The sequence below is a fragment of the Nonomuraea sp. NPDC051298 genome, from assembly GCF_055586305.1.
The window spans coordinates 56,352-167,864 of the sequence record NZ_JBVJIM010000015.1 but is presented as its reverse complement, the minus strand read 5'-3'; the positions used below and the strand labels follow the sequence as shown (position 1 = coordinate 167,864).

Here is a 111,513-nt window from a genome sequence, read left to right as displayed (position 1 = left end):
GCACAGATGCCGCACCACCGACAGGTCGTGCGAGATGAACAGGTAGGCCAGGCCCAGCTCGCGTCGCAGGTGGGCGAGCTGGTTGACCACCTGCGCCTGGACCGAGACGTCCAGCGCGGAGACGGGCTCGTCCAGCACCAGCACGCGCGGGTTCAGCGCCAGCGCCCTGGCGAGGCCGACGCGCTGGCGCTGGCCGCCGGAGAACTCGTGCGGGTAGCGGTTGGCGTGCTCGGGCGACAGTCCCACCAGCTCCAGCAGCTCGCGGACCCGTTCCCGGCCGCCGTCGCGGTAGCGGCCCCGCGTGCGCAGCGGCTCGGCGACGATCTCGTGCACGGTCAGCCTCGGCGACAGCGACGAGTACGGGTCCTGGAAGACGATCTGGATCTCCCCGCGCAGCGGGCGCAGCTCGGTGTGGGACAGGCGGGCCAGGTCGCGCCCGTCGTACAGGATGCGGCCGGAGGTGGGCTCGGCCAGGCGCACGACGAGCCGGCCCGTCGTGGTCTTGCCGCAGCCCGACTCGCCGACCAGCCCGAGCGTACGCCCGGGGTGCAGCGCCAGGTCCACGCCGTCCACGGCCCTGACCACGCCGGTTCGCCTGCGCAGGACCCCGGTGCGGATCGGGAAGTGCTTGGTCAGGCCCTCGACGGCCAGCACGGGCTCGCTCACGTCGGCCTCCCGCGCGGCGACGACGGGTGGCAGGTCGGCACGGGTTCGCTCATATCGGTCCCTGGTGGAGGTGACAGGCCGACACGTGACCGTCGGCCACCGCGACCGGCTCGGGACGGCTCGCCCGGCAGACGGCGCGCCCGGCGCCCAGCGCGCAGCGCGGCTCGAAGGCGCAGCCGGGCGGTGGGTTCAGCAGGTCGGGCGGGCTGCCCGGGATCGGCGTCAGTTCCCCTCTCTCGGACTCCAGGCCGGGCCGGCTGGACAGCAGGCCGCGCGTGTAGGGGTGGCGGGGCGTGGTGAAGACCTGGTGCACGTCGCCGTGCTCGACGACGCGGCCCGCGTACATGACCGCGACCCGGTCGGCCAGCTCGGCGAGGACGCCCAGGTCGTGGGTGATGAGCACCGCCGCCGCGCCGGACTCCCGCCTGGCCGTGTCGAGCAGGCCGAGCACCTGGGCCTGGACGGTGACGTCGAGCGCGGTCGTCGGTTCGTCGGCGATGAGCAGGTCGGGCTCGTTGGCCAGGGCCATCGCGATCATCGCGCGCTGTCGCATGCCGCCGGAGTAGTCGTGGGGGTGGCGGGCGTACCGGTCGGCGGGGTCGGCGATGCCGACGGAGGCCAGCAGCTCCAGCACGCGGGCCCGTACGGCGGCCCGGCGCAGGCCCGGCTGGTGCAGCCTGACGGCCTCGGCGATCTGGGCGCCGACCGGGACGACCGGATTGAGCGCCGTCATCGGATCCTGGAAGATCATCGCGATCCTGCGGCCCCGGATCCGGCGCAGCCGGCGCGCGGGCAGCGCCAGCAGGTCCTCGCCGTCGAAGCGGACGCTGCCGCGCACCACCCGCCCCGGCGGCCGGACCAGGCCGAGCACCGACATCGCGGTGACGCTCTTGCCCGAGCCGGACTCGCCGGCCACGCCGAGGATCTGGCCCCGCCGGACCTCCAGGCTGACTCCGTCGACGGCGCGTACGACGCCGTGCTCCGTGGGGAACTCGACCGCGAGGTCGTCCACCGTGAGCAGCGGCGTCATCGGCGGGCCCCCTTCGGATCCACGGCGTCGCGCAGGCCGTCGCCGACGAAGTTGACGGCGAGGACGGTCAGCGCGATGGCCAGACCGGGCGGCAGCCACAGCCACGGCATGGTCTGGAGGAGGGTGAGGTTCTGCGCGTCGGTCAGCATGTTGCCCCAACTGGCCCGCGGCGGCCGTACGCCGAGGCCGAGGAAGGACAGCACCGCCTCCAGCAGGATCATCTGCGCCACCAGCAGCGTGCCCACCACCGCGACCTGCGACAGCACGGCGGGCAGCACGTGCCGCCCGATCACCGTCAGCCGTCCGGCGCCGAAGGCGCGCGCCGCCTGGACGTACTCCCGCTCGCGCAGCGACAACGTCAGCCCGCGCACCACCCGGCAGGCGGTCGGCCAGTTGCACGCCGCGAAGACGAGGACGAGCAGCGCGGCGCCCGGTCCGAGCACGCCCGCCAGCACGACGATGACGACCAGTGAAGGAAAGGAGAGCACGACGTCGGCGGCGCGCATGACGACGGCGTCGACCGGCCCGCCGAACATGCCGGACAGCGCGCCGAGCAGCGTGCCGAGGGCGACCGCCGCCAGCGCCGACAGCAGGCCCACCAGCAGCGAGATCCGTCCGGCGTGCACGAGCCTGGCGAACACGTCGCGTCCGGAGGAGTCGGTGCCGAGCAGGTGCGCCGCCGACGGCGGCTCGCGGAAGGCGGCCAGATCCACCGCGTTCGGGTCGTGCCCGGCCACCAGCGGCGCGGCCAGCGCCAGCGCGGCGACGGCGGTCAGGAACACCGCGCCGGCCACCGCCATCCGGTTGCGCAGGAAGCGCCGGGCGGCCAGCACGCCCGGCGAGCGCGGCAGGTGCGGCGGGCGCGGAGGTGGCGGAGGTGGCGGAGGTGGCGGAGGTGGCGGCAGGGCGGGGGGAGCGGTCACGACAGGCCGATCCTCGGGTCGGCCGCCGCGTAGAGCAGGTCGGCGGCGAGGTTGCAGATCAGCACGAGCACCGCGATGAACATCGCGAACCCGATCACCACCGGGTAGTCGAGCTGACCGATCGAGCTGACGGCGAGCTGCCCCATGCCTGGCCAGGCGAAGACCTGCTCCAGGGCGACCGCCCCCGACAGGAGCTGCGGGACGGAGATCATCACCACGGTGATCAGCGGGACCAGCGCGTTGCGCAGCGCGTGCCGGATCAGCACCCGGCCGGGACCGGCGCCCTTGGCCTCGGCCGTGCGTACGTAGTCGGCGTCCAGCTCCGCCAGCAGCCCGGCCCGTACGTAGCGGGTGAACGGCCCGGCAATGGACAGCCCGAGGATGGCCGCGGGCAGCACCAGGTGGGCCAGAACGTCGGCGCCGCCGCCGTCGCCCGGTGTGGACATTCCGGACGACGGCACCCAGCCGAGCTTCAGCGAGAAGAGGTAGATCGCGGCGATGCCCAGGAAGAAGCTGGGCACCGAGATCGTGCCCAGCCCGGCGACCGTGGTGGCGTGGTCGATCGCGGTGTTGCGCCGGGTCGCGGCCAGCGTGCCCGCCGCCACCGCCAGCACCAGGCCGATCGCCAGGGCGGTGCTCATGAGCAGCACGGTGGGCCCCATCCGCTCGCCGAGCACCTCGGCCACCGGGCGGCGGCTGACGAGGGAGTAGCCGAGGTCGCCGCCCAGCGCGTCGCGCAGCCAGATACCGTATCTGACCAGGAGCGGCTCGTCCAGGCCGAGTTCGGCGCGCTTGGCGGCGACGAACGCCGCGCCGCCCGCGGACAGGTGCTCGGGGTTGACCATCATCCGGACCGGGTCGCCGGGCGCGGCGCGGACCAGGAGGAACACGCCGATGCTGATGAGCGCGAAGACCACGGCGTTGATCAGGAGGCGGCGGGCGAGGTAGGCGAGCATCAGCCGGCCAGGGTCCACTCGTCGGCGTTCCAGAATCCGGTGGTGAAGTCGCCGCTGGGCTTGACGTCGCGCAGCCGCGAGCTGGTGGCCCACAGGGTGTCGGGGTTGTACAACCACAGGTAGGGGACCTGGGCGTTGTCCAGGCTCGCGGCCTCCCGGTAGAGCCTGGCGCGCTCGCGCCGGTCGGTGAGGGCGTCGGCTCGGGCGGTGAGGGCGTCCAGTGACCGGTCGCAGAAGTTGCTGATGTTCGCCCCTGCGGGATAGAAGGCGGCGCAGTTGACGATCGTGAGGCTGCTGGAGGGGTCGACGGCGTAGCTGCCGCCGCCGAAGAGCGCCAGGTCGAACGTGCGCCGCTCGTACGACTCCAGCAGCTCGGCCGCCTGCACCTGCTTCAGCTCGACCGTCATGCCGGCCGCGCCCAGCGCGCCCTGCACGACCGTGGCCGCCACGTCGCGGTCGCGCTGGCCGGGGATCCACGACAGCGTCACCGTCTCGCTCGCCCGCCAGCCCGCCTCGGCCAGCAGCGACCTGGCCTTGGCCGGGTCGTAGGCGTACTCGTCCAGCGTGCCGGGCAGCGCCCAGGGGGTGACGAACGAGGAGTTCTGCACCCGGCCCCGGCCGTCCAGGAGCTTGGCGACCAGCGTCGCGCGGTCGATCGCGTGGAGCATGGCCCGGCGGATCCGGGGGTCGGCGAAGCGCGGGTCGCTCTGGTCGACCGCCATCCTGATGAAGCCCGGACTCGGCCGCGCCGAGACCGTGACGCCGCTGAGCCCTGCTACGGCCCGCAGGTCGGTGGGGGAGATCTGGACCAGGTCCATCTCGCCGGTGCCGAGCTGGGCGGTAGCCACGTCCGAGCTGACGGGTTTGAGGAAGATCCTGGGGATCGCGATGGGCTTGCGGTAGTGCGGGTTGGCGGCCAGCTCGACGTACTGGTCGGTCTGGTATCTCACGAAGGTGTACGGGCCCAGGCCGACCGTCGGATGGTTGAAGAAGGGGTGGCCCGCGATCCTGTCCACCGGCTCCCCGCCGAGCACGTGCTCGGGCAGGATGAAGGCGAACGGCCCGGCGATCAGGCTGAGGAAGCCGACGTTCCTGCGGGCCGGTCTGATCACGAACGTGGTGTCGTCGGGGGTCTCGAAGGCGGCCCCGGCCAGCTTGCCCGCCATTGCGCTGCCGCTCCTGACGTCGGCCAGCAGCCGGTAGGTGAACAGCACGTCTTTGCTGGTGAACGGCGTGCCGTCGCTCCACTTCAGCCCTCGGCGCAGGTGGAAGGTGATCCGGCCGTCGTCCAGGTCCCAGCGCTCGGCCAGACGGGGCGCGTAGGCGTAGGAGTCGTCGACGGTCAGCAGGTTGTCGAAGATCAGCGTCATGACCTGCTGGTCGGGGCCGGAGGGCGGATCCAGCGGGGAGAAGCGCTTCGGCTTCTGGTACAGGTGGATGTTGATCGCGTTGTGCCGGGAGCCCGGGGCGGCCGGGCCGGCGCAGCCGGTGGCCAGCACGAGCGCGAGCAGTGCGCCTGACAGGCGGTTCATCGACACGGGACAGGAGCGGACACGGGAGTCTCCTGAAGGGGTTGTGCACGATAAGTGACGCGAAAATACTCTCAGTGACTAGAGGCTCGGCACAAGCCCTGGCCGGCGGTCACTTCCCTGGCGGCGCGCGAGGCGCGAACGGGCCCTGTCGGTCCGCGTCCAGGTGTCGCGTGTAAGGGACTGCGCTCGGATCGACAAGTGCTGGGTGTACCCCCGGGTGTCGGCGACGTCCGGATTGACCATACTTCGTGGAACGAAGTACGGTCGACTCGCCACAAACGAGATGGGAGAGCGCATGAGATTAGCCCACGGAACCCTCGCCGTGATCGTGGTGGGATCCCTTGTCACGGGCGGCACCGCGAGCGCGGCGCCGGCCGAGCCGGCGCCTCCGGCGACCGGCCCGGCGGGCACGGTGACCCTGCTGACCGGTGACCGGGTGACGGTCACGGCCGGCGGCTACCAGGTCGAGCCGGGGCAGGGCAGGTCCGTCCGCTTCGAGGTCCAGCGCCGTCAGGGCCACCTCCACGTCATTCCGCAGGACGCGAAGCCGCTGCTCGCCCAGGGCCTGCTGGACGAGCGGCTGTTCGACGTCACACAGTTGCTCGCCTGGAACTACGGCGACGCCGACCAGGCGGAGATCCCGCTGATCGTCCAGTCCGCCGAGGGAGACGCGGCGAAGACGCTCACCGGCACCCGCGCGGCCAAGGGACTGTCCGGGCTGGGACTGGCCAGTGTGCGCGTCCCCAAGGCCCAGACGGGCCGGACCTGGCAGGACCTGGCCGGCGACGCCCGAGCACTGGCCGCGGGCAGGTCGAAGATCTGGCTCGACGGCAAGCGCTCGTTCACCCTCGACCGGAGCGTCAAGCAGATCGGCGCCCCCGAGGCATGGCAGCGGGGGCTGACCGGAGCCGGGGTCACCGTCGCCGTGCTGGACTCCGGCTACGACGCCACCCACCCCGACCTCAAGGACGTCGTCACCCAGTCGCGGAACTTCTCCGACGACCCCGACACCAGCGACGGCGTCGGCCACGGCACCCATGTCGCCTCCACCGTGGCGGGGGCCGGGGAGAAGTACCGGGGCGTCGCGCCGGGCGCGAAGATCGCGCTCGGCAAGGTCGGCGGACGGTACATCACCGACTCGGCGCTGCTGGCGGGCATGGAGTGGGCCGCCGTCGAGGTCAAGGCGAAGATCATCAACATGAGCCTCGGCGGCCCGGACACCCCCGGCATCGATCCCATCGAGCACGCCGTCAACACGCTGTCCGAGCGTACGGGGGCGTTGTTCGTGATCGCGGCGGGCAACGGCGGAGGGCCCGGCTCGGTCTCCAGCCCGGGCAGCGCCGACGCGGCGCTGACGGTCGGGGCGGTCGACAGGTCCGACCAGATGGCGAACTTCTCCAACCGCGGTCCGAGACGTGACGACCACGCGATCAAGCCTGACGTGACCGCCCCCGGCGTCTCCATCGTGGCGGCGGCCGCGCAGGGCACGGCGGACGGCCCGTACGTGGCCTACAGCGGCACCTCCATGGCGTCACCGCACGTCGCGGGCGCGGCGGCGATCCTCGCCCAGCAGCACCCGGACTGGACCGGTCAGCAGCTCAAGGCCGCGCTCATCGGCAGCGCCGCGCCGCAGGCCGGAGCCACGCACTTCGACCAGGGCGGCGGGCTCGTCGACCTCGTCCGCGCGACCGGCCAGCAGGTCCACGCCAGTCCCGCGAACCTCGGCGCGGCCTTCCGCTGGGACGAATCCGGCGAGCGGAAGGCGACCAAGGAGATCACCTACGCCAACGACGGCGACACCCCGGTCACCCTCGACCTCACCGTGGACACCGACGTGCTGCGCACCTCGGCACAGCGGGTCGAGGTGCCCGCGAAGGGCACGGCCTCCGTCACCGTGACGATCGACGCGACCGGCACAGCCCCCGGCGACCACCCGGGCACCGTCACGGCCAGGTCGGGTGACCAGGTCGTCCGTACCGTCGCCACCGCGTACGTGGAGCCTGAGTCCTACGACGTGAAGATCTCCGCGATCGGAGCCGACGGGCGGCCCGCCGGCGGGTCCGGGGAGTTCTTCAACGACAAGGGCGAGATCCTGCCGGTCTACGTCAGCGGCGAGTCGGTCACGTACCGGCTCCCCGTCGGGGAGTGGACCCTGGCCGCGGACGTCTGGGAATCCGATCGCGTCACGACCGCCCACCTGCCGGTGAAGGTCAGCGGGCCCGGCGCGGAGGCGGTGCTGGACACGCGCCAGGCCCAACCGATCAGGTTCACCCTGGACGAGCCCGCCGCCGTCACCAGTGGGTATCTGGAGATGTGGCTGTTCGACGGCTGGTGGTCCCGGGGCTGGTTCGGGAACTGGCCGGATCCCAGCGCCGTGAACTTCGTGATCCCCGCCAAGAAGCCCGGCCTGAAGTACATCACCAGGACCCACTTCCAGACGAAGGACCCCTCTCCCAGCCGGTCCCGCTACGACCTGGTGGACGAACGGAACGACGGCATCCCGGCAGACCCGACGTACGCGGCCAAGGTGAAGGACCTGGACAAGGTGACCACGACCTTCCGCGGCGCGGGAACCGCCGCGACGGGCGACTACTACGTCACGGTCGCCCCCGACGACGACCCTCTGGGCGGGTTCCTCACCCCCACCAACGGCGTGCCGCTGCCGGGCACGCTCACCGAGTACCGCACACGAGGGCACAAGTGGGGCGGCGCTCTCGGGGTCGGCGCATCCATGGTCAGAGAGACCGTCAAGCCCATCCGCGACCGTGCCCGGCAGACGTGGGGCGTCGCGGTGAGCGGGCCCTCCTTCGCCACCCAGGGAGCCTGGCGGGAGCAGGACAAGCTGACCTTCGACGGCGGCCGGCTGCTGGCCGACGGCGTGCCCGGCCGGGTCGGCATGGACGGCGCGGCCACCGGCACCATCAGCCTGACCGCGGGCGACCAGGTCATCTCCACGATCGACTACACCGGATGCGGGCCACGGAACATGAGCCCGTGCCAGTTGGTCGCCGACCTGCCCGCGCAGGCCGGGACGTACACGCTCAGCGCGACGGCCACCAGGCAGGTGCCGCACTCCACGCTGTCCACGAAGGTCGAGTCGGCGTGGACGTTCCGCTCGGAGACCACCTCGACGCGGGAGGCGCTCCCCCTGACCGCGGTCCGCTACGCCCCGGAGGGGCTGGACGAGTACAACCGCGCCAAGCCCGGATCGTCCACCAAGCTGCCGATCACGATCGAACGCAACCCCGGCGCTCCCACGGCGGCGGTGAAGTCGATCCGTCTGCGGATGTCCGTCGATGACGGGGCGACCTGGCAGGACGTCCCGGTCCGGGAAGCGGGGTCGGGCTGGACCACGCGGGTGGCCAACCCGCGTACGGCGGGCTTCGTGTCCCTGCGCGCCACCTCGACCGACACCGCGGGCAACACCGTCGACCAGACCATCCACCGCGCCTACGCGGTCGGATAGCCCGCTCGCGGGGACGGCCTCCCCATGCGCCCGCTGAGATCCACCGCAAGGGGGCATGGCCATCATGGGGAGGCCGGTCCGTGCGTGGGGCACGGGCGCGTGAACGGGAGGACCGGACATGACATCCGACGCGGACGAGCGTGACGACCGGACCGGCCGCCGCACCGAGCTGATCACTCCCGAGCCGGCCGAGGCCCTGGCCGGGCTCCTCGACGTCGAACCGCCCTCGGGGGAGCTGCCCGCCCTGTGGCACTGGGTCTACCTGCTCGACCGGCCTCGGCAGCGGGACCTGGGCCCGGACGGGCATCCCAGGCACGGCATACCCGCTCCTCCCGGCCCGGGCCGGCTGCGCATGTTCGCCGGGGGACGGGTGTCCGCGCACGCGCTGCTGCGCTTCGGCGCTCCGGCGACCCGTACGACGCGGGTCGTGCGTACCGTGGAGAAGGAGGGCAGGTCCGGGCCGCTGACGTTCGTCACCGTGCGCGGCGAGATCGAGCAGGGCGGGCGGACGGTGATCGCCGACGAGCAGGACATCGTCTACCGGGCCCCCGGCTCGGCGCTTGCGGCACGGCCGGCCGCCGACGGACCGCCTCACTCCGAGGCCGGTCTCGCCCTCGACGTGGACGCCGTGCTGCTGTTCCGGTTCTCGGCGCTGACCTACAACGCGCACCGGATCCACTACGACGCCGCCTACGCCGCCCAGGAGGGCTACCCCGGCCTGGTCGTGCACGGGCCGCTGCAGGCCCTGATGATGGGCGAGCTGATCCGCCGCTCGGGCGTGCCCTCGATCGGCAGGGAGTTCGCCTACCGCCTCGTCGCGCCGATGTTCGGCGCGCAGCGGCTGACCGTGGGGCTCGTGTCCGCGCAGGGCGGGGCATCGGCGCAGGCGCAGGTCAGAGATGCCGAGGGCCGGGTCACCGCCACGTGCTCCCTGCACCCGGCGGCCCCCTGGACCGGCACCTATGACCGGCCCCTTTGATCGGCCCCTTTGATCGGCGCAGCCCGACCTGATGGGGGAGTTCTCCTGAGCCGCCGGTGCTCACGGCTCGACGGTGTGGGCGGCGAAGCCGCTCGTCCGCCAGGTACGACCGCTCGCGGTCACCGCGACGGCCTCCAGGCCGGGCCGGTCCTCGACCCAGTCGCGGGCGGCGTCCCCCATGGCGAAGGCGGCGGTCGCGTACGCGTCGACGGCGGTCAGCCGGGGGCCGACGAGGGTGATCGACAGCAGTTCGGCGGCGGGCAGCCCGGTGCGCGGGTCGAGGATGTGGGGGCCGCGCTCGGCGCTGCCGGAGGTGGCCACGGCCAGGTCGTCACCGGTGACCACGGCGCAGAGCGCGCCGGGCCGCAGGGGGTGGGCGATCCCGATCCGCCACGGGAAGGGGGCGGGGCCGAGCTGGAGGTCGCCGCCGCCGTTCACGCAGTGGCGGGGCGCGCCCGCCTCCGACAGCAGCAGTGACGCCCGCTCCACCGCCCACCCCTTGACCAGGCCGGACGGGTCCAGACGGCCGCCGGGAAACGTCGTGAAACAGCCGTCGGTGTCGCGCCCGGCCTGGGCGCACAGCGCGAGCACCTCGCCCACCTCGGGCGGGCACTCCTCGACGCCGACCTCGCCTCGGGCCAGGCGGCTGATCGCGCTGTCCGGCCGGTAGGTGGAGAAGACCTCGTCCACGTGGTGCAGCCAGGCGACGGCCCGCGCCACCGCCGCACCGGCCTCGTGGCGTACGTCGAAGGAGAAGACGGTGCCCATCGCCCGCTCGACGTGGCGGGTTCGCGGTGTCACAGCCCGGCCCGGTCGATGGCGCTCTGCAGGGAACGCAGGTAGCCGTCACTGGTGTAGGTGGCCCCCGAGACGGAGTCGATCCGCGCGCTCTGGGCGGACAGGGTCTCCTGCCGGAGGACGGGCAGCGCGGCGTCGTTGATCTCGACGTCGCGGCGGTTGCCGTCCGGGGCCTGGAGCACCAGCACGTCGGTGATCCGGTCGCCGTCGACGGTGATGCGTACCTGGACGGGGCCTCTCTGGGTGTCGGCCACGGCTCCGTCGACCGTCCGGACGCCCTCTCCCGCCGGGCGGGGAGCGGCCGTCGTGACGCTCTGCCCTGTCCCGGTGCTCGGCTGGGTCGGGGCGAGGGCGGCGGGCGGCTGGGCGACGTCCGCGACGTCGTGCGGCTTGAACGACAGCAGCAGCACCAGGCCGACGGCGGTGACCACCACCGCGAGCAGTACCCTGCGCATGGCGCGACCTCCTCAGAACTCGAACGACTCGTGATGGATGCGGCGTCCCGGCACGCCCGCCGCCCGCGCCGCGCCGATCGCCGCCCGGGTCAGTTCGGGCGGGCCGCACACGTAGACGTCGTGTTCGTGCAGGTCGGGCAGTAGCCGCCGCAGACCGTCGAACAGGTCCCGGGGCCTGGGCCCGGTCGAGTAGTAGATCGTCGCGTCGCCTCGGGTCGCGACGATCTGCGAGAGTTCGTCCGCGAAGAGCAGTTCCTGGGGCGTGCGGGCGCGGTAGAGCAGCGTCACGCGTCCTGGCAGCGTCTCGAACAGAGCGCGCAGCGGGGTGATGCCGACGCCGCCCGCGATCAGCAGCGACTTGCCGCCCCGGCCGAGGCGGGCGGTGAGGGCGCCGTACGGGCCCTCGGCGAGCACGGGGGTGCCCGGCCGCAGCCTGGCGAGCGCCGCGCTGTGGTCGCCCAGGGCCTTGACCGTGATCCGCAGCCCGCGGGCGTTCGGCGCCGCGGACAGCGAGTACGGGTTGGCCGACCACCACAGCCCGCCGGCCAGGAACCGCCAGCGGAAGAACTGGCCGGGCTCGGCCCGTAGCCGCCGCAGCGCGCGCCCGGTGAGGTGGACCGAGACGACTCCGGGGCCGTCGGCGGTGACGGCGGCCACGCGCAGGCGGTGCCGCGCCCACAGTCTGACCGGGCCAAGGAAGCGGTACCAGACCAGCAGCGCGGCCACGGTGAGGTGGAGGGCGTACCAGGCGAGCTGGGCCGGACGGTCTCCGGTGAACTGGGCGCCGGTCGCGAGCTGGTGCCCGAAGGCCAGCCAGGCCGCCAGGTAGGTGGAGAAGTGCAGGAAGTGCCAGGTCTCGTAGCGCAGCCTGCGGCGGGCGGCGCGGGCCGAGGCCAGGGCGATCCCGAGCAGCAGCAGGAAGGCGACGGCGGCCTTCGCCACGTCGGGGAACGACAGCACCATGGTCGCCGCCTCGTCCACCGCGCCGACGTGGTCGGTCACCGAGTAGCCGAGGACGACGGCCGGCACGTGCGCCGCGACGAGCCCGATGACGTACCGGCCGCCCATGGCGTGCCAGCGGGCCAGCCGGTCACTGCCCACGCCGCGTTCCAGCGCAGGGACCCTGGACATGAGGCCGAGCAGCACCGCCAGCCCGTAGCCCGCCAGCAGGCCCGTCACGCGCGCGATCTCGGTCAGCCAGCCGTTCAGCCCCGCCACGTAGGGGGTGCCGCGCCACCACAGGGCGATGACCGCGAGCGCGCCCGCCGCCAGGGCCGCGAGCACCGCCCCCGGCAGGACACGTACGCCGGGGGGCGTCGCCGTCGCGCGGACCGTGGCGTGAACAGTCGTCATGAAGGAAAAGTGCCAGGTAAATCTCTGTTTTTCCTCTCAAAGTGGCCTTTATGAGGATTTTCAGAGCGAGACCGTACTTTCGGGGTGAGGGGGTGGAGATGAGCATCCTGTCGCGCCCGGACGGCACGCCGATCCGCGTACTCGTCGTGGACGACGAGCCGGACCTGCTGGAGGTGCTGGAACGGACGTTGTGCCAGGAAGGCTGGCAGGTCCGCGCCGTGGCGAGCGGGGACGCCGCCCTCCGGGAGGCCGAGCGGTTCGGGCCGGACGCGGCGGTCCTGGACGTCATGCTGCCCGATCTGGACGGTCTGGCCCTGATGCGACGGCTCAGGGAGCGGAGCCCCGAGCTGTGCGTGCTCTTCCTCACCGCCCGCGACGCGGTGGAGGACAGGATCGCCGGGATCACGGCGGGTGGCGACGACTACGTGACCAAGCCGTTCAGCCTGGAAGAGGTGCTCGCCCGGCTGCGCGGGCTGCTGCGCAGGGCGGGCATGGCACGTCCGGGCGACGGCGACCGGCTCGTGGTGGGCGAGCTGTCCATGGACGAGGAGTCCAGAGAGGTCACCAGGGACGGCACGCTGATCGACCTGACCCCCACCGAGTTCGAGCTGCTGCGGCTGCTCATGTCCAACCCGCGCCGGGTGCTCACCAAGGCGCGGATCCTCGACGACGTCTGGTCCTACGACTTCGGCGGCCAGGCGCACGTGGTCGAGCTCTACATCAGCTACCTGCGCAAGAAGATCGACGCGGGGCGCCGGCCGCTGATCCACACCGTCCGCGGCGTCGGATACGTGCTCAAGCCGTGACCCTCCTGCCGCGTACGATCAGGTCCCGGATGATCGCCGGGCTGCTCGTGCTGCTGGCGTTCTCGTGCGCGGTCCTCGGCGTCGCCACGTCGCTGGCGATGGAGCACTTCCTGCTCGGCCGCATCGACCAGCAGCTCGCCGACTACGGCGCGCGGTTCGCCGCCAGCCTGGAGCACAGCGAGGACACCCGCGGGCAGGCCCGCGACACCTTCGGCGCCCGGCTGGTCGGCGGGAGCGTCACCCAGGCGGCCGTGGTGTCACGGTCGGCCGCGCTCCCCGTGACGCTGAGCACCCAGGACAGGCAGGTGCTCGCCGAGCTGCCGGTCGGGGGATCACCGCAGACCGTGGACCTGTCCGCCCTGGACGACTACCGGGTCCACGCCGTCGCGGGCCGGGACGGGGACGTGCTGGTCACCGGGCTCTCGCTGCACGGGGTCGAGGAGACCGTGGGGCGGCTGCAACTGGTCGAGCTGTCGATGTTCACGGGCACGCTCGCCGTCGCGGGGGTCGCGGCCGCCCTGTGGGTACGCCTGTCACTGCGCCCCCTGCGCCGCATCGCCACGGCCGCCCGCAAGGTCAGCGAGCTGCCCCTGGCCAGCGGCGAGGTGTCGTTGGGCGAACGCGTGCTCGACACCGACCCGCGGTCGGAGACGGGCCAGGTGGGAGCCGCGTTCAACCGCATGCTGGGCCACGTGGAGGCCGCGCTCGCCCGCAGGCACGACGTCGAGCAGCGGCTGCGCGCCTTCGCCGCGGACGCCAGTCACGAGCTGCGCACCCCGCTCGCCGGGATCCGCGGTCACGCCCAGCTCGCACTGCGTGAGCGCGGCCCCGTGCCCGACGACGTACGGCACGCGCTGAGCAGGATCGACGCCGAGTCCGGGCGGATGAGCCGGCTCGTCGACGAACTGCTCCTCCTGGTCCGCCTCGACGAGGGCCGCCCGCCGGCCAGGGAGGAGGTCGACCTGACCCGCCTGGCCATCGAGGTCACGGGCGACGCGCGGGCGGCGGCCCCCGGCCACCGCTGGCGGCTGGAGCTGCCGGAGGACCCCGTCACGGTGACCGGCGACCCGCTCCGGCTGCACCAGGTGCTCGCCAACCTGTTGAGCAACGCCCGCATCCACACCCCGGACGGCACCACGGTCACCGTGTCCGTCCGGCGGCTGCCCGGCCAGGTCGAGATCACCACCGTGGACGACGGCCCCGGCATCCCGGACGGTCTCACGGAGGAGATCTTCGAACGGTTCTCCCGCGCGGACCCGGGCCGCTCGCGCGCCACCGGCGGCGCCGGGCTCGGCCTGGCCATCGTCCGCGCCGTGATGACCGCCCACGGCGGCACGGTGGACGTGCGCAGCGGCCCCGGCCGGACCGAGTTCCGCCTGCTCCTTCCCGGCGACTGACCCTGGCCGGGGCGCGCCCGCCATGGAGGCCAATGATCAAGAGTTGCCGGCGGCTGATTCGTTCAGATCGATCTATTCGGGTCGCCCACCCGGGACGGCCTTCGCGCGGGCGTCCCGATGTCTACCATGGTCGGGCAACGGTGATCCCGCAGGGCGCGAGGGGCCGCGCCGGTTGGAGGGAAGGTGACCTCGGGACCGCATGACGAGGTGGTGGCCGACACCGACGGCCGCTTCGCCTCGGGCCGCTCCTTCAGGACGCTGGCGGACGAGCACGCCGACTTCGTCGCCGGGCTGCGCGGCCGGTGGGACGAGGAGGCTCCGCTGCCGTACGAGGAGTTCGCCGTTCCCTACCTCCAGCTCAGGCGCAACCTGCTGGACGAGTGCGAGCGCCTCGGCGGCAACCTGCGCTACGTGGGCGACGGCCAGGTCTTCATGGCCCAGCGCAACACGGACGCCGAGGACGCCGCCACGATCGGGGGCACCGCGGCGGGGCCCGTCCAGATGGGGCCTCGATGATCGAGCCGGCCGTTCTCGTCGGCTTCGACCTGCTCGGCATCGCCCCGCTGCCGGGCACCGCCCAGCTCGACCGGCACATCGGCGAACTGGACCGGGCGGTCGGCCGGCTCCGGCTGCTGGCCCAGGAGGGCGTCCGCGCGTACGGGCGGGCCGACCTCAACCGAGGCCCGGCCACGGACGCCCTCCACGCCCACATGACCAGCCCCGAAGGCGCCCTTCCGCAGGCGGCCGACCTCGCCGACCGGCTCACCACGGCCGCCGACGGGCTGCGCATCTCGAAAGGCGTCATCGAATGGGTCGTCGGCCCGCTGTCGGCGGTCGCGCTCGCCGCCCGCGTCGCGGTGGTGTTCGCTCCGCACCTGCTCCCTCGGCTGTCGGCCATGGGGGCGCGGTTCACCGCGATGCTCCGCGACGCCCTGAGCCGGATCGGGCGCATCTTCGCCGGCCTGTTCAAGACGTCCCGGGTGCGCGCGGCCGGTGCCGGGGGCCGTACGGCGCGGGCCGGGTCGAAGCCCGACTACCTGTCGGTCGCCGCGGACAGGTCCACGCCCGTGGACGACGTCGTGGCCGAGGAACTGCGCCGGCCGGGCAACCGCTGGCGTACCGAGAACACCCCGGTGTACCACGGCTCCCGGACCTCCCCCGACCGGATCTTCGAGGAGGGTCTGTATCCGTACGCTCCCGGCGATCGGGTCTACACGTCTCTCGACAGTGAGATCGCGAGGAGGTACGCCAGGGAGCGCTACACGTATCGCGTTCGCACCTCCCAGGGCGGCGGCTTCGCCAGGGGTGACAGCGAGGAGACGGTTACGTTCCCCGGAGGGGTGCACCGCCGTTTCATCGAGGGCGCGGACGACCACAGGACCGACGAGTTCCTCCCCAACCCCCATTTCGATCCTGGTTAGAGCCTGCGGGGGAGCCTGGTCACGGCCTGTGGGGAGACGGCCCGCGCCCGGCTCCGGGTCATGGTTCGCGGGCGAACGCCGCGCAGTCCGGGCAGTCGTCCAGGAACCGGTGGCGGCACTCGACGGTGTGCCGCAGAAAGGTGAGGGCCTGCCGCATGCGCGCCATCTCGCTCTCCAGGGCCGCGATCTTCGCCCGCACCACCTCCTGCGCCGCCGTCTTCCTCGGCGTCATGGCGGCGCGGACCTCGGGCAGGGAGAGCCCCACCTGCCGCAGTTTCAGCACGGTGCGGGCCTGCTCCATGGCCTCCTCGTCGTAGACGCGATAACCGTGGCCGTCGCGACGCACCGTGAGAGCCCCGACCTGCTCCCAGTGCCGCAGCACGTGAGCCTCGACCCCCAGCTCGGTGGACGCCTCTCCGATCGTCCTCACCGTTCACCCCTTGCCTTCATGTCGACCTTAACCCCTAGCCTCCAGGCATGACCGAAACCTCCCTTTGTCCGGCGTCGATACTCGTGACCGGTGCGGCGGGAAACCTCGGGCGTGAGGTCGTCCGGCGTCTCCATGCGCGTGGCGTGGGCGTCCGGTGTCTCGACCGGCATCCGGTGGACTCCCTCCCCGGCGTGGAGTCCGTGGTCGGCGACCTGACCGACCTCGAGGTCTTCCGCGCCGCGCTCGACGGGATCGAGGCCGTCCTGCTCATGTGGCCGCTGCTCGACTCCGCCCCGGCCCACGCCCTGCTGGCCGCGCTCAGGAGCGCGGCTCCCCGCGTCGTCTACCTCTCGTCCTCCGCTGTCGACGACGGACGCGCTCGCCAGAGCGACCCCATCGTGCAGGTGCACGCCGACATGGAGGCGCTGCTCGACGAGGCCGGGCTGCGGCCGGTGGTGCTGCGTAGCGACACACTGGCCGCCAACGTTCGCGGGTGGGCCGCGCAACTGCGGGCCGGGGACGTCGTGGCCGGGCCGGACATCGCGCGGACGGCGGTGGTCGACGAGCGCGACGTCGCCGACGCGGCCGTACGCGTGCTGCTGCCGGACGGCGACCGATTCGGCCGCGGGCCCCACGTGCTCACGGGGCCGGACGTGCTCGGCCGCGCCGACCAGGTGGCCCGGCTCGGTGCCGCACTGGGGCGGCGCCTGCGGTTCGAGGCGGTTCCCGCCGACGTGGCGCGTGCCAGGATGCTCGCGGACGGCCGGCCGGAGGCGCTGGTGGCGGCGCTGGTCGCGGCGTCGACGCGGCGGCCGGAGTCGGACCGGGTCACCGAGGGCGTGCGGCGGCTCACCGGCCGACCGGCCGGCACCTTCGCCCAGTGGGCCGCCGACCACGCCGACGAGTTCCGCCGGCGGGAGCTGCCGGGTCGTGCGCCTCGTGCCGGCGTACTTCCGGTTCCGTAGCCGGGCGGGGACGTACGCCGGGGGGAGCAGCGCGTACTGCCTTCCGCCGTACGACGACGGGTGAGGGCCGAGGCGGCCAGGATCGAGGCTCCGCACCGCATCACCGTCGAAGGGCCCGAGCCATGAAGTCACCGGTACGCCACGTCACCCCCATCTCCCCGCACCGCGCCACCGGCGTCGTGGCCGAGGTCTACGCGCAGGTCGACGCCGAGTTCAGCAGCATCGGCCCGGCCGTGATGATGATGTCCCCGTCGCCCGAGCTGACGGCGGCGGGCTGGTCGCTCATGCGCGAGGCGCAGTTGGCCGGCGCCGTCCCCGCGCTGGAGAAGGCTGTGGTGGCGCTGGGGGTGGCGCAGGCCAACGAGCTGGACTACGACGTCCAGGCGTTCCTGTCCGTCCTGCGGCTCCTGGGCCGGGCGGACCTGGCCGACACCGTCGAGCGGGGCGGCCGGCCCGCCGATCCCGAGCTGGCGGCCCTGCTCCGCTGGGCGGTCGCCACCGGCGGCGACCCGGTGGCGGCGCCGTTCGCCGCCGACAGGGCCGCCGAATACCTCGGTACGGCGCTGTTCACGCACTTCATCGACAGGGTGGCGGCGGCCATGCTGCCTGCCGGGCTCGTCCCGGGCAGCATGTCCGCCGCCGACGAACCACCGTTCGAAGGCGCCCCGATCCTGCGCGATCTCGACCAGGACCTGCGGCCCGGCGCCACCCTGCCACTCCTGGACGGGCTGCCCACCGGCGAGGAACCGGCCTGGGCACGCGGCCTGCCGATCGGCACGGCGTACGCCGCGCTCGCCGCCACGGCCGCGCAGGGCGCCGGGCTCCTCACGCCCGCCGCCGCCGGGGTGGTCGCGGACGTGATCGCGGAGCACTGCGGCCGCCGCAGGCCCGTCGGCGACTGGCTGGACGCGCCGCTGTCGTCGCTCCCTGACCAGGAGGCGGCGGGGGCGAGGGTGGCGATCCTGGCGGGGCTCGCGCCAGAGGCGGTGACCGACGAGGACGTCGCCACCTGGCGAGCCACCGACCGCCGCTTCAGCAACCACTGCACGGTGTTCCTGCTGGCCCACGGCGCCATGACCGCCGTCACCCACATCGAGGCCGCCCTCGCCCCCTAGACGGTCGTACGCCTGGCTCCTCCGGGTGGGGTCTCAGCCGAGGTCGGGGTGGGGAACGTACCGGTCCGGACGGATCAACGCGAGGCCCGGCTCGTCGGCCATCAGCGTGTCCAGGTCTCCGATGCGCCAGCCGGCGGTCGCGAGCAGCGTGGGCACGAGGGGATGCGTTCCCGGGAGCGCGATCCGGGCGGTGCGTGCCCGGGTGGCGGCGAGGGCGGCGAGCACCGCGTCCGCGCAGTCTTGCGGGGTGGCTCCACCGGCCGGGCCGATCAGGACGTCGTGGCCGGTCAGGCGGGTGGCGGCGTAACCTTGGCCGGTCGCGTACATGGTGACGCCGGGCAGGGCGGCGTACCAGGCGAGGGTGGCGGGCCGGGCCCCTCCCGAGGCGCGGGCGTCCAGCGTCGCGACCTCCTCTGCCCGCGTTCGCCGCGCGGGCGGCGCGGGCAGTCCCGCGGCCGGCCCGGTCAGGTAGAGCAGCGGGGTCCAGGGACGCAGGCCGTGCCGTACGTACAGGGCCATGGCGCGCGGGTCGGACGAGGCGAACGTCACCTTCGGCCCGCTCTCGCGCAGCAACTCCGCGAGCAGAGCCCGCCCCACCCCGGAGGACTGATGTCCGGGCAGCACGAACAGGTCGCCCAGGTGGGTGACGGGACCCCGCCGCAGCGTGCCCCCGAAGCCGAGGGCTCCGCCGGTCTCGTCGGGGGCGAGGAACAGCCTGCCGAAGGACCGCTCGGCGTCGAGGAAGTCGGGCGTCCCCGACCACCCGCCCAGCAGCCCGAACCTCCTGGCCACCTCCCGCACAGCGGGCATGTCATCAGCCGTCGCGGCCCGAACCACTCGTCCTCCATCCGACTTTCCCCTGAGCAGCCGCACCACCGGCCACCCTACCTACCTTGTCGTGATCGCTCACTCATGCTTGAGTGTGTCCAAATGAGCCCCGAACCAGAGACGACCAGCCGCGCCCCGGCAACCCTGGTGTTCGCCATGGCCGTGGTGCCCCTCCTGCTCGCGAACTGGCTCATCGTCGCCGCGATCATAGGACGCGACTGTGTCGTGCTCTATGAGGGAGGCAACCTCACAGAATGCGGCGGCGGGCTTTCCGAGGAGCAGATGTCCGCCGTGTCGGGACTGGCGGCGCTGGTGCTGCTCGTCCTCCAGGCAGGACTGTTCGCCCTGGCACGTCGGCGCATCCACCGGCGGCGGCGCGCCACCATCTGATCCCTACGAGGTCAGTGGGGGACGACGATGACCTGGTGGGTGTCCTCGTAGATCACGGTGCCGGGGTCGGGCGTCTCGACGCGTACGCACGCCACCTCGTGCGCGGCGAGAATGTCCAGGTAGCCGGAGACCCGTTCGATGAAGGGGCCGGCGGACGGCTTGAACCAGGCGGCGGCCCCTGGGTTGCGTACCCGATCGTAGACGTGCGGATCCACCTCACTGGGGTCGGTCAGGTTCGCCTGATACCAGGCGTGGCCCTCGGTTCTGAAGCGCTCCTGTTCCGGCGAGAGCCGGCCCTGCTCGGCGAGACCGTTGACGAGGCCGAACACGCCGGGGTGGACACCTCGTGCATTGGGAGTGGGGCTCTGGAACCTCACGTACACGCGTCGGTTCTCCTCTGATCGCCTTCCACGCGTCGGGGCACCAAGGCTAGAGCAGTCGCTCGCCTCGGCGGGCTGCTTCCTCCCGGGTGGCGGTGAGGAACGCCTGGCGGAGCGCTTCCTGCCGAGGCCCTTCCCTCTCCGTGGCCGCTCGCGGGGAGGGCGCCGTGAAGTGGACGCCACGCGCGTGTGCCGCTGTGAATGGGCCGTCTTGTTCCCGCGCCGGGGCGATCAGTCGTCGTCGGCAGGTGGGGACGTGGCGAAGGCGCCGGCGGTCGCGGCGATGACGGCATCGGTCGCCGCGTGGTCGGGCAGCTCCGCGGCGGGGGGCGTGCCGAGCAGCAGCAACTGGTGGTAGAGCGGCGCGGTGGCGGCGATGAGCAGCCGCCGCGCGTCCGTGTGCGGCGGCAGCTCGCCGCGGCGGACGGCTCGGCTGACGATGACCTCGCAGCGGGCGTAGCGGTCTTCCCAGAGCCGCCGCAGGCCGCGCGCGGCCTCCTCGGACCGGAACGAGGCGGCGACCAGCGCCGCGGCGATCGACGGCCGCGCGGTCAGCGCCGCCAGGTTCTCGTGGTTGAGCGCCACCAGGTCGCCGCGCAGGGAGCCGGTGTCCTGGGGTTGCCAGTCGTCGTCGCCGGTCGCGTCGAGGAGGTCGGCGAGCAGGCCGCCGACGTCCCGCCAGCGCCGGTACACCGTCGCCCGATGGACGCCCGCACGGGCCGCGACCGCGTCGAGGGTCAGCTCGTCGTAGCCGCGCTCGCCCAGCTCGGCGCGGACCGCGTCGAGCACCTGCGTACGGATGCGGCTGGTACGGCCACCCGGGCGGCGCCGGATCGGCGGCGTCGACGGGTCGCCCTGTGACGGTGGAGGCGCGGAGGGCATCGCTTCGTCTCCGGTTTGCTCAGCGGACAACGTCCATGACAGTATCTTAATGTAGCAGTTGTCGCGTTAGTAGAGGAAGAGATCAATGAAGTCCAGTGTCCCCGCCGACCCGACGGTGCTGCGTCCGATGCCGGGCCAGCCCCGGGTGGTGCTGCTCCGGCCGCTGGTCACGTCGCCGTTGATCGAGGTCGGAGAGTTTTCGTACTACGACGACCCGGACGATCCGACCGCGTTCGAGACGCGCAACGTGCTCTACCACTACGGGCCGGAAAAGCTGGTCATCGGCAGGTTCTGTGCGCTGGGCACCGGGGTGCGGTTCATCATGAACGGCGCCAACCACCGCATGGACGGCCCCTCGACCTTCCCCTTCCCCACCATGGGCGGCTCGTGGTCCGACCATTTCGACCTGCTCACCGGCCTGCCCAACCGCGGTGACACCGTCGTCGGCAACGACGTCTGGCTCGGTTACGGCGTGACGGTGATGCCGGGCGTACGGATCGGGCACGGCGCGATCGTCGGCTCCGGCGCCGTGGTCACCTCGGACGTCCCCGACTACGGGATCGTCGGCGGCAACCCGGCCCGCCTCATCCGCACCCGCTACGGCGCCGGCGACGTCGCCCGGCTGCTGGCGGTGGCCTGGTGGGACTGGCCCGTGGAGCACATCACCGAGCACGTGCGGACGATCATGTCGGGCAGCATCGCCGACCTGGAGGCCGCCGTCCCGAAGACCTGACGTCCGTGACGCGGGCACGAGACGCCCCCGTGCCCGTGGCCTCGGTTTCCGCCTCGAGGAGGTGGTCCGTTCCCGCCATCGACCAGAAATGAAGTGATCTTCCATGTCCCGTCGCCGTGCGCACATCGCGATGGTCGGCGTCCCCGTCGTCAGCCACGTCCTGCCCAGCCTCGAGATCATCCGCGAACTGGTGGCGCGCGGCCATCGGGTGACGTACGCCAACGACCCGGCGGTCAGCGACCTGATCACGGCGACCGGCGCCGAACTCGTCCCCTGCGCCTCCGTGCTGCCCGTCGCCGACAACGCCTGGCCCGACGACCCCATCGCCGCGATGAGCCTCTTCCTCGACGACGCCGTCCAGGCACTCCCGCAGCTCCGCGCCGCCTACGACGACGACCCCGCGGACCTCTACCTGTACGACATCGGGGCCTTCGCCGCGCGAGCACTCGCCGAAGCGCAGGAGCGCCCCGTCCTGCAACTGTCCCCGACGTTCGTCGCCTGGAAGGACTACGACCGGGACGTGTCGGCGAATCTGTGGCGGCTGCCGGGAGCCGACGACTACCGGGCGAAGTTCGCGCGGTGGCTCGCCGGCTCCGGCGCGTCCACCACTGACGTGGACGCCTTCTCCGGCCGCCCGGCACAGGCCCTGGCGCTGATCTCCCGCGCGCTGCAACCGCACGCCGATCAGGTCGACCACGAAACGGTGACCTTCGTCGGCCCCTGCTACGAGCTGGGCGGGGGAGCGGAGGGCCGGCGGCGTCCCGGCGAGGCCGCGAACGTCCTGCTGATCTCCCTCGGCTCGGCGTTCACCCGGCGGCCGGAGTTCTACCGGCAGTGCCTGGCGGCCTTCGGCGACCTGCCCGGCTGGCACGTCGTCCTGCAGATCGGCAGGCACACCGACGTACGCGAGCTGGGCGACATCCCCGCCAACGTCGAAGTGCACCCCTGGGTCCCCCAGCGGGCCATCCTGGAACAGGCGGACGCCTTCGTCACCCATGCCGGTATGGGCGGTTGCGGCGAAGGGCTGCTGGCCAGTGTCCCGATGATCGCCGTCCCGCAGGCCGCCGACCAGTTCCTCAACGCCGACCGTCTCGTGGAGCTGGGCATCGCGCGCCGGATCGACACCCAGGACGCCACGGCCGACGCCCTGCGCACCGCCCTGAGCGAACTCGTCTCCGACCCCGAGGTCGCCCGCCGCTCGGCGCGGTTGCGGGCCGACGCGCTGGCCGAAGGCGGCACCACGCGGGCCGCCGATCTCATCGAGCGCCTGCTGACGTGACCTGACCTGACCTGACCTGACCTGGCTCCGGCTCGTCCGCCCGGCTCGGCGTCCGGCGGCGCGGCTTCGCGTGACGACCGTGGGTTGACAGCGAGCCCTCGCATCCAACACCCTTTCACTACTCAAATAGTGAAAGGGTGTTTTGGTTGATCGAGTTCAACCTGGACCGCGGCTCGGGGGTCTCGACGTACCTGCAGCTCGTCCACCAGGTCAAACAGGCGCTCCGGCTCGGTACGCTGCGCCCCGGCGACCAGTTGCCGACCGCCCGCGAGGTGGTCGAGAGCCTGGCCATCAACCCCAACACCGTGCTCAAGGCCTACCGGGAGCTGGAGCGCGAGGGGCTGGTCGAGGGACGGCCCGGGATGGGGACGTTCGTCCAGCAGGGCGTCGCGGGGGCGACGCTCGCCGAGCACACGCGGCTGCGGCACGCACTGGAGGCGTGGGTGCGCGAGGCCCGCGCGGCCGGGCTCGACCAGGAGGACCTGCGGGTGCTGGTCAATGTGGTCCTGGCCGACGCCGCGAAGGAGGACGTGGCATGAGTCCCGCGCTGGAGGCGACCGGGCTGGGGGTCCGTTACCGCCGTACGTGGGCGCTGCGCGACTGCTCGCTGTCGGTGCCCGCGGGCCGCGTGGCGGCGCTCGTCGGGCCCAACGGCGCGGGCAAGACCACGCTCATGCACGCGGCCGTCGGGCTGCTGCGGCCCGCGCTGGGCAGTGTTCGCGTGGCCGGTGAGGCGGCGTTCGTGGCGCAGGACAAGCCGCTGTACGACGGCTTCACCGTCGCCGAGATGCTCACCTTCGGCCGCCGCATGAACCACCACTGGGACGACGCCGCCGCTGCCGACCGGCTCGCCGGGCTCGGCATCCCGCTGAAGCGCAAGGTGAGCGGGCTGTCGGGCGGGCAGCGGGCGCAGGTGGCGGTCACGCTGGCGCTGGCCGGCCGGCCCGACCTGCTCGTCCTGGACGAACCGCTGGCCAACCTCGACCCACTCGCCCGCCACGACGTGATGCGCTCGATCATGGCGGAGGTGGCCGGGCGGGAGGTGACCGTGCTGCTGTCCTCGCACGTCGTGTCCGACCTGGAGGAGACCTGCGACTGGCTGATCGTGCTGAACGGGGGCCGGCTGCAGGTCAGCGGCGACATCGAGGAACTGCTCGACGGGCACCTCGTGCTCACCGGCCCGGACGGGGCGTCTGCGGCGGGGACGCAGGTGGTGGGCGCGAGCCGTACCGGCAGGCAGGTCGGCCTGCTGGTCAGGGGCGCGCCGCCGGCCGATCCGCGCTGGCGGGCGCGGCGCCCCGGGCTGGACGAACTCGTCATGGGCTACCTGCGCAGCCCCGAGTCGGCGGCGCTGCCGGGGCTGACGGGGGTGGGCGCGTGATCTGGGTGACGTGGCGCCAGCACCGGGCGCAGATCCTCGTGACGGCGGGGTTCCTGGCGCTGCTGGGCCTGCTGCTGCTGGGCTCGGCGATCGAGGCGAACCTGTACCTGGCCGAGCACGCCCCACCCGGCTGCCCCGCGCCCGTGGATCAGTGCGTCGAGGTCGGGGTGGGGCTCTTCGAGCGCTACGACGCCGTCTACTCGGTGTTCGGCTGGATGCCGCTGGTGGCCCCGGCGTTGGTCGGGGCGTTCTGGGGCGCGCCGCTGCTCGGCCGCGAGTACGAACGCGGCACCCACCGCCTGGCCTGGACCCAGGGCGTGCCCGTCCGGCGATGGCTGGTGGTCAAGCTGTCGGTCCTGGGCGGGGCGGTCGTGGCGGGCGGGCTGCTGCTGTCGCTCATGGTGAGCCTGTGGCGGCCGGTCTTCAGGACGGGGAGCGACTCCACGTTCGGCAACATCGGCGTGTTCAACATGGTCGGAGTGGAGCCTGCCGCGTGGTGGCTGTACGCGTTCGCGCTCGGCGTCGCGGCCGGCGCGCTGTTCCGGCGTACGCTGCCCGCGATGGCGCTGATCGTGGCCGGGGTGGCGGTGACGATGTTCACGCTGTTCCAGCTCAGCGACCACTACGCCGAGCCGGTGCGTACCGAGTTGTCCGGCACCGTGCTGCTGGACGATCCCGATGCCCGGTTGGTGGACGCGGCCTGGGTGGAGCCGTCCGGGAGGGAGGTCGCCCAGCCGTCCGACAGGGGATGCCCGGTGGACAGGGCAGAGAGCTACCAGGAGACCAGGGCGTGGCGTGACTGCCTGTTCGGCAAGGGCTACCGGTACGCGGTGTACTACCACCCGCCGTCCCGGTTCTGGCGCTTCCAGTGGACCGAGGCGGGAATCCTGACGCTCGCGTCGGTGGCCCTCGGCGGCCTGGCCGTGCGCCGTACCCATCGCCGCCCCGGCTGACCCGGCCGGGATGCGCCGATCGGGGTGTGTCAACAATCAGTAGTTGTAAGGTTGCTTTCCGTAAAACGTCTGTGAGTGTGGGCGACCCCGCCGTCCCCCGGCTCAGGCTCTCCCATCCTCCACAGGCAGAGCAGGCGCGCCCTTCTCCGCGCGACGGGCGCACCGAACGAGAGGAACCTTCGTGCGCAAAGCTGCCCTGACCTTGGCAGCGGCCGGCCTGTGGACGCTGCTCGCGGCCCCCGCCTACGCCGCGAGCCTGCCCACGGTCGTCCCCCCGGCCCCTCCCGCCGGCCAGAGCCAGCCGGTCCACCCGGCGCCCGCCCCGGCGGCGGAGCCCGCCGCACCCGCGGCGGAACCCGTCGCCCCGGCGCCGGAGGCCGCCCCGCCCTCCAGCCTGGTGACGGTCTTCAACGACGAGATCATCGAGCCGATCAACATTCCGGTCAGCACCTGCGACAACCTGCTGTCGCAGCACACCTCGACCTCCTGCAACGCGGGTGCGGCCTCGGCGACGACGGTGCCCTGACCCTTCCGGCCTGCTCGCGTCCCGGCGGAGCGTGAACGCCGTTCGCGGGATCGGCCACTGACCCGGACCCCGGCCGCTGATCGAGTGGCCGGGGTTCTCGCCCTCTGGATCAGGAACGGGGCCGGTCGGCTTGGCCGCGGAAGCGGTCGGTGGCCTCGATCAGACGGTCGAGGGTGCCGGGTTCCGAACCGCTGTGACCCGCGTCCTCGACGAGGTGGAACTCGGCCTCCGGCCACGCCTGGTGCAGATCCCATGCCTGGTCGGGCGGGGTCTTCATGTCGTAGCGGCCGTTGACGATCACGGTCGGCACGTGCCGGATGCGGTCCACGCCCGCCAGCAGGCCCTCCTTGGGGAGGAATCCGCCGTTGCCGATGTAGTGGTGGGTGATGCGGGCGAAGAGCAGGACGGCGGCGTCGTCGAGCTGCGGCGGATCGACGGGCACCAGGGTGTTGGCCGCGAACTCCCAGCCCATCCAGGCGCGGGCCGCCGGGAGGTGGACGGCGGGGTCGGGGTCTTCGATGCGGCGGCCGTACGCGGCGAGCAGGTCGTGTCGCTCGGCGGCCGGGACGGCGTCGCGGAACGCGGCCCACTCGGCGGGAAAGAGGTGGGCCGCGCCGGTGGAGGTGAACGACCAGACCTCGTCGGAGGGCCGGACGAGGTAGATGCCGCGGAGCACGAGTTCGGTGACCCGGTCGGGGTGGGCCTGGGCGTACGCGAGGGCGAGGGTGCTGCCCCAGCTTCCGCCGAAGACCAGCCAGCGGTCGACGTGCAGGTGCTCGCGGAGCCGTTCGATGTCGGCGACCAGGTGTGGGGTGGTGTTGTGCCGCAGCGACACGGCCGGGTCCGCGGCGCTCGGCCGGCTGGCGCCGCAGTTGCGCTGGTCGAACAGCACGATCCGGTACGCGGCCGGATCGAAGAACCGGCGGAAGGCGGGCAGGATGCCACCGCCGGGGCCACCGTGCAGGAAGACCGCGGGCTTGCCGTCCGGGTTGCCGCAAGCCTCCCAGTAGATCTCGTTGCCGTCCCCGACGTCGAGCAGACCGGAGTCGTACGGCTCGATCGGCGGATAGAACTCCTTCAGCGCCATGCGATCAAGTACACCCCGAAAACCGGGCGATCGCGCACAGAACCATCCAGAAGGTCGGGATCGCCCTGTACGGATGAGGTTCAGCCTTCCAGGGTCCGTTCGAGCCATGCCACCAGCATGTCCACGGTGGAGCCGAACAGTTCGTCCGGATGCTGTGGGCCGGCCTCGGCGACGACGCGGCGTAGATGGGGGGCGTCGAGACGTGTCGCGGCATCCCGGACCTGCGGAGGGACCGTGTCCCATTCGGACGGTTCCACCCCCGGCGGCGGCCGGTCGTGCCAGGAGTCGTAGAACTCGGTGAACCCGGCGATCAGCAGGATCATCTGCTGATACGCGCGGAGTGCGCCTTCCGGGCCCAGCCCGATCCGCAGCAGGAATTCGAGCACGGCGTCCTGGTGGCGGGCCAGGGTCGGCTGCGGGCCGGTCAGGGTCGCGAACTGCCCGCTCATGGCCAGCGCCACCAGCCCGGCGTGCCGCCGGTACCAGGCGCGCAGCTCGTGGCAGTAGCCGCGCAGGCTGTCCTGCCAGTCCGCCGGGTCCAGCCGGGGTTCGGGCGCGTCGTCCTGTGCCACGCCCAGCGCCAGCGCCAGCACCTCGCGCTGATCGGTGACGTAGTTGTACAGCGCGCGAGGGGAGACGCCGAGTTCGTCGGCGAGCGCTCGCATGCGCAGCGCCGTCGGCCCGTCTCGCGAGATCGCCGTCAGCGCCGTCCTGCCGATCAACTCCCTGGTCAAGGTGGGCCTGCCCTTGCGGTGGGTGGGCCGGCGCCGGGTACGCGGGATCTCGCTGGACACAGGGCAAGACTAGCCAAGGTTGAACTTCACACCTGTTGACTTTAAGCGGGTCGACGGGCAACCTTGGTTAGGTGAGCCTTACTTCATCGCCCAGCTTCGACCACCTGATCCATGTCGTCCCGGATGTGCCGCGCGCGGCGACCGCGTACGACGCGGCCGGATTCCGCACGTACACCGCGGAGCCGGCCTTCGGCGCGCAGAACGGGAGCTGGCTCGACGACCTGCGCTACGTCGAGCTGTACACCGTGCTGAATCGCGAGGAATGGGTGTCCAACATGTACGCCCCGTGGTCCCGGCAGGTCGTGTCCACCGTGGAGGACATGACGGCCGCCGGCGGTGGCGCGTTCGCGATGGGTTTCGAGGTGCCCGAGATCGCCAGGGCGACCGAGCGGATGCGCTCTGCCGGGGTCGCCGCCGAGGTGATCATGATTGACATGCCGCGTGGCGATCGGAAGGTGTCGTACCCGCTCGCGTTCCCCACCGAAGGTCCACGGTGGACGCCGTTCCTGCTCACCTACCCCGGCGAGCCCGAACAGCGCCGCGCGCTCACGCGCTCCCGCGGCCGGCGGTCCTCCGGCTTCGGCATCGACCACCTCGTGGTGGAGACCGCCGACCCGCGCGAGGGCGCGCGGTGGCTGGCCGCGATCCTGGGCCTGCCGGACGCCACCCCGGTCGGCGCCGACTGGCGGCTCGCGGTGCCCGGCGCGGACCTCGTCTTCACCGCCGGGCCCGCCGAGCGCGTCACCACCGTCGGCCTGACCGGCCCCGACGCGCCGGACGTGACCCTGTTCGGGCTGCGCTACCGGCCCGTTCGGCGCTGACGCCGCGCCGGGGCCCGTGGTGCCCTTGGCGGGCGGAGCCCCCGGAGATCGATTGCCGCCAAGTACGACATATGTGGTAAGTCTCCGTCATCACTTCTGTAACGGAGGCCACATTGCGTACCTTGGCTATCGCCGGATTGACCACCCTGCTGCTCGGGCTGGGCTCCCACGCCGCCCTCGCCGACCCTGAGAAGGGCGAGCCCGTGAAGGACGGGCCGATCGCGCGGCAGCTCCCGACCACGTTCGCGGCGGGCGACGACTATTGGACGCCAGAACGCATGCGCGCCGCTCGGCCGTTGGCCGCCCCCGCCCGTCCGGCGAAGGCCGCGACCGGCGAGGCGACACCGCTGGCGGCCGGCGAGGAGGTGGAGGTCGCTCCCACCGCCGCTCCCGGGACCATGCGCTGGGAGAAGGTCGTCCCGTACGCCACGGCGGCGGCTACCCAGCAGACGTGGAAGTCGGGCGGCCTCATCGCCAAGACGGCCGGGAAGGTGTTCGGCACCGGCGGCAACGGCAACGACTTCGTGGCCTCCGGCACCGTGGTGAACAGCACCGACGGGGACGTCATCGTGACCGTCGCGCACGCCATGATCGACAGTGAGGGCCGCTGGAGCCGCAACCTGATCTTCGTGCCCGCCTACAAGAACGGGGCGGCGCCGTACGGGAAGTTCACGGCGCGCACGATGTACATCTGGTCCGGCTACTACAAGGACGGCGTCCGCAAGCCGCCGCTCGACTTCGGCATGCTGGTCGTCAACAAGGTGAAGAGCAAGACCCCGGTGCAGACCGTGGGCGGGCAGGGCATCCGGTTCAACTCCACCACCGCCGGCAAGACCAACCTGCTGCTCGGCTACCCGAACAACGGCAACAGCGGGCAGACCCTGCAGTTCTGCAGCGGCGCCTCCGTCGCCCCCGCCTACGACATGAAGTACGCCCTGCTCTGCGACATGGGCGGCGGCTCCAGCGGCGGGCCCTGGTTCCAGGACTTCAACCAGGCCGCCGGCTCCGGTTACGTGATCTCCAACCACGCCCTGCGCAACAGCACGACCAGCTACGGCGCGTACTTCGGCGCCGAGGCCCTGGCCACCTTCCGCGCCGCCGTCGCGGCCTGACTCCTGGCACCCCGCCCGACCCGGCGGGGTGCCCCGGTGAAGCATCCGGCCGGTTCGGCGACGAGGTCGCAGAACCGGCCGACCTGCGCCCGGTAAATGCCCTTGGGGCGCGCGTGGCCGGCGATGCAGAATCTGTGGGAGGACGCGGGTCCCCCTGTGGGTCGACGGAAGGGATTGGAGGTGCGGGGATGACCGCTCAGCTCGTCGCGCTCTGCTTCGATGCGAACGACCCGCTCGGTCTCGCCCGCTTCTGGGCGGGAGTCCTGGGCTGGGAGATGACCGACGATCCCCATGGCGGCAGCACGCTCCTGCCGAGCGATGACACCGGGTTCCTGATCCGGTTCCTGCCGAGCCGGGAGCGGAAGACCGGCCAGAACCAGATGCACTTCGATCTGACGAGCACGTCCCTCGACGACCAGCGGCGGACGGTCGCGAGGTCGATCGAGCTGGGTGCGCGGCACATCGACGTCGGGCAACGTCCGGAGGAGCGCCATGTGGTGCTCGCCGACCCCGAGGGCAACGAGTTCTGCGTCATCGAGCCGGACAACGAGTTCCTCGCCGACTGCGGGTTCATCGGGGCGCTCGCGTGTGACGGCTCGCAGGAGGTCGGCTACTTCTGGAGCGCGGCGCTGGGCTGGCCGCTGGTCTGGGACCAGGACCAGGAGACCGCCATCCGTTCGCCCCACGGCGGTCCGAAGATCACCTGGGGTGGTCCGCCGGTGGCGCGGAAGACCGGCAAGAACCGGCTGCACTTCGACCTCGCGCCACCCGCGCACGGTGATCAGCAGGCGGAGGCCGACCATCTGGTGTCACTCGGCGCGAGCCGGATCGACCTCGGCCAGGGCGAGGCCGGCCACGTGGTGATGGCCGACCCTGACGGCAACGAGTTCTGCGTGTTGCCCCCTCGATGACGTGACCAGGGCCGGGGCGCGCCGCCGGTTACGGCGTGGCCGGTCCGTACCGGGGCGGTCGGCCGGTCAGGGCCGACCACAGGCGCGTGCCGAACTCGAAGTGCCACCACTCCTCCGCCAGCACCACGAACCCCTGCCCCCGAAGCGTGTGGTACAGCAGCCGCCTCAGCGTGCGCACCGGCCCGGCGACGTGCTCGAAGGCTGTGGCCGCGGCCAGATGACTGAATTCGTCGAACGCCGTGCCCAGCGCCAGCGGCACTCCCTGCCAGGTCAAGGTGAGATCGACCGCCCCGCCCGTGAGATGAGGCGGTGGTGCTGCGGGGTTCTCCGAAGGCGGCGCGACGAAGTCGGTACCGGCGCTCTCGTCCAGGCTGATCGCGTCGTACAACTCTCGTTGCAGCGCCAGGGGCCGCCAGGCGTCGAAGACCGCGACACCGAATCCCTCCGGCAGGGCGGCGGCTGCCCGCCGCAGCCGTACGAGCGCGTCGTCTCTCAACCACTGCAGGTCGACCGCGTGCCGCCAACCGGACCTGGCGTAGCTGTGCAACAGGGCTATCCCGTCGCCCGCGACCTGCGACAGCGGCTCTCCATGATCGATCGCTGCCGTCGAGCGCCGGAGGGCGGGGGACTCGGACGTGAGCGCGGGGATGGGCAGCTCATGAAGCCCGGAGGGCAAGCCTTGCGCGGCCGCAGCGAGCAACGAGCCGCTCTCGGCTGTGGAGATCATGCCCCCGAGGGTAACAACCCCGTTTTGCCATCCTTGGGCCACAAGACTTAACCTAATTCCACTAGGTTTCTCTTGACGGCTCTAAGGAAAGGGTGGAGCGCATGGCGCGGGCCGGGTTGACGGCGGAACGGGTGACGCTCGCGGGCGCCGAGCTGGCCGACGAGGTCGGGCTCGAACACGTGACCATGTCGGCGGTGGCGCGGCGGCTCGGGGTGAAGGACGCCAGCCTTTACGCGCACGTACGCGGCCTGGAAGACCTGCGGGGGCGGATCGCGCTGCTGGCGGCCGACGAGAAGACCATCGGCATCGCCGAGGCCACCGCCGGGCGGGCGGGCAGGGACGCGCTCGTCGCGTTCGCGGATGCCTGGCGCGCGTACGCCCACGCCCACCCAGGCCGCTACACCGCGACCCAGGTCCCGATGCAGATCGATCCCGAGCTGGCGGCCCAGGCATCCGGGCCACGGCGCGCGGTCGAGCTGACCTACAGCATGCTGCGCGCCTACGCGCTGACCGAGCCCGACCTGACCGACGCGGTCCGGCTGGTACGCAGCACACTCCACGGCTTCGTCAGCCTCGAAGCCGCGGGCGGGTTCGCGCACTCGCGTCCGTCCGAGGACTCGTGGGCCCGCTGCCTCGACGCCCTGCACTCCCTCCTGGGCCGCTGGCCCGCACCGGGTGAAGGAGCCACTTCCCCTCGTTGACCAGGCGGCAAAGAAGGAGGGCAAGCGCCATGGAGCCCAGCGGATGGGCGGACGAACGGTTCGCGAAGGTCGCGGACGTCTTCTCCCGGAACTTCGCCGAGTACGGCGAACTCGGCGCGGCCGTCACCGTGTACGCCGGCGGACGCAAGGTCGTCGACCTGTGGGGCGGGATCGCGGACGCGCGGACCGCCCGGCCGTGGACCCAGGACACGGTCGTGCCGGTCTTCTCCTGCGCCAAGGGTCTGGTCGGTATCAGTGCCCACCTTCTCGCCCAGCACGGACACCTCGACCTCGACGCCCCGATCGCCCAGTACTGGCCCGAGTTCGGGCAGCGCGGCAAGGAGACCGTCACCTGTCGCATGGTGCTCGGGCACCGGGCCGGGATCCCCGCCCTCGACGCGGTGCTCGACCTCGCGGAGATCGCCGCCTGGACCCCGGTGATCCGCGCCATCGAGGAGCAGGTCCCGCTGTGGCGGCCGGGCACGGCGTACGAGTACCACGGCCACGTCTTCGGGTTTCTCGTCGGCGAGGTCATCCGACGTGTCACCGGGCTCACTCCCGGCGCCTACTTCCGCCGGGCGGTGGGCGAGCCGCTGGGGATACGGGCCTGGATCGGCCTGCCCGCCGACGAGATGGACGCGCGAGCCCGGCTGGTGGAGGCCGAAGGGCGGCCGCCGATGCCCGGCCCCGAGCACCTGCTCACCCGCATCGTGACGATGAACGGCGCGCTCGTCTTCCCCGGCCTCGACGAGCCGCGCGGCTGGAACGATCCGGCGCTGCTGGGTGCGGAACTGCCCGGAGCGGGTGCGACGGCTTCGGCGAGCGGCCTGGCCGGGCTGTACGCGGCGGCCGTGACCGGCATCGAGGGCCGGGAGCGGCTGCTGACCGCCGGCACTGTCACGGACGCGGTCCGCGAGGTTTCCTCGGGCAGGGGCTGGCTGGGCTTCGACGCCGGGGCGCGCTGGGGCTCGGGCTTCCTCCTCGACTCAGCCTTCCGCCCCATGCTGGGCAGCCGCAGCTTCGGCAACGACGGCGCGGGCGGGCAGTTCGCCTTCGGTGACGACGAGTTCGGGGTGGGCTTCGCGTACGTCGCCAACCGCATGATCGGTCACGGGGACGCGCGTGCCAACCGGTTGGTCGCGGCGCTGCGCACGTGTGTGGGCGGCGATTGAGCCGATCGAAAGCCGGCGTTAAACTGTGAATGACAGACACAGTATGCCATTCACAGTTTCTTGCGCGGGAAGGCGGCGAGCCGATGGAGATTCGCACGTTCACGGAAGGCGACCGGGCCGAGTTACGGGAGTTGTTCGGCCGGGCGGGTGAAGGCTCGCCGACCGCGTCGCTGTGGGGGCACACGCCGTCCGAGGCGGTCGTCTACCTGGATCCCTACATGGACCTGGAGCCTCAGTCGCTCCTGCTGGCCGTGGCGGACGGGGCCCTGGTCGGCTACCTGACCGGTTGCCTCGACAGTTCGGCGTTCCCCGGGGAGAGCGAGCGCATGGAGAGGGCGATCCGGCAGCACCGGCTGATCTTCCGTCCGGCGTCCGCGCGGTTCTTCCTGCGCGCGGCGGTCGACGCGGCTCGGATCTCGGCCACCCGCCGGCCCTCGGCGGGAGACTTCACCGACCCCCGCTGGCCTGCTCACCTGCACATCAACGTGGCCCCCTCCGCGCGCGGGACCGGTGCCGCCGACGCGCTGATGCGGCGCTGGTTCGACCATCTCAGGAGCGCCGGATCGCCCGGCTGCCATCTGCAGACGTTGGTCGAGAACGTCCGGGCGCTGCGGTTCTTCACCCGCATGGGATTCGTGGCGCACGGTCCGGCGCCGCTGGTGCCTGGTCTCAGGTTCCGCGGCAAACGGGTCCACCAGCGGACGATGGTCTGGAGCGCTCGATAGTGCGGCGGCCGGTGGTCATCGGGGACTCGGCTCCGAGGAGGGGAGCCGGCCGAGCGCGGAGGCGACCTCGGTCGCGAGCAGCCGACCGAGGGCACGGGGGCAGGGTACGGCTGGGTGTCTGGTTTGGGGCGTCGAGCGCCCGGTGTGGGGGCCTATTGGCTCGCCATCCCGGGCAGGACCAGACTCACCAGCTTCCCGCCTCCCGGGTAGCGGGCCACCTGGCGGGCCTTGCCGGTGCCGATGTCGACCGCGTAGGCGCGGATCTCGTTCTTGCCTCCGTAGATGATCGTGACCTCGGATCCGCTGGTCCACAGACCGGTGTCCAGCACAGCGCCGTCCTGCTTCGCGGGCAGCCCACGGACGGACACCGTCCGCAGGATTCGTCCGTTCTTCGCGTCGAGCACGCTGAGCTTGTTCTTGGTGTGGTCCGGGTGGTCGAAGGCGACCACCGTGCGGCCGTCCGGGGCCAGTTCGCTGAACATGATGAACTTCCCGTCGAAGCGCACCGGCCGGCCGCCGCCGATGACCGGCATCTGCCACAGATCGGTCTTGACGTAACGGACCAGCTCGGCGACGCCGTCCTTGATGCTGACCACCTCGTACTTGCCGTCCACCGATCGGCTCTTGCCGGTACGCACGTCGATCAGCAGCCCGGGATCCTTGCTCCCCTCGCGTGGATCGAAGAACACGTAACGGCCGTCGTCGGAGAGCGCCAGCATGGAGCCGATGTCGATCCGCTCCTCCGGCACGGCCACGGGAGAGGTCACCTGGGTGCCGCCCACCAGATCGCGGACCACGTGCGCCTTGGCCTGACGGCTGTAGTAGACGAGCCTGCGGCCGTCCCGGCTGATCGCGACGGGCGCGGTCCGGTCCTTGGCGGTGTTGGCCAGCGCCTGCGGCACCCGGTACGTCCGGTTGTTCCGGGTGACCACCCGCCACTCGACCGTGCTGCAGTCGATGCGGACCGGATTGCTCTGGCGCTTGCAGGGCGTCTGGAACGCGTACGCGAGCGGTCCCACCGCCCCGTCCGGCAGGGTGGGAACGGTGTCCACCTGCTGCGGCGTGACCGTACGGTCGGCCACGCCGGCCCCCTGCGACGGCAGCGTCACCGCGGTGCTCGCCGCGCCCACCACCGCGACCGTCGCGACGGCGGCCAGCATGAACGTGCTCCGCCGCCGGCGCCGGTAGCCGGCCACGGCGACGTCGGCCAGGTCCACCAGGGGCGCCTGCGCGGCGATGTCGTCCAGCGCCTCCCGCAGCCTCGTCATCGGGCCATCTCCTTGATCTCCGGGTCGTCCAGCAGATATGCGAGTTCGGGCGCGTGCGTCCGCAGGCGGGCCAGCGCGTGATGGGACTGGCTCTTGACGGTGCCGGGCGCGCAGCCCAGCGCCTCGGCGGTCTGCGCCTCGGTCAGGTCCTCCCAGAACCGCAGCACGATCACGGCCCGCTGCCTGGGCGGCAGCTTGTCCAGCGCCTGGCGTAACACGATCCGCTGAAGCGCCGCGTCGTCGTGGGAGGTGCCGCGCTCCGGCAGCTCGGCGCTCGGCACCTCCGGCCGGGGCCGGCGCCTCCACGAGATGTACTGGTTGACGAGCGCCTTACGGGTGTACGCCTCGGGGTTGCCGCCGCCGGTCAGCTTGGACCACTGGCCCGCGACCTTGACCAGGACGCTCTGCAACAGGTCCTCGGCGAGGTGCGCGTCTCCCGTGAGCAGGTACGCCGTCCGCATCAGCGACTGCTGGCGGGCGATCACGAACTCGCGGAATTCGTCGTGACGATGCAATGCGATCTCCTCTCGCCCGTTCAAAACGCGACCCGGCGGACGAAAGGTTGCACCCGATTTCCCACGTGTCGCGATCCGGGGCCCCGTCGCCGGAGGAGATACCTGCTGGCCTAGGGGATCACAGCCCGCCAGCGAGGTCCGGGACCTGCTGGGGCGCGCACGGCGGCTGCTGAGCGACGCGCGAGAAATGATCGCCGAGGCTCAGCGCGGAGTCGGCAACACGGAGATCTCGCAGGCGTAGGAGTCGGCCGGCGCGCTCAGCACCCAGGTGATCATCGAAGCGAGCGTCTGCGGCCGGATGCACGACTCGGGATCGTACGGCCGCCCGAAGGCGCTCCTGACCTCCCCCAGCAGGTCGGTGGCCGTCGCCGCCGGATACACCGTGGTGACGCGTACCCCGTGGGCCGCTTCCTCCTCGCGCAGCGAGTCGGCCAGCTCCCGCAGCGCCGCCTTGCTGGCCACGAACGCCCCCCAGCGCGGGACACCGGTCAACCCGGGCGAGGCGTTGACGAAGACCACATGACCTCTGGAACGCCGCAGCGCGGGCAGCGTCAGCCGGACCAGCTCGGCGGCGGAGGCCACGTTGACCGCCAGCGTACGCCGCCAGGTCTCAGGTCCGGCCTCGGCGACGGCCTCGACGGGGGAGATCCCCGCACAGTGCACCAGGGCGTGCACGTCCGCGAGTCCCCCCGTGTCCTCCAGCGCCTTCATGGCGGTGGCGAGCGTCCCTGGCTCGGCCAGATCCGCCTCGATCCCCGGGACCTCCAGCCGCCCGACGCCGCGCCCCACGGCGGTCACCCGATGCCCCGCCGCCACGAGCGCGCTGACCAGCGCCGTCCCGATCCCTCCGGTGGCGCCGGTCACCAGCACATGTCCCATGAGGCTCTTCTCATCGTCCGAGAACTGATCATCACGCCCGAGCTGGAGCGGCTTGTCGGTCGTCGGGCCGTGGTCAGGGTTTGACGGCGATGCCGCCGAACATCAGGCGCTGGCCCACGCTCAGCTCCTCGGGGAGGTCCTCCTCCGGGCGCCACTGCGGCAGCGGTACGACACCCGGCTCGACCAGGTCGTGCCCCTTGAAGAAGGAGGTGATCTCGGCGACGGTGCGGAACCGGCCGGTGCCGAGGAGCGCGAGATACTTCTCCTCCGCCTCGCGGGATCCGGGGAAGGAGTCGCAGAAGTGGGTGACGAAGAGGTGGCTACCGGACGGGACCGCGTCCATGTACGCCTCGACGATGCCCCACGGGTCCTCGTCGTCGTGCAGGTGGTGCAGGATGCCGATCATCATCACGGCGACCGGGCGGCTGAAGTCGATGAGCCGCTGGACGGCCTCGTCCGCGAGGATCGCCGCCGGGTCGCGCAGGTCCGAGGTGACCACCCCGGTGCGGTCGTTCTCGGCCAGCAGGGCCCGGCCGTGCGCCAGCACCATCGGATCGTTGTCGACGTAGACCACGCGCGCTTCGGGGTTCACGCTCTGCGCGACCTGGTGGGTGTTCTGCACGGTCGGCAGCCCAGAGCCGAGGTCGAGGAACTGCGTGACACCCTGGTCGATCAGAAACCGGACGCCGCGCCCCAGAATCTGCCGGTTGTAGGCCGCCACGTCGTAGATCTCAGGTATGACCTTCACGATCTCCGCGACAAAGGCGCGATCGACCTCGAAGTTGTCCTTCCCGTGGAGGACGACGTCGTAGGCTCTGGCGATGCTGGGTTTGGTGGTGTCGATCGCACTCGTCCACTTGTTTGACTGCTCGGCCACAGGTGTCCTTCCTCGCGGAGTCGATCACCTAAGATCCTAGACGTCCACTGATCTGATGAATGATCTTCTCGGTAGATGAACATCGGGAGTTCACTGATTTGTCGGGCACCTGATCGCTGGGGAACCCCGGCCGCGGGAGGAATCCGCCCCGAGAAGGCCAGGCCCCCGCCCTCGCTCGACGAGTCGGCCGAAAGTACGGCCGTCGACGCCGCGAACCCTGCCTTTGACCGGTGTCGTCGCCCGCGCGAACCGCGCAGGATAAGGCCCCATGGCACGCGAAGCTCTCCCTCAGGAGCCGCACTCCGAGGGCCCGGCCGGGCGCCCCGGCCACCGTCATCCGCACGACGGGCCCGACGCCGCCTCTCTCGACCCGCCCCAGACCGCCGAGCCCGCGTCCGGCCGGTCCAGGATCGTCGCGCTCGACGTGCTGCGCGGGTTCACGTTGTGCGAGATCCTGCTCGCCAACATCCAGTTGATCGCCAACGGCGGCACCGCCGTCGCGACGCAGCCCATGGGCGACTGGGACCCCTGGCTCGGGCTCCCGGTGTTCTCCCTGCTGTTCGGCATCGGGTTCTCGTTGCTGCTGGACTCCGCCGCGGACCGCGTCCCCCGCCCGGAACTGGTCCTGCTGCGCCGACTGCTCGCGTTGCTCGCGATCGGCCTGCCGCACCTGCTGCTGTGGCCGGGCGAGATCCTCACCAAGTACGCCGTCGTCGGCCTGCTGGTGCTGCTGCCCTCGGCCTGGCTGCCGCGGTGGGCCGTGGCGGGCCTCGCACCGGCGCTCATGGCGGCGGCGCTGATCAGCAGCGGGGGCGGACCCCTGTTGATCGCCGGGTTGTTCCTGCTGGGCTCGGCACTGGTCCGGTACGGGGTGATCGAGCAGCTCGAGCGGTCCCTGCGCGGGCCACTCCTGCTGGGCCTGGCCTTCGCGGCGGGAGCGGCCGCTCTCCTGTGGGTGCGAACCGGGACGGGCGCGCCCCAGCCGTCCTTCACGTCCGGCCTGGCCGATCTGCTGCTCGCCGGTGTGTACGTGTGCGCCGTGCTGGTCCTGCTCAGAACGCCGTTGCGGCCGGTGCTGCGGGCCCTCTTCGCGCCACTGGGCCGGATGGCGCTGACCAACTACCTGACCGCCACCCTCCTCGTCCTGGCGGCGAGCCGCGTCCTCGGACTGCCCGTCGGCCAATCCCTGCAGGTGGCGTACGTGACCGCGGGAGCCGTCCTCGCCGCCCAGTGGCTGCTGTCCACCCTCTGGCTGCGCGGTCACCGCCAGGGGCCCTTGGAGTGGTTGTGGCGCTGGGCGACCTGGGCCCGACGTCCACCGCTCAGCCGCGCCAGGACGTGACGAGCCAGGGCGGAACGGCGTTCGCGAGGGTCAGTCCAGCACCCACTTGGTCCCGGCGCAGTGGGCGATCTCTTGGGTGATCTCCCGCCTTCCGGCCCGGTAGCCGCTGAGCGTGGTGAACAGGACCTCGCCCCGGCCCGGGTCGTACCACGGGCTGAGATCGTTGCGGCGCTGGGCCGAGGGCAGCGCGACCGAGGGCTTCAACTGGAGGCAGATGTAGCGGCGCAAGCGCCGCCGCTGTTCGGTGACGCGGGAGATGTCGTTCCACCGGTAGAACCAGCGCTGGTCGCGCACCCGTACCTCGATGCCGGCCGCGTTCACGATGAGCAGGCGGGCCAGCCGCCGTTTCATGCGCTGGTCGCCCCGCCGGATCATGCTCAGGAAGAGCCCGAAGGAGAGCATGCAGCCGACCACGCCGATCACCAGCAGCATGGGCAGGACGAGCCCCGGCATCTGGAACGAGATCTCGATCAACTTCACGCAGAGGGCGGCGGCGGCCAGCGGCACGAGGGACAGCAGCCACCACAGCCAGCCCAGTCCCCGGTCCGGGGCGAACGTCTGACCCTTGCTGACCGGGCCGGCGGGAACGGGCCGGGCCAGTTGGTCCCGGTCGCCGAGAGGCGGGTGGGCGGCGGTCTGACGGGTGGTGCCGGTGGTGGAACGGGCGGCGTTTCTGGTGAAGCCGAAGCTCTGGGCGTTGTCGGTGCCGCGCTGGTTGGGTTCGGGCAGCCCTCGCACGCGCAGCCGGTGCCGCAGGTGCCCGTACAGGACGCCCAGGGTGAGGGGGTCGGGTTCGTCCGGGATCCCGCTGCGGATCAGGCGCAGCAGCTCACCGGTGAAGGAGGTGCAGACGTCGAGCTGGTCGTCGAAGGGCGCGACGTGGGCGGTCAGGTCGCTGGCGGTCAGCGTGTAGACACCCCGTACGTCGCTCTGGTCGGCGATCAGGCCGCCCGGCGCGGACAGGGACTCGGACTGGATGACCGTTCCCGCGTAGCAGCAGTCCAGGATGGCGATCTTCACCGTGGCCGGGCTGTTCCGCAGCGCGCCACGGATCCTGGAGTACTCCAGACCGGTCAGGTCGGCGTCGTCCGCGACGGTGTCGGCCAGGGCCAGGCACAGCTCGCCCTCGGCGGTCAGCACGCCGTGCCCGACGAAATAGAGCAGCAGCACACCGGTGGTCTCCTGGGCCGACTGCCGGATCCGCTGGGCCACGATCCGGCAGTCGGCCTGGTTGTGCAGCACGCTGACGTTCTCGGCCGGCCAGCCGCACAGGAGCGGGTCGGTCAGCACCGAGCGCACGGCCATGAGGCTGTTGGTCGCCGCGGGCAGGTCGGGCAGGCTGTCGTCCTGGTGTACGGAGGTCCCGATGAGGATCGCCTGCGAGCCGCCGGCCCAGCGCGGGTCGGCCGGCGGCGGGTCAGTCCGCATCGGCCTTGCCCGCGTGGTTCAGCACCTCCTGGAGCAGCGGCAGCGCGTCGTCCACCCGTTTGGCCTCCACCGTCACGGTGTGGTCCGGGGAGGTGATCGTGATGGACACGTCGGAGTGCCGGTTGGTCAGCCACGTCGTCAGCGCGCGGGCCAGCACCAGCCCCATCCCGCCCGAGCCCACCGCGATGCTGAGCAGTTCGACGGGTCCGCCGAGTTCCTCGGGGCCGGGCGGTCGCCTGACCGGCCGAACCCTGCCCTGCAGGGGGCGCTGGCCCTGCAGCCATTTCGTCAGCGAGACCAATTCGCCCGTCAGGTCGTCAGCGGTGGCGACCCGGATTTCGACGTGCATCACCCGTCCTCCCAACGATCCGAGAAAACCCGATCCGCTCAGGGTCCGAAATACAGCATGAGTCATCGCGGGGAGGCGTGTCAGGAAACGTTCATTACCTGAACCGGTTACCGTCCTGATCTGGGGACGCATCGGCCCGGCCTGGTCAGAGCCAGCCGCGTTCCTTGGCGCGCAGGGCGGCCTGGAAGCGGGTGGTGGCGCCGAGACGGCCCATCAGGTCGGCGACGTGGGCGCGGAACTTGCGGACGGACACGTTCAGCGAGCGGGCGGCGGCCTCGTCGGTGTCGTGGCGGGTCAGCGCGTCCAGCACGTGCTGCTCGATGGGGGAGAGGGGCAGGTCGTCCAGGTCGCGGGCGCGTTCCCACATGCCGTCGAAGACGTCGGCCATCATCGCGACCACGCCCGGCTGGCGGATCTGCAGCGCGCCTGACCTCGGGTCGCCGAGCCCGGCCTGGACGAAGGCGACGCAGCGGTTGACGATGGCCAGGTGCCTGATCGGTTCGGTGGTGACCCGGTGCAGGTCGCCCAGGGCGTGCCACTGCCGCGCGTACGGCGCCTGGCGGGGATCGTCCAGGGCGTGCGCGGAGAACAGGGTGCGGCTGTACAGCCCGGTCGCCAGGGAGCGCCTGAAGATGGAGTGGTCGTAGCGGGCCTCGTGGTTCTCCTGCGGCCCGGTGACCAGGGCGTGCGACTTGAGGTGCACGAACTCGCCGGGGTCGTCGGCCAGCAGCGCGTAGATGCGGCGGGTGACGGTCGCCCCGTCCTCGATGTGCTCGACCATCTGCACGGGGCGGCCCCGGCGTTGCTCCTCGGACAGCTCTGTGAGCACGTCCCAGGCGAGGGTCAGCTCGCTGAGCTGGCGCTGGGTCTGCTCGATGCGGCGTCGTACCAGGAGGTCCACGGCCGCGGCGGGGGTGACCGCGGTCAGCTTCCGGTCCACCAGGCCGAGCGCGCGCAACTCGACGGCCACCTGCCGGGCGTCGGACATGGACAGTTCGGCGGCGGCGGTGTCCAGATCGGCGTGCGTGGTGCGCAGCAGGTAGCGGTACAGCCGCTCCTGCGCGGCGGTCAGCCCGAGGCTCGCCAGGCTCATCGTTCCTCCAGGTCTCAGGCTGTCGGCGCGAAACCTTTCGGTCCGGCCATTGAAGCAGATGAGATTCCCGCACACGTACGTATCTGGATCAAAGGATCGCCTCGCCGGAAGGCGAGCGTCGTTCACGGAGCGAGCGTGATCTCGGCCAGTTCCCGCCAGTCCCTGCGCTGCCCGTCACGGGTCGCCTCGGCGAACACGGTCTCGCCGAGGCGACTGCGCGTCTCCGCGGCGATCCTGGAGGCGTCCGGCTGCGAACGATCCGGCGTGCCGCGCACCACGTCGCCGGCCGCGAGCAGCCGCGCGGCCTGCTCGTACTGCCCTTGGCGCAGCGCGTGATCCGCGATCCCGATCAGCACCTCGGCGACCGACGGCGTGTGCTCCGTCACCGCGCGCAACGCCTCGGCCCGGTACGCGCGGGCCGTCTCCAGGTCCTCGGCGAGGTAGCCGGACAGGTCCATGGCCTGGGTGCGTACGGCGTCGGCCAGTTCGGTGTCGTTCACCGTCTTCAACACCGTGGCCAGGTGCCTGCGTGCCTGGTCGGGATCGCCGCGCCAGCGCGCCAGCTTCGCGTTCGCGAGCCCGAGTTCGGTGAGCGCGTCCGGCGAGGTGATCCCGCCCGCGCACCGCTCCGCCTCGGCCATGGCGGACCTGCTGGACAGGTCATCGCCGAGCAGCCAGTAGAGCTGGGCCTGTCGCGCCCGCATGCCGACCGCGTCCTCGGTCGCGCCCACCTCGGTCATCGCCACGGCCGCCTCTTCGAACAGCTCGCACGCGCGTGCCGGCTCACCGCGCATGGCGAGCCGATCGGCCAGGAAGCTCAGCGCCATCGAGATCCCCCACCGGTCACCCAGCGCGCGGAACTCGGCAAGGGCGATTTCGGTGTCGAGGTCCACGTCGGTCTCGTCGCCGCCGAGCGTGAGCCGCAGCCGGCCGCGGCTGAGCCTGGCCTGCGCGCGCACCCATGGATCGTCGTCGCCGATGAGCGGGTCGAAGGCGGGAAGGAAGTCCGTTGACCCCTGCAGCATCCGCTCCAGCGGCGCGATGAACCCGAGAATGGGGTGGAGATCCGCGCTGAACCGGGTGAACTGGTGCGCCCCCTGGATCCACTCCCGCGCCTGATACTGGTCGCCGCTGATCCCGGAGGTCAGGAACACCGCCACGATGCCGTACGCCATCGCCCGCACCTCATCGGACGCCTCACCGGGCAGCGAGGCCGCCGCGATGCCCAGCTCGGTGCCCTCGGTCCGGTGCCCGCTGAGGAACCAGTACCAGCCCGCGGCCCCGACCAGCCGCATCGCCTCCTGGGCCCAGCCCTCGGAGATCGCCCCGCGCAGGGCCGCGTTGACGTTGTCGTGCTCGGCCTGGAGCGTGGACAGCCACTCCAGTTGCTCGGCCCGGCGCAGGTGCGGATCGGCCGTCTCGGCCAGCTCGGTGAAGTAGGCGAGGTGCGCCCGGCGGGCCTGCTCGCTCTCCCCGGCCTCGGTGAGGCGGTGCGCCGCGTACTCCCTGATGGTGTCGAGCATCCGGTAGCGCGGCGTGTCCTCGCCGTCGGCGAGCAGCAGCGACTTCTCGATCAACGCGGTCAGCACGTCGAGCACCTGCTCCCCGGGCTCCCCGGGCTCCCCGGACTCCTCGGGGAACGACTCGTCCCCGCACACCCGTTCGGCGGCCTCCAGGCTCGCCCCGCCGGAGAAGACCGAGAGCCGCCGCAGCACGCCGCGTTCGGCCTCGGTCAGCAGATCCCAGCTCCAGTCCACGACCGCGCGCAACGTCTTGTGCCGGGAGAGCGCCGTACGGCTGCCGCTGGTCAGCAGCCGGAACCGGTCGTCGAGCCGGCGCGCGAGCTGGTCGAGGGACATGGTGCGCAGCCGGGCCGCGGCCAGCTCGATGGCCAGCGGTATCCCGTCGAGCGCCCGGCAGATCCGCTCCATGGTGGACAGGGTGTGCGCGTCGGAGCCGATGTCCTTGCGCACCAGGCCCGCGCGGTCGCGCAGCAGCCGTACCGCGGGCGAGGATCCGACCTCGGCGGGGTCCGCCCCCTTCGCGGGCAGCGCGAGCGGCTCGACCTGCCACAGCACCTCGCCGGTGATGCCGAGAGGTTCCCTGCTCGTGGCCACGATCCGCAGACTGCGGCACTCTCCGAGCAGCCGGTCCGCGAAGGCCGCGGCCGCCTCGATCACGTGCTCGCAGTTGTCCAGGACCAGCAGGATCGCGCGCTCCCGGAGCGCGGCGACGAGCCGGTCCATCGGCTCCCCGTTCCGCGCGCCACCGAGCAGTCCCTGGTCGCGCAGGCCGATCGCGGTGAGGGCGGCCTGTGCCAGCTCACCGCCCGCCCGCACCGAGGCCAGTTCGACCAGCCACGCCCCGTCGGGCAGCTCGGCGAGCATCGCCCGTGAGGTCTCCGTGGCCAGCCTGGTCTTGCCGGAGCCGCCCGGCCCCGTCAACGTGACCAGCCGGTGGGTAGCGGCCAGCTCGGCGACCGCGGAGATGTCGTCGTCCTTGCCGACGAAACTCGTCAGCTCGGCGCGCAGGTTCGTCCTGCGGCTCTCCGCCCGTTCGCCCAGCTCGCCCCGCAGCAACGCGGTGTGCAGCGCGGACAGCTCGGCCGACGGATCGGCGCCCAGCTCCTCGGCGAGCCGCTCGCGCGTCCGCTGGTAGACGGTCAGCGCCTCATTCGCGCGCCCGGCCTCGGCGAGCGCCCGCATCAGGGCCGCCACGAACCCCTCACGCAGCGGATACGTGGCGACCAGCCCGGTCAGCTCGGAGACCAGCTCCGAGCCGCGGCCGAGGCGCAGATCCGCGTCCACGCGATCCCCGAGCGCGGCGACGTGGAGTTCGTCGAGGCGCGCGACCACGGCGTCGAACACCTCGCTGTCGCGCAGCGCGATGTCCGCCATGGCCGGGCCGCGCCACAAGGCCAGGGCCGAGTGCAGCAGCTCCGCCCGCTGCTCGGGCTCGGCGGCGCGGGCCCGACCGACCAGGCGCTCGAACCGGCTCACGTCCACGGCGTCGGGAGCCACGGCCAGCCGGTAGCCGCCGGAGTCGGCCTCGATCACGCCGTCCGGCAACACCCTGCGCAGCCTGGACACCAACGCCTGCAAGGCGTTCACCTCGTCCGCGGGCGGCTGTTCCCCCCAGATCCAGTCCACCAGCCGCGTACGGGCGACGATCCGGCCGGGTTCGAGGGCGAGCGCGGCCAGCAGCGCGCGCAGCCGCACCCCGGGGACCTCCACCACGGCCCCGTCGCGGTTCCTGACCTCGAACGGCCCGAGCAGTCCAACGTGCACATCGGTCACGGTCAGACATGGTACGCGGAATCGCGATATGTCGCGACGAGTGGGTGTCCGCCGCCCTGCCCCGGAAGCCGCGCCACCGGGTCACGGGGTCGCGGCCCCTGACCCGGCGGCGCGGATCGACCTCTCGTCAGGCGGCGTCGAGAGCCTCGGTGATCTTGTTGGCCATCTCCACCAGGGTGGGGCTGGGCCGGCCCTGGTGGGTCCTGGCGGCCGCGTCGACGGCGATGACGACGGCGCCGCGGAAGTTGTCGGCCTCCGCCGGATCCTGCTGCTTGAGCAGGCTCATGGCGGCCGTCAGCGCCGGCAGCACGCGGTCGGCGAGCCCGGCCACGGACTTGTCGTTCAGCTTCACGCCCTTGGACTTCTCGGAGAGCACGTGCCCGACCAGGCCGGTCGCGGAGTACAGGGCGATGGTGCCGTCGGTGGCGATCTTGTGGGGCGAGCCGGCGGCGCCGGCGGCGGCCATCAGCGTGACGGCGCCGTACGCGGCGGTGCGCAGGGTGAGCTTGTCCTGGTCGGTGAGGGTGATGGCCATGGTGGTGTGCTCCTTCAGGTTGGTCGTGGCGTCGCTCATGGCATTCACGATCGCCGACCGCTCTGACACCGGACCGTTGCCGTGCTGACACGTCCGCTGACGCGCCGCCGCGTCAGAGCACGGGGTGACTCTCGGGGTGGCGGTCCCACCACTGGCGGAAGGCCCGGTTGTCGTCCACGTGGTCCAGGAAGGCGGTGGCGAGCCCTCGGTAGATAGCCCCGGCGGCGTCGGCGTTCAGCCGGTCCCGCCGCCACGCCATGACCAGCCGTGCCATCTGCGGTTCCCCCGCCAGGGGGAGGGTGACCGTCCCCGGGGACGGCGGCCAGCCCGGGTCCACGAGCCGGACGCCGTGCCCGGCGGCGACCAGAGGGCTGCCGGCCCCGCTGGGGGCGTCGTAGCGGATGTCCGGCTCGAATCCGGCCGCGCGGCAGGCGGTGCGGAGCGAGGCCAACGACCCGTCGTCGGCGCCCGGCGGACGGATCCACCGCTCGTTCCTGAGTTCCTCGAGCCGGACCGAGGTCCGCTGGGCCAGCGCGTGCGTGGCCGACAGGGCGACGAAGATCGGGTAGCGCGGGACGAGCGTACGCATCGTGATGGGCGCGTGGAGCGGAACCCCCGTCCCCTCGATCATGCCCATGAGCGCCGCGTCGAGCCAGCCGTGGGCCAGCCCGTCGGCGAGCAGCGCCGAGGACGGCTCGATGCGCAGCGACACCGCCCGTCCCGGCACCACCTCGCTCACCCGGTCGACGATGCTCGCCACGCAGGGGAAGTGGTTGGCCCCGAGGTTCAGCTCCGTGGACGAGGTGGTCGCCGCCAGCAGGTCGTCGACCAACGCGTCGATCTCGTGCAGTACGATCCGGGCCCGCGAGACCACCTGCCGGCCCAGCGCGGTGGGCTCGGAGCCGGCGCGGGTGCGGACGAAGAGGCTGCCCCCGACCAGCTCTTCGAACTTGTGCAGCCGGCTGGTGATCGCCGGTTGCGACAGACCGAGGCGGGCGGCCGCCTTGGTGAGGCTCCCCGTCTCCGCGATGGCACAGACCATGCGGAGATGTCTCAGGTCGAGGTCCACCCGAGAATTATGTGATATTTCATCCTCGCGCCTCCAGAGGGGCATCAGCGAGATTTATGGATCCGCTTATGACGGCGGAGCGCTCACCGATACGACACTCAGAGCGGCCTCGAATCCATCCGTTACCCCCCAGGAGGTTTCCGTGCGCCGTCTCTCAGTCCTGTTAGCGGCCTGCGTCGTTGCCCAGTGCCTCGCCCCGGCACCCGCGCGGGCAGCCGCCGAACCGCCCCCGTCCACCCCCATCGCCTCGGCCCAGAGCGACCCGCCGCACGTCCGGAAGGACCGGCTGGACATGGCCGACCGCCCACCTCGCTCCGCCGGCGCCGACGCGCTGCGCAAGGACTACGACGAGCCCGCCAGCGAGCCAGAACACCCCAGACCGTCGGCCAAGGCCAAGGCGGTCGCGGCGGCCTGTGACACGGCCGACTTCACCAGCCGCTCGGGCAGCGCCCTCGTGCAGCAGATCAAGGCGAGCACCACCGACTGCGTCAACACCCTGTTCAACCTGACCGGCGGCGACGCCTATTACGCCTTCCGCGAGGCGCAGATGGCGACCGTCGCCTACGCCCTGCGGGACAACGCCGCCTCCTACCCGGGCGACAACACGACCTCGACCGCGCAACTGGTCCTCTATCTGCGCGCCGGATACTACGTGCAGTGGTACCACCCCACCGACGTCGGCAGTTACGGCCAAACCCTCACCACGGCCATCCAGTCGGGTCTCGACGCGTTCTTCGCCGCCTCCCGCGCCTGGACGGTCAACGACGCCAACGGCGAGGTGCTGGCCGAGGCGGTCACCCTGATCGACAGCGCCGAGCAGAACGCGCGCTACCTGCACGTCGTCAAGCGCCTGCTCAACGACTACAACAGCTCGTACGACTCCTCGTGGTGGATGCTCAACGCGGTCAACAACGTCTACACCGTGCTCTTCCGTGGCCACCAGGTGCCCGCGTTCGTCAGCGCCGTCCAGTCCGACACCAGCGTGCTCACCACGCTGAACTCGTTCGCGACCGACCACCTGTCGCTGCTCGGCACCGACCGCGCCTACCTGACCTCGAACGCCGGTCGCGAACTGGGCCGCTTCCTGCAGCATCAGCCCCTGCTCCAGACGGTCCGGCCGCAGGCCAGGAACCTGCTCGGGCGCAGCTCCATCACCGGGACCACCGCGCCCCTGTGGGTGGGCGTCGCGGAGATGACCGACTACTACGACAAGGCCAACTGCGCCTACTACGACACCTGCGACCTCCAGCAGCGCCTCGCCTCCAGCGTCCTGCCGATCAACCACACCTGCAGCGCAAGCATCAGGATCCGCGCGCAGGACATGACCTCCGCCCAACTGGCCGGCACCTGCACCAGCCTGGCCAACCAGGACGCGTACTTCCACAACCTCGCCCAGGACGGCGGACCGGTCGCGAACGACAACAACACCACCCTCGAAGTGGTGGCCTTCGACTCCAGCACCGACTACCAGACCTACGCCGGCGCCCTGTTCGGGATCGACACCAACAACGGCGGCATGTACCTGGAGGGAGACCCGTCGGCGCAGGGCAACCAGCCGCGCTTCATCGCCTACGAGGCCGAGTGGCTGCGCCCGGACTTCCAGATCTGGAACCTCAACCACGAGTACACCCACTACCTCGACGGCCGCTTCAACATGTACGGCGACTTCACCGCCGGGGTCAGCACGCCGACGATCTGGTGGATCGAGGGCTTCGCCGAGTACGTCTCCTACTCCTACAGGAAGATGACGTACGACGCCGCCATCACCGAGGCGGGCAGGCGTACCTACGCCCTCAGCACGCTGTGGAACACCACCTACTCCCACGACACCACGCGGGTCTACCGGTGGGGCTACCTGGCCGTCCGCTACATGTTCGAGAAGCACCCGGGCGACCTGCGCACGCTGCTCGGCCACTACAGGACCGGCGCCTGGAGCACGGCCCGATCGTTCCTGACCAGCTCGATCGGCAGCCGCTACGACTCCGACTGGTACACCTGGCTGGCCGCCTGCGCCGCCGGATCCTGCGCGGGCGGAGGCGGCGGCAACCAGGCCCCGGCCGCCTCGTTCACCGCCGTCACCAGCGGGCTCAACGTCTCCTTCACCGACACCTCCACCGACCCTGACGGCACGATCGCCTCCCGCCGCTGGGACTTCGGCGACGGCGCGACCTCGACCACGGCCAACCCGTCGCACGCCTATGCGGCACAGGGCACCTACACCGCCACGCTCACGGTGACCGACGACAAGGGCGCCACGGGCACGGCGAGTCGTAGCGTCGTGGTGTCCACCGGCGGCTCCACCCCCGAATGCACCGGCGCCGACACCCGGCAGCTCGACCGCAACTGCCGGCGCGGCAACCTGTCGGCCGCCCAAGGCGGCTACGCCTACCTCTACCTCTACCTGCCCTCCGGCGTCTCCCGGCTGACCGTCACGGCCTCCGGCGGCACCGGCAACGCCGACCTCTACTACAGCCCCACCGGCTGGGCCACGACCGGCAACTACACGCAACGCTCCACCGCCTCGGGCAACTCCGAGAGCCTGACCGTCTCCAACCCGCCCGCCGGTTACGTCTACATCAGCCTGCACGGCGCGTCGGCCTTCTCCGGCGCGAGCGTGAAGACCGAGTACTGACGGCGACGCCGTAGCGCCTCCCGCCGGGCCCGCCCTGGCGGGAGGCGCTCATGCGTACGTGAGGGGGCACGAACGGCAGGCCGGTCAGATGGGGGAGCGGAACAGCTCCTCCAGTCGCGCCGGGCTCGGGTCGAGGTCGAGATGGCACCACACCAGGCGGAGCCCGTCCGGGGGCACTCGGTGGCTGCCCCATCGGTCGCGTGACAGGGCCGCCACGATCGCCAGCCCTCGGCCCCGCTCGGCGTGCGGACTCGGCGCCTGGAGCGGGATCCGTGACGGCGTCGAGCAGGCCGATCCTGGATCGGTCACCGCCAGCCGCAGGTAGCCGGGCCCCTGGCCCAGTTCGAGCGTGATCGCCTCCGGGTCGCCACCGGAGCCGGTGTCGGCGTACCGCACCGCGTTGGTGACCAGCTCTGACACCGCCAGGACCACGATCTCCCTGGCCGGATGCTCGGGCTCCAGCCAAACACCGACCGCTTGCCGAGCCAGGTAGGGAGCCCGGTCGCTACGCGCGAGCTGGATGGTCCCGATGGCCTGGAGCCCGGCGGGAGAAATGTAGGTCACCGAATCCACCTCGCTATAGCCGTGCCGTTTTGGTGAAGTACGAGAATGGCCTGCGCACGCGCGATCAACCATTTGTGTAACCGACGGAAAAACGTCGAGCCGGCCTGAAGAAGACCATCCCAGAAAACTCCTGTCGGAGAGATGTATTGCAAAGCACTTCCCAGGCACGAACCAAGTGTGCTAATACACATGTCGCGTGCATTTCTCGTGTGCCAACGGGAAGGAGGCATTCCCCTTGCAAAACACCGAGCCGGAACCTGCCCTTAAAACGCCCAGAGCGGAATTTGGTACTTATCTCCGCGAATACCGTATAGCCTCCGGTAGGCGGCAAAAGGAACTTGCCGCCATGCTCGGCTGGTCAATCTCGAAGATCAGCATGGTCGAACGCGGCGAGCGCCCGGCCGACGAAGACTTCGCCCACGCCGCCGACACCGCACTCGGAGCTGACGGCGGCCTGCTGGCCCGCTGGCGCGAGACCGTCGAACACGCCTCGCATTGGCCGATCTGGCTGGCTCAGCTAGCGGAGATCGAACGGCAGGCGGACATCCTCCGCACCTGGCAGCCGCTGATCGTCCCTGGTCTCCTCCAGACACCGGCATACGCGCGAGCCATCTTCCGTGGCAAACCCGCCATCACGGAGGAGGAGGTCGAGCAGAACGTCGCCGCACGCATGGAGCGCCAGCATGTTCTGCATCGCGAAGTTGGGCCTACGCTATGGGCGATACTGGACGAGGGCGTCCTTACTCGACCGACCGGCAGTGAGGCGGTGATGGCCGAACAGATGGCACGGTTGGCCGCACTGGACGAACATCCCCGCATCAACATCCGCGTGCTCCCGCACAACTCCTGGCTGACGACCGGCCTGCAGGGAGCATTCATCCTCGCCGGTGGACCGGGGATGCCCGACATGGCCTATCTGGAGTCGATCACCATGGGTCAGATCACCGCTGACAGCGGGCGAGTCCGGGAGGTCAGGTTGAAGTATGAGACGTTGCACAACGAGGCCCTGCCCCGGCGTGCCTCGCTGCAACTGATTAGGGAGATGGCAGACAAATGGACAAACTGACCAACGAACTCCTCAAGTCCGCCGAATGGCGCAAGGCCACCCGCTCTGGCGACAGCGGCGACTGCATCGAAGTGGCGCACTTGCGTGACGGGCGCGTGGGCCTGCGCGACTCGGAGCGCCCCGACCTGCCCGCCTACGTTGTCTCGTCCTCGGTCTGGGCCGCGTTCATTGACGGCGCCAAGAAGGGCGAATTCGACTTCTGATCTCGACCCGCGTCGAGCCGCGGTGGGTTCTGGTCACCGACGCAGGGCCCACCGTATGCCCGCCGGGCCGAGCGGCGGTCTTCGCCCGAGACGTTCGCTCTCGTCACGCGTGGTCTTGGTCGGAAGGCTTTGAACTGGGTTCCTGGAAACCAAGTCGAGATATGAGATGCTGCACGGTGACGCCCTGCCCCGAAGGGCTTCCCTCCAGTTGATCGAGGAGAATGCCAAGCGATGGAAGTGACCAACGAGGATCTGGACCGCGCTGACTGGCGTAAGGCCAACCGCTCTGGCGACAACGGCAACTGCCTTGAAGTGGCGCCCCTACCCGGAGGCCGGGTCGGCATCCGTGACACCGAAGCCCCCGGCCAGGCCCCCTACGTCGTCTCGGCATCGGTCTGGGCCGCGTTCATTGACGGTGCCAAGAAGGGCGAATTCGACTTCTGATCTCGACCGCATCGAGCCGCGGTGGGTTCTGGTCACCGGCCCAGGGCCCGCCGGGCTCAGCGGCTCATTGGGTGGTGAAGGGCGGGCAGATCTCGAAGGACACCGATCGCTGCACCTGCTGCGGGGTCAGCAGCTTGAAGACGATCTGGTTCCGGCTCGGTGAGTCCAAGCCCTGGGGCAGGTAGTGCTTCAGCGTCGAGTTCAGCGGAAGCGAGGGGCTGCGCCCCTTGTCGATGCCGTTGATGATCCACCGGTAGGTGTATTCGACGGACCCGCCGGTGGGCTTGAGCACGGCGTAGACGGAGGTGCCGCTGCTCCAGCACCCCTGGTCCAGTTCGGCGCCCTGCATGTGGAGCGACACGCTGATTCCGCCGCCGCCGCCGGTCTTGGGCTTGGCGGTGGTCCGCGTGGGTCTGGGGGCGGCCGTGGTCTGGGCGGGGGACTTCGTCGTCGGCTCGGACTCGGCTGTCGGGGGTGACTTCGACGTGGTGACGGGGCTCGGCTGCTTGGTCTTCTTCTTCGTCGGTGCGGGAGTCGGTGTCGGGGTTGGGGTGGGCGTCGAGGTCAGGGAGGAGTTCGGGTGAGCTGTGATGGTTTGTGCTGTCGAGGGCGGCCACCACCACACCACCGCGCCACCGGCCAAGGTCACGACCGTGGCGCCCGCGACGATCGGCAGCACCGGCAGGCGCCTGCCGCGCCGCCGTACGGGCTGGGTCCTGTTCCGCCGCCCCGGTCGCGTGGGTGGCGCGCCGCCCAGCAGGCGGAGCAGGACCTCCTCCATGCCGGGCCGCTCGGCCGGGTCCTTGGCCAGGCAGTCGAGCACGATCTCGCGCAGCGGGGGAGCCAGGTCGCCCACGTACGGCTCGTCGTTCAGCACCCGCTTGATCACCGCGGGCATGGCGTCGGCGCCGAACGGCGGGGTGCCCGTCGCGGCGAAGACGATCACCCCGGCCCACGCGAACACGTCCACCGCCGGCCCCACCGGCGCACCGGCGAGCTGTTCTGGTGCCAGGTAGGCGGGGGTGCCGACGACGCTGCTGGTGACGGTGAGCGAGGTGTCGGTGGCACGGGCGATGCCGAAGTCGATCACGCGCGGCCCGCCCGGTCCGAGCAGTACGTTGCCGGGCTTGAAGTCCCGGTGCACCACGCCGGCGCGGTGGATGGCGGCCAGCGCGGTCGCCGTGGCCACCGCCAGCCGCTGCAGGTCGCCACCCGAGTGCCGGCCCGCCTGCTGGAGCGAGGGGCCTTCGATGTACTCGGTGACGATGTACGGCATGCCGCCGAGCGAGGCGTCCAGCACCTGGGCGATGCAGAACGGCTCGACCCGGCGCGCGGCGTCGATCTCCTTGGCCAGCCGTTCGTCCCCGGCGCGCAGCACCTTGACCGCCACCCGCCGCCCGTCCGGGGCCTGGCCCAGGTAGACCACGCCCTGGCCGCCCTCGCCCAGCCGGGCCACGAGCCGGTACCGGCCCACGAATTCCGGATCTCCCGGAGCCAGGGGATCCATCAGTCGTCGTCGCAGCTCTCGAAGGAGACGCTGCCCTGGACGCTGACGGGGGAGGTGATGCGGAGCACGACCCGGTGTGTCCCCAGCTCCGTGATGGGGCCGTACTGCGGTAGCTCAGTGGCGCTTTCACGGGTGGCCCACTGCGAGGTCGCCTTGACCTTGCCGTCCAGGACCCAGGAGTAGGTGAAGTCGATGCCCGGCGGCCCTTCCACCACCGCCTTGATCAACGTGGCGCCGTAGTTGCAGTCGGAGGGCGGGTGCTTGTTCCCCATCGCCTCCACCGACAGGATCCGGATGTTCGGCTTGGCCGCGGGCTTGGGCGTGGGTTTGACGGTCGGCTTGCCGGCCGTCGGTGTCGGGGTGGGCCGTTGGGTCGTGGGCTCGTCCGACGGTCGCCGGGTGGCGGACTCCTCGGCCGGTCGGCGCGTCGACGGCTTCTTGGTCTTGGGCTTGGCCGTGGAGAGGTCCTTTGCCCCGGGGTTCGTGGTGACCGGCTGGGCCAGCGCGGACGGGGTCGGGGCCGGGCCGCCGGGGGACATCGCGACCGCCGCGGTGGTGGCGATCGCGGCGATGGCGACCGCTCCGGCCGTGGCCGCCAGCGCCTTGCCCCGGCCCGACGCGGGACGCCGGCGGCGCGAGGCGGTCCTCGGCCCGGGTACGCCGGTCGCCGCCGCCTCGCCGCCCAGCAGGCGTAACATCACGTCCTGCATCGTGGGCCGATCGGCCGGATTCTTGGCCAGGCACTCCAGGGCGATGCCGCGCAGCGGCTGCGGGAGGTCGGGGAGCTGGGGTTCGTGGTGCAGGATGCGGTTGATCACCGCGGGTAACGAGTCATCGCCGAACGGCGGCGACCCCGTGGCGGCGAAGGCGACCACCGACGCCCAGGCGAACACGTCGGCCGCCGGGCCGACCTGCTCGCCGGCGAGTTGCTCTGGCGCCATGTAGGCGGGGGTGCCGACGATGCTGCTGGTGTTCGTCCGGGCCTGGTCCATCGCGCGGGCGATGCCGAAGTCGATGACCCGAGGGCCGTCCGGGCCGAGGAGCACGTTGCCGGGCTTGAAGTCCCGGTGGACGATGCCCGCCTGGTGGATGGCGGCCAGCGCGGTGGCCGTGGCGATCGCCAGCCGCTGCAGGTCGGCGCCCTGGTGGCGGCCCGCCTGCTGGAGCGAGGGGCCCTGGACGTATTCGGTGACGATGTACGGCACGCCGTCCAGCGAGGCGTCCAGCACCTGGGCGATGCAGAACGGCTCGACCCGGCGCGCGGCGTCGATCTCCTTGGCCAGCCGTTCGTCCCTGGTCCGCAGCACCTTGACCGCCACCGGCCGGCCGTCACCCGCCTGGCCGAGGTAGACGACGCCCTGCCCGCCCTGGCCCAGCCGCCCGATCAGCCGGTACGCGCCGACCGCCGATGGATCGCCCTGCCGGAGCGGTTCGACGTTCGGCATGACGGGTGTGGCTCCAGGGGTGGGTGCGATGGACCTCAGCACTTTAGCGACCATAGAAAGGATTTGTCGTCTATATCGGTAAACGTGGCTGCCTGCCAGCGCTCGACGCCGCTCGCGCCGGGTCGCCACCGGCCGCCCGGCGCGGTGGAACGGCACCGTCTGTGCGGAGTTGGGAACATTGCCCGAGGGCCGATCGTTGGTCGCGATGACGGTGCCGTCGGATAGAGGAAGCGGAGCAGCGAACCCTCGTGGAGGAGTGCAGTACCAGGCCGGGCCAGGTCCCGGCGCTTCACCTTCACGGACCGGCCTCCGCGTCCCGTCCTTCACCTCTGACAGGCGCCCACCGCGGCGGCAGGCCGTCGTACGCCCGCCGATCCCGCACTCGCGGCAGGTCACCGCATGGCCGCCGCTCCCGTCCGCCCTTCCTGGGCCGGCGGATCGAAGCCGGTCGCGCATCCGCCCGGCCGGCTGACGCACATCCCTCACCGGCCGTCGTGGGCCGGAACTCTTCGCAAGGAGCCCTTCTGCCGTGGACGGCTATTGGTTTCAGCTCGCCCTCGTCTTGGTCCTCGTTCTCCTCAACGCGGTGTTCGCCGGTAGTGAGCTGGCACTGATCTCGCTACGCGAGGGCCAGATGCGCAGGCTGGAGCGGCACAGCTCGGGCGGGCGCCTCGTGGTGCGCCTGGCCAGGGACCCGAACCAGTTCCTGGCCACCATCCAGCTCGTCATCACCCTGTCCGGCTTCCTGGCCTCCGCCACGGCGGCGGTCACCCTGTCCGAGCCGCTGGTCCCGGTGCTCGGCTTCCTGGGCGACGCGGCGGGCCCGGTCGCGATCATCGTGGTGACGATCGTGCTGACGTTCCTGACGCTGGTCTTCGGCGAGCTGGCGCCCAAGCGCGTCGCCATGCAGCGCGCCGAGACGTGGGCGCTGCTCATGGCCCGCCCGCTGAGCATGATCGCCACGCTGTCCCGGCCGGTGGTGTGGGCCCTGGCCAAGTCCACCGACGTGGCCGTACGGCTGATGGGCGGGGATCCGAACCTGCACCGCGAGGAGATCAGCCCCGAGGAGATCCGTGACCTGGTCGCCACCCACCGCGGCTTCACCGCCGAGCAGCGGATGATCATCTCGGGCGCGGTCGAGATCACCGAACGGGTCCTGCGCGAGGTCCTCGTCTCCCGCCGCGACGTCTTCACCCTCGACGCCGACACCCCCGCCGACCAGGCCCGCCACCTGCTGGCCGCCTCCGGTCACTCCCGCGCGCCCGTCGTGCGCGGCGGTGGCCTCGACGACGCGATCGGCGTCGCCAACCTGCGTGACCTCCTCACCGACGAGGCCGCCCGCACCGCCGCCGACGTGGCCCGCCCGCCGCTCCTGCTGCCCGACAGCCTGCTCGTCTCCGACGCGCTGCGCCGCTTCAAGGCCGAACGCCAGCAGTTCGCTCTCGTCATCGACGAGCACGGCGTGGCCGACGGCATCGTCACCCTGGAGGACCTGCTGGAGGAGGTCGTCGGCGAGATCTACGACGAGACCGACCGCGACGTCGTGAGCGTCCTGCGCGATCCCGACGGCAGCATGCTCCTGCCCGGCGGCTTCCCCGTGCACGACCTGCCCGATCTGGACGTCGAGCTGGAGAACCGCCCTGAGGGCGACTACACGACGGTCGCCGGTCTCGCCCTCGCGCTGCTGGGCCGGGTGCCGAGCGGGCCCGGCGACCGGGTCTCCGTGGACGGCTGGGAGCTGGAGATCATCGCGGTGGAGCGGCACGCCATCACCGGAATCCGCATCCGGCCCGTCACGGCCCCGGCCGCGGACGAGCCCGCGCTGCCCGCCGAGCAGCAGAGCTGACCCGTCGAACACTCGGACAGGGGGCCGCCGCCAACGGCGCCCCCCTGTCCTCAATGGCGGGTGTAGGCGGGGTGGCGAGCGACGACGCCGGGTTGCCGCGGCGGCGCGCTGTCGGCCAGGGCCCGTACGAGCCGGTCGCGTACGGCGCTCAGCTCGGCGATCCGCTCCTCCAGCGCCGCGACCTTTCTGCCCACCGCCTCCACACTGGGCGGGCACGCCGGCCCCAGCGAGACTTCGCCATCTTCCAGGCAGGGCAGGAAGCCCCGGAGGTCGTGGGCGGTGAAGCCGTGCGACAGCAGGAGCTGGATGTTGCGGACCCTGGTCACCGCGCCGCCGTCGTAGCGCCGGTAGCCGTTGGAGGTACGCTCCGGCTGGAGCAGGCCCTGCTGCTCGTAATAGCGCAGGGCCCGGACGGTGACGCCGCTCGCTCGCGCCAGCTCCCCGATCAGCACCGCCCCAGCCTATGCCGTGGGCCCCGGTTTACGTGCGCCCTGCCGCCACGGAGAGACCGCCGTCGACCCGGATCACCGTGCCGGTCAGGTAGCCGGCCTCGGGCCGCACCACGTTCACGATCCACCAGGCGATCTCGCCGGGCTGGGCGATGCGGCCGAGCGGGATGCGTTCGACGAGCCCCTCGCCCAGCGCGGCGATCTGCTCCTGGGTGAACCCGGCGTGCTCCATCACGGGCGTGGCGGTGATGCCGGGCGCCACCGACACGACCCGCACGCCCTTGGGCGCGAGCTCGACCGCCCAGGTGGCCGTCAGGAAGTCGAGGGCGACCTTGGTCGAACCGTAGACCGAGCTGCCCGGCCAGGCGTACCAGGGCGGATTGGAGGACACGTTCACGATCGTCCCCCTCGTGGCGGCCAGGTGCGGCAGGGCGGCCTGGGCGAGGAAGACCGGAGCGAGGAGGTTGGTGGCGATCTCCTCTTCCGCTATGCGGCGGTCGATCGTCCCGAGCGCGGCCGGTCGCGTGATCGCGGCATTGTTGACCAGGGCATCGATCCGGCCCAGCCGCCGCAGCGCCGCCTCGACGATCCGTTCGGGCCCGTCGGCCGCCGCGCCGTCCGCGGCGAAGGTACTGATCGAGGGGTGCGCGGCGGCGGTCTCCTCCAGTCGGGCGGCGGTACGGCCGACCACGAGCACCTGCGCGCCCTCGGCGGCGAACCGGTGCGCCGTGGCGCGGCCGATCCCCGTGCCGCCTCCGGTGATGACCACGCCCTTGCCTTCCAGGCTGCCCGGAATGTCGCCCATGAGCGTCCTCTCTGTCGTCCAGGTGAGCGAACGCGACGCTAAAGGCTGACCCGGGCGTCAGGGTCAACCACGGGGCCCCGGTCCTCAGGAGCCGGCCGGCACAGGGACATCGAGCCGTACGCTCACGGAGACTCCCTCATCGTTCGTTACCCGAACACCAACTGACCGGTTGTTCTCATCGATCTTGACATTTCGACAAGAGATGACGCCGAGCGCACTGGCGACCTCACTCACGGTTGACTAACGTGACATAGCCGGAATACTGGATCTTCCGTCAGGCCGTCGTTCCAGTGAGACCGAGGATGCCAATGTTGCTTGGCCTTGCCACCCCACGGGCAGAGCCGCACCAGGCGCGCAGTCGTGCCGGCCACGTGGAAGAGCGCGCGGCACGCGGTCCCACCACCCGGCCGCCGCGCGAGAACGACCCGCGCCGCTAGCACAGGCCCTTCGGCGGTCGACTTTTTCCCGCCGGCCCTCCGACCCCAGGACTGTCATGCCGCCAGACTCCTTCAGCGTCCCGATAGTGATCGCCTTCGCCGTACTCGTCCTAGCGCTCGCGGGCGGGGTGATCCTCCACCTGCGCACACGTCGGCACCTCGCCCAGCTCCGCGGGCAGCTCGTGCAGGCCCGTCAGGCGCAGGAGCACCTGACCCGCGAGACCAGCGCCAGGAGCCAGCGGCTGGTGCAGGCCGAGCGCCAGGCCCATGACGGCGTGAAGGTGCTGCACGAGGCCCGCGCCCAGCAGGACCTCGTACGCGCCGAGACCGAGCACCTGATCTCGAAGCGCATCCCCGCCCTGCTGTCCCACCTGCGCGCCCCGCACGTGATCGTGCCCGGCGTGCAGAACCAGACGCTCGCCGGCACGGACGTCGACCAGCAGCACCGCGCCATCCTCGACGCGTTCGCCCGCGGCGTGCGTGACGAGGGCGAGCGCATCGACGAAGCGGCCCAGGCGGTCGTGCGGGGAGCGATGTCCCGGGTCCAGACCCAGGCGCTGCGCGCCCAGGACCTGCTCGCCGACCTGCAGCAGCGCTACAGCGGCGACGAACACACGGCACTGCTGCGCGAAGTACTGGGGCTCGACATGTTCAACGAACTGATCATCCGCCGCGTGCAGGTCACCGGCATCGCCTGCGGCGCCACCACCGGCCTGTCGCGCGACGACACCTATCTGGTGGACCTCGTGGTGGGCGCCATCTCCCGGGTGGAGAACTTCGAGCTGCGCATCGAGGGCCCGGCCAACCACCTGCGCCGCCGGATCGGGGTCGCCGCCCGCGCCGCGGAGTCGATCCTGTTCACCACCGCCGAGCTGCTGGCGAACGCGGTCCACCACTCCCACGGCACGCTCAAGGTGACCGTCGCCGTGCACGAGACCAACAACGGCGCCGCCATCGTCATCGACGACGCCGGCGTCGGCCTCAACGAGGACCAGTACGCCCGGGCGACCCAGCTCCTGAACGGCACCCACCCGGTCCGCCTGGTCGACCTGGGCAACCCGCCCCGCACCGGGTGGGCCGCCATCGGCCGCCAGGTCGCGCACTACGGCATGCAGGCGACGGTCAAGAAGAGCGCCTTCGGCGGCGTCCAGGCCGTGCTGAGCATTCCCACCGCCCTGCTGGTGGAGATGCCGGAGCACAGCAGGCCGTCGGTGCTGGCGCCCGAGCCGGTCCGCGCCGCCGCGCCGGCCGGCGCCGGGGCCTACCGGCCGCAGCCTGTGACGGCCTCGCGCTCGGAGCAGGTGCCCCCCTCCGTACGCCCCGACCCCGCGCCCGCGTTCCACCAGGAGCGCCCGGCCACGCCCGAACAGCGGCGGGCCTCGGCCGAGGACCTGGCGGCACTGCCGCAGCGCCGCCGCCAGTCGCCGGGTGCCGCCTCCGGATCCTGGCCCGCCAGGAGTTCCGCCGGCTCGGGCGGCTCCGACGCCCCGGCCCGCAAGATACTCACCACCCCGGAGGAGGCTCAGAAGCGGTGGGGAGACTTCCAGGTCGGAGCCGAAGCGGGTCGCCGCGAGGCGCTCCCGCCCCAGCAGCATGACTTCACCGAAGGGAACTGACTGCTCCATGGACTCTCGCAGCGCTTCCGGCCGTGTTCAGACCAAGGGTCGTCCGTTGGCCCTCGACGTGTCCTGGGTCCTGTCGCCCCTGCTGGCCCTGCCCGGTGTCGCCCGCGGGGTGGTGCTGAGCCGTGACGGGCTCATCCTCGGCGGCTCGGCCGACCTGACCGTCGAGACCGGCGAGCGTTCCGCCGCCATGACGAGCTCTGTGCTGGGGGCCGCCCGCGCTCTGTGCGACGGCCTCAGCGACGGCGTGGACGGCGAGGTGGTGGACATCGTCATCTCCGCGGGGAGCGGCTACTACTACATCGCCCCGGCCGGCGACCGCGCCGCCCTCGTGGTCGCGGCGACGGGAGCGGTCAACATCGGCTCTCTGGCCTACGAGGTGCAGCTCCAGGTGCAGAAGCTGATCAAAGCTCTCGACGAGGCGAGCGCGGCCAGGGTCCCGGGCTCCCGGGCATGATGTCCGGACGGCAGCGGCGGCGGGTCGTCCCTGACTACATGGCCGCCGCGAGGGTGACCGTGCCCGAGCACATCAACGTCGAGCGGACGACCCTGGTCTACATCGCGCCCGACGCCGCCACCAACGGGCTGGACCCGCCGGCGTCGCATCTGCTGGCCCTGCTGCAGGACGGGCCGTTATCGGTGTACGAGTGCGCCGCGCACCTGGGCCTGCCGTACTGCGTGGTCCGGTTACTGGTCGCCGGGCTGGTCGGCGGCGGGACGTTGCTGACCCGCGATCCGCCGGTCGTCGACATGCCCGACATTGAGATCTTGGAGTTGGTGCTCAGTGGCCTCCGCGCACTCTGACAGCCGAATCAGTGCCGAACACATCCCGGTCAAGCTGGTCATCGCGGGGCCGTTCGGCGTGGGCAAGACGACCATCGTGGACGCGCTCTCGGAGATCAGGCCGCTCAACACCGAAGAGGTGCTCACCCAGGCGGGCACGCTGGTCGACGACCTCACCGGCGTGAACGAGAAGACGACCACGACCACCGCCATCGACTTCGGCCGTCTCACCCTGCCCGGCGTGGTGCTCTACCTGTTCGGGGCGCCCGGACAGACCCGGTTCCAGGTGCTGTGGAACGAGCTGGTCCGCGGCGCCCTGGGGGTGCTGGTGCTGGCCGACACCCGCCGCATCGACGACAGCTTCGCCGTCCTCGACCTGGTGGAGAACGCCGGCATCCGCTACGCGGTGGCCGTCAACCACTTCCCCGACTCCCCGGACTATCCGCCGGACGTCCTGCGCAAGGCGCTCGACCTGGACCTGCGCACGCCGCTGGTGGTGTGCGACGCCCGAGACCCCGCCTCCGCCCGCGCCGCGCTGATCGCGCTGGTGGAGCACATCAGAGAACTGGTGCTGTCATGACCCTGCGCTACCTGCCCGACGCCGGGCGCCTGTACGGAGCCGAGTACGCGAGGGACCCGCAGGCGATCTACGAGACACTGCGCCGGCGGCACGGCGCGGTAGCGCCCGTGGAGATCGCTCCGGGCATCGAGGCCCACCTGGTGATCGGCTACCAGGCCGCCGTGGACGTGCTCACCAACGCCGGCGGCGTCTGGAGCAAGAACCCCACCGCCTGGCAGGCCCGGCTCCCCGACACCCCCGAGGCCGCGGGGATGATCGCGATGCTCGGCCACCGCCCGAACGCGCTGTTCTCCGACGGGGCCGACCACGCCCGCTACCGCAAGGCGATCTCCGACTGCTTCCATCAGATCCAGCCGCACAAGCTGCGCCACCTGGTGACCGAGGTGACGGACTCGCTCATCAGCCGGTTCGCCGCAGAGGGCGAGGCCGACCTGGTCGCCGACTTCGCCCGGCTCATTCCCGCCCGCATCTTCAACCTGCTCTTCGGGCGGCCCGACGCCGACAGCGCCGGCCTGACCGAGGCGCTGGCGGACCTGATGGAGGCCGACGGCGAGCGGGGCGCGCGGGGGAGCGAGGCGTTCGGCCGCTACATCGGCGAGCTGATCCAGGGCAAGTACGCCGAGCGCGGCGACGACCTGACCTCCTGGTTCATCGACCATCCCGCCGGGCTGCAGCCCGAGGAGCTGGCCCAGACCATCGTGCTCGTGGTCGCCGCCAGCTACGAGCCCACGGCCAACCTGATCTCCAACACCATCTCCAGGATGGTCAGCGACGACCGCTACTACAGCTCGCTCACCAACGGCGCGCTCAGCACGTACGACGCCCTGATGGAAGCCCTGCGCGCCGAGCCGGCCATGTCCAACTACGGCCCGTACTTCGTGCGCCAGCCCGTGCACTTCCACGGCACCTGGATCCAGCCGGCCGAGCTGGTCCTCGTCTCCTACGCCGCGGCGAACACCGAGCCGGCCGACGTGCCCGACGAGCTGCGTTCCGACGGTGGTGCGTACCTGGGCTTCGGCGCGGGGGCGCACCGCTGCCCGGCCAGCGACCCGGCGGTGCTCATCGCCATGACCGCGATCGAGCGCCTGACCTCTCATCTTTGCGACCTCGAACTGACCGTGCCGCGCGACGAACTGGTGTGGCGGCCCGGCCCGTTCCACCGTGCGCTGGCTCACCTGCCGGTGCGATTCACCCCCATCCGCCCCGATCAGCCAGGAGAATCCCCTTGGGCAGTACAGCCCCCGTCGTCCTCGACCCCTTCGGAGCCGATCTCGCCGGTGAGGTCCGCCGGCTACGCGACCTCGGCCCCCTGGTCCTCGTAGAGCTGCCAGGAGGCATCCCGGCCTGGGCCGTCACCCGGCACGACCTGCTCAAGCAGCTCATCCTCGATCCGCAGGTGAGCAAGGACAAGCGGCACTGGCGGCTGCTGCCGCAGGCGGTCGCCGAGCCGAGCTGGACCTGGATCCTGACCTGGATCGGGGTGTCCAACATGCTCAGCGCCTACGGCGACGAGCACCGGCGGCTGCGCAAGCTGATCGCACCCAGCTTCACCGCGCGCCGTACGAAGGCCATGCAGCCCATCATCGAGGAACTCGTCTCCGAGCTGCTGGAGGCCATGGCCGCGCTGCCGCCCGGCCAGGTCGTCGACCTGCGCAGCGCGTACGCCCATCCGCTGCCGATGCGGGTGATCTGCGAGCTGTTCGGGGTCCCCGCGCACATGCAGACGGAGATGGCCCAGATCATGGAGGCCATCATGGACACCACGGCCACTCCGGAGGAGGCGGCGGCCACGGCGGTCCAGATCGGCACCGTGCTGCCGGCCCTGGTCGCCTACAAGCGCGAGCACCCGGGCGACGACCTGACCACCGAGCTGATCAACGTCCGTGACAGCGGCGACTCGCTCAGCGACGACGAACTGCGTGACACCCTGCTGCTCCTCATCGCGGCCGGGCACGAGACCACCGTCAACCTGATCGGCAACGCCGTGCACGCCCTGCTCACCCATCCGGACCACCTTCGGAGCGTCCTGGCGGGCGAGATCTCCTGGGAGGCGGTGGTCGAGGAGACGCTGCGCTGGGCGCCGTCGATCGCCAACCTGCCGTTGCGCTTCGCCATCGAGCCGATCGAGATCGGCGGTGTGCGGATCGAGGCGGGCGACGCGATCATCACCAGCTACCTGGCGGCCGGTCACGACCCGGACCAGCACGGTCAGGACGCCGACCGGTTCGACCCGACGCAGGCTCACGAGGAGCACCTGGCCTTCGGCATCGGCGTGCACCGCTGCATCGGGGCTCCGCTCGCCCGCCAGGAGGCGCTGACCGCCCTGCCCGCGCTGTTCGCCCGGTTCCCCGACCTCCGGCCGGCGGGGGAGGGGACGGAGCCGACGCACGTCCCGTCCTTCATCGCGCACGGCTGGAACCCCCTGCCGATCCTCCTGCACCGCTGACACACGGACGGCACGGACGCGCCCGAAGGGCGTGCACCCCGTGCCGCCGGACGGCCCGAACGCGACCCTCCTTTCTCATGACGGAAGGGGGGGTCGCAAGGGCGCGACTTCCCCGCCGGATCCAGCGTCCCCTGGTTGGTCGCAGCGACTCGCCGACGCCGACACCGGGGCTGCTTACTCGTCGGCGGGCAGGGTGAAGAGGCGGATGTAGACGGGGCGGGCGTCCGGCGGGGCCTCGGCGGCGGGGCGGCTGTAGCGCAGGAGCAGGGCGATGTACTCGTTGTAGAAGGCGTCGAGGTCGTCCTTGGTGACGCGGGCCAGCCCGCGCGAGCCCTTCGCCCAGCCGGGGTCGGCCCGATAGGCGGCGGGGAAGCGTTCGAACAGGACGCGGTCCTCCTCGTAACCGACCCGGTGAAACTCCTCCAGCACCGCCCGGTCCTCGGGCGCCACCTGGTCGGGGGTCGGCAGGCGCATGTCGCGGGGGATCGCGGCGCGGCGCCACCAGCGTTCGCGTCCCGTCGAGCGCTCGGGGATCTCCTCGATGAAGCCGTACTTCTCGAGTTGGCGCAGGTGGTAGCTGGTCGTGCCGGTCTTCGCGCCGAGCAGTTCGCCGAGGGTGGTGGAGGTGGCGGGGCCGTGCACGTTGAGGTGAGTGAGCATCCGGCGGCGCATCGGGTGGGCCAGGGCCTTGAGCCGGTCCGGGTCGTCGAGCACGAACGGCTCGTCATCCTTCATGGCGATCAGGCTAGTCCTTCAGGACCAGATCTGCAGACATCTCTTTGCCGACGTTTCTCTGCAGAGTAGTCTCGGCAATGTGAAGAGAATCCTCGCGGCCGTCGCCGCCGCGTCAATCTTGTTCGCGGGCCCCGCCTCCGCCGCCGTGTCGTCCGGCGCGCCGCCCGGCCTGCCAGGTGACCTGACCTCGGCAGAGGTGAGCTTCCGCGGCAGCGGAAACCTGCTGCTGCATGGCAGCGTGATCAGCCCGGCCGGAGCCGACGACGGGCGCGCCGGAGTCGTGCTGGTGCACGGCGCGGGCACCGGGACGCCACGGGAGAAGCTGCTGGGCGAGGCCGTCGCCTTCGCGCGGCAGGGCATGTCGGTGCTCATCTACGACAAGCGGTCCGAGGGCTACTCCACGTTCAAACGGTCGTACGCGCAACTCGCCGACGACGCTCTGGGCGCCGTCGAGACGCTGCGGCGACAGCCGGGGGTCGATCCCGGCAAGGTCGGCATCTGGGGGCTCAGCGAGGGCGGATGGGTGGCGCCGATCGCCGCCTCCCGAACCAGCCACATCTCCTTCGTCATCCTCGTCGGCGCCAACGCCATTGACCCGCTGCGGCAGCAGTCGTGGGCGGTGGCGGCGGGGCTGCGGAAGGCGGGCGTCAGCGGGTCGCTGGTGGACCGGGCCGAGCCCACGCTGTATCGGGTGATCGCGGACGGCGGGATGTTCCCCGAGCCGTACCACGACTCCGAGTCGGTCCTCGCGCGCGTACGTCAGCCCGTGCTCTCGATCTGGGGCGTGCACGACCTGCTGACGCCGCCCAGGGAGACGCCCCCGATCATGGCCAGGGCGCTCGAGGCGGGCGGGAACCGCCAGTACACGTTCCAGTTCTTCGCCGAGGCCGACCACGCCGCCCACCAGACGCCCGACGACGGCGTCACCCGGCTGCCCGAGCTGGCCCCCGGGTACGCGGAGCTGGTCGGGACGTGGGTGGGCCGGGCGACCTCGGGGCAGGCTCCCGCGGCCCAGGTCTCGGGGCCCGAGCCGGTGCAGGCCGACGACTCCGTGGAGGTGCCGCCCACCGCGTGGTGGGAGTCGGCGGGGATGCAGCTCGCGGCGATGGTGCTGTTGCTGGTGGCGTTCGGGGCGTATCCCGTGGTGGCCCTGGTCCGGCGGGTCAGGCGTACCCGGGTGGAGGTGGCGCCGTTGAGGGCGGCCCGGCTGGTCAGCGCCGGCGGGCTCACGGTGCTGCTGGGCGGGTTCGCGTACCTGTTCTACGTGATCATGACGGGCGTGAAGCTGGCCGCCCCCGGGCCGCTGCTGGCGGGCAGGCCGGTCGTCTGGCTCCTGCTCCAGGCCGTCGCGATCGCCACCTCCGTGGCCACCCTCGTCACGGTGGGACGGCTACGGCGAGTCGCCACCCGTGGCGAGAAGACCCGGCTCGGGCTCCTGGTCGCCGGCGGCGTGGTGTTCGTGCCGTGGGCGCTGTACTGGGGGCTGCTGCTTCCCTGAGCCGCCGCCCACCCAAGACCCACATCCACCGGCCGGACCTGGGCGAGCCCGCGCGGGCTCACAGGACGTTCGTGATCGGGCCGGGGGTGTCGGGCACGGGCTGGGACAGGTGGTGGTCCACCTCGTCCTGGGTCAGCAGTTCGACCTCGCGCAGGATGCCGAGCGAGCGCCGCCAGCACGTCCACGCCTCGTCGCTCCTGCCCTGGTCGTGGTAGGTGCGGCCGAGGCCCCACAGGGAGGTGGCCGTCCCGAGGTGGTAGTCGGCCTGCTCCTGGAGCCTGATGGCCGTCCGGTACGCGGACTCGGCCTCGTCGAGCTGCCCCGCCCTGCGGTGGGCGTCCGCCAGGGCGTCAAAGGTGATCCCCTCCCTGAACGGGTTGTCCAACTCGGCCCACAGGGCCAAGCTGGCCTGCGCCGTCGCGATCGCGTCGGCCAGTCGGCCCACCTTGCCGTAGATCACCGCACGGTTGCAGAGGAAGATGGCCTGGAAGTCCGGTAGCGCGGCGGCTTCGGCGAGGGCCCGGCCGTTCTCCATGGCGGCGAGCGCCTCGTCGTACCGCTCCAACTGGGCGTAGGTGATGCCGAGGCCGTTGTAGGCCGACATCATGCGCCGCGGCCGGTCGGCCCGTTTCCAGCAGATGAGTGCCTGCTCGTGATGTTCGGCCGAGACGGAGAACTGGCCCATGGCCAGGTATCGGGTGCCGAGGAGGTGGTGCTCCAGCCCTTGGGCGGCGAAGTCGCCGGACGCGACGGCGATCTCGAGGACGCGGGTGTGCAGGTCGACCAGTTCCCGGTTCAGGTACAGCGTGACGAAGGGCCAGTTGAGAGCGCAGGCCAGGCCGATCGCGGTCACCGGATCATCGTGGACGGCCGTGGCCTGGTGGGCGGCGGCGAGCAGGTTGTCGCGCTCCTGGTCCGTCCAGGCGCGGGCCTCCTGGGCGGTGGCGAGCGCGACCCCGGGACGGTCGCCGTCGTAGTCGGCCAGGGCCTGGGCCGACGACGGGTCGAGCAGGAGGCTGGCGGACTTGGCGCTGGACAGGTAGTGGTGGAGCGCGCGGCGGACGGCGGTGCGGCGTTCGTCTTCTGGGCAGTCGAGGGCGGCCTGCTCGCGGGCGTAGAGGCGGACGAGGTCGTGTATCCGATAGCGGCCGAGGCCGGCCGATTCGAGGAGACGGGCGTCCAGCAGACGGTCCAGGGCGGCTTCTGCCCGGTGATCGGGCCAGTCGGCCAGGGCGGCGGCGGCTGCCGGGGTGTGGGTGGGCGTGTCGAGCAGCCCGAGAAGGGTGAACAGGTGGGAGGCGTCGCGCCCCGTGGGTTCCTCTCGCAGGTGGTGGTGGCTGACGGCGATGGCGGTACGGACGGCCAGGTCGGCATATTGCAGGACGTCCAGACGGCCGGTGGCGACCGCGAGCCTTCCTGCGAGGTAGGTGAGGGTCCAGTCGGGGCGCGCGGCCAGCCGGGCGGCCGCGATGCGCAGGGCGAGCGGCAGGCCGCCGCAAAGCGCGACGATCCGGTCGGCGGCGGACGGCTCGGCATGGACGCGTTCGGGGCCGGTGATGCGGGCCAGCAACGCGGTGGCGTCGCGGTGGTCGAGGCCGGTCAGGTGGCGGTGTTCTGCGCCGTTCAGCAGGACGAGGGGCCGGCGGCTGGTGACGACGACGGCGCAGGTGGGTCCGGCGGGGACGAGCGGGCGGACCTGGCCGGCGTCCTGGGCGTTGTCGAGCAGAATCAGCAGGGTACGAGTGGCGGTGAGCGAACGGTAGAGGGCGGACGCCTCCTCCACGGTGGTGGGCACGGCGGAGCCGTCGACGCCCAGCGACCGCAGCAGCCGGCCGAGCACCTGGATCGGAGCCCCCGGCGGGATGCCCGCCGACGCACCGTGCAGATCGACGTAGAGCACGCCGTCGGGGAACCGGTCGGCGACCGCGTGCGCGGCATGGATCGCCAGGGCGGACTTGCCGATTCCGCCGGGGCCGTCGATCGCGGCGATCGCCGGCGAGACCGGCGCGGTGCCGGTGAGCACTTGGTCGAGCCAGGCGAGTTCGGCCGAGCGCGCGGTGAAGGCGGGTGTGTCGGGCGGGAGTTCGGCGGGGATCACGCGCTTGGCGGAGGCGAGGCCGGGACCGGCGGCCAGGTCGAGCGCGGGATCCCCGGCCAGGATCGCGTGCTGCAGCCGCTGCAGCTCGACCCCCGGTTCGATGCCCAGCTCGTCCACCATGGTGCGGCGCGCCTCCTGGTAGACCTCCAGCGCTTCGGCGGGCCGGGCCGCGCGGTAGAGCGCCAGCATCAACTGCGCCCGAGGGCGTTCCCGTAAGGGATGGGCCTCCACGTGCGCGGTCAGCGCACCCAGCACGGCTTGGTGGTCACCGGCGGACAGGCGCAGGTCGACGAGGTCCTCCAGCGTCGTGAGGCGTTCCTGCTCCAGCCGTGCCGCCTCGATCTGCGCCCATGTCTCGGTTCTGCCCTCGAGCGCCTCCCCGCGCCACAACTCCAGCGCCTGCTCGTACAGGTCGATCGCGGTGCCGGGGTCACGGACGGCGCGCGCCCGCCGGACCAGGCGGGAGAACCGGTGGGCGTCCACGCTCTCCGGCGGCAGGTCGAGCCGGTAGCCGCCGGGCACCGTGGCGATGACCCCGCCCGGCAGCGCCTCTCGCAGTTTGGAGACCACGATGTGGAGCTGCTTGTCCACGGTGGACACCGAACTGCTGCCCCACACGTCGGCGACCACCCGCTCGGAGGCGACCGGCTGTCCGACGCTCAGCGCCAGCCTGGACAGCACGCCCAACCGCCGCGCTCCCGCCAGCTTCACCACGGCACCGTCGGCCGTGACCTCTACCGAACCCAAGATCTTGATCTCGACGCCCACCGCGAGCGCGCTCCCATTCTCTTGTCCTGCGGAGGCGTAGAAGTCTAACGAACCCGCCCGCCGGAAACCCGGTCCCCGTTCAGAGCCGATAGGTACGGGTGACCGCCACGAGATCGCCGTCCTCCCGGGTCGCGGCCACCAGTCCCGGCGGCCGGGCCTCGAAGCCGGGCACCGCCGACAGGCCGTCGCTCTCGGAGATCGCGGTCAGCCGGAACCCGCCCGTCCCCGGCACCCGCAGCGTGATCACGGCCCCGCGCTCCGGCAACCCGCGGAAGCGGACCTCGCCGGGCCAGGTGTTGGCGCGGACGCCGGTGACGGGTACGGTCACCGTCCGCATCCCGTCGGCCTCGGCGCTCGCCCCGGCGATCGGGCGTTCCACCCGCAGCGTGATCGAGCGGGCGCCCTTGCCCGCGGTCACGCGCAGCCGGTACGCGTCACCCTGCTTCGACAGCACGGTGACCTTGGGCCCGGTGGCCTGGACCGCCGGTGCGCGACCCGTCCACAGGGTGCCGCGGGCGTAGCCGGGTGGCAGGGATCGGGTGTCGTGGCCGGAGACGTACCGGCTGGTCCAGGGGGACGGGTCGAGGTCGGCGCTGACCCAGCTCGCCGTCCTGGAGTCGGCGTCCATCACGTACGCCAGGTGCGTACGCCCCGGGTTCGCCGCGTCGAAGCCGTCGAGCGCCAGCCCATCGGCCACCAGCGCCACCGCGAGCCCGGCCGCCACCAGCGGCACGCCCAGCGCCACGGGACGGCCCGCCCTGCCCTCCGGCAGCCACACCTCCACGACCGGCAGCGCCACCAGCCCGAAGAGGGCCAGCGCGATGGCGCTCACCCCGCCCAGCGCCAGCCCCATGCCGTCGAACGCCATCAGGGCCAGGCTGGGCAGCAGGATCGCCGCGCCGGACAGACCGGCCGTCATGGCCGTCACCCGCCAGACCGCCCCGCGCAGCAGGAGCGCGGCCACTCCGCCGAGCGCGGCCAGCAACGCGGGCCACGCGAACATGAACGAGGCGCCCGGCGCGGTCCCCGCACACACGACGCCCAGCACCGCGGGCCAGACCAGCGCGCCGACGGCCAGCGCGGCGGGCCCGACCCTGCGCCGCAGCGCCAGGTACCACCCCAGCACCGCCAGTCCGGCCAGCGCGGCGACGGCCGCGCGGTATGCCTCCGGCCGGTGCAGCAGGCCGCCCATCCAGTCGTAGCCGGGCCGCACGGCGACCAGGAACTCCCACAGCCCTTGGGCGAGGACCACCGCCAGCACGATCGGCACGATCGCCGACAGCGCGCCGGCCGCGATCCTGGGCAGGCTCGCCCGTCTCCTCCGGCGGGCGAGCAGCGCCAGCCCCAGGACCGCCGCCACGGCGAGCGCCGCCACCGGCCAGACCAGCCCGTTCGGGTACACGACCATGGCTCCGAAGGCCCGGAAGTAGGTGACGTCGTGGTCGGCGGCCAGCGCGGGCAGGTCGGCGCCGCCGAGTTCGCGGGCCAGGGCCAGCATGTTGGCGCCGTGGTGCTGGAGGCTGCCCGGGTCGAGGTGGTCGAGGGAGTCGTCGGCGGTGTGATAGCGCGAGGACTCCTGGAGGTAGGCGAAGTTCATGCCGGTGAACCCGGCCTCGGTCATCGGGGTGAAGTCGGTGTTGTTCGGCAGCAGGCGGTAGAGCTCGACCATCATGGAGTCGCCCCGCGGGTACGGCACGGCCCTGGCGAACGTCTCGACCAGCCCGGCGTTGTCCGGCGACGTCTCGAACATCAGCGACGGCCCGCTGACGCCACGCGCCTCCCAGTTCAGCAGCACGCCGCCGGTGCCGCCCAGCGGGTGCTCCCTGACGAACGCCTCGGCGCCGAGCACGCCGTCCTCCTCGCCGTCGGTCATCAGGAACACCAGGTCATTGCGCAGTTCGGTGTCCCCCAGAGCCCGTACGGTCTCCAGCATCGCCGCGACCGCCGCCGCGTCGTCCGAGGCGCCGGGTCCCATCGCGGCGGAGTCGTAGTGTGCGGCGATCACCACCGTTCCGGTCGGGTCGGTGCCGGGCCGGGTGGCCACGACGTTGTCGACCCGCCCGAACGAGGCCAGTCCCGCCGAGGAGCCCGCGCCCACGGCCCGCTGCACCTGTACGTCGAGCCCTGCCGCGCGCATACGGCCGGCCAGGTAGTCCCTGGCCCGCTCGGCGGCCGGGCTGCCGATCGGGCGGGGCTCGGTGGCGAAGCGCCGGAGGTGTTCCAGCGCCCGCCCGGCGCTGAACTCCGTGGCCGGGGCCGAGGCGGGCAGCGCCTGCATCGTGCTGTTGGCCATGGCGGTCAGCAGGATGACGGCGGCCAGTGCGAGCAGGGCCGACGTTCCCGCGAGCGCGCGGCGCGGGACGTCGAACAACTTTCCGGTCATGCCGGGAAACGCTAGGTTCGCCGGCCCGGCCGCCGGAATGAAGCGCGCGCCCGAACTCTCCTGCGGTTTTCCTCAGGTACGCCCGCCACGACGTACGGGACGAAGCCGATTTCGCGTATTTCCCCGAACTCAAAAGCTGGTGCCCGGCTGCCGAATCACTCGACCGCCGCCGCACCGAGTATGAGCTGTGGGCTACGGGTTGCCGAGGTTGATGGAGCCGAAGACGTCGCCCGTCTGGAGCACCGGGCCGGTGATGCGGGCGTCGCCGCTGATGGTGTTCGACACGTCGTGCTTGCTCTGGACGAGGCGTGCGGACTCGGCGCTCCAGCGCTGGAGCTCCTCCGCGAATGCGGGGTCATCCGCGGCGTAGTTCGCGATGATGTGCGCGGTCTCCTCCGCAGGCCGCGTTTCCGCGCGTTCGATGGCGGCGGTGACGGTGCCGTCGTCGCCGAAGCGGCGGCGGACGAGCGTGGTCAGGGAGGTCCAGGCGCCCTTGCCGGCCTCGCCCGCGGCGCCGCCGATTATCGCGGAGATGACCGCTGCCAACGTGGGAACGATACTGGGGTCCAATCCGCGCCTCCCGAGCGAAGAGGTTTCCCTCAGCGTAGGTCGCGCTCGTGGGAGGCGTGCCATGATTGATGCGATTTGCTGATTGGATATGGCTGGCGACAGATGACCACCTCATTGATAAGGATAAATTCCCCAAAACGTGGATAAAGGTGGAAGTTCGGGGATCGGGTGAGGGTGGTTCATGGATGAGGGGGATCCGGTGAACGGTCCCGGCGACGACGAGACACACCGCGCCCCGCTGCGTAACGAGGTGTCAGGTCAGGTCGACGGCCCCGTGATACAGGCCGCGAGCATCGGCTCGGTCAACATCGGCGCCCCGCCTCCGTCGCCCGTCCGCGTTCCCCGCCAACTGCCCGCCAGGCCGCGCGGCTTCGTCAACAGGGTCAGTGAGCTGGCGCTGCTCGACAGCGTCCTGCACGAGGGGCCCGCGGTCGCGGTGATCAGCGGGATGAAGGGCGTGGGGAAGAGCGCGGTCAGCCACCAGTGGGCGCATCGGGCGCGGGAACGGTTCAGCGACGGTCAGCTCTACGTCGACTTCAACGCGCTGCGGCAGCACGGTGGCGCGGAGATCAGCGGAGTGCTGGCGGGTTTCCTGCGCGCGCTCGGCGTGCACGAGTCGTGGATCCCGGCCGAGCTGGCGGAGCGGGCGGGCATGTTCCGTTCCCTGACGGCGGACCTGCGGCTGCTGGTGCTCGCGGACAACGTCGAGCACGCCGCGGAGGTGACGCCGCTGCGCCCCGCCTCCGCCGGCAGCGCGGTGGTCGTGACCAGCCACCGCCAGCTTGGCGAGCTGCTCGTCGCCGGGGCCAGGCCGGTGAGGTTGGCGCCGCTGGAGGCGGAGCAGGGAGTGTCGCTGCTGGCCGGCATGCTGGGTGACGACCGCGTGGCGGCCGAGCCCGAGTGGGCCGGCGAGCTGGTGCGGCTGTGCGGTGGCCTGCCGATCGCGCTGCGGGTGGCGGGAGCGCGCCTGGCGCAGCGCCCCGCCTGGACGATCGCCCGGCTGGTCGGTGAGCTGACGGACGCCGAGCAGCGGCTCGACCGCCTGACGTCGGAGGGCAGGGCCAGGGTGGAGGCGGTGTTCCAGTCGGCGTACGAAGGGCTGCCCGAGACGGCGGCCCGGCTCTACCGCCTGCTGGGCGCGATCCCGGTCGCGGACTTCGGGCTCGGCACGGTCAATGCCGTCCTGGCTCACCAGCCGGAAGAGGCGCTCGACCTGCTCCTCGACGCCAACCTCGTGGAGGAGGCCGAGGAGGGCCGGTATCGCTTCCACGACCTCGTCCGGCTGCACGCGGCTCGGTGCGGGCAGAGGCAGGAGCCCGCGCGGGAGCGGGAGGCGGCGCTGCGGCGGGTGGCGGAGTGGTACGTCGGACAGGTGGCCGCCGCCGACGCCGCGATGGGGCGCCGCCTGCGCCTGGCCGACCACGGGGCGCGGCTGTCGGCGTTGGGGCAGCCGTTCGGCACCCGTGGCGAGGCCGTCGAGTGGCTGGAGGCGGAGCGGACCAACGTGCTCGCCGTCGTACGCGCGGCGGCGGCCCGCGAGTGGGACGACCTCGTCTGGCAGGTCGCCGAGGCGCTGTGGCCGCTGCACCACGACCGCGGCCACTACGCCGACTGGCTGGAGGTCAACCGGCTGGGCGTGGACGCGGCACTGCGCCTCGGCGCGCCGGCCGTGGAGGCCCGGATGCGGAACCAGTTGGCCCGCGCTCACGTGGAGCTGGGGGCGTACGAGCAGGCGGACGAGGAGCTGCGCCGCGCGTGGCAGGCGGCTCTCGACTCGGGTGAGCGCCGGATGGAGGCGGTGGTCCTGGAGTCGTTCGGGCGCGCCGCCCTGGCGCGGGGAGAGCCGGGCCGGGCCGTCGAGCGCTTCGCCGCGGCGCTGGCCATTCACCAGGAGGCCGGAAACGAGCGCGGGGTGGGCCTGCAGAGCTACCACATCGGTCTGGCGAACAACCGGGAGGGCCGCCACGGCGAGGCGCTCGCGGCCTTCGAGCGCGCGCGGTCCTTGCTCCCCGCCCACGACAGCGCCGGCCAGGGCCGCATCCAGCTCGGCATGAGCGAGGCCCATCGCGCGCTCGGCGACCACGCGCGGGCGGTGCGATCGGCGGAGACGGCCGCGGCCCTCCTGGGCGAGGGCGACGCGCCGGTGCGCGAGCTGCAGGCGTGGGAACTGCTCGCCGAGCTGGCCGACGACGCCGGCGACCGCGAACGGGCCAAGGCCCATCTGGGGCGGGCCGTCGCGATCTGCCTGGCCACGGGCAACGTGCCCAAGGCTGACGCGCTACGCGCGCGCCTGGCCGCCATCGGCTGAGCCGCGTGGCGGTCCCGAGCCCGGGGCGACCTCAAAAGGGCCGGGGGGGGTGATGTTGATGCGGATGTGCTGTCCACCCAGGTGGATGGTGATGTCCCGCGGCTCGTGGCCGCTCGCCAACCAGCCGTACACGGCCGACGGCAGGCACCAGGCATCCGGCGGACGGTCGGGTGCGGAGACCTCGAGGCGCTGCCCGTCCCGCCGGGTCAGGCGGACCAGCCCGGTGTCGACGATCTCGGCGGCGAGGTGACAACCCGGGTAGCGGCGCAGCGTCTCCTCCGCCCACCGCGGCTCGGTGTCGTCGCGGACGATGATCGCGGCATTCTCCAGCAGCCGCCGGTCCAGTACGCGGGCGTCCACGACGAGGTGCACCTCGCGTACCCGGTCGTCCTGGTCGTCCCGGCCTGGTCCGGGGGAGAAGGGAAAGCGGCGCAGGGACACCGATGAGCCCTGGACCTCGGTCTCCACCGAGAACGCGAGCACCTCGTCCCGTTCGGCCCACGGCTCGGCCAGCGGTGCGGAGACGGGGGAGCGGCCGCGCTCGGGGAGGTCCATCAACCGGTAGGCCAGGCCACGCAGCAGGCTCTCCGCCCGGCCCGGCATGGCGAGGGTACGGCTGGTCACCTCCTCGTGGGTTCGAGGGTCGGCGATGGCGGTCTCGAGCTGCCGTCGCAGGCCACGCCGCGGATCGAGCCGGGGCAGCACCCGGCACAACGCGGCCGTGGGGGAGCCGGGGTCCAGCTCCTCGGCCTCCCGCCCGGAGGACGCGAGCAGGACGGGACGGCCCAGCGCCGCGCCGTAGAACGTGACCGATCCATGGTCGCCCACGATCGCGTCCGCGGCGAGCAGCGCTGCCTGCCATCCCCGCCGGGGAGGCATCAGCATCAGCCCCGCCTCGCGGGCGTCGCCGAGCCAGAGCCGCACCTGCAGGCCGCCGTGTCCGTACCAGACGTTGGGATGGGCGACCAGGAGCACCTGGTATTCGTCGAAGGGCAGCTCGGCGACCAGCCGCGCCACCAGGTCGCTGTTCGCGCCGAGCAGCGAGTGCTCGCCCCACGTCGAGCTGAGCAGCACCAGCTTGCGGTGACGGGCGACGCCGAGGGCCCGCCGGTAGTGGTCGCGCCGCCCCGCGTTCGCCACGATCCGATCGAAGACCGGGTCGCCGGTCACCACGGCGCGCGGCACCGCCTCCGGGCACTCGCGCGCCAGGCGGGCCAACTGCTCCTGGTGCGACAGCGCGATGGCCGCCGGAATCACCCGCCCCTCCCGTACGAGCTGCCGCCGGGCCAGGCCGGACACCCCCGCCCGTCGACCGTCGGCCGGGCCGAGGAGCCGGTTGTGCCCGGCACCGTGCGGCACGAGCAGCAGCGGCGCCTTCAGCCGGTGCAGGTCTCCGTTGGCGCTGGCGGAGACGGCCAGGTCGAACGGTGTGTCGACGGCCTGTTCCCACGAGACGGTACGGGCCTGGACCTCGCGCAGGAAGTCGGTCACGCCGTCGTCGAACGCCGATCCGCTGCCCACGGTGAACAGGAACTGGACGCGGCGATCGGCCTGGAACAGCGGCAGGAGGTCCAGCAGCCGACCGGCGGTGGTCACCGTACGCGCCACCGCGAGGACGTTGCGCGCGGGTGAGATCGTCTGCCAGCGGCGAGCCTGCGGGCCTATCGGCACCTGAAGCCAACCTTCGCCGCTCACCGCCGCTCCGAACCGGGATCGCCCGGGAACCGCAAGGCCGCGATTCCGCCAAGGCACTCACCTTATCGCCAGGTAAATCCCCCCGTTCGCCGGACGACCTCTCCCCGGCGGGAGACCTCCATTTCGATGGCCTCCTCGTGGTGGCCCAAGGCGCGGTAGGCGAGACCTACAGGGAGACGGCCAAGCTCATGGCCAGCGCCGCGGCCACGGCGAGGCTGAGGTCCTGTCCGTCCAGCAGACCCACGAGCCGGAACATCCGCGCGGCCGCCTCACCGCGCGAGCTGGTCAGCAGGTCCTGGTAACTGCCCTGGAAGCAGGCACGCACCGCGCGGTCGTCCACTCGCAGCTCGTCGAGCCGGCGCCGTGCGGTGACCAACCGGCTCGCCAACGTCGACACCGGCCAAGTGGGCCGGGCGCTCAGCCGGGCCCCGGCCAGGTGAAGCGCCAGCGGCAGGTTTCCGCAGAGCCGGACCACGTCGGCCGCCGCAGTGGGCTCGTCGGCGATCCTGCCCGCGCCGGCCACCCCGCTCAGCAGGGCCAGCCCCTCCTCGTCGCTGAGCACATCGAGCGGGACCTGGACCGCGTCCTCGACCGAGGCGAGCCTCCTGCGGCTGGTGATCAGCACCGCGCAGGTGGGGCTGCCCGGCAGCAGCGGTCGTACCTGTGCCGCGTCGCGGGCGTTGTCCAGCACGACGAGCAGCCTCTTGCCGCCGGTCAGGGTCCTGAAGCGCGCGGCGGCTTGCTCCACGTCCGCCGGTACGGCGGAGTCGGCCACGCCGAGCGAGCGCAGGAACCTGCCGAGCGCCGCCAGCGGCGTGACCGGATCGGCCTCCGGTGTGGCGCCCTGCAGGTTCACGTACAGTTGCCCGTCGGGGAAACGGTCGGCGACCGCGTGGGCCACGTGGATGGCCAGGGCGGACTTGCCGATCCCGCCGATCCCGCTGATCTGGCAGACCTCGGACCGGGTCCGCCCGCCCGCGCCGAGCAAGCCGGTCAGCCGGGCCACCTCGGCGGCCCTTCCGGTGAACGTCGCCACGTCGGCCGGCAGCTCCGCGGGAACCGGGGCGGTGTACTCCGGGCTCCCGTCATGCGTCCACTGTGCCGCCGCGGAGTCCGCGTTGAGGATCCGCCGTTGCAGGTCCTGCAGCTCGGCCCTCGGCTCGATGCCGAACTCCTCGACGAGCCTGGCCCGCGCGTCATGGAAGACCTCCAGCGCGGCGGCACGCCGGCCGTCCTGGTGCAGCGCCGTCATCGTCAGGTAGACCAGCCGCTCCCGTACCGGATGCTCGCTCAGCAACATCGGCAGCTCGGCCAGCAGTTCGCGGTGACGTCCGCATCGCAGGTCGGCCGCGATGCGATCCTCCAGTACGGTCAGCCGCTCGTCCCGCAACGCCGCCCCGAAGGTCTCCCGCAGCCAGAGACCTGCCGTGTCCGCCAGCGGTGCCCCGCGCCAGAGGCCGAGCGCCTGCCGGAGCAGCCCCCGTGCCTCCTCCGGACCGCTCGACCCGGCTTGACCGACCAGGTCACGGAACCGGTACAGATCCACTCGCGTCAGATCGAGGTCCAGCCGGTAGCCCGGGGGAGACGTGACCAGTTCCGTGTCCGGGACGGGGGCGAGGATCCGCCGCAACCGTGACACGTACCCCTGAACGGCATTGCGCGCCGAGGCCGGCGGCCGTTCTCCCCACACCGCCTCCACCAGGTGGTCCAGGGGGACCACCTGGCCGGGCCTCAGTAACAACGCCGCCAGCACCGAACGCTGCTGGGCCGTGGACGGTCCGACCAGCGTGTCTCCCGCCCAGACCCCAACAGGCCCGAGGAGTCGGAACTCCGTGTCCCCCTGCGCCTCGGTCACGTGGCCGGAACGGTCAGCGCGACCTCGTCGACCCGGGCGCGGTCCCGGTCACGGCGGTCGAGCAGGCTGATCGAGAAGATTCTGGCACTGAAGATCTTCGCCCCCCGGGAACAGTTCGCATGGAAGGGAAAGCCGAATGAGTCGATGACCGAAGCCGCGCGAAGCGTCTCCCCCGTGGCGGTTCGCGCGACGGCATCGTAGAAGCGCTCGCTTGAATGTCGCTGAAATACCGCTGACCTGCCGGGGCGTAAGCTTGTGGCAGTGCAGGACACCGTCAAGACACGGCTACGGAAGGGTCAGGATGCCTCTGGGCGCGCGACCCGCTCCACAGGCGTGGTAGACTACCGGACGTTGCAGTTATGGCACCCATAGTGACTTCTTGCGCGCCTGACAGATGTAATCTTCAGGCGCGTTTTTCGTTTACCGGTCTTCTCCGGATGGGCTCATCGCGGCGACACGAGAGTTCGCGCGGTGCGGATTCTCCAGTTTCCTGCACCTTTCTAAGGGAGATCGGCATGGCTACCGGAACCGTCAAGTGGTTCAACTCTGAAAAGGGCTTCGGCTTCATCGCGCAGGACGGCGGCGGCGCCGACGTCTTCGCCCACTACTCCAACATCGTCGCCAACGGCGGCTACCGCGAGCTGACCGAGGGTCAGAAGGTGTCGTTCGACGTCGTCCAGGGCCAGAAGGGCCCGCAGGCGGAGAACATCGTCCCCGCCTGACCTGGCACGCATCACGAGATCAGGGCTCGCCCCCTTGGGGCGGGCCCTGTTTTCGTGCCGGGCCCTGTTTTCGTGCCGGCCTGGACGGGTCGGAGTGGTGCCTTCGCGTGACACCGTGTCCCGCGAACTGCCGACGTGACGGTGATCCCCGAACTCCATCATTCTCGGAGTGTCCGATCCACCTCGCCAGGCCGGATCGCGCTGACCTCGCGCCGGCCACCGCACGAAGGGATCCAGCGTTCCGATGAAGATCACCGCGAAGCGCGCCGTCGTAGCCCTCTGCGCGCTGGTCACCGCCGGCGCGGCCACCGCGTCGGTCGGCAGCCCCGCGTACGCCCTCGGTCCCGGACGGGTGTGCATGTTCCTCTCGCTGACCGGGGTGCCCGTGCTCGGGCATGTGGGCTGGGCGTTCCGGATCGACGACAGCCCGCAATGGATCTTCGGGTCCACCGACGGCAACGAGGCGGGCGACGGCCATGTCCGGAAAGGGGCGTTCAACGGCGCCTGGTGGCGGCGGGGCACCTTCGACACGGTGAAGTCCGTATTCCGGGCGAACCGGATCGACTACACGCGATACCGCTGCAAGGACACGCCCACCAGTGCCGTCGGGGCCGCCGCCGCGCTCGCCAAGGACGCGAAGAAGTGGGGCTATGACCTGTTCGAGAACAATTGCCTCGACCACGCGGCGAAGATCCTCAACACCTACCGCGGGGCCGTGGGGCCTGCCCCGTGGTCGTACCCGGTGCCGAGTGAGTATTTCGCCGTCGGCCTGAAGCGATCTGGGTGGGAGCCCGCCCGGCAACTGTGAGCCGGTCCGGTGTTCGTGTGAGTGCCTGGTGTGAGCGGGTCAGGTCGGTGTGGGTAGCCGGGCCTCCGCGCGGGCGATGCGCGCCTTGACGTCGCGGAAGTGCAGCCGCATCGCCTCCCGGGCGGCCGCGGCGTCCTGGGCGCGAAGCGCCGCCACGATCCGGCGGTGGTTGACGGCGATCTCCGCGGTGCGCTCCTCCGGCGGGCCGAGCGTCGGCTCGACCTCGTGGTAGACGTCCCAGAACAGGCCGATGAGCTGCAGCACCAGTTCGTTGCCGCACGAGTCGTACAGCAGCGAGTGGAACGCCCGATCCGCTTCCCGGTCCCGGTCCATGCCATTGGCCAGGGCCTCCAGCGCGGCGAGCCGGGGAGCGCTGGTGCTCTCCGCCACCTCGCCGATCAGCCCGGTCTCGAGCAGCTCGCGAACCTCGACCAGATCCTGCAGCGCGCGGATCCCGCCCGGCCCAGAACGCACCCGGAAGGCGAACGACGGGGTCAGCGCGTCGAGCGACGCGTGCCCGACGAACGTCCCGTGACCGTGCCGGATCTCGACGATGCCCAGCGCCTGCAGGGCGCGCACGGCCTCGCGTACGCTGTTGCGGCTGGCCCCGAGCAGCTCCATCAACCGCACTTCGGTGGGCATCGGTGACCCGGCGGCCAGTCCGCGCTCGTGAATCAGGGCGACGATGCGCTCCTGAAGCGACGCGCCGTCACGTGTACGCATGCCACCTCCAGGCTCGTCGAAGACCTTGCGTCAAACATCCCACCTCTCGGTCCAGAAAGACCAGCGGAGGCCAGGAAAGTTTACGCCGACGACACAGAGGTCCCACCGGGAGGTTATGGCCTGTCCCGCACACTCGTTCGGGACATGGGATGTTCTGCGCAGAGGTGGGGCGATGGCGCTCGCCGGGCCGCGAGCGCCATCGCCGGGCTGCGTGACCCTTAGCTCACCTGATCCAACGGCAGCCGCAGCCCGAGCTGACCGCCGATCGCGAGGTTCCGCTGCCGGATCAGGTCCAGTTCGGTGGTGTTGAGGGCGCGCCGGTAGACGCGTACCTCATCCAGCGTTCCGCGGAAGCGGTCCGCGCCGTCCATCCGCTGTCCGACGTGGATCCCGTCGATCCCGAACTCCTTGCCGAGGGTCAGCGAACCGGCCGGCGCCACCGCCGACGAGACCAGTACGCCGTCCACCATGAGCCGGAACTCGCCGTCCACCCGCTGGACCGCCACGAAGTGCCACTGCCCGTCGTTGTACGCGCTCGTCGACTGCACGGTCACGTCGTACCGGTCGACGCCGAGGAACGCCCGGATGCGGTTGCTGGCCGGTTCGGCCCGCAGCCACAGCGCCGGCGGGTTGGTGCCCCTGTCCACCTTGTGGAACCAGAGGATCGAGTGCGCGCCGGTCCGCTCCGAGTACCGGAACCACGAGGTCAGCGTGAAGTCGTCCCCGCCGAGGTCGATGGAGTCGTCGAACGGCACCTCCACCCGGTCGTCCACCCGGTCGAGGGCCAGCCCGTTGCCGAACCGCCCGGCGGTGGTCGTCGCGCCGCCGCGCACATACGCCTTGTTGCCGTTCGGCGACCTGTCCAACGTCGTCGGACCGGGCAGCGGGGGCGCGGGGAAGTTGGGCGGGGTGCCGTTCGGCGTCTCCAGGTACGCCTCGTTGAACCGGGTGAACCGGATCTGCTCGTACGGCGAGATGTTGCCAGCCTCGTACATCAGGGCCGCCTGGTCACCGTCCAGGCGCACCATGTCCGAGTACGCGGACGGCCCCCAGTGGAAGACCTTGCCCTCGTTCCAGGTCTCGAAGTTGTCCCCCTGGTCGTAGGACGACCGGATCCCCATCGCTTCCCGGGCACCCGGGTGCATCGGCGAGGAGAAGAAGATGCGCTCGTCGCTGAACCGCAGCAGCGCCGCCTGGACGTCGGTCGTCGCCAGCGCGGGCTTGGTGCGGAACGGGTCGTCCCACGTCTCACCGCCGTCGCTGCTGGTCGCGTACGCCCGGCTGCCGTCGTCGGTGCCGCGCTCACGGGCCGAGGCGTAGATCCGCCCGTCGTTCAACTCGACGACGGTGACCTCCTGGGCGATGACTGTGCCGTCGTCGCGGGACGTCTCCGCGCCGATGTTCCAGGTCACCCCGCTGTCGTCGCTGTACAGCAGGTGCGTGCCGTAGACGTGTTTGCCGACCCGGTCCCAGCTCTCGAAGCTGGCCCCGACGATCAGCCGGCCGGCGTGCGGGCCGTTCTTGAGCTGGATGCCGTGCATCGGGCCGGTGGCGTACCAGAAGTTCCACTCCGGACGCTTGCCCTCGGTCATCTCCCTGGCGGCCGACCAGGTGGCCCCGTGGTCGTCGCTGAACTGCACCCAGGGGTCGCGGTCACAGCCGTTCGGGCACGGGTCGGCACCGTTGTGGGTGCTCACCAGCACGATCCGCCCGGTGCGCTCGTCGACGACAGGCACCGGGTTGCCGTGGGTCGTCCCGTTGCCCTCCGAGACCACCTGCAGCGGTCCCCAGGTCTGCCCTCCGTCGGCGGAACGGCGCACCACGAGGTCGATGTCCTCGTCGTCGCCGCAGTCCTTCACCCGGCCCTCGGCGAACGCCAGGAGCATGCCGTTCGTGGCCCGTACGACGGCGGGGATCCGGAAGCAGCCGTATCCGAAGTCGCCCTGTTTGTAGAGCACCTGCTCGTTCACGAACGGTGCGGCGCCGCTGGTCGCGCCGGTCTCGGGGGTTTGCTCCGGCGTCGCGTTCGCCGGAGTGGAGGGGGTTTGCTCCGGCGTCGCGCTCGCCGGGGCGGAGGGGGTTTCCTCCGGCGTCGCGTTCGCCGGGGCGGAGAACGCGCTGACGAGTAAGCCGGTGAGCACCATTACCACGCCCGCCCGGCGGAGCCGGGAGCGGAGCCCGGCACGGCTCTCCGGGGGATAGCCATCGTGCATGTTTTCGCCCTTCCTGGGGGGAGAAGGTTCCAATGGGACATCCTACGTCCAACGTCGGATGTTAAATAGATGGTGAACGTAGAACGTTCGCGGCAAGCCTCGGGAAGCGCGGGCGCCGGGAGAGCCGACCGACCGGGCGCCGTCAGCCTCGGCGGTCCGGGGCGAGCGCGTCCAGTTCGTCCGCTCGCCGGAGATCCTTGGGGCGGCCTATGGCGCGGCGCATCCTGATCAGGTCCTCCCGGGAGACGTAGTGGACTTCCAGGCCGCCCGGTCCGACTGCGGTGACCGCGCGGTCGAGCGACTCGCCGACGCGAAGGCCGCCCCAGGGGAGCGCCGGGGTGCAGCAGTCGCCGCCGGCTCCGGGTGAGGTGAACTCCACCTTGGGGCGGAGAAGGGCATCCGGGTGGGTCGCCACGGGCTTGCCCTCGTCGTCGAAGAGCTGGGCGTCGACGGAGGCGAGGGCGGCCGCCAGGGCAGGGGCGTGCGCCGGGGCACCGTCCCAGAGCAGGTCCAGATCGCCGGTCAGCTCGGTGGATCCGTGCATGATGCCGGCGACCTGCCCGATCACCACGGCTCGGACGCCGTGCTGGTGGAGGGCTTCGAGCAGCGGGAACGGGTCGAACCCGAGGGCGCCGTCCGTGCCGATCGTGCCGACGTCGTCGTCGGCGTCCTGGTGCCCCTGGCCGGTGACCGCCCGGCTTCTGGCCAGCTCACGGGTGCGTCGGGCGGCGTCGCGGAGTCGTTCCAGCGGTTCGTCGATCATCCGATTCATGCAACACCCGGCGGCGGGCGTACGCACTCGAATTTGTTGAGAGCATCGGAGGGCATGAAGACCTCTCGACGTGGGCCGGTGTCGATGATCTATCATGCGGCCATGCAGTACCTCTGTGCCTGACCAGCAGGCGCCCCGCAGCCCGCGAGCTGCCGGGCCGACGACGTCGTCTTCGTCGTTCTTTCCCGGTCACCGTCCGGGATCATCCCACTGCTGGAGTCACCGAGTGCTGCCCGCATACCGTCGATCTTCCGGAAACCTCTTCGCGTTGCTCCGGGGCAACGCCGATTTGCGCCGCCTCATCGGCGCTTGCGCGCTGAGCCTGACAGGCGACTGGTTCACCTTCGTCGCCCTGAGCGGGTTCGTCTACCACCACACCGGCTCGCCAGGGCTGACGGCGCTGTTGTTCGCGATCCACTCGCTTCCAGGAGTGGTGCTGTTCCCGCTGATCGGCCCGCTCACCGATCGTTTCGACCGGCAACGCCTTCGAGTCGCGTGCGACCTGGGCTCGGTCGTGCCGGTCATCGGCCTGCTGATCGCCTTTCACGCCGGTTCCGTGGCACTGGCGCTGGGCTGCCTGGCCGCGCTGTCCGTACTCGCCGCGGTGGCCGGTCCCATCCCCGAGGCCGCGCTGCCGAACCTCGTCACCAGCCGGGAACTGCCGCTGGCCCAGACCGTGCTGGGCAGCCTGTACTCGGCCGGCCTGCTCGTCGGGGCCGGTCTGGGAGGCGTGGTCACCGCGGCATGGGGCACCTCGGCCACCCTGCTCATCGACGGCGCCTCGTTCGTGCTCTCCGCGCTGCTCGTCGCGAGGATCAAGCGGCCCTTCTCCAGTGCTGTGACGACGCGTCGGCTGCGGATGAGAGCCGATACGACCGAGCTGTGGCGCTTTCTGCGAACCGCTCCGGTGGTGGCGGCCTTGCTCTGGCTCACCGCGGGGCTGCGTCTCTGCTACGGAATGGTCGGACTCCTGCCCCTCTACGCCCTCGATCGCTTCCAGGTCGGCGACGCGGGGGTCGGCGCCCTGTATCTCGCGCAGGGGCTCGGCGCCGTACTCGGCCCCTTCCTGGGCAGATGGCTCACGGGCGGCTCGACCCGTCGGCGGCTGTACGTGGCCGCGGCGGCCCTGGCCGTCTTCGGCCTGGGATATCTGCTCCTCGCCCACAGCACCAGCCTCGGCCCGGCGATGGCCGCGGCCCTGGTGGGCCACATCGGGGTGGGCGCGTGCGCGATCCTCGCCCTCAACGGTCTGCAATTGGCGACACCCGACCACCTCCGCGGACGGGTCATGGTGTTCGTCTTCAGCCTCGCGTCGGCGTTCCAGGGGGTGTCGACACTTGCCGTCGCACCCATGGCCGTGACCGTCGGCATGACCGATGCCACGCGCCTCCTCGGCGCTCTCGCCATTTCCTACGCGATCATCTGGTCGGTCGTGGCCTCACGTATCCGGGCCACCCAGTTGGACGGCGCCCACAAGGGCGCCGCCGCATCGGACGGCGGCGGCTCCTGCTGATCGGTACGAGCCTGTTCGCCGCGGCCCCGCGTACGTGATCGCGGAGCGTCATCGGAATTCACACGATCACTATATGAATGCGGCATTATGGGCTAAATGGGTTCCCGGTTCGTCATCCCCTTGATCGGTCTGCTCGCGGTCTCTGCCTGTTCTCTCTCGCCCGGGGCCGCGCCGGGCACCCCCGTCCCACCAGCGGCGACGCCCTCCTCCAGCACCCCGCCGCCCTCGGCCGGCGCGAGCGGCGCCGCCCAGGACAGCCGTCCGGCGCTCGCGCGGACCTTCAGCACGATGACCGAAAACCTCGAGATCGAGGTGGTCGGGCTGAACCGGGTCAAGGGCAGGCACCTGGTCGCCCAGGTCCGGCTGACGAACACGGGCAGCGAGAAGAAGCTGCCGTGGACCGGCGAGCTGGGCGACAACACCCGCCCGCTCGGCAAGATCCGCTGGGCCTCCGGCATCGGCGTGCTCGACGCGCGGGCGCGTACCTGGATCCTGCCCTACCAGCCGGCCGGGTTCCCGTGCCTGTGCAGCGACCAGGACCGTGACGGCCTCGGCTACTTCATCGACCCGGGCGAGTCCGTCAGCCTGTACGCGGTCATGCCCGCCCCCTCCGGCAACCCGGAAACCGCCACGGTCGTCACCCCGGCGGGCCCGCCGATGGCGGACGTCCCGATCAGCGACGACCCGCCGGTCACGCCCGCCGGGATGACGATCCCCGATCCGGACGCCGAGCCCGTCACCCCCGTCACCCGCCGCCTCGTGACCCCCTCCGAATCGCTCGACCGCAGCGAGGAGACCGCGGACGACGGCGCGGACCTGCGGGTCAGCCTCTCCTCTGACGTGCTGTTCGCGGTCGACGAGGCCACGCTCACGCCCAAGGCGCAAGCCGTCCTGGCCCGGACCGCCAAGCTCGTCGACGCCTCGCCCGGCGCGAGCGTGCGGGTGGAGGGGCACGCGGACTCCTCCGGCACCGACGCCATCAACGACCCCTTGTCCACCCGCCGCGCCCAGGCCGTGCAGCGGGCGCTGGCCACGATGGTCACCAGACAGGGCGTGGACTTCCAGGCCAAGGGGTACGGCTCGCGCCGCCCGCTGTACAGCAACGACACCGACGAGGGCAAACGCCGCAACCGCCGCGTCACGGTGACGTTCGCCAAGCCACAACCGGCCGCGCCCGAGGCCGAGGCTGGGGCCGCCGCGCCGTCCGCGACCCCCTCCCCAAGCGCTTCCGGGGTGTCGGGGCTGACCGGCAGCGGCACGGCAGATGGGCAGCCGATCTCCATGGAGATCGCCGGCCTGCGGCGGCTGCCGGGCGGGCTGGGGCTGCTGACGTACCGGATCACGAACCAGGGGGCGGAAGAGGCATGGTTCAACGAGTTGCACCAGGCCGGTGACTGGATGTCGTTCAAGTACCGGGCCGCCTTCAACGTCACGCTGACCGACGCGGAGGCCCGCCGCCAGTACCTGCCCGCCCGCCTCCAGGTGACCGACGGCGACAGCACCGACTCCTACTGCGCCTGCACCGACGTGTCCGGTGTACGCCTGCAGACCGAGAAGTTCGCCCCCGGCCGGCAACGCGAGTTCTGGAGCCTGTTCGCGCTGCCCGAGACGGCCACCACGGTGAACGTCAAGATCGCCGGCTTCGGCGACCTCCAGGTGCCGATCCGGTAGAGGCGCCCTTCGGTCGGTCGGCAACCTTCTGGGCACTTCTGGCATCTCATGAAACATGAAATTCCATATGGCTCTCGTCGCACTTCTTCTGACCGGCGCAGCACCCGTTGGACAGCCTGCCGCGGCGGCGGTCGCGCCGGCCACGATCGCGTACGCGCAACGAACCCAGGGCTGGGAGCTGGTGTTGACCGATGGAAAGGTGGTCAAGGTGCCGGAGGCGCTCGTCAAGGCGCCTGCCGATGCGGTCAACCCGGGCGAGCGGGCGGCGTTCCTGGTCAGTGGGGATGGGCGGCATATTCTCTATTTCCGGAAGTCGGATGGCCGGTTCGTCGAGCGGACCCTGAACGGTAAGGAAAAGGTGGTCTCGCGGGACTACACGGCGTCCACGATCTACGAGGAGTGGCCGTGGGTGTCGAACGACGGCGGTTTCGTGGTCACGGCCACTTCGGGGCCGGGGTTGGGCGTCCTCGCCGATGTGCCGACGGGTAAGAGGTTGAATCGTCCCGGGGTGACGGATGAGTGGGTCTTCATGGGATTCACCCCGGACAGCAAGCGAGTGCTGCTGGAGGACGGAAAGGGCCCGGCGATGTTCGACCGGACGCTGCGGGTGCGGGTGGGCTTGAAGAAGCCGGTGGACGCGCTGGCGAACGACTACGCCGCGGCGGCGGTGGTGGTCGGCAAGCTGGACAAGGAGCGCAAGCTGCGCCTGTTCAACGCGCGTACCGGCAAGGGGAGCCGTACGGTGGCCGTGGGGTTGCCGAGCGGGCAGTACATCGACGACGTCGACTTCGACAAGGCGGGTCGCCTGATCGTCCGGTCGAAGACCAGGACCGGGGTGGCGACCTACCGCGTCTCGAAGACGACCGGCAAGGCGACGCTGCTGCGGGCGATGACCCGGCCTGACGTGCCGGTGTGGGTGCTTCCCGGGGACAGCATGTACGAGGGGTGGACGGAGCGGGAACCGAACGGGTGAACAGCCGCGACTCGCCCGCCTCCGCCTCGCTCAGGCGGGCTCGGGCGCGGGGCAGGGGAAGGCTCGCCGGTATTCCGTGGGCGCCACTCCGAGGTGCGCGGCGAAGTGGTGGCGGAGGTTGTTCGCGCTGCCGAGTCCGCTGCGTTCGCTGATCTGCTCGATGGACAGGTCGGTGGTCTCCAGGAGGAGTTGCGCGCGGGCGAGCCGCTGATGGAGCAGCCACTTCATCGGGCTGGTGCCGGTCGCCGCCCGGAGGTTGCGGTGGAAGCTGCGCACACTCATCCCGGCGTGGGCGGCCAGGTCGTCGACGGTGAGCGGACGGTCGAGGTGCTCAAGGGCCCAGTGCAGTACGGGGGCGATCCCGTCGTCGGTCACGGCGACGGCGCGTTCGACGAACTGGGCCTGGCCGCCCGGCCGGTGGGCGGGCACCACGAGGCGGCGGGCGAGCTGGTTCGCCACCTGAGCGCCGAGGTCGCGGCGGACGATGTGCAGGCACAGGTCGAGGCCGCCGCTGAGCCCGGCGCTCGTGAGCACGTCGCCGTCGTCCACGTACAGGACCGAGTCGTCGACCTTCACCCGCGGGTACCGCTCGGCCAGCTCCCGGGTGTGCTCCCAGTGCGCGGTGGCGGGGCGGCCGTCGAGGATCCCGGCGGCGGCGAGCGCGAACACGCCGTTGCAGAGCGAGACCATCCGCGTTCCCGCGGCGCCGGCCCGGCGGAGGGCGTCGAGCAGCTCCTCGGGCAGCTCGAGGTCGCCGCGCATGTACGCCTCCGGCACCACCGGGACGATCACCGTGTCGACCCGGTCCAGCTCCTCGACCCCGTACGGCGCGTTCAGCGTGAACCCCGGCGCCGACGAGGACGTCCCCGGGCGCATCCCGACGAGCCGCAGGTCGTACCACGGGTCCACGAGATCGGTGTGGGAGATGCCGAAGACCGCCGTGGCGATGCCCAGCTCGTACATGTCCCACATCGAGATGGTGTCGTCGATCACGACCAGCGCGACGGAACCAGCACTCATGCCTCCACCCTATGGCAGCAATTTGGTGAATGTCGGCACTCCTGCCAGTTTCCGGCGCCTTCCCGCGCTGTCATCGTGGTGCACCGCCACCTCTTGAAACGGACAGGAAGAGATCGACATGGCAGGAACTCCCGTCACGGTCATCGGCATGGGGCTGATGGGCCGGGCGCTGGCCGCGGCCTTCGTGACCGCCGGTCACCCCACGACCATCTGGAACCGCACCCCGGGCAAGGCGAAGGCCCTGGTCGAGGCCGGTGCGAGCGAGGCCCCGACGGTGGACGCCGCCATCGCCGCCGCCCCGCTCGTCATCATCTGCGTACGGGACTACGACGCCGTACGCGAGCTGCTCGCCCCGGCGGAAGCCGCGCTGTCCGGCCGCGTCCTGGTCAACCTCACGTCGGGCGCGTCCGACGAGGCGCGGGCGATGGCCGTATGGGCGGAAGGGCTCGATGCCGAATACCTGGACGGGGCGATCATGATGACCCCTCCGGGCATCGGCGCGCCGGACACGGCGATCCTGTACGGAGGCTCGCCGGCACTGTACGAGACGCACGAGAAGACCCTCTCGGTGCTGGGCGGCGGCACCACGCTCGTCAGCTCCGACGTCGGCCTTCCCTCCCTGTACGACGTCGCGCTGCTCGGGATCATGTGGTCGACGTTCAACGGGTTCATGCACGCCGCGGCGCTCATGGACAGCGAGAAGATCGCGGCCGCCGACTTCGTGCCGATGGCCACGGACTGGCTCAAGGGCGTGGCGTCGTTCCTGACGGCGTACGCACCCCAGATCGACGCGGGCTCCTACGCCGCCGAGGACGCCACGCTGGAGACCCAGGTCCCGCCCGTCCGGCACCTCATCCACGAGAGCCGGATCCGCGGCATCGACGCGACCCTGGCCGAGTACACCGAGAAGCTCATCACCGAGGCGGTCGGCCGCGGCCACGCCCTCGACAGCTACGCCCGCATCATCGACCACTTCAGGGCGCCCAGCGCATGAACAACGCTCGCTGGGCCGCTCTCGTCCTCGAGGCGGCCCACGAAACCACCGCGATCCTCGAGAAGGGCGCCGACCAGGACTGGACGCGCAACGCCGCAGGGCTGGAATGGACCTGCAGGGCCACACTCGACCACATCGCCCTGGGCGTCGTCGGCTACGCCGGTCTGCTCATCGCCCGTCCCCCCGGCCGGTACATCACCCTCTTCGCCTCGATCGACCCCCAGGCCGCCATCCCCGAGTGCCTGGAGGGGATCGGGATCGCGGCGAACGTCCTGGCCTCCGCCGTACGGGAGGCCGACGGCGACGTACGCGCCTGGCATCCGTGGGGCCACTCCGACGGCCCCGGCTTCGCCTCGATGGGGGTCGTCGAACTGCTCGTCCACGGCATGGACATCAGCCGGGCGCTCGGGCTCGACTGGCGGCCGCCTGAGCACCTGTGCGCGCCCGTGCTGCGCCGCCTCTTCCCCGAGGCTCCGGACGGCGAGGACGCGGCCGAGATCCTCCTGTGGTGCACCGGCCGCGCCGAACTGCCCGGTCATGGCCGCAGGCAACGCTGGCAGTGGAACGGGACCGTCCGCTGAGGGCGGCGGACGGCCGGGCGGTCCAGCCGTCAGGCCGTCAGCGCGTCGGCGATGGCCACGGCCAGCATGACGAGCGGGATCGCGATCATGATCAGCATCGTGGTCCGTGACCTGACCCTGCGCAGGGCCTGCTCGGCCAGAGGGCTCCGGTGGTGCAGAGTCTTCTTGTGGGCATGAGCGGCCGGACGGGTCGGAGCGCTCCGGCCGGACACGGTAGCCCGAGCGGACAGGGTGTTCTGAGCGGACAGGGTGTTCTGGGCGGACGGGCTCGCCGCGCTCGCCGCGCCTCGTCTCACGGCCGCCGCCGCGGCAGCGGCTCTCAACGGTGACCCGGACGGCCGAACCTCCGGCGGGGAGGCGACCGTTCGCCCCTCCGCGGCGGGTGCGGCGGTCCGGGAGGTGGCGGCATCGTCCGGCTCCGGCGGAGGCGGCGGCGCGGGGGTGGCGACGAGGGTGCGTACGACCTGGGCGACGGGGGCGGGCAGCCACCTGGCCTCGACGTACAACTCGGTGAGTCGGCCGCCACCCGCGACGTTGCCCGCCAGCTCGTCCAGCAACGCCGTGGCGGTCGGCCGTTCCTCGGGCGTCTTCGCGAGGCACCATCCCACGAGCGAGCGCAGCCTGGGCGGGAGCGCCGCGAGATCGGGCTCCTCGTGGACCGTGCGGTACCACAGCCCCTGCCACGACCCGCCGCCGAAGGGCCCGGTGGCGGTGGCGGCGAACGCGAGCACCGCCCCGAGACAGAACACGTCGCTGGCGGGCCCCACGGGCGCGCCCGTCAGTTGCTCGGGCGAGATGAAGCCCGGCGTGCCCACGGCGATGCCGGTCCTGGTCAGTTTGGCGCCCTCGACGGCGACGGAGATCCCGAAGTCGATGACCCGCGGGCCGTCCGCGCCCAGCAGGACGTTGGACGGCTTCAGATCCCGGTGCACCACGCCTGCGGCGTGGATGGACTCCAGCGCCTCGGCCAGCCCCGCGCCCAGGGCGAGGACGTCCTTCTCCTGCCACGGCCCGTGCTCACCGATGGCCTCGTCCAGGGACATGCCTGGCACGTAGGCGGTCGCCAGCCACGGCGGCGTCCCTTCGGGATCGGCGTCCACCACGCCGGCGGTGAAGAACCCGCTCACCGTACGGGCCAGGGTGATCTCGCGCGTGAAACGCCGCAGGAAGTCGCGATCGGCGGCCAGCTCCGGATGAACGACCTTCACCGCTACGACGCGTCCGCTCCGCGACCGCCCCAGGAAGACCCGGCCCATCCCGCCGGCGCCCAGCCGCGCCTCCAGCCGGTACGGCCCCACGCTGGGTGGGTCGTGCGGCTGCAGTGCCTCGAACACGGGCACACGCGCCTCCTCCGGATCCGCGGCCAGGAAGTACTGCCTACTGCGCCATTGTCCCGAGAGTCGAAATCACGATCAACCGCCGCCGACGTCGCGCCCGGAACTCCCACGCCCGGCCCGTACTCGTCAAGCCGGAGCGTCCGCCCGCGCGGCGAGGTAGGGGACGGCGAAGGGCAACCCGAGGTCGGAGGGCAGGAGAGCGCCGATCCAGGTGTCCCTCAGCGAGTCGCCGCTGGTCTGTGCCGCGCGCAGGACCCCCTCCATGACGAAGCCGACCTTCTTCGCCACCGCCCAGGAGGCCGTGTTCCCCGCCTCCGCCCGCCACTCCAGGCGCCGCACGCCCAGCTCGGTGAAGGACCAGACGGCCAGGGCGCGCACCGCCTCCGCCGCGTAGCCGCGCCCCCTGTGCTCTGCCACGGTCCAGTAGCCGATCGCCCACGTGTCATGGTGGCGGTGCACGTTGACCGACGCGACCAGATCTCCGTCGTCCCGGGTCTCCACCGCGAAGTGGTACATCGTGTCGTCACGCCAGCCACGCGGCACTATTTGGCCCAGGTAGAAGGCCGCGTGTCGGCGTTCGTACGGTGTCGGGAAGTCCGTCCACCGCTGGATGCCCGGATCCTGGCAGGCGGCGAAGACCGCGTCCTCGTCGCCGGAATCATGAGGACGCAGCAGCAGACGTGGTGTCGTCAGCGAGACGGGCTCCATGTCGGCGATTCTGGCATTCGCCCTCACCCGGGGGCGATGGGTTTGTCCGCGGAATGGGTCAGCTCCGGCAGCCGGTGTGTCGTGCTGGGGCGAGCGACCGGCACTCGTCATGAAGCCGGAACAGATCGGACCACTGTCCGGCGGTGAGGCTCTTGGGAAGGGCCGTGGCGCTGATCCGATGCCTTCTGACCCAGCCCTGGACTCGCCGTCTCGGGATCTCGGGGGTCGCGGCGGCGACGATCCGCGGAAGGCCACGGCCCTTGGCGGTGAAGACCCGATGCACGAGGTCCTGATAGCGCTCCTGTTCCGGGCGTTCGACGAGCGGACGCGCCCGGCGGGTGATCGTCATCAACCCACCGTCGACACTCGGTCGCGGGCGGAACGCCGCGGCGGGGACTCGGCCGACGAGAGCGAACTCGAACCACGGCCACCACTGTGCCGTCATCATCGTCGCACCGCCGACCCCGGCGCGGCGGCGGGCGACCTCCCATTGAACGAGCAGGACGGCATCGGTCCATCCGGGTGAACGCAGGATCCGGCGGAGCATCGCGGTCGTCTCGTGAAAGGGGAGGTTGCCGACGAGGACATGGGGCGTCGCGGGCACTCTGTAGCGCAGGAAGTCCGCATTGACGATCGTGGTCGCTCGGTTCGTGCGCCGTGCCAGCCGTACGGCCCGGCGGTTGTCGATCTCGATTCCGGTCAGATGCCTGCCCAGCCGCTGCAGCGGCAGGGTCAGCGCACCGTCTCCGGAGCCGATTTCGGTGATCGATCCGTGGGTTCGCGCGACGAGGTCGACGATGGTGTCAATCGTGGTCTGGTCGGTGAGGAAGTTCTGGCCGAGTTCGTGCCGACCGGGGCTATGCGTGGACACAGGACCTCCGCGGCTCACCGGTCAGCCGAGGGCCTTGCGGCTGAGGTGCTCCCAGGCGCGGTATTCCTCGGTACGGGCCTGGTCCATCTGCTGGACGAGGTCGTAGGAGTTGCTGCCGACGATCAGCCGCAGCGGCGGATTCGGCAGGTCGACCAGTTCCATGATGACGGGAGCGGCCGTGGCCGGGTCGGCGCCGGCGTCCTCGCCCCACATCTCGGTCAGCTTGACCCGCAGGGGCTCGTAGGCCGGATGAGCCCGCGTCGCCGTGGTGCCCGTGGTGAACAGCCCGGTGTTGTAGCCGCCCATCTGCACGATGGTGACCTTGATGCCGAAGGACTCGACCTCCATCGCCAGCGCCTGGCTGACCGAGTCGAGCGCAGTCTTGCCCGCTCCGTAGAACCCGACGGAGGCGAAACCGCCTCCGGAGCCCATCGAGGTGACCTGGAGGATGTGCCCGGAACCCTGCGTCCGCAGGTACGGGACGACGGCCTGGGCGACCCAGACCGCGCCGAGGAGGTTGACGTCGAGGTGGGCCCGGATCTGCTCCTCGGTGGCCTCCTCCACCATGCCGTACAGCAGTCCGCCGGCGTTGTTGACCACGATGTCGAGCCTGCCGAAGGCCGCCACCGCCTGGTCCACCCCTTCCTGTACGGCCTGCCGGTCGGAGACGTCCAGCGGCAGCCGTACGAGGCGGTCCGGATGCTCCTCGGCCAGCTCCGCGAGCGGGTCGACGTTGCGGGCGGCGGCCACGACCCGGTCTCCCGCGGCCAGCGCGGCCTCGGCGAATGCCCTGCCCAGGCCCCGGGACGCGCCGGTGATGAACCATGCTCGGGCGGTCGTCAACGGCCTTCACCTCCTTGAGATCACCAATCACGGCGAGACGCAGCGTCTCGCCGTACTGTGGCCCCAATCTTGCAGTCACCCCCTTCGCCGTGTCAAGACGGACCGTCTCGTCTCGTGGTCCTGCTATCCTCATCCACATGTCCATCGCCAGGAAGCCGAACCCCGCCCGCCGCAGCGAACAGTCCCGGCAGGCGATCTTCAAGGCCACGCGCGAGCTGATCTCGGAGGTGGGCTACGCCAACGTCTCGATCGAGGCCATCGCCGCCCGGGCGGGCGCGGGCAAGCAGACCATCTACCGGTGGTGGCGGTCCAAGGCGGCCGTGGTCTTCGACTCCTTTCTGGCGCTCAGCGAGGCGGGCCAGGAAGAGATGACGCTCCCCGACACGGGCGACATCGAGGCCGATCTCAAACTCGTCATGCGGGCGACCGTCGCCGAGTTCGCCGATCCGGAATTCGAGGCGCCGATCCGGGCGCTCAACGCGGAGATCATCAACGATCCCGACCTCGCCGCCCAATACCGCGAGAAGCTGGCCGGTCCGGTTGAGGAGGCCAAGAAGGCACGGCTGCGCAGCGCGCAGCGGGCGGGCCAGATCGACGCGGATGCCGACCTCGACCTGGTGCTCGAACTGCTCTACGCCCCCCTCTACCAGCGCTGGCTGCACCGCTCGGGGCCGCTCACGCCCGAGTACGCCGACGCCCTCGTGGACCTCACGCTCAAGGCGTTCCGCCCGTGAGGAGGGAGGAGAGGCGGTGCGGCATCAGGTGGGGAACGGCGCGTCACGTAGCAGCAGGGCCGCCCGCACCCGGTTGGCGCAGTCCAGCTTGGCGAGGATACGGCTGACGTAGGTCTTGACGCTCAGGTCAGCGAGCGGACGTCCGTGACCTCGTACTCGGCCACCGAGGCGGCGAGGATCGCGGCGCGTTGCGGGTCGTCGGGGCCGCTGCCACGGAACGCCTCGACCGCCGGCCGCGACTCCCAGCGCTCGAAGACGTTGATGCGTCCGGTCTCCACCAGGTCCGCGCTGATGGCGAACTCCAGGCAGCCGGGTGCCCGGCGGGCCGACTCCATGACGCCCACGCAGTCCGCGAGATAGCGCTCGCGCTGTCCCGGGTCGACGACGATGTGCCCCGCGATGATCACCATGCTGTTCCTCCGCCGGATCCGAACCGACCGTCCCTGGCTATGACCGTCGAGCGAGCCGGAACTCATCGGTGCACCCCGGGCCCGATCCCTCCCGCCGTCGGATGCGGACGCCACGATGGGTGTTGGAAAATTCGTTTGTCAAATAGGTCGAAAGAAATTGACAAACCAGTTTTTCAATTCGAGGATGGGCTCCATGAGCGGGCAGGTCGATGTCGTCCGCGGCGCGCTGTCGCCGCTGCGCCGACGAGTGCTGGAGGAGCTGCGTGAGCCGGGGTCGGCGACGGTGGTCGCCGCCCGGCTGGGCGAGAGCCGGCAGCGCGTCAACTACCACTTGCGTGAGCTGGAGAAGTTAGGGCTGGTGGAGCTGGTGGAGCTGCGCCAGCGGCGCGGCCGCAAGGAGCGGGTGGTACGCGCCACCGCGCGCACCGTGGTGGTCGCGCCGGAGGTGGTCGGCTCGCCTTCCCCCGGCGAACTGGACCGCTTCGCGTCCGACACGCTGCTGGCCATGACCGCCCGCGCGTTCGGCGAGGTGGCCGAGATGCGCGAGGAGGCCGCCGCGGAAGGCACCCGGCTGGTCACCTTCAGCATCGAGACCGACGTGGGTTTCGCCGAGCCGACCGACATCAACCGCTTCGCCACCGACCTGGCCGCGCGGGTGGCCGACCTGGTCGCCTCCTACGACTCCCCCCAGGCGCCTCGCTACCGCGTGATCATCGGAGGCCATCCCGCCCGTCAGAGGTTTCAAGATCCTGAGAGCCCGGAGAATTCGGAGGACACGTCATGAACGGCAAGAAGCGTCCCATCGTCGAACTGACCGTCAACGCGCCACAAGACGCGGCCTGGCGAGCCATCAGCACCGCCGAAGGGCTGCGCGAGTGGTTCGGCTACGACTACGACGCGAGCCACAGCGGCCCCGCCCGGCCCGCCGCGGGATTCGACGACGAGATCCGATCCTTCATCGCCGAGTCCGAACCGCACGCGCCGGACCGCCTGGCCTTCGACGACGGCAGCGAGCTGACCCTGACCGCCCACGGCCAGCGTACGGTGGTCCGGCTGGTGGTGCCCGAGGTGGAGGGTGCGAGCTGGGAGGAGCTGTACGACGGGGTCGCCGAGGGCTGGCGCTTCTACCTGGAGCAGCTCCGCTTCTACCTGGAGCGCGAGCCGGCCGGGCGCCGCCGCACGGTGTACCTGGCAGGTGAGGCCACCGGGCCGCAGGTCGCCGAGATCGTCGGCACGGGCACCCGCTGGTACGACGCCAGCCTGGTCGACTCCGAAGGCCATCTCATCTCGGTCGGCGCCGACCTCGCCAACTCCGAGGCCACGCCGGTGAACGTGATCGTCACCACCTACGGCCTCGACGACGCCGCGTTCGCCGCGCTGCGTGACCGGTGGGCGAGCCGGTGGGCGCCGGTCGTCAAGAATCCCGAGGTCATACCGTAGGCGTCGGCACCACGGCCGTCACGAGCGCGGAAGCTTCCTCGACTCCCAGGCCCAGCCCCCGGTTATGAGCATGATGACGGTGATCACGATCACCGAGAACGTCCAGGCTTCGCGGCGATGCGCGAGATCAACCGTGGTCACGAGGACGGACACACCGTCGAAGGCGAGACTCGCGGCGCCGCCGCCGAGGAGGAGCCCGAGGACACCCACGACGACGGCGACGGTCTTGCCGGCGACCGGCGGCACGAACCGGGCGACCTGTGCTCCCAGTAAACCGGCCAGACCGATGTCGGCGATGACGACGACCCACAGGAGGATGCCTTCGACGCCGTCGTCCAGCTCATCCTCGATCTCGTCCCAGGCGAGGCCGACGTCCGTCAGGCCGGCCACACCGAGCAGGAAGACGATCGCCATCATCACCCCGACACCTTTGCGCACCCACCCCTGAGGAGAGGCCCGTTCAGGCGGGAGGATCCTGGTGTTGTCGCGTACGCGGTCGCGGTCCGGCCGCCGCTCGCCGAGCAGGGCCAGCGCCTGCTCGACGGTCGGCCTGCGGTGCGGGTCCTTGTCGAGCAGCCGGGTGATGAGCGGCGCGAGGGGGCCCGCCCGTAGCGGCGGTGGGGGCTCCTCCAGCATGACCGCGGTCATCGCCGCCGGGTGGGTGTTGCGGGAGAACGGTGAGACGCCCTCGACGGCCTGGTAGAGGGTCACGCCGAGGGAGAACAGGTCACTGGCGGGAAGCCCGTCGATGCCGTGCAACCGTTCGGGGGCCATGTACTCGGGCGAGCCGACGAGCATCCCGGCGGTCGTCAGGGTGGTGTCGGTGGTGTGGACCGCGATCCCGAAGTCGGCGAGCAGCACCTTTCCGTCGCCGGCGAGCATGACGTTGCCCGGCTTGATGTCGCGGTGCACGATGCCGGCCTGGTGTGCCGCGTCGAGCGCCGCCAGCAGCGCCGCGGCGAGCTGCGCGACCCTGTCCACCGGCAACGGTCCATGGGCGCCGAGGTGCTGGGCCAGCGACTGGCCGTCGATCAGCTCCATCACGATCCAGGGCAGGCCGTCCCGGACGATGTCATGGACGGCCACGACGTTCTGGTGCGCACGCAACCGGACGGCGTTGCGGGCCTCGCGCTCGGTGCGTTCCAGCCGCTTGTCCTGCTCCGCCTGCGAGATCCCGGGCAGCAGCCGCAGCTCCTTGATCGCCACCTCGACGTTCAGGATCTCGTCGTGGGCGCGCCAGACCCGGCCGAACCCGCCGGACCCCAGTTCGGTGATCAGCCGGTAGCGTCCGCCGACCAGGTAGCCGGGCTCCGCTGATGTCATGGCCACTCCGCCCCGTCTTGCCCCTGTACGACAGGTGTTCAGGGTAGATCACTGACAGGGACGGCGTCCGGCTCACGCGGTGACGTACTGGTCCGCGTAGGCTCCGGTAGGCGGGATGGGCGTGATGACGTCGATCAGCACGCCGCTGGGGTCGGCCACGATGAAGTGCCGCTGGCCGAAGTCCTCGCTGCGCAGTTCGAGCTGCGCTCGCAGCCCTTCGCCGACGACGAGCCGTTCCCACTCGGCGTCCACGTCCTCCACCTCGAAGTTGAGCAGCAGTCCCCGTACGGGTGCGCGATACCCCTCCGGCACCGTCGGGTGGGCGTAGTCGAGCAGGGCCAGCTCGTACGGCTGCGTCCCCGGCCGTCGCAGGCTCACGTACCAGTCGGCCTCGAAGATCGTCTCGAACCCGAACAGCCGGGTGTAGAAGTCGCGGGACTCGGCTAGCTGCGAGGTGCCGATGACCGGATAGAAGCTGGTCAGCAACATGGAAGTGCTCCTTCGCGTACCGTTGGTATGTGAAGGTACGCTACTTGACCTACCATCGGTACGTCAAAGGGGGACGCGATGACCGACGGAGCCAGGGCTCGCCGGCGTGAGCAGACCAGGCGCACCCTGCTGCGCGAGAGCCGGCGGCTGTTCGCGAGCCGCGGCTACGGCGCGGTCGGCCTGGCCGAGATCGTGGACGCCGCCGCGGTCACCAAGGGCGCGCTCTACCACCACTTCGACAGCAAGACCGACCTGTTCCGCGCGATCCTCGAACAGGTGCAGCAGGAGGTCGCCCAGAAGGTGGCCGCGACCGCGCAGGCCCACGACGACCCCTGGGAACAGTTGACCGCCGGATGCCGGGCGTTCCTCGCCGCGAGCAGCGACCCGGACGTCCAGCAGATCATGCTCATCGACGCCCCCGCCGTGCTCGGCTGGGCCGAATGGCGCGCGATGGACGAGAGCGCGTCGGCACACCACCTGGCAGAAGCGCTCACCACGCTCATCGCGCGGGGAACCATCGCTCCCCAGCCGGTCGAACCGCTCACCCACCTGCTGTCCGGCGCCATGAACGAGGCGGCTCTGTGGCTGGCCACGTCAACCGACCCCGACGCCCTGGCCGCCACCTGGGCCGCACTCTCACAGATGCTGGAGGCGCTGCGCCACCGGCCGAGCGGCTCCCGATAGGTCAACCTGGCGGGATCGGCAGCTCGGTCTCTCGGCGGCTCTGGTGCGTCAGGATCTGGATGGCGTCGGCGGAGCTCGAGTCGTTCGGCGTGTAGATCTCGAGCCGGTGGTCGGGGCTGTCGGGCTGCAGCCAGACCTGGTAGGCGACGCTCGCGGCGCCGACGGTGGGGTGCTGCAGGTGCATGGTGCCGACGGTGCAGTCGGCGACCTCCCCGATCGTCCACATCCTCGCGAACTCGTCGCTGCGCATCGTCAGCTCTCCGATCAGCGCCGCCAGGCGCGCGTCCGTGGGGAATCGACCCGCGGTGAGCCGGAGGTAGGCGACGTGGACGCGGGCCAGCTCGTCCCAGTTGCGGTGCAGGTCGCGGGTGAGCGGATCGAGGAAGAACATCCGCGGGATGGACGGGCGGCGCGTCGCCACCCACGGCGCGTCGAAGGCGATGTGCTCGGCGACGAGCGCGTGACCGGTGCGGTTCCACGCGAGCACGTCGCCACGGCGGCCGAGCACGATCGCCGGCGTCACGTCTCCGATGGACTCCAGGAGTGCGAGGACCCGTGGGTGCGGCTCCTCCCGGGGCGGTTCTGAGAGACCGGGATTCGCGGGTTGCCGGGCGAGATTGTGCAGGTGAACGGTCTCGATCCGGCCGAGCTGCAGCACCCGCGCGAGGGCGTCGAGCACCTGCTTGGAGGCGGTCTCCGCCTGCCCCTGCTCCAGACGCGTGTAGTAGCCGGCGCTCACCCCCGCGAGCTGGGCCAGCTCTTCACGGCGCAGGCCGGGAACCCGGCGGGCGTTTCCGAACGTGCGCAGCCCGATCTCGGCCGGTGTGACCCGATCACGGCGACTCTTCAGAAACGCTCCAAGACTCTCCACGACGTCCAGCCTAGGCCGACCGAGCCCGCTCGTGGGTATACCTGCTGGGTGCACCCACAGCAGGGGGATGGCTGCCGACCTCGTCCTGCCGGACCGTCGACGACATGTCTCGACAGCACGCGCACAACCCGCCGGGCCTGCGGGCCTGGCTCGGCCTTCTGGTGATCCTCGGGCCCGTACTGCTGGTCTCCATGGACGGGTCGATCCTGTTCCTGGCGATGTCCCGGATCAGCCAGGCCCTCACGCCGACCGCCGACCAGGCCCTGTGGATATTGGACATCTACGGCTTCGCCGTCGGCTCCCTGCTGGTCGCGTTCGGCAACATCGGCGACCGGTACGGCCGGCTGAAGCTGCTCATGATCGGCACCGCGGCCTTCGGCGTCGGCTCCGCGGGAGCGGCGTTCGCGCCGAGCCCCGAGCTGCTGATCGTCGCCCGTGCGCTGATGGGAGTGGCGGGTGCGACTCTCCTGCCATCGGCCCTGGCGGTGTTGAGCGAGCTGTTCGCCGACCCGCGGCGACGAGCGCAGGCCATCGGCATCTTCGCCGCGGCGTTCGCGGCCGGGTTCGCCATCGGCCCGGTCGCCGGCGGCCTCCTGCTGGAACGGTTCTGGTGGGGCTCGGTCTTCTTGATCAACCTTCCCGTCATCGCCCTGTTCCTGATCTTCGCGCCGATCCTGCTGCGTGAGGTCCGGGCAACCCGCCCGGGTCGCGTCGACGCGCTCAGCGTCCTGACCTCCGCGGCCGGCCTCCTCCTCACGATCTACGGCCTCAAGCACGCCGCCGCCGAAGGTCTGTCGATCGTCCCGGTTCTCGTGGGGATCGCGGGGCTGGTGCTGCTGGCGTGGTTCGCTCTCAGGCAGCGGAGTCTCCAGCATCCGTTGATGGAGTTCTCGCTCTTCCGCGACCGGGTCTTCACGGTGGCGATCATCACCGGGCTGCTGCCGCTGGCGGCGTGGTCGGCGGCCGCGTACCTGGCGGGCATCTACCTCCAGTCCGTCCTCGACCTGCCTGTCCTGAGCGCGGCTCTGCTCGCGCTGCCCGGCGCCGTGATCCTCACCGTCACCTGCGTCGTCACGCCCTTCGTGGTCGATCGCATCGGCAAGCGGGCCGCCCTCATCATCTGCCACTTCTCCATCGCGGCGGGTCTGCTGCTCCTGCTCCCCACGGCGATCACGGACGGGATCGGCTGGTACGTCGCCTCCACCGTCATCGCGGGCGTCGGCTACGGCATCTGCTTCAGCGTGGTCGCCGACACCGCCGTCGGCGCCGTCCCCGCCGAACGAGCCGGCTCGGCGGGCGCGATCGCGGAAACCAGCAACGAGATCGGCAACGCCCTCGGCATCGCGCTCCTCGGCTCACTCGCCGCCCTGGTCTTCCGGCTCCAGGGGCCCGACCTGGCCCCCACCCTCGACGAGACCCTCCAGCTTCCCGACCTCGCGCCCGCCGTGGTCGTGGAGGCGAGGACGGCCTTCGTCACCGGCCTGCACGTGGTCGCCGCGGTGGCCAGCGCACTTCACGTGGCACTCGGCATCCTCGCCCTTCGCTGGCTCCCCAGAGCGGCGCCCTCGGCGGCGGCGGCGCTCAGTCGTCCTGAGGCCGCTCAAGAGGCAGAACCACGCGGAAGGTAGTGCCGCGGCCAGGAGCGCTCGTCACCTCGATCCGGCCGCCGTGCGCCTGCACGAGCGCCGCGGCGATGGCCAGGCCCAGGCCCGTTCCGCCGCTGTCGCGCGAGCGGCCCGCGTCGGCCCGGTAGAAGCGGTCGAACAGGTGCGGCAGGTGCTCGGGATCGATGCCCTGCCCCTCGTCGCCCACCTCGATCAGCGCGGCCGCGACGTCGGGGACGGGCCCGGAACCGGCGTGCACCACCCCGGGGGCAGGAGTCCCGGCGACCGCGCGCGGGCCGACCTCGACGCGAATCTCCGCGCCCGAAGGGGTGTGCTGGATGGCGTTGCCGACCAGGTTGGCGATGACCTGGTGCAGGCGGTGCTCGTCGCCGAGCACGAACACCGGCTCGTCGGAGACGACCAGCCGGATCGGCCGCTCGCGGTCGCGGGCTCTGGCGGCGTGCACGACGTCACCGGCCAGCACGTGCAGGTCGACGACGGTGGGTTCCAGCGCGGGCTCCTGGTCCATCCGGGCCAGCAGCAGCATGTCCTCCACCAGGACGCCCATGCGCGCGGCCTCGGCCTCGATCCTGCGCAGCAGCCGCTCGGCCGCCGGGTCTCTGGGGCCCGTGCCGTGGTGGTAGAGCTCGGCGAAGCCGCGGATGGAGGTGAGCGGCGTGCGGAGTTCGTGGGAGGCGTCGGCGACGAAATGCCGCAGCCGCCGTTCTGAGCGCTCGGACTCGCGCAGCGCGGTCGCCAGGCGCTCCAGCATGACGTTGAGCGCCTCGCCGAGCCGTCCCGTCTCGGTGTTCGGGTCGGTGTCGCCGACCCTGCGGTCGATGTCCCCGCCCGCGATGGCCTCCGCGGTACGCTCCATGCGGGTGAGCGGGCGCAGCCCCAGCCGTACCACGGCGAGAGCGAGCGTGCCGAGCAGCAGCAGCACCAGGCCGCCCACCGCCACCTCGATGACCAGGATCTGCTGCACGGTCGCCCGGTTGGGCTCCAGCGACATCGACACCGCCATCCGGGTGCCGTCGGGCAGGCTCCTCACCAGCACGCGCCACTGTTCCGACCCGGTCCTGGCGGCCACGTCGACGGCCTCCCGGGGGACCTCGGAGATCATCGTGGCGGGGATGGCCGGCCCGTCGGGCGTTTCCTCGGGCAGGTTGCGCAGCAGACTCCCGGACGGGCTGTAGAACGCGATCCTGAACTGCGTCGGCAGCTCCGCGGCCCGCCGGCCCATGTCGACCGGCGGGGGAGGGGGCACCGGGCGCCTGCCGAAGGTGGTGGCCACCTCGGTCAACTGAGCGTCCAGCTTGGTCTGCAGCGAGCGGTCCAGGAGCAGCAGACTCGCCGTCGCGAACGCCGCCAGGCCCGCCGCGCACAGACCGAGCAGCGCGGCCAGCAGCCGATGCCGCAGGGGCCAGGCCGGTCTCACGACGGCTCCTGCAACCGGTAGCCGACCCCGCGCAGCGTGTGGATCAGCGGCGCGCCCTCGGCGTCGATCTTCCGCCGCAGGTAGCTGATGTAGGACTCGACGATCCTGCTCTCGCCGTCGAAGTCGTAGTCCCACACGCGGTCGAGGATCTGCGCCTTGCTGACCACCCGTTCCGCGTTGATCATCAGGTATCTCAGCAGGCTGAACTCGGTCGGTGACAGGTGGATCGCCCGCCCGGCCCGCCGTACGGTGTGGGCCTGTTCGTCGAGCTCCAGGTCCGCGTACCGCAGCACGCCGTCGTCGAGTTGCTCCTCCGCCGGCCGCATTCTGCGCAGGATCGCCCGTAGTCGCAGCACCACCTCTTCCAGGCTGAAGGGCTTGGTCACGTAGTCGTCGCCCCCGGCGGTCAGCCCCGCGATCCGGTCGGACACCGCGTCCTTGGCGGTCAGGAAGAGCACCATGGGGCTGTCACCGGCCTCGCGCAGCCTGCGCGCGACCGCGAACCCGTCCAGGCCCGGCATCATCACGTCCAGCACGACGATGTCGGGCCGTTCCCTGGCCACCGCCTCCAGCGCCTGGCGGCCGTTCGCGGCGGTGCGCACGACGAAGCCGTTCAGCTCCAGAGCCTCGGACAGCAGCTCGCGAATGTTCGGCTCGTCATCGACCACCAGCACCTTCGCGGCGGGTTGTTCGTTCACGACATCGTTCTACGCGCTCGCGGCGGGAAAAGGGCGTGCACCCGTCTGGTGCGTCGCGGGCCCGGCGCGGCCGGTCGTGCGCCGGGCAGGCGAGAGGTCCTGCTCATGGGCCGCACCGGTAAAGCGTCTGGGCGCCGAAAGGTGACCTAGCGGCGGCGTCGTCGGTCTGCTCGGCGCCGCCGTACTCGGAGGCGGGCACTTCCGTGCAGGCGCGGCTGATCCAGTCGGTACGCGACTGCGCGGCCCCCTGCCCGCCGCCCATCATCCGCTCGGGGCCGGACCCGCTCAGGACGTAGCGCAGCTCGCCCGCCTCGACCCAGCGGTCGAGCTGCTCGGCGGTCGGCGCGGGATCGGACCCCATGAAGCCGCCCATGCCGATCACCGTCTCGTCGCTGTGCATGATGTACGCGGCGGCGCCCATGGCCGAGGCGTTGACCGCGAGCTTGATGCGGGCTCCGCCGGAGTGGGCGACGGCGTAGTCGAGGATCCCGCGCTGCTCGGCGGTCAGCTCTGCCCCGCCACCCATCGGCCCGCCGCCCATCGGCCCGCCCCCCATCGGCCCGCCGCCTCCTGGACGGGGGCCGGGCATCCCGCCGCCGAAGGCGTTCCGCGGGCCCGCGCTGGGGTTGACGCTGTTGGCGTCGGGCGGCCCGAAGGCGTAGGCGAGCGACCACGTCCCCGGCGCCAGCAACGAGGGGATGAGTACGGCCGCCGCCACGGCCGGCCCCGTACGGGCACCGCGCCTCGCGACGAGGAGGAAGGCGATCGCCGCGACGGCGGCGGCGAGCACGGCGTAGCGCAGCCAGCCGTTCCATGACGTGTCGCGCGAGACCAGGGCCCAGGCCCAGGCCGCGGTGACGGCCACCGCCCCGGCGGCCGCCAGGGCGCCCCGGCGATGACCGGCCAGCCATACCGTTCCCGCGCCGATCAGGGCGGCGATGGCGGGCGCGAGCATCGTGGTGTAGTAGGAGTGGAAGATCCCGGAGGCGAAGCTGAAGACCACGGCGTTGACCAGCAGCCAGCCGCCCCACAGCAGCCACCCGCCGCGCACGGCCGGCACGACGGCCGTCTCCCTGCGCCTGGCCAGCACGGCGAACCCGGCGGCGGCCACGACGATCAGCAGCGCGAGCGGCAGCAGCCAGCCAATCTGTCCGCCCACCACCTCGTTGAACATGCGCAACGGCCCGGCGGAACCGCCGAACCCGCCGCCGAACCCACCGCCGCCGCCGCGCGGCATGGGAACGTCGCCGCCGTACATCCCGAACGGCTCACCGGCCGCGCCGGGAGGCTGGAACCCACCCGGCGGCATCTCGGGCATCCCGCCACCGCCCGGCCCGCCCCCGCCGAAACCGCCCCCGCCGAAACCGCCGCCGAAGATTCGTCCGAGACCGTTGTAGCCGAGCACGAGATCCAGCGCGGTGCCGTCCGTGCTCCCCCCGATGTACGGCCGCTCTCCCGGCCACAGATCCACCAGCGCCACCCACCACAGCGAACTGACCAGCAGCACCCCGCCCGCGGCGGCGAGGTCACCGATCCGCCGCCGCCAGGGCGCGGCCGTGCCGAACAGGTACGCCAGCAGGAACGCGGGCAGGCACACCCACGCGGCCAGCATCTTGGTGGTGAACCCGCACCCGATGAGGAAGGCGGCCAGCATCAGCCAGACGGTGGCCCGGCGCGGCGCGACCCCGGCCCGCAGCGCACGGGTCAGCGCGTAGGCGGCGGCCACCAGCAGCAGCACCAGCAGTGTGTCCGGGTTGTTGTCCCGGTTGATCGCGACGGTGACCGGGGTCAGGGCGAGCACGAGGGCGGCGATCAGGCCGGCGCCCTCACCGGCCCAGCGGCGTACGGTGCGATGCAGCAGGAAGACCGCCGCCACGCCCTCGACGATCTGGGGCAGCAGCAGCGCCCACCCGTGGTAGCCGAAGATCCAGGTCGAGATGACCTGCGGCCACAGCGCCATCGGCGGCTTGTCCACCGTGACGACGCCGACCGGGTCGAAGGAACCGAACAGGAACGTGGTGACGCTCGCCGACATGGACTTGACTGCGGCGCTGTAGTACGAGTTGCCCCAGCCCCAGGTCCACCAGGACCAGCCGTAGAGCACGGCGGCCAGCAGGCAGATCGCGGTCAGCGCGTACCGGCGCCACCGAGGGGAGGCGGTGACGGGAAGTGGTGTGGCGGTCATCGGGTGATCAGCTTTCAGGAGTGGCGTCGGGTCATCGGCTAGCAGTCGGGCTTTCAGTCGGGTGACCGGCGGTCAGGATCGGCGGCGGAAGACCCAGCCGCGCAACAGCAGGAAGCGCCCGGCCGTGCCCAGCACACAGGCGCAGACCAGCACCGTCAGCTCCAGGGCGCGCGACGGACCGGGATTGAGGGCGTGCAGCCCCAGGAGCGCGCCGGAGGTCACGGCGTAGTACAGGCCGAACACCACCAGCCCGAGCAGGTGCGTACGCGTGGCGGAGCCGCGGGAGGCGGTGAAGGTGAACCGGCGGTTGGCTTCGGTGTTGAGCACGGTGGTGAGGGTCAGGGCCAGCAGGTTCGCCGGGAGCACGGGCAACCACGTGCGCAGCAGCGCGTACACGCCCAGATGCGCCACGGTCGACAGCGCCCCGATGGCGCCGAACGACAGCACCTGCCACAGCAGCCCGCCGCCGCCCCGCTCGGCCAGCACGGCATCGGGGTGGGCGGCGCGCGGCGCGGGACGCCGCGGCAGATCCGGTACGCGCGCCGCGCCCGACGCCTTGGCCCGCGCCACCCTGACCAGCCCCTTGAGGTCGTCGACGGCGGTGGACAGCACCTGCACCCTGCTGTCCACGTCTTCCACCCAGTCCACCGGGACCTCCTGGACCCGCAGCCCGTTGTGCTCGGCCAGGAGCAGCAACTCGGTGTCGAAGAACCAGCCGTCGTCCTCGACCTTCTCCAGGAGCGGACGGATCACCGCCGTGCGGGCCGCCTTGAACCCGCACTGCGCGTCGGTGAACCCCACCCCGTGCGTCCACCGGATCAGCGCGTTGTAGGACCGCGAGATGATCTCCCGGCGCGGCCCGCGCAACGTGCGCGCCCCGCGTGCCAGCCGGGAGCCGATCGCCACGTCGGAGTGCCCGTTGACGAGCGACGCGGTCAGCGGCAACAGCGCGTCCAGGCCGGTCGACAGATCGACGTCCATGTAGACCACGACCTCCGCCTGACTGCGCGCCCACGCCGTCCGCAGCGCCAGCCCTCGTCCCTTGCGCTCCAGCCGCAGCAGCCGTACGTGGTCGCGGTATCGCTCTGCCAGCTCCGCGGCCACGGTGGGGGTGCGGTCGGTGCTCGCGTTGTCGACCACGGTGATGGTCCACGCGAAGGGGAAATGCCGCTCGAGGTAGTCGCGGAGAACGTCGATACAACCGGGGAGAGCCCGTTCCTCGTTGTGGACGGGGATCACGATCTCCACGGTCGCGGTGAGTCCGGGAGGCAGATGGGCGTCGTCCCGCGCGGTCACGGCATTGTCGGTCACGCGCGTCACCACGTGCCTGCTCGCGAATCTGTCATGAGGCCAGTCATCCCATGCGACTGTGTGAGTAACGTGTGAGCCCTTCGTCAGCCGGGCGCCGGGGGCCGGGCGCGGCGGGTCGGTGGAAGCCGGGTGCGGCGCGTGCGCGGCAGGCTGACCTGCCGGGCAAGTCTGTCGTGAGGCGAGGGGAGCACGTTCATGTCGGCTGTCGTGATCGTTGTGGTGGCGGTCTTCTTTCTCGGGATGGGCGTCTACGGTCTCCTCGCGCCCGCCGCGCTGATCAGGCCGTTCGGGATCGTCGCCGATACGGTCGAGGCGCGGACCGAGATCCGCGCCGTGTACGGCGGCTTCGGCGTGGCCGTCGCGGGCCTGCTGCTGGCGGCGGCGGCCGACGTGGGCGGGCTGCAGGCGGGCATGGCCGTGACCGTCGCCGTGTCCCTGCTGGGCATGGCCTTCGGGCGGCTGGTGGCGCGGTCGGTCGAGCGGCCGTCGGCGTTCTATCCCTCGTGGCTGTACTTCTGGGTGGAGGTCGTCTGCGGGGGCGCGCTGCTGGCCGCCATGGCCTGGTGAGCCGTCCTGCCACGCGACCGTGTCACCCGATGGGATCCAGGCACCGGATCGTGACGCGCCGGGAGAGCAGCGCGCTCGGGGCCAGGCCGAACATCGCGTGGAAGGCGGTGCTGAAGTGGGACGGGCTGGCGAAGTAGCCGTCGGCCGCGGCACGGGTGAGGTTCTCGCCCGCGGCCAGTGAGCGGGCGGCCCGGTGCATCTGCGCCCACAGCCGAAACCTCCGGTACGAGGTGCCCGTGCGGTCCCTGAACAGCCGGAGGAAGCGTGACTCCGACAGCCCGAGTTCGGCGGCCAGCGGCGCGGCGGCCAACGGCTCGTCCGCGCCGATCAGGCGGCGCATGGCGGCGGCGACCCGCGGATCGGTGAACGACGCCGCCCGATGGCCGGTGGCCTCGGCCACCCAGGCGGTGACCTGCCGGTCGGGGCTGTGCGCGGAGATTGCCGCCGCCCCGTCCAGCAGGCCGGCCTCGGCTTCGTGCCCGGTCATGACACCGTGGTCGCCGGAGCCGAACCTGGCCCGGCACGCTCGGTCCTCGGCCGAGCCCGGGTCGAGGTAGAGGAAGACCATGCGGTCGCCGCCCGCCGTGAGATGGTGCCGGACCCGTGGCGGGATGAGGGCGGTACGCGCCCGCAGTTCGCCGCCGGGAGCGCGGCGTACGGCGAAGGGCGCGTCCACGCCGACGGCCACGCACGCCACCGCGCCGGAGTGCGGGCCCAGCCGCAGGGACGGCCCGGCGTACAGGGCGCGGCCCGGCCACAGCCACACCGCCGCCTCCCCGCCCGGAGCCTCCTGGACCTGGGGCGCGGCAGTGTCGCGGCGGGTCCGTGAAAGCGCTGGCATCGACGTCTCCCGCAGGCTGACCGGAGTCGGAACGTTCATTGGAGGATACGGTGCGCTCGTTCACCCGCGAGATCGGCCTGGCGTTGTTCGCGGCTGTGGGACTGCTCAACCTCGCCCCGGGCCTCGTCGCGTTGCTGCCGTCGCAACTGGCCGGCGTCTACGGCGTGGTGGCCGCCGACGCCACCGGCACCCTGCTTCTGCGCCACCGCGCGGTGATGCTCGCGTTGCTCGGGGCCGCCCTGCTGGCCGCGGTCGTGCTGCCGAGCCTGCGGACACCGGTGCTGCTCGCCGCCGCGATCGGCAAGGTGTCGTTCATCCTCCTGGTTTTCACGAGCGCGGGCGCGCACCCGAAACTGACCCCGGTCGCACTCGCCGACGTGGCGGCGCTCATGGCACTGGCCGTGGCCGCCGTCCTCGTCCGCCAATCGAGGCGGACGGCGGCGTCGATCACGTTTTCTGACGTTTGTTAGGGTCTCCTCGGTGATGTGGGAAGGTATGGGGCCTGATCTCTCCGCGCCGCCGGGCACACCCGGCGACGGGCGGGCGGCGGCGCCTGTCCCCGTCTGGCAGCCGCCCACCGACACAGAACGCGATCTGTACGAGGCCAAGACGCGCGGCGACTGGGCCGCGTACTTCGACGTCCTGGCCGGCGCGAAGCTCTATCACGCGATGTCGCGTGCCCAAGCCGACTCCCAGCCCGGCTGGATCGAGCTCAACGCCTCACTCCTGGGTCCCCGGCCGGGCCGCAAGCACCTGGTGTTCCTCACCGACGGGATGCTTCCCGCGCCCGTGCCCGACCCGGTCTTCTTCGTGATCGGCCTGGGCAGGCTCGCCCGAGATTGGCCCAGGGACGACGAGTGGCTGGCGGTCAACCCGGGCACCCCTTGCGAGGCGTTCTTCCCCGCGTCGGCGGCTCATCGGCAGACGTGGCGGTGGCACGCCGAGCGGATGACGCGTTCGAACCGAGGCCGACTGCGCACGCTGTGGGTCGGGGGTCCGCTGCACGGCTCCGTCGCGCGGGGGCTCGCCTGCGGGGCGCTGCTCTGCGTGAGCAACGGCTCGCTCTGGAACGCGATGGGCTGGCACGGCACCGGCTACGTTCGTGAGAGGCGGCGGCTGGAGGAGTGGTGGAGGATCACCAGCCGCGAACAGTGGTCGCGCGCACAGGAGAGCCTGCTCAAAGGCGAGATGAGCAGTTCGGTCTGGCAGTTCGTGCTGAGCGTGCGCAGTGCCCTCGCCCACGACTTCGGCGGCGCGGTCGAGGTCGACCACTGGCGGCAGGTGACCGCGCGAGTCCTCCGGCGCCGCGCCGCGGACGAGGAGACCGCCACCGACGGGGTCACCAGGACGGCCCCCTCCCGCGACTCCGAGACGGAGGCCCAAGTCGCCGGGGCGCAACGGCTCATCGGCCGGATCACCCGCTACGAGGCGCGCTTCCGCGCGGACGGCCTGCTCGGCGAGGGGAGGTTCGTCCATTCGGTGGAGGCGTGGGACTACGGGCGGGCTTCGAAGATGGCCCGCTGGGGGCTCGGCGCCCGCTACTGCGATCTGGCGGAGGCCGAACTGGCGGTCCACCGCGCCGGACGGGCCAGCCAGATGGCCTACCGTTCCTGGGAAGACTTCTCGGCCGCCTACATCCTGGGACGTTGCCTGCATTTCGACCAGGAGGAGTTCGGCGACTGGTACGGGGAAATGCTCGACGCGCACCGGATCCTGACCACCGATCCGACCAGTCCCTGGCGGAACATCCCCTTCAAATGATCAGATCGTCAACGCCGCGTCGAATCGGAGGCGCAGGTCGGTGAGGCGCTCGACGGGTTCACAACTGTAGACGAGGCGAACATGGTCGGGGGCGATCGTCCCACCCCAGGCCGTCATCGGGGTGGCGGCGACGCGCCCGTACCGGAGCAGCCGGGACGACAGCTCCGGAGCGGTCAGGCCCAGGGCGGCGGCGTTGACCAGACACGACCAGCCGCCTGCCGCGCGCACCACCGGGAGTCCCGCGAGCTGCTCGATCACGGTGTCATGGCGTCGCCGGTACTCGGCTGTGGCCGCGGCGACCCCCGCGCCCGAGGGGTCCGTGAGCGCCGCCGCGGCGCCGAGCTGGGCGAACCCGCTGGCCACCGTCGTGTTGTAGATGACCGCCATCTTGATGCGCTCCATGAGCGCCGCCGGGCCGGCGATCCAGCCGATCCGCCATCCGATCATCCGATATTCCTTGGAGACCGAGCCGATCGTGATGGTCCGCTCCGCCAGGCCGTCGACCCGGCACGGGTTGATCCGCGGGTGGCCGTCGTAGACCAGGCGTTCCATCGCGGCGTCGTAGATGAGGTACGCACCGGTCCGCGCGCAGGTCTCGGCCACGGCGGCCCAGTCGTCCCGGTCGAGGAGCACTCCCGACGGCATCGAGGGGCTCATCAGGAGCAGCGCGGCGGCCGTGGTGACCTCGGCCAGGGCGTCGCGGTCCAGCCGCCAGTAACCGCCGTCCACGCGGAGCGGGAGGAAGTGCGGGCGGGCACCGGACAGCCGCACCCGCTGGAGGAGGCCGGCGTACGTGGGGTCGGTGAGCGCCACGTGATCGCCCGGCTCGGTGGTGGCGAGCAGCACGGGCATGACCGCCGAGGTGCCGCCCGAGGTGATGACGATCTGTCGCGAAGGGTCGTGGTCGAGCCCGGTCCGGGTACGCAACTCGTCGGCGACCGCCTCACGCAGCACGGGCAGACCGGTCAGCGGCAGCCAACTGTTGCCTTCCCCCGAGGCCAGCGCCCGGGTCGTGGCGTCGACGGCGCAGGGCGGAGGGGCGACGTCGGTGTCGAGATTCTCCATCCGCAAGACGTCGGGGTCGGTGCCCGCGGCCTCCGCCACCACGTCGAGGCCGATCGGTTGCACATCGGCGAAACGGGCGTTCTGCCGCACAAGGCACCTCCATTTGTCGGGGTATCAAGCACAAGATCCGTCAGGGCGGTTTGAGCGTCAAGCCCGATCGCCATCGCGTCGGCTTCATGCACGTCGGCGGCGGTGTCCATCAGGCGATCCGGTAGGCGGCGGCGCCGTTGTGCAGGAAGCGGGCGCGGCCGTGCCCGTCGGAGCCGACCAGCGACAGGACCTGGTGGCCGGAGGACTTCGGCTCGGCGGTGATGACCGAGCTGTCGTTGAGGCGGACGACCTCGACGCGGTTTTCTGACCCGCCGAGGAAGGACTCGGCGATTTCGTTGCGTGGGCGGTAGATGAGGAACGCGCGGCCGTGCTCGCTGGTGAGGGTGATGTCGTACAGGGTGGAGCGGTAGGTGCCGCACATGCGGTCCGCGTCGATCCCGGCCGGGTTCACGGGCGGCACGGGTAGTGGTGACGTCTCGACGCCGGCCAGGTCCCTGAGCACCGCACCGAAGATCTCGTACGCCAGTGGCGCACCGCCCGTGCTGTTGGTCAGCACGGCCACCGCCACACCCGCCGACGGGACGACGCGAAGCCAGGCCTTCTGCCCCTTGGCGACGCCGGTGTGGCCGACGACGCCGTCCTGGTAGAGCATCCAGCCAAGTCCCCAGCCGATGACGCCGCCGCCGAAGTCGGGGACGGATTCGACCTGGGGTTCGCGCAGTGCCGCCAGCGCGTGGTCGGTGAGGTGCAGTTGGACGAACTCCAGCAGGTCGCGTGCGCTGATCGCAAGGTGCGAGCCGCTGGGCGCGGAGTAGTAGGAAACCGCCCACTCCTTGGTCGGAACGACCTCTCCGCCGGTCTGGACGTGGCCGACCGCGGCGCGGTGCAGGATCGCCTCGTAGGTGTCGGTCGCGGCGGTGTGCAGGCCCAGCGGCGTCACCAGGCGTTCGCGGAGCACGTCGTGGAAGGGCTTGCCGCGTAACACCTCCACCAGCCTGCCGAGCACCACGTACCCGCTGTTGGAGTAGGAGAAGACGGTGTCAGGCGGGAGGAGCTGGTCCGCCTCGGCGAGGGTGGCGACGAACTTCTCGATCGCGTCGTCGTTGCGGCCGGTGTCGGTGAAGTGGTTGCCGTCGATGCCGCCGGTGTGGGTGAGCAGGTGGCGGGTGGTCAGGGACGCGGTGGCGGCCGGGTCGCTCAGCCGAAAG

General features: G+C 71.5%; 106 protein-coding genes (2 of these 106 running past the window's edge). 50 read left to right on the top strand and 56 right to left on the bottom strand.

Annotation, left to right across the window (positions count from 1 at the left end):
• The 5 genes in view from ACZ6S0_RS35295 to ACZ6S0_RS35275 are tightly spaced (at most 49 nt apart) and all read right to left on the bottom strand, a layout consistent with a single transcriptional unit that may run on beyond the window.
• Positions 1 to 666: the 5' portion of an ABC transporter ATP-binding protein gene (locus ACZ6S0_RS35295; RefSeq protein WP_465923665.1), read on the bottom strand. 324 nt of this gene lie to the left of the window's left edge; 666 of the gene's 990 nt are visible here — the first part of the coding sequence; it begins with the start codon at positions 664 to 666; the stop codon falls past the left edge of the window.
• A gap of 49 nt (positions 667 to 715) precedes the next feature.
• A complete protein-coding gene (locus tag ACZ6S0_RS35290) occupies positions 716 to 1,696 on the bottom strand; it encodes an ABC transporter ATP-binding protein (protein ID WP_465923664.1) in 981 nt (326 codons plus the stop codon).
• The gene (gene opp4C / locus ACZ6S0_RS35285; protein WP_465923663.1) at positions 1,693 to 2,619 is read right to left on the bottom strand and encodes an oligopeptide ABC transporter permease; all 927 of its coding nucleotides are present in this window, start codon (positions 2,617 to 2,619) and stop codon (positions 1,693 to 1,695) included. The genes ACZ6S0_RS35290 and opp4C overlap by 4 nt, the downstream gene beginning before the upstream one ends.
• Positions 2,616 to 3,575: an ABC transporter permease gene (locus ACZ6S0_RS35280; protein ID WP_465923662.1), complete on the bottom strand. Its 960-nt coding sequence runs from the start codon at positions 3,573 to 3,575 to the stop codon at positions 2,616 to 2,618. The genes opp4C and ACZ6S0_RS35280 overlap by 4 nt, the downstream gene beginning before the upstream one ends.
• Complete coding sequence (locus ACZ6S0_RS35275) at positions 3,575 to 5,107, bottom strand: ABC transporter substrate-binding protein (protein ID WP_465923661.1); 1,533 nt, start codon at positions 5,105 to 5,107, stop codon at positions 3,575 to 3,577. The genes ACZ6S0_RS35280 and ACZ6S0_RS35275 overlap by 1 nt, the downstream gene beginning before the upstream one ends.
• A 295-nt stretch (positions 5,108 to 5,402) precedes the next feature.
• On the opposite strand from ACZ6S0_RS35275, the gene ACZ6S0_RS35270 reads away from it, so the two are divergent.
• Both ACZ6S0_RS35270 and ACZ6S0_RS35265 read left to right on the top strand, forming a co-directional pair.
• Entirely contained in the window at positions 5,403 to 8,573 is a 3,171-nt protein-coding gene (locus tag ACZ6S0_RS35270) for a S8 family serine peptidase (RefSeq protein ID WP_465923660.1), read from the top strand.
• A 118-nt stretch (positions 8,574 to 8,691) separates the two neighbouring features.
• A complete protein-coding gene (locus tag ACZ6S0_RS35265; RefSeq protein WP_465923659.1) occupies positions 8,692 to 9,552 on the top strand; it encodes an HTD2 family dehydratase in 861 nt (286 codons plus the stop codon).
• A gap of 60 nt (positions 9,553 to 9,612) precedes the next feature.
• Here ACZ6S0_RS35265 and ACZ6S0_RS35260 read toward each other — a convergent pair whose 3' ends face one another.
• The 3 genes from ACZ6S0_RS35260 to ACZ6S0_RS35250 are packed head-to-tail and all read right to left on the bottom strand — an operon-like array spanning position 9,613 to position 12,158.
• The gene (locus ACZ6S0_RS35260) at positions 9,613 to 10,353 is read right to left on the bottom strand and encodes an FAD:protein FMN transferase (protein ID WP_465923658.1); all 741 of its coding nucleotides are present in this window, start codon (positions 10,351 to 10,353) and stop codon (positions 9,613 to 9,615) included.
• A complete protein-coding gene (locus ACZ6S0_RS35255; protein ID WP_465923657.1) occupies positions 10,350 to 10,805 on the bottom strand; it encodes an FMN-binding protein in 456 nt (151 codons plus the stop codon). The genes ACZ6S0_RS35260 and ACZ6S0_RS35255 overlap by 4 nt, the downstream gene beginning before the upstream one ends.
• A 12-nt stretch (positions 10,806 to 10,817) precedes the next feature.
• Positions 10,818 to 12,158: a ferredoxin reductase family protein gene (locus tag ACZ6S0_RS35250; RefSeq protein ID WP_465923656.1), complete on the bottom strand. Its 1,341-nt coding sequence runs from the start codon at positions 12,156 to 12,158 to the stop codon at positions 10,818 to 10,820.
• Between the two features lie 98 nt (positions 12,159 to 12,256).
• Here ACZ6S0_RS35250 and ACZ6S0_RS35245 point away from each other — a divergent pair, with 98 nt between their 5' ends.
• The 4 genes from ACZ6S0_RS35245 to ACZ6S0_RS35230 all read left to right on the top strand — a co-directional run bounded on the left by ACZ6S0_RS35245 (position 12,257) and on the right by ACZ6S0_RS35230 (position 15,782).
• The gene (locus tag ACZ6S0_RS35245) at positions 12,257 to 12,964 is read left to right on the top strand and encodes a response regulator transcription factor (RefSeq protein ID WP_465923655.1); all 708 of its coding nucleotides are present in this window, start codon (positions 12,257 to 12,259) and stop codon (positions 12,962 to 12,964) included.
• Positions 12,961 to 14,361, top strand: coding sequence for a sensor histidine kinase (locus ACZ6S0_RS35240; protein ID WP_465923654.1), 1,401 nt, complete (start codon positions 12,961 to 12,963; stop codon positions 14,359 to 14,361). Before ACZ6S0_RS35245 ends, ACZ6S0_RS35240 begins: the two co-directional genes overlap by 4 nt.
• A gap of 183 nt (positions 14,362 to 14,544) precedes the next feature.
• On the top strand, positions 14,545 to 14,877 hold the full coding sequence (locus ACZ6S0_RS35235) for a hypothetical protein (RefSeq protein ID WP_465923653.1): 333 nt from the start codon (positions 14,545 to 14,547) through the stop codon (positions 14,875 to 14,877).
• A complete protein-coding gene (locus ACZ6S0_RS35230; RefSeq protein ID WP_465923652.1) occupies positions 14,874 to 15,782 on the top strand; it encodes a hypothetical protein in 909 nt (302 codons plus the stop codon). The genes ACZ6S0_RS35235 and ACZ6S0_RS35230 overlap by 4 nt, the downstream gene beginning before the upstream one ends.
• A gap of 58 nt (positions 15,783 to 15,840) precedes the next feature.
• Here the strand turns inward: ACZ6S0_RS35230 and ACZ6S0_RS35225 are convergent, their stop codons facing one another.
• Complete coding sequence (locus ACZ6S0_RS35225; RefSeq protein WP_465923651.1) at positions 15,841 to 16,212, bottom strand: MerR family transcriptional regulator; 372 nt, start codon at positions 16,210 to 16,212, stop codon at positions 15,841 to 15,843.
• Between the two features lie 47 nt (positions 16,213 to 16,259).
• Between ACZ6S0_RS35225 and ACZ6S0_RS35220 the strand changes: the two genes are divergently transcribed.
• A complete protein-coding gene (locus tag ACZ6S0_RS35220) occupies positions 16,260 to 17,177 on the top strand; it encodes an NAD(P)H-binding protein (RefSeq protein ID WP_465923650.1) in 918 nt (305 codons plus the stop codon).
• Positions 17,178 to 17,299: 122 nt separating this feature from the next.
• A complete protein-coding gene (locus tag ACZ6S0_RS35215) occupies positions 17,300 to 18,292 on the top strand; it encodes a carboxymuconolactone decarboxylase family protein (RefSeq protein ID WP_465923649.1) in 993 nt (330 codons plus the stop codon).
• A gap of 33 nt (positions 18,293 to 18,325) precedes the next feature.
• Here the strand turns inward: ACZ6S0_RS35215 and ACZ6S0_RS35210 are convergent, their stop codons facing one another.
• Entirely contained in the window at positions 18,326 to 19,102 is a 777-nt protein-coding gene (locus ACZ6S0_RS35210) for a GNAT family N-acetyltransferase (RefSeq protein ID WP_465923648.1), read from the bottom strand.
• 120 nt (positions 19,103 to 19,222) lie between these two features.
• Between ACZ6S0_RS35210 and ACZ6S0_RS35205 the strand changes: the two genes are divergently transcribed.
• Positions 19,223 to 19,510, top strand: a complete 288-nt coding sequence (locus ACZ6S0_RS35205) for a hypothetical protein (protein WP_465923647.1) — start codon at positions 19,223 to 19,225, stop codon at positions 19,508 to 19,510.
• 11 nt (positions 19,511 to 19,521) lie between these two features.
• Here ACZ6S0_RS35205 and ACZ6S0_RS35200 read toward each other — a convergent pair whose 3' ends face one another.
• Positions 19,522 to 19,893, bottom strand: a complete 372-nt coding sequence (locus tag ACZ6S0_RS35200) for a hypothetical protein (RefSeq protein WP_465923646.1) — start codon at positions 19,891 to 19,893, stop codon at positions 19,522 to 19,524.
• A 228-nt stretch (positions 19,894 to 20,121) separates the two neighbouring features.
• Complete coding sequence (locus ACZ6S0_RS35195; protein ID WP_465923645.1) at positions 20,122 to 20,772, bottom strand: TetR/AcrR family transcriptional regulator; 651 nt, start codon at positions 20,770 to 20,772, stop codon at positions 20,122 to 20,124.
• A gap of 85 nt (positions 20,773 to 20,857) precedes the next feature.
• Between ACZ6S0_RS35195 and ACZ6S0_RS35190 the strand changes: the two genes are divergently transcribed.
• The 6 genes from ACZ6S0_RS35190 (at position 20,858) to ACZ6S0_RS35165 (ending at position 25,644) form a co-directional block, all read left to right on the top strand.
• Complete coding sequence (locus tag ACZ6S0_RS35190) at positions 20,858 to 21,505, top strand: CatB-related O-acetyltransferase (protein WP_465923644.1); 648 nt, start codon at positions 20,858 to 20,860, stop codon at positions 21,503 to 21,505.
• A gap of 103 nt (positions 21,506 to 21,608) precedes the next feature.
• Positions 21,609 to 22,784 carry a macrolide family glycosyltransferase gene (locus ACZ6S0_RS35185; protein ID WP_465923643.1) on the top strand — a complete coding sequence of 392 codons (1,176 nt, stop codon included), beginning with the start codon at positions 21,609 to 21,611 and terminating at the stop codon, positions 22,782 to 22,784.
• Positions 22,785 to 22,930: 146 nt separating this feature from the next.
• Entirely contained in the window at positions 22,931 to 23,323 is a 393-nt protein-coding gene (locus ACZ6S0_RS35180) for a GntR family transcriptional regulator (RefSeq protein WP_465923642.1), read from the top strand.
• Positions 23,320 to 24,165, top strand: a complete 846-nt coding sequence (locus tag ACZ6S0_RS35175; RefSeq protein WP_465923641.1) for an ABC transporter ATP-binding protein — start codon at positions 23,320 to 23,322, stop codon at positions 24,163 to 24,165. Before ACZ6S0_RS35180 ends, ACZ6S0_RS35175 begins: the two co-directional genes overlap by 4 nt.
• Complete coding sequence (locus tag ACZ6S0_RS35170; protein ID WP_465923640.1) at positions 24,162 to 25,118, top strand: hypothetical protein; 957 nt, start codon at positions 24,162 to 24,164, stop codon at positions 25,116 to 25,118. The genes ACZ6S0_RS35175 and ACZ6S0_RS35170 overlap by 4 nt, the downstream gene beginning before the upstream one ends.
• Before the next feature lie 181 nt (positions 25,119 to 25,299).
• Entirely contained in the window at positions 25,300 to 25,644 is a 345-nt protein-coding gene (locus ACZ6S0_RS35165) for a hypothetical protein (RefSeq protein ID WP_344881887.1), read from the top strand.
• A 109-nt stretch (positions 25,645 to 25,753) separates the two neighbouring features.
• On the opposite strand, the gene pip is transcribed toward ACZ6S0_RS35165, so the two are convergent.
• On the bottom strand, positions 25,754 to 26,725 hold the full coding sequence (pip, locus tag ACZ6S0_RS35160) for a prolyl aminopeptidase (RefSeq protein WP_465923776.1): 972 nt from the start codon (positions 26,723 to 26,725) through the stop codon (positions 25,754 to 25,756).
• An 86-nt stretch (positions 26,726 to 26,811) separates the two neighbouring features.
• Positions 26,812 to 27,525: a TetR/AcrR family transcriptional regulator gene (locus ACZ6S0_RS35155; RefSeq protein WP_465923639.1), complete on the bottom strand. Its 714-nt coding sequence runs from the start codon at positions 27,523 to 27,525 to the stop codon at positions 26,812 to 26,814.
• Positions 27,526 to 27,596: 71 nt separating this feature from the next.
• Between ACZ6S0_RS35155 and ACZ6S0_RS35150 the strand changes: the two genes are divergently transcribed.
• The 3 genes from ACZ6S0_RS35150 (at position 27,597) to ACZ6S0_RS35140 (ending at position 30,369) form a co-directional block, all read left to right on the top strand.
• Positions 27,597 to 28,346 carry a VOC family protein gene (locus ACZ6S0_RS35150; RefSeq protein WP_465923638.1) on the top strand — a complete coding sequence of 250 codons (750 nt, stop codon included), beginning with the start codon at positions 27,597 to 27,599 and terminating at the stop codon, positions 28,344 to 28,346.
• Positions 28,347 to 28,468: 122 nt separating this feature from the next.
• Positions 28,469 to 29,458: a trypsin-like serine peptidase gene (locus ACZ6S0_RS35145; RefSeq protein ID WP_465923637.1), complete on the top strand. Its 990-nt coding sequence runs from the start codon at positions 28,469 to 28,471 to the stop codon at positions 29,456 to 29,458.
• A gap of 188 nt (positions 29,459 to 29,646) precedes the next feature.
• On the top strand, positions 29,647 to 30,369 hold the full coding sequence (locus ACZ6S0_RS35140) for a VOC family protein (protein WP_465923636.1): 723 nt from the start codon (positions 29,647 to 29,649) through the stop codon (positions 30,367 to 30,369).
• A gap of 28 nt (positions 30,370 to 30,397) precedes the next feature.
• Here the strand turns inward: ACZ6S0_RS35140 and ACZ6S0_RS35135 are convergent, their stop codons facing one another.
• Complete coding sequence (locus ACZ6S0_RS35135; protein WP_465923635.1) at positions 30,398 to 31,096, bottom strand: M15 family metallopeptidase; 699 nt, start codon at positions 31,094 to 31,096, stop codon at positions 30,398 to 30,400.
• 101 nt (positions 31,097 to 31,197) lie between these two features.
• Between ACZ6S0_RS35135 and ACZ6S0_RS35130 the strand changes: the two genes are divergently transcribed.
• From ACZ6S0_RS35130 to ACZ6S0_RS35120, 3 genes are all read left to right on the top strand, one after another.
• A complete protein-coding gene (locus tag ACZ6S0_RS35130) occupies positions 31,198 to 31,797 on the top strand; it encodes a TetR/AcrR family transcriptional regulator (RefSeq protein WP_465923634.1) in 600 nt (199 codons plus the stop codon).
• Positions 31,798 to 31,826: 29 nt separating this feature from the next.
• Complete coding sequence (locus tag ACZ6S0_RS35125) at positions 31,827 to 32,969, top strand: serine hydrolase domain-containing protein (protein ID WP_465923633.1); 1,143 nt, start codon at positions 31,827 to 31,829, stop codon at positions 32,967 to 32,969.
• An 83-nt stretch (positions 32,970 to 33,052) separates the two neighbouring features.
• Positions 33,053 to 33,694 (top strand): GNAT family N-acetyltransferase, encoded by a 642-nt coding sequence (locus tag ACZ6S0_RS35120; protein WP_465923632.1) that lies wholly within the window; start codon positions 33,053 to 33,055, stop codon positions 33,692 to 33,694.
• 152 nt (positions 33,695 to 33,846) lie between these two features.
• Here the strand turns inward: ACZ6S0_RS35120 and ACZ6S0_RS35115 are convergent, their stop codons facing one another.
• The 4 genes from ACZ6S0_RS35115 to ACZ6S0_RS35100 form a co-directional block, all read right to left on the bottom strand.
• The gene (locus ACZ6S0_RS35115) at positions 33,847 to 34,962 is read right to left on the bottom strand and encodes a hypothetical protein (protein WP_465923631.1); all 1,116 of its coding nucleotides are present in this window, start codon (positions 34,960 to 34,962) and stop codon (positions 33,847 to 33,849) included.
• A complete protein-coding gene (locus tag ACZ6S0_RS35110) occupies positions 34,959 to 35,477 on the bottom strand; it encodes a SigE family RNA polymerase sigma factor (protein ID WP_465923630.1) in 519 nt (172 codons plus the stop codon). The genes ACZ6S0_RS35115 and ACZ6S0_RS35110 overlap by 4 nt, the downstream gene beginning before the upstream one ends.
• Before the next feature lie 201 nt (positions 35,478 to 35,678).
• Positions 35,679 to 36,356, bottom strand: coding sequence for an SDR family NAD(P)-dependent oxidoreductase (locus tag ACZ6S0_RS35105; protein WP_465923629.1), 678 nt, complete (start codon positions 36,354 to 36,356; stop codon positions 35,679 to 35,681).
• Between the two features lie 73 nt (positions 36,357 to 36,429).
• Entirely contained in the window at positions 36,430 to 37,233 is an 804-nt protein-coding gene (locus tag ACZ6S0_RS35100) for an SAM-dependent methyltransferase (RefSeq protein ID WP_465923628.1), read from the bottom strand.
• A gap of 268 nt (positions 37,234 to 37,501) precedes the next feature.
• Here ACZ6S0_RS35100 and ACZ6S0_RS35095 point away from each other — a divergent pair, with 268 nt between their 5' ends.
• The gene (locus tag ACZ6S0_RS35095; protein WP_465923627.1) at positions 37,502 to 38,575 is read left to right on the top strand and encodes a DUF418 domain-containing protein; all 1,074 of its coding nucleotides are present in this window, start codon (positions 37,502 to 37,504) and stop codon (positions 38,573 to 38,575) included.
• 30 nt (positions 38,576 to 38,605) lie between these two features.
• On the opposite strand, the gene ACZ6S0_RS35090 is transcribed toward ACZ6S0_RS35095, so the two are convergent.
• From ACZ6S0_RS35090 to ACZ6S0_RS35065, 6 genes are all read right to left on the bottom strand, one after another.
• The gene (locus ACZ6S0_RS35090; protein ID WP_465923626.1) at positions 38,606 to 40,003 is read right to left on the bottom strand and encodes a caspase, EACC1-associated type; all 1,398 of its coding nucleotides are present in this window, start codon (positions 40,001 to 40,003) and stop codon (positions 38,606 to 38,608) included.
• On the bottom strand, positions 39,993 to 40,352 hold the full coding sequence (locus ACZ6S0_RS35085) for an effector-associated constant component EACC1 (RefSeq protein ID WP_465923625.1): 360 nt from the start codon (positions 40,350 to 40,352) through the stop codon (positions 39,993 to 39,995). The genes ACZ6S0_RS35090 and ACZ6S0_RS35085 overlap by 11 nt, the downstream gene beginning before the upstream one ends.
• Positions 40,353 to 40,497: 145 nt before the next feature.
• Entirely contained in the window at positions 40,498 to 41,445 is a 948-nt protein-coding gene (locus tag ACZ6S0_RS35080; protein ID WP_465923624.1) for a hypothetical protein, read from the bottom strand.
• A gap of 122 nt (positions 41,446 to 41,567) precedes the next feature.
• Positions 41,568 to 44,741: an AfsR/SARP family transcriptional regulator gene (locus ACZ6S0_RS35075; RefSeq protein WP_465923623.1), complete on the bottom strand. Its 3,174-nt coding sequence runs from the start codon at positions 44,739 to 44,741 to the stop codon at positions 41,568 to 41,570.
• A gap of 127 nt (positions 44,742 to 44,868) precedes the next feature.
• A complete protein-coding gene (locus ACZ6S0_RS35070) occupies positions 44,869 to 45,315 on the bottom strand; it encodes a hypothetical protein (RefSeq protein ID WP_465923622.1) in 447 nt (148 codons plus the stop codon).
• Positions 45,316 to 45,388: 73 nt separating this feature from the next.
• Entirely contained in the window at positions 45,389 to 46,345 is a 957-nt protein-coding gene (locus tag ACZ6S0_RS35065; RefSeq protein WP_465923621.1) for a LysR family transcriptional regulator, read from the bottom strand.
• A gap of 142 nt (positions 46,346 to 46,487) precedes the next feature.
• On the opposite strand from ACZ6S0_RS35065, the gene ACZ6S0_RS35060 reads away from it, so the two are divergent.
• Positions 46,488 to 48,977, top strand: coding sequence for a collagenase (locus ACZ6S0_RS35060; RefSeq protein WP_465923620.1), 2,490 nt, complete (start codon positions 46,488 to 46,490; stop codon positions 48,975 to 48,977).
• A gap of 84 nt (positions 48,978 to 49,061) precedes the next feature.
• Here ACZ6S0_RS35060 and ACZ6S0_RS35055 read toward each other — a convergent pair whose 3' ends face one another.
• The gene (locus ACZ6S0_RS35055) at positions 49,062 to 49,541 is read right to left on the bottom strand and encodes an ATP-binding protein (protein ID WP_465923619.1); all 480 of its coding nucleotides are present in this window, start codon (positions 49,539 to 49,541) and stop codon (positions 49,062 to 49,064) included.
• A 235-nt stretch (positions 49,542 to 49,776) separates the two neighbouring features.
• Between ACZ6S0_RS35055 and ACZ6S0_RS35050 the strand changes: the two genes are divergently transcribed.
• The 3 genes from ACZ6S0_RS35050 (at position 49,777) to ACZ6S0_RS35040 (ending at position 51,254) form a co-directional block, all read left to right on the top strand.
• Positions 49,777 to 50,607 carry a helix-turn-helix domain-containing protein gene (locus ACZ6S0_RS35050; protein WP_465923618.1) on the top strand — a complete coding sequence of 277 codons (831 nt, stop codon included), beginning with the start codon at positions 49,777 to 49,779 and terminating at the stop codon, positions 50,605 to 50,607.
• Positions 50,595 to 50,810, top strand: coding sequence for a DUF397 domain-containing protein (locus ACZ6S0_RS35045; RefSeq protein WP_465923617.1), 216 nt, complete (start codon positions 50,595 to 50,597; stop codon positions 50,808 to 50,810). Before ACZ6S0_RS35050 ends, ACZ6S0_RS35045 begins: the two co-directional genes overlap by 13 nt.
• 231 nt (positions 50,811 to 51,041) lie before the next feature.
• A complete protein-coding gene (locus tag ACZ6S0_RS35040) occupies positions 51,042 to 51,254 on the top strand; it encodes a DUF397 domain-containing protein (RefSeq protein ID WP_465923616.1) in 213 nt (70 codons plus the stop codon).
• A gap of 64 nt (positions 51,255 to 51,318) precedes the next feature.
• Here the strand turns inward: ACZ6S0_RS35040 and ACZ6S0_RS35035 are convergent, their stop codons facing one another.
• Both ACZ6S0_RS35035 and ACZ6S0_RS35030 read right to left on the bottom strand, forming a co-directional pair.
• Positions 51,319 to 52,761 carry a serine/threonine protein kinase gene (locus tag ACZ6S0_RS35035; protein ID WP_465923615.1) on the bottom strand — a complete coding sequence of 481 codons (1,443 nt, stop codon included), beginning with the start codon at positions 52,759 to 52,761 and terminating at the stop codon, positions 51,319 to 51,321.
• Positions 52,761 to 54,206, bottom strand: coding sequence for a serine/threonine-protein kinase (locus ACZ6S0_RS35030; protein ID WP_465923614.1), 1,446 nt, complete (start codon positions 54,204 to 54,206; stop codon positions 52,761 to 52,763). The genes ACZ6S0_RS35035 and ACZ6S0_RS35030 overlap by 1 nt, the downstream gene beginning before the upstream one ends.
• Positions 54,207 to 54,735: 529 nt before the next feature.
• On the opposite strand from ACZ6S0_RS35030, the gene ACZ6S0_RS35025 reads away from it, so the two are divergent.
• Positions 54,736 to 56,052, top strand: a complete 1,317-nt coding sequence (locus tag ACZ6S0_RS35025; protein WP_465923613.1) for a hemolysin family protein — start codon at positions 54,736 to 54,738, stop codon at positions 56,050 to 56,052.
• A 50-nt stretch (positions 56,053 to 56,102) separates the two neighbouring features.
• Here ACZ6S0_RS35025 and ACZ6S0_RS35020 read toward each other — a convergent pair whose 3' ends face one another.
• A complete protein-coding gene (locus ACZ6S0_RS35020) occupies positions 56,103 to 56,504 on the bottom strand; it encodes a MerR family transcriptional regulator (RefSeq protein WP_465923612.1) in 402 nt (133 codons plus the stop codon).
• Positions 56,505 to 56,532: 28 nt separating this feature from the next.
• Positions 56,533 to 57,306 (bottom strand): SDR family NAD(P)-dependent oxidoreductase, encoded by a 774-nt coding sequence (locus tag ACZ6S0_RS35015; RefSeq protein ID WP_465923611.1) that lies wholly within the window; start codon positions 57,304 to 57,306, stop codon positions 56,533 to 56,535.
• Positions 57,307 to 57,799: 493 nt separating this feature from the next.
• Here ACZ6S0_RS35015 and ACZ6S0_RS35010 point away from each other — a divergent pair, with 493 nt between their 5' ends.
• From ACZ6S0_RS35010 to ACZ6S0_RS34985, 6 genes are read left to right on the top strand one after another with little or no spacing between them, the layout of a single operon-like run.
• Complete coding sequence (locus tag ACZ6S0_RS35010; RefSeq protein ID WP_465923610.1) at positions 57,800 to 59,359, top strand: histidine kinase; 1,560 nt, start codon at positions 57,800 to 57,802, stop codon at positions 59,357 to 59,359.
• 55 nt (positions 59,360 to 59,414) lie between these two features.
• Entirely contained in the window at positions 59,415 to 59,822 is a 408-nt protein-coding gene (locus ACZ6S0_RS35005; protein ID WP_465923609.1) for a roadblock/LC7 domain-containing protein, read from the top strand.
• Positions 59,819 to 60,169: a DUF742 domain-containing protein gene (locus ACZ6S0_RS35000; RefSeq protein ID WP_465923608.1), complete on the top strand. Its 351-nt coding sequence runs from the start codon at positions 59,819 to 59,821 to the stop codon at positions 60,167 to 60,169. The genes ACZ6S0_RS35005 and ACZ6S0_RS35000 overlap by 4 nt, the downstream gene beginning before the upstream one ends.
• Positions 60,150 to 60,728 carry a GTP-binding protein gene (locus ACZ6S0_RS34995; protein WP_465923607.1) on the top strand — a complete coding sequence of 193 codons (579 nt, stop codon included), beginning with the start codon at positions 60,150 to 60,152 and terminating at the stop codon, positions 60,726 to 60,728. Before ACZ6S0_RS35000 ends, ACZ6S0_RS34995 begins: the two co-directional genes overlap by 20 nt.
• Positions 60,725 to 62,050, top strand: a complete 1,326-nt coding sequence (locus ACZ6S0_RS34990) for a cytochrome P450 family protein (protein ID WP_465923606.1) — start codon at positions 60,725 to 60,727, stop codon at positions 62,048 to 62,050. The genes ACZ6S0_RS34995 and ACZ6S0_RS34990 overlap by 4 nt, the downstream gene beginning before the upstream one ends.
• Entirely contained in the window at positions 61,954 to 63,174 is a 1,221-nt protein-coding gene (locus ACZ6S0_RS34985) for a cytochrome P450 family protein (RefSeq protein ID WP_465923605.1), read from the top strand. The genes ACZ6S0_RS34990 and ACZ6S0_RS34985 overlap by 97 nt, the downstream gene beginning before the upstream one ends.
• A 174-nt stretch (positions 63,175 to 63,348) precedes the next feature.
• Here the strand turns inward: ACZ6S0_RS34985 and ACZ6S0_RS34980 are convergent, their stop codons facing one another.
• Positions 63,349 to 63,909: an ArsR/SmtB family transcription factor gene (locus ACZ6S0_RS34980; RefSeq protein ID WP_465923604.1), complete on the bottom strand. Its 561-nt coding sequence runs from the start codon at positions 63,907 to 63,909 to the stop codon at positions 63,349 to 63,351.
• Positions 63,910 to 63,988: 79 nt separating this feature from the next.
• Here ACZ6S0_RS34980 and ACZ6S0_RS34975 point away from each other — a divergent pair, with 79 nt between their 5' ends.
• A complete protein-coding gene (locus ACZ6S0_RS34975) occupies positions 63,989 to 65,407 on the top strand; it encodes an alpha/beta hydrolase family protein (protein ID WP_465923603.1) in 1,419 nt (472 codons plus the stop codon).
• Positions 65,408 to 65,465: 58 nt separating this feature from the next.
• Here ACZ6S0_RS34975 and ACZ6S0_RS34970 read toward each other — a convergent pair whose 3' ends face one another.
• The 3 genes from ACZ6S0_RS34970 to ACZ6S0_RS34960 all read right to left on the bottom strand — a co-directional run bounded on the left by ACZ6S0_RS34970 (position 65,466) and on the right by ACZ6S0_RS34960 (position 71,202).
• Positions 65,466 to 68,273, bottom strand: a complete 2,808-nt coding sequence (locus tag ACZ6S0_RS34970; protein WP_465923602.1) for an AfsR/SARP family transcriptional regulator — start codon at positions 68,271 to 68,273, stop codon at positions 65,466 to 65,468.
• A 79-nt stretch (positions 68,274 to 68,352) separates the two neighbouring features.
• Positions 68,353 to 70,656, bottom strand: a complete 2,304-nt coding sequence (locus ACZ6S0_RS34965; protein ID WP_465923601.1) for a M20/M25/M40 family metallo-hydrolase — start codon at positions 70,654 to 70,656, stop codon at positions 68,353 to 68,355.
• 192 nt (positions 70,657 to 70,848) lie between these two features.
• Entirely contained in the window at positions 70,849 to 71,202 is a 354-nt protein-coding gene (locus ACZ6S0_RS34960; RefSeq protein ID WP_465923600.1) for a hypothetical protein, read from the bottom strand.
• Positions 71,203 to 71,407: 205 nt separating this feature from the next.
• Between ACZ6S0_RS34960 and ACZ6S0_RS34955 the strand changes: the two genes are divergently transcribed.
• Positions 71,408 to 73,534, top strand: coding sequence for a hypothetical protein (locus tag ACZ6S0_RS34955; protein ID WP_465923599.1), 2,127 nt, complete (start codon positions 71,408 to 71,410; stop codon positions 73,532 to 73,534).
• Here the strand turns inward: ACZ6S0_RS34955 and ACZ6S0_RS34950 are convergent.
• Entirely contained in the window at positions 73,505 to 75,205 is a 1,701-nt protein-coding gene (locus ACZ6S0_RS34950; protein WP_465923598.1) for a CDP-glycerol glycerophosphotransferase family protein, read from the bottom strand. The genes ACZ6S0_RS34955 and ACZ6S0_RS34950 overlap by 30 nt on opposite strands.
• A 190-nt stretch (positions 75,206 to 75,395) precedes the next feature.
• Positions 75,396 to 77,084, bottom strand: a complete 1,689-nt coding sequence (locus tag ACZ6S0_RS34945; protein ID WP_465923597.1) for an AfsR/SARP family transcriptional regulator — start codon at positions 77,082 to 77,084, stop codon at positions 75,396 to 75,398.
• A 515-nt stretch (positions 77,085 to 77,599) separates the two neighbouring features.
• On the opposite strand from ACZ6S0_RS34945, the gene ACZ6S0_RS34940 reads away from it, so the two are divergent.
• Together ACZ6S0_RS34940 and ACZ6S0_RS34935 are read left to right on the top strand one after the other, a co-directional pair.
• Positions 77,600 to 77,806, top strand: a complete 207-nt coding sequence (locus ACZ6S0_RS34940; protein ID WP_344881757.1) for a cold-shock protein — start codon at positions 77,600 to 77,602, stop codon at positions 77,804 to 77,806.
• Positions 77,807 to 78,050: 244 nt separating this feature from the next.
• Complete coding sequence (locus ACZ6S0_RS34935) at positions 78,051 to 78,614, top strand: hypothetical protein (protein ID WP_465923596.1); 564 nt, start codon at positions 78,051 to 78,053, stop codon at positions 78,612 to 78,614.
• A gap of 39 nt (positions 78,615 to 78,653) precedes the next feature.
• On the opposite strand, the gene ACZ6S0_RS34930 is transcribed toward ACZ6S0_RS34935, so the two are convergent.
• From ACZ6S0_RS34930 to ACZ6S0_RS34920, 3 genes are all read right to left on the bottom strand, one after another.
• A complete protein-coding gene (locus ACZ6S0_RS34930) occupies positions 78,654 to 79,337 on the bottom strand; it encodes a FadR/GntR family transcriptional regulator (protein ID WP_465923595.1) in 684 nt (227 codons plus the stop codon).
• 218 nt (positions 79,338 to 79,555) lie between these two features.
• Complete coding sequence (locus ACZ6S0_RS34925) at positions 79,556 to 81,550, bottom strand: exo-alpha-sialidase (RefSeq protein ID WP_465923594.1); 1,995 nt, start codon at positions 81,548 to 81,550, stop codon at positions 79,556 to 79,558.
• A 142-nt stretch (positions 81,551 to 81,692) separates the two neighbouring features.
• The gene (locus ACZ6S0_RS34920; RefSeq protein WP_465923593.1) at positions 81,693 to 82,313 is read right to left on the bottom strand and encodes a hypothetical protein; all 621 of its coding nucleotides are present in this window, start codon (positions 82,311 to 82,313) and stop codon (positions 81,693 to 81,695) included.
• A 277-nt stretch (positions 82,314 to 82,590) separates the two neighbouring features.
• Between ACZ6S0_RS34920 and ACZ6S0_RS34915 the strand changes: the two genes are divergently transcribed.
• A complete protein-coding gene (locus ACZ6S0_RS34915) occupies positions 82,591 to 83,835 on the top strand; it encodes an MFS transporter (protein ID WP_465923592.1) in 1,245 nt (414 codons plus the stop codon).
• Positions 83,836 to 83,927: 92 nt separating this feature from the next.
• Here the strand turns inward: ACZ6S0_RS34915 and ACZ6S0_RS34910 are convergent, their stop codons facing one another.
• Entirely contained in the window at positions 83,928 to 84,122 is a 195-nt protein-coding gene (locus tag ACZ6S0_RS34910; protein WP_465923591.1) for a hypothetical protein, read from the bottom strand.
• Between the two features lies 1 nt (position 84,123).
• On the opposite strand from ACZ6S0_RS34910, the gene ACZ6S0_RS34905 reads away from it, so the two are divergent.
• Positions 84,124 to 85,506: an OmpA family protein gene (locus tag ACZ6S0_RS34905; protein ID WP_465923590.1), complete on the top strand. Its 1,383-nt coding sequence runs from the start codon at positions 84,124 to 84,126 to the stop codon at positions 85,504 to 85,506.
• A 67-nt stretch (positions 85,507 to 85,573) separates the two neighbouring features.
• Positions 85,574 to 86,479 (top strand): hypothetical protein, encoded by a 906-nt coding sequence (locus ACZ6S0_RS34900; protein WP_465923589.1) that lies wholly within the window; start codon positions 85,574 to 85,576, stop codon positions 86,477 to 86,479.
• A 30-nt stretch (positions 86,480 to 86,509) separates the two neighbouring features.
• Here the strand turns inward: ACZ6S0_RS34900 and ACZ6S0_RS34895 are convergent, their stop codons facing one another.
• Positions 86,510 to 87,499, bottom strand: a complete 990-nt coding sequence (locus tag ACZ6S0_RS34895; protein WP_465923588.1) for a GlxA family transcriptional regulator — start codon at positions 87,497 to 87,499, stop codon at positions 86,510 to 86,512.
• A 118-nt stretch (positions 87,500 to 87,617) separates the two neighbouring features.
• Between ACZ6S0_RS34895 and ACZ6S0_RS34890 the strand changes: the two genes are divergently transcribed.
• Together ACZ6S0_RS34890 and ACZ6S0_RS34885 are read left to right on the top strand one after the other, a co-directional pair.
• Positions 87,618 to 88,493 carry an NAD(P)-dependent oxidoreductase gene (locus tag ACZ6S0_RS34890; RefSeq protein WP_465923587.1) on the top strand — a complete coding sequence of 292 codons (876 nt, stop codon included), beginning with the start codon at positions 87,618 to 87,620 and terminating at the stop codon, positions 88,491 to 88,493.
• Positions 88,490 to 89,074, top strand: coding sequence for a maleylpyruvate isomerase N-terminal domain-containing protein (locus ACZ6S0_RS34885; protein ID WP_465923586.1), 585 nt, complete (start codon positions 88,490 to 88,492; stop codon positions 89,072 to 89,074). Before ACZ6S0_RS34890 ends, ACZ6S0_RS34885 begins: the two co-directional genes overlap by 4 nt.
• A 29-nt stretch (positions 89,075 to 89,103) precedes the next feature.
• Here ACZ6S0_RS34885 and ACZ6S0_RS34880 read toward each other — a convergent pair whose 3' ends face one another.
• From ACZ6S0_RS34880 to ACZ6S0_RS34865, 4 genes are all read right to left on the bottom strand, one after another.
• Positions 89,104 to 90,414 (bottom strand): serine/threonine-protein kinase, encoded by a 1,311-nt coding sequence (locus ACZ6S0_RS34880; protein WP_465923585.1) that lies wholly within the window; start codon positions 90,412 to 90,414, stop codon positions 89,104 to 89,106.
• 123 nt (positions 90,415 to 90,537) lie between these two features.
• Positions 90,538 to 91,119, bottom strand: a complete 582-nt coding sequence (locus ACZ6S0_RS34875; RefSeq protein WP_465923584.1) for a GNAT family N-acetyltransferase — start codon at positions 91,117 to 91,119, stop codon at positions 90,538 to 90,540.
• A gap of 58 nt (positions 91,120 to 91,177) precedes the next feature.
• Positions 91,178 to 91,990 carry a 23S ribosomal RNA methyltransferase Erm gene (gene erm / locus ACZ6S0_RS34870; protein WP_465923583.1) on the bottom strand — a complete coding sequence of 271 codons (813 nt, stop codon included), beginning with the start codon at positions 91,988 to 91,990 and terminating at the stop codon, positions 91,178 to 91,180.
• Between the two features lie 21 nt (positions 91,991 to 92,011).
• Positions 92,012 to 92,833 carry an SDR family NAD(P)-dependent oxidoreductase gene (locus tag ACZ6S0_RS34865; protein WP_465923582.1) on the bottom strand — a complete coding sequence of 274 codons (822 nt, stop codon included), beginning with the start codon at positions 92,831 to 92,833 and terminating at the stop codon, positions 92,012 to 92,014.
• Positions 92,834 to 92,970: 137 nt separating this feature from the next.
• Here ACZ6S0_RS34865 and ACZ6S0_RS34860 point away from each other — a divergent pair, with 137 nt between their 5' ends.
• Entirely contained in the window at positions 92,971 to 93,567 is a 597-nt protein-coding gene (locus tag ACZ6S0_RS34860; RefSeq protein ID WP_465923581.1) for a TetR/AcrR family transcriptional regulator, read from the top strand.
• A 122-nt stretch (positions 93,568 to 93,689) separates the two neighbouring features.
• Here the strand turns inward: ACZ6S0_RS34860 and ACZ6S0_RS34855 are convergent, their stop codons facing one another.
• Entirely contained in the window at positions 93,690 to 93,977 is a 288-nt protein-coding gene (locus ACZ6S0_RS34855; protein WP_465923580.1) for a putative quinol monooxygenase, read from the bottom strand.
• A gap of 193 nt (positions 93,978 to 94,170) precedes the next feature.
• On the opposite strand from ACZ6S0_RS34855, the gene ACZ6S0_RS34850 reads away from it, so the two are divergent.
• Positions 94,171 to 94,761, top strand: a complete 591-nt coding sequence (locus ACZ6S0_RS34850; RefSeq protein WP_465923579.1) for an ArsR/SmtB family transcription factor — start codon at positions 94,171 to 94,173, stop codon at positions 94,759 to 94,761.
• Complete coding sequence (locus ACZ6S0_RS34845) at positions 94,758 to 95,417, top strand: SRPBCC family protein (protein ID WP_465923578.1); 660 nt, start codon at positions 94,758 to 94,760, stop codon at positions 95,415 to 95,417. Before ACZ6S0_RS34850 ends, ACZ6S0_RS34845 begins: the two co-directional genes overlap by 4 nt.
• A gap of 18 nt (positions 95,418 to 95,435) precedes the next feature.
• Here ACZ6S0_RS34845 and ACZ6S0_RS34840 read toward each other — a convergent pair whose 3' ends face one another.
• The gene (locus tag ACZ6S0_RS34840; protein ID WP_465923577.1) at positions 95,436 to 96,740 is read right to left on the bottom strand and encodes a serine/threonine-protein kinase; all 1,305 of its coding nucleotides are present in this window, start codon (positions 96,738 to 96,740) and stop codon (positions 95,436 to 95,438) included.
• Between the two features lie 72 nt (positions 96,741 to 96,812).
• On the bottom strand, positions 96,813 to 97,229 hold the full coding sequence (locus tag ACZ6S0_RS34835) for a VOC family protein (RefSeq protein WP_465923576.1): 417 nt from the start codon (positions 97,227 to 97,229) through the stop codon (positions 96,813 to 96,815).
• A gap of 78 nt (positions 97,230 to 97,307) precedes the next feature.
• On the opposite strand from ACZ6S0_RS34835, the gene ACZ6S0_RS34830 reads away from it, so the two are divergent.
• Positions 97,308 to 97,913: a TetR/AcrR family transcriptional regulator gene (locus ACZ6S0_RS34830; RefSeq protein ID WP_465923575.1), complete on the top strand. Its 606-nt coding sequence runs from the start codon at positions 97,308 to 97,310 to the stop codon at positions 97,911 to 97,913.
• A 1-nt stretch (position 97,914) separates the two neighbouring features.
• Here the strand turns inward: ACZ6S0_RS34830 and ACZ6S0_RS34825 are convergent, their stop codons facing one another.
• The gene (locus ACZ6S0_RS34825) at positions 97,915 to 98,784 is read right to left on the bottom strand and encodes a helix-turn-helix transcriptional regulator (RefSeq protein WP_465923574.1); all 870 of its coding nucleotides are present in this window, start codon (positions 98,782 to 98,784) and stop codon (positions 97,915 to 97,917) included.
• Positions 98,785 to 98,888: 104 nt separating this feature from the next.
• Here ACZ6S0_RS34825 and ACZ6S0_RS34820 point away from each other — a divergent pair, with 104 nt between their 5' ends.
• Entirely contained in the window at positions 98,889 to 100,412 is a 1,524-nt protein-coding gene (locus ACZ6S0_RS34820; protein WP_465923573.1) for an MFS transporter, read from the top strand.
• On the opposite strand, the gene ACZ6S0_RS34815 is transcribed toward ACZ6S0_RS34820, so the two are convergent.
• The 4 genes from ACZ6S0_RS34815 to ACZ6S0_RS34800 form a co-directional block, all read right to left on the bottom strand.
• A complete protein-coding gene (locus tag ACZ6S0_RS34815; RefSeq protein ID WP_465923572.1) occupies positions 100,366 to 101,826 on the bottom strand; it encodes a sensor histidine kinase in 1,461 nt (486 codons plus the stop codon). The genes ACZ6S0_RS34820 and ACZ6S0_RS34815 overlap by 47 nt on opposite strands.
• On the bottom strand, positions 101,823 to 102,524 hold the full coding sequence (locus ACZ6S0_RS34810; protein WP_465923571.1) for a response regulator transcription factor: 702 nt from the start codon (positions 102,522 to 102,524) through the stop codon (positions 101,823 to 101,825). The genes ACZ6S0_RS34815 and ACZ6S0_RS34810 overlap by 4 nt, the downstream gene beginning before the upstream one ends.
• 103 nt (positions 102,525 to 102,627) lie before the next feature.
• The gene (locus tag ACZ6S0_RS34805; protein ID WP_465923570.1) at positions 102,628 to 104,709 is read right to left on the bottom strand and encodes an ArnT family glycosyltransferase; all 2,082 of its coding nucleotides are present in this window, start codon (positions 104,707 to 104,709) and stop codon (positions 102,628 to 102,630) included.
• A gap of 72 nt (positions 104,710 to 104,781) precedes the next feature.
• Positions 104,782 to 106,020, bottom strand: a complete 1,239-nt coding sequence (locus tag ACZ6S0_RS34800; protein ID WP_465923569.1) for a bifunctional glycosyltransferase family 2/GtrA family protein — start codon at positions 106,018 to 106,020, stop codon at positions 104,782 to 104,784.
• Between the two features lie 195 nt (positions 106,021 to 106,215).
• Between ACZ6S0_RS34800 and ACZ6S0_RS34795 the strand changes: the two genes are divergently transcribed.
• Positions 106,216 to 106,587, top strand: a complete 372-nt coding sequence (locus ACZ6S0_RS34795) for a DUF4345 family protein (protein WP_465923568.1) — start codon at positions 106,216 to 106,218, stop codon at positions 106,585 to 106,587.
• A 22-nt stretch (positions 106,588 to 106,609) separates the two neighbouring features.
• On the opposite strand, the gene ACZ6S0_RS34790 is transcribed toward ACZ6S0_RS34795, so the two are convergent.
• Positions 106,610 to 107,428 (bottom strand): helix-turn-helix domain-containing protein, encoded by an 819-nt coding sequence (locus ACZ6S0_RS34790; protein ID WP_465923567.1) that lies wholly within the window; start codon positions 107,426 to 107,428, stop codon positions 106,610 to 106,612.
• A 50-nt stretch (positions 107,429 to 107,478) separates the two neighbouring features.
• Here ACZ6S0_RS34790 and ACZ6S0_RS34785 point away from each other — a divergent pair, with 50 nt between their 5' ends.
• Both ACZ6S0_RS34785 and ACZ6S0_RS34780 read left to right on the top strand, forming a co-directional pair.
• Entirely contained in the window at positions 107,479 to 107,898 is a 420-nt protein-coding gene (locus ACZ6S0_RS34785) for a hypothetical protein (RefSeq protein WP_465923566.1), read from the top strand.
• Between the two features lie 25 nt (positions 107,899 to 107,923).
• A complete protein-coding gene (locus ACZ6S0_RS34780; RefSeq protein ID WP_465923565.1) occupies positions 107,924 to 109,189 on the top strand; it encodes a DUF1266 domain-containing protein in 1,266 nt (421 codons plus the stop codon).
• Here the strand turns inward: ACZ6S0_RS34780 and ACZ6S0_RS34775 are convergent, their stop codons facing one another.
• Together ACZ6S0_RS34775 and ACZ6S0_RS34770 are read right to left on the bottom strand one after the other, a co-directional pair.
• Positions 109,190 to 110,344 (bottom strand): pyridoxal phosphate-dependent aminotransferase, encoded by a 1,155-nt coding sequence (locus ACZ6S0_RS34775; RefSeq protein ID WP_465923564.1) that lies wholly within the window; start codon positions 110,342 to 110,344, stop codon positions 109,190 to 109,192.
• Positions 110,345 to 110,453: 109 nt separating this feature from the next.
• A protein-coding gene (locus ACZ6S0_RS34770; RefSeq protein WP_465923563.1) for a serine hydrolase domain-containing protein crosses the window boundary here: on the bottom strand, positions 110,454 to 111,513 show its 3' portion. Its footprint extends 251 nt past the window's final position; only the last 1,060 of its 1,311 coding nucleotides appear in the window; its start codon lies beyond the right edge, outside the window; its stop codon occupies positions 110,454 to 110,456.

Excerpts from the sequence above, each read along its gene's own strand:
- ACZ6S0_RS34890 (WP_465923587.1), top strand. The coding sequence starts at position 87,618 with ATGGCAGGAACTCCCGTCACGGTCATCGGCATGGGGCTGATGGGCCGG.
- ACZ6S0_RS34860 (WP_465923581.1), top strand. The coding sequence starts at position 92,971 with ATGTCCATCGCCAGGAAGCCGAACCCCGCCCGCCGCAGCGAACAGTCC.
- ACZ6S0_RS34920 (WP_465923593.1), bottom strand. The coding sequence starts at position 82,313 with ATGATCGACGAACCGCTGGAACGACTCCGCGACGCCGCCCGACGCACC.
- ACZ6S0_RS35115 (WP_465923631.1), bottom strand. The coding sequence starts at position 34,962 with ATGACGAGGCTGCGGGAGGCGCTGGACGACATCGCCGCGCAGGCGCCC.
- ACZ6S0_RS35035 (WP_465923615.1), bottom strand. The coding sequence starts at position 52,761 with ATGGATCCCCTGGCTCCGGGAGATCCGGAATTCGTGGGCCGGTACCGG.
- ACZ6S0_RS35220 (WP_465923650.1), top strand. The coding sequence starts at position 16,260 with ATGACCGAAACCTCCCTTTGTCCGGCGTCGATACTCGTGACCGGTGCG.
- ACZ6S0_RS34780 (WP_465923565.1), top strand. The coding sequence starts at position 107,924 with ATGGGGCCTGATCTCTCCGCGCCGCCGGGCACACCCGGCGACGGGCGG.
- ACZ6S0_RS34900 (WP_465923589.1), top strand. The coding sequence starts at position 85,574 with ATGGCTCTCGTCGCACTTCTTCTGACCGGCGCAGCACCCGTTGGACAG.
- ACZ6S0_RS34840 (WP_465923577.1), bottom strand. The coding sequence starts at position 96,740 with ATGACATCAGCGGAGCCCGGCTACCTGGTCGGCGGACGCTACCGGCTG.
- ACZ6S0_RS34895 (WP_465923588.1), bottom strand. The coding sequence starts at position 87,499 with ATGAGTGCTGGTTCCGTCGCGCTGGTCGTGATCGACGACACCATCTCG.
- ACZ6S0_RS35030 (WP_465923614.1), bottom strand. The coding sequence starts at position 54,206 with ATGCCGAACGTCGAACCGCTCCGGCAGGGCGATCCATCGGCGGTCGGC.
- ACZ6S0_RS35270 (WP_465923660.1), top strand. The coding sequence starts at position 5,403 with ATGAGATTAGCCCACGGAACCCTCGCCGTGATCGTGGTGGGATCCCTT.
- ACZ6S0_RS35090 (WP_465923626.1), bottom strand. The coding sequence starts at position 40,003 with ATGCGGACTGACCCGCCGCCGGCCGACCCGCGCTGGGCCGGCGGCTCG.
- ACZ6S0_RS34805 (WP_465923570.1), bottom strand. The coding sequence starts at position 104,709 with ATGACCGCCACACCACTTCCCGTCACCGCCTCCCCTCGGTGGCGCCGG.
- ACZ6S0_RS35140 (WP_465923636.1), top strand. The coding sequence starts at position 29,647 with ATGACCGCTCAGCTCGTCGCGCTCTGCTTCGATGCGAACGACCCGCTC.
- ACZ6S0_RS35215 (WP_465923649.1), top strand. The coding sequence starts at position 17,300 with ATGAAGTCACCGGTACGCCACGTCACCCCCATCTCCCCGCACCGCGCC.
- ACZ6S0_RS34885 (WP_465923586.1), top strand. The coding sequence starts at position 88,490 with ATGAACAACGCTCGCTGGGCCGCTCTCGTCCTCGAGGCGGCCCACGAA.
- ACZ6S0_RS35135 (WP_465923635.1), bottom strand. The coding sequence starts at position 31,096 with ATGATCTCCACAGCCGAGAGCGGCTCGTTGCTCGCTGCGGCCGCGCAA.
- ACZ6S0_RS35175 (WP_465923641.1), top strand. The coding sequence starts at position 23,320 with ATGAGTCCCGCGCTGGAGGCGACCGGGCTGGGGGTCCGTTACCGCCGT.
- ACZ6S0_RS34965 (WP_465923601.1), bottom strand. The coding sequence starts at position 70,656 with ATGACCGGAAAGTTGTTCGACGTCCCGCGCCGCGCGCTCGCGGGAACG.
- ACZ6S0_RS35290 (WP_465923664.1), bottom strand. The coding sequence starts at position 1,696 with ATGACGCCGCTGCTCACGGTGGACGACCTCGCGGTCGAGTTCCCCACG.
- ACZ6S0_RS35280 (WP_465923662.1), bottom strand. The coding sequence starts at position 3,575 with ATGCTCGCCTACCTCGCCCGCCGCCTCCTGATCAACGCCGTGGTCTTC.
- ACZ6S0_RS35085 (WP_465923625.1), bottom strand. The coding sequence starts at position 40,352 with ATGCACGTCGAAATCCGGGTCGCCACCGCTGACGACCTGACGGGCGAA.
- ACZ6S0_RS35125 (WP_465923633.1), top strand. The coding sequence starts at position 31,827 with ATGGAGCCCAGCGGATGGGCGGACGAACGGTTCGCGAAGGTCGCGGAC.
- ACZ6S0_RS34940 (WP_344881757.1), top strand. The coding sequence starts at position 77,600 with ATGGCTACCGGAACCGTCAAGTGGTTCAACTCTGAAAAGGGCTTCGGC.
- ACZ6S0_RS34850 (WP_465923579.1), top strand. The coding sequence starts at position 94,171 with ATGAGCGGGCAGGTCGATGTCGTCCGCGGCGCGCTGTCGCCGCTGCGC.
- ACZ6S0_RS35080 (WP_465923624.1), bottom strand. The coding sequence starts at position 41,445 with ATGAGCCTGGCGAGCCTCGGGCTGACCGCCGCGCAGGAGCGGCTGTAC.
- ACZ6S0_RS35120 (WP_465923632.1), top strand. The coding sequence starts at position 33,053 with ATGGAGATTCGCACGTTCACGGAAGGCGACCGGGCCGAGTTACGGGAG.
- ACZ6S0_RS35250 (WP_465923656.1), bottom strand. The coding sequence starts at position 12,158 with ATGACGACTGTTCACGCCACGGTCCGCGCGACGGCGACGCCCCCCGGC.
- ACZ6S0_RS34930 (WP_465923595.1), bottom strand. The coding sequence starts at position 79,337 with ATGCGTACACGTGACGGCGCGTCGCTTCAGGAGCGCATCGTCGCCCTG.
- ACZ6S0_RS35255 (WP_465923657.1), bottom strand. The coding sequence starts at position 10,805 with ATGCGCAGGGTACTGCTCGCGGTGGTGGTCACCGCCGTCGGCCTGGTG.
- ACZ6S0_RS34795 (WP_465923568.1), top strand. The coding sequence starts at position 106,216 with ATGTCGGCTGTCGTGATCGTTGTGGTGGCGGTCTTCTTTCTCGGGATG.
- ACZ6S0_RS34855 (WP_465923580.1), bottom strand. The coding sequence starts at position 93,977 with ATGGTGATCATCGCGGGGCACATCGTCGTCGACCCGGGACAGCGCGAG.
- ACZ6S0_RS35210 (WP_465923648.1), bottom strand. The coding sequence starts at position 19,102 with ATGCCCGCTGTGCGGGAGGTGGCCAGGAGGTTCGGGCTGCTGGGCGGG.
- ACZ6S0_RS34790 (WP_465923567.1), bottom strand. The coding sequence starts at position 107,428 with ATGCCAGCGCTTTCACGGACCCGCCGCGACACTGCCGCGCCCCAGGTC.
- ACZ6S0_RS34820 (WP_465923573.1), top strand. The coding sequence starts at position 98,889 with ATGTCTCGACAGCACGCGCACAACCCGCCGGGCCTGCGGGCCTGGCTC.
- ACZ6S0_RS34980 (WP_465923604.1), bottom strand. The coding sequence starts at position 63,909 with ATGAAGGATGACGAGCCGTTCGTGCTCGACGACCCGGACCGGCTCAAG.
- ACZ6S0_RS35095 (WP_465923627.1), top strand. The coding sequence starts at position 37,502 with ATGGCACGCGAAGCTCTCCCTCAGGAGCCGCACTCCGAGGGCCCGGCC.
- ACZ6S0_RS35195 (WP_465923645.1), bottom strand. The coding sequence starts at position 20,772 with ATGCCCTCCGCGCCTCCACCGTCACAGGGCGACCCGTCGACGCCGCCG.
- ACZ6S0_RS35015 (WP_465923611.1), bottom strand. The coding sequence starts at position 57,306 with ATGGGCGACATTCCGGGCAGCCTGGAAGGCAAGGGCGTGGTCATCACC.
- ACZ6S0_RS35265 (WP_465923659.1), top strand. The coding sequence starts at position 8,692 with ATGACATCCGACGCGGACGAGCGTGACGACCGGACCGGCCGCCGCACC.
- ACZ6S0_RS35230 (WP_465923652.1), top strand. The coding sequence starts at position 14,874 with ATGATCGAGCCGGCCGTTCTCGTCGGCTTCGACCTGCTCGGCATCGCC.
- ACZ6S0_RS34905 (WP_465923590.1), top strand. The coding sequence starts at position 84,124 with ATGACCGAAAACCTCGAGATCGAGGTGGTCGGGCTGAACCGGGTCAAG.
- ACZ6S0_RS34875 (WP_465923584.1), bottom strand. The coding sequence starts at position 91,119 with ATGGAGCCCGTCTCGCTGACGACACCACGTCTGCTGCTGCGTCCTCAT.
- ACZ6S0_RS35000 (WP_465923608.1), top strand. The coding sequence starts at position 59,819 with ATGATGTCCGGACGGCAGCGGCGGCGGGTCGTCCCTGACTACATGGCC.
- ACZ6S0_RS34935 (WP_465923596.1), top strand. The coding sequence starts at position 78,051 with ATGAAGATCACCGCGAAGCGCGCCGTCGTAGCCCTCTGCGCGCTGGTC.
- ACZ6S0_RS34845 (WP_465923578.1), top strand. The coding sequence starts at position 94,758 with ATGAACGGCAAGAAGCGTCCCATCGTCGAACTGACCGTCAACGCGCCA.
- ACZ6S0_RS35045 (WP_465923617.1), top strand. The coding sequence starts at position 50,595 with ATGGACAAACTGACCAACGAACTCCTCAAGTCCGCCGAATGGCGCAAG.
- ACZ6S0_RS35130 (WP_465923634.1), top strand. The coding sequence starts at position 31,198 with ATGGCGCGGGCCGGGTTGACGGCGGAACGGGTGACGCTCGCGGGCGCC.
- ACZ6S0_RS35040 (WP_465923616.1), top strand. The coding sequence starts at position 51,042 with ATGGAAGTGACCAACGAGGATCTGGACCGCGCTGACTGGCGTAAGGCC.
- ACZ6S0_RS34990 (WP_465923606.1), top strand. The coding sequence starts at position 60,725 with ATGACCCTGCGCTACCTGCCCGACGCCGGGCGCCTGTACGGAGCCGAG.
- ACZ6S0_RS35245 (WP_465923655.1), top strand. The coding sequence starts at position 12,257 with ATGAGCATCCTGTCGCGCCCGGACGGCACGCCGATCCGCGTACTCGTC.
- ACZ6S0_RS35070 (WP_465923622.1), bottom strand. The coding sequence starts at position 45,315 with ATGAGCGACGCCACGACCAACCTGAAGGAGCACACCACCATGGCCATC.
- ACZ6S0_RS34925 (WP_465923594.1), bottom strand. The coding sequence starts at position 81,550 with ATGCACGATGGCTATCCCCCGGAGAGCCGTGCCGGGCTCCGCTCCCGG.
- ACZ6S0_RS35010 (WP_465923610.1), top strand. The coding sequence starts at position 57,800 with ATGCCGCCAGACTCCTTCAGCGTCCCGATAGTGATCGCCTTCGCCGTA.
- ACZ6S0_RS35105 (WP_465923629.1), bottom strand. The coding sequence starts at position 36,356 with ATGGGACATGTGCTGGTGACCGGCGCCACCGGAGGGATCGGGACGGCG.
- ACZ6S0_RS34835 (WP_465923576.1), bottom strand. The coding sequence starts at position 97,229 with ATGTTGCTGACCAGCTTCTATCCGGTCATCGGCACCTCGCAGCTAGCC.
- ACZ6S0_RS34955 (WP_465923599.1), top strand. The coding sequence starts at position 71,408 with ATGGATGAGGGGGATCCGGTGAACGGTCCCGGCGACGACGAGACACAC.
- ACZ6S0_RS35205 (WP_465923647.1), top strand. The coding sequence starts at position 19,223 with ATGAGCCCCGAACCAGAGACGACCAGCCGCGCCCCGGCAACCCTGGTG.
- ACZ6S0_RS35190 (WP_465923644.1), top strand. The coding sequence starts at position 20,858 with ATGAAGTCCAGTGTCCCCGCCGACCCGACGGTGCTGCGTCCGATGCCG.
- ACZ6S0_RS35275 (WP_465923661.1), bottom strand. The coding sequence starts at position 5,107 with ATGAACCGCCTGTCAGGCGCACTGCTCGCGCTCGTGCTGGCCACCGGC.
- ACZ6S0_RS34830 (WP_465923575.1), top strand. The coding sequence starts at position 97,308 with ATGACCGACGGAGCCAGGGCTCGCCGGCGTGAGCAGACCAGGCGCACC.
- ACZ6S0_RS35185 (WP_465923643.1), top strand. The coding sequence starts at position 21,609 with ATGTCCCGTCGCCGTGCGCACATCGCGATGGTCGGCGTCCCCGTCGTC.